This window comes from Psychrobacter sp. T6-5 (assembly GCF_052258485.2).
Lineage (GTDB): Bacteria > Pseudomonadota > Gammaproteobacteria > Pseudomonadales > Moraxellaceae > Psychrobacter.
The window spans coordinates 1-115,343 of sequence record NZ_JBQQEY020000001.1 but is presented as its reverse complement, the minus strand read 5'-3'; the positions used below and the strand labels follow the sequence as shown (position 1 = coordinate 115,343).

Genomic DNA, 115,343 nt, shown 5'->3' with positions numbered 1-115,343 from the left:
CAACTGGTTTACTGCCGATTTGCCTAGGTGAAGCGACCAAGTTTAGTCATTATCAACTGGATGCTGACAAGTCTTATCAAGCAACGATTTTACTTGGTAGTCAAACAGATACGGGTGATGCAGACGGTCAAGTGGTGGCACAATCCGCTATTCCAGCATTTTATGATGCTTCATTGGCTACTATTGCACGTCAGTTTCTGGGCGCTCAGCAGCAGATACCACCAATGTATTCAGCATTAAAAAAAGATGGCAAAAAACTGTATGAGTATGCCCGTGCTGGTATTGAAATCGATAGGCCACCGAGAGATATCACTATTAAGGCTATCGAGCTGCATGCGATTGATGATATACAGATTCGTTTGACAGTCACTTGTACCAAAGGGACTTACGTACGTGTGTTAGCAGAGGATATCGCGAAAACATTGGGTACGCTTGGACATTTAACGGCATTGCGTCGCACGCAAGTCGGTAATTTTAGTATTGATGAGTCTATTGCCCTATCGACTTTAGAAGAGAAAGACTTAGATAGCCGACACTCTCAGTTATTGCCTGTCGATGCGTGCATTGATATCGACGCTGAATTGATATTGACTGAAGAACAATGCTCGCGCGTACATATGGGACAGCGCTTAAACGTATCCGATAGCTTGACAGGTAAGCTTAGAGATTATGTTGCAAGCAATGCTGCTTATCAAATATCCAATGGTAGTGAAGCAGAAACTAATACTGTTGGTTCTGATATTGGTATTGAAGACAGCATTGACATCTCGCAGCCTTTAGAGCACGAGCTACCCGTTGATATACGCTTGCTAAATGAGCAAGGAGTATTTCTTGGATTAGGGGCCGTTAGCCTTAATGGTCGATTACAGCCTAAAAAATTGATTCAGCGCTGATAATAGAGTGATTGCTATAGCTAATCTGTTAACTGAAGCCTATTCAATTTACTAATAGTTTACACTAATCACATACCGTCACATTTTATTGCAGGTTTCACCTATGGTGAAACCTGTTTTTTTTGTACAGTAGATACACCAGCTAGGGAAGGCTGGATCAAAAACAAAATGGAAGAATGACATAACAATAGAAAATAAGAACAAGAAAACATGCAGAAAGGATATTCTTTAATAAGAAAAAATACGTCAGAGGATGACTATTATCAACGCAACAATCATTTATCAAATAATAATAAACAACAAAAATTATAGAATAATAATAAATTCGATTATAAAAGCCCAAATATAAATAAACAGAAACAAGTATAAATAGAAAAGGAATATCATGAAAACGATCGCTTTTTTACTACATAATAACTTCGAGCAAGCAGAATACGAAGACGTTAATAATCAGTTAAAGGACAGAGGTTATAAGACCCTTCTGATCACTACTAATGAAGGCAAAGAAGTGCAGGCTATGCAGCAGGATGTAGATAAAGGTGATACCTTTACTGCTGATATTTTCGTAAAAGATGCAAATGTTTCTGATTATGATGCACTAGTATTACCAGGTGGCACGGTTAATGCGGATACGATTCGTGGTAACAAAGAAGCTCACAAGATCATCAATGCCATCAATGATGCAGGTAAACCATTAGCTGTCATATGCCATGCCTCTTGGGCACTTATCAACACAGGTATTGCTCAAGGCAAAACACTGACTGCCTATCACACGCTGCAAACCGATCTAGAAAATGCTGGTGCAACGTACGTCGACAAGACTGTACAAGTCGATGGCAATTTAATTACTTCGCGTAATCCAGATGACATCAGTAACTTCGTTGATGCCATTGATAAAGCATTATCTTAAATTTTTCTTCATCTATCTAAAGATGGAAAATTAAAAATTCTCAACTATTTATAACTACAATTAAGGAAAATATTATGTCTAACTCTAACCCAAACGATACCAAACTTGAGCAACAACGTGCTGAATCGGCAACCGCCGCTCTTAAGAGTCAAACTGAAGATAACCATACTGAAAACAGCGAAGCAGCAGCAGACCGCATTGCTAGCAATGTAGAAAATGCTAAAGAAGAAAAATAGTATTTCTGTGTGTCATTTACTTTAGAATGGCACAGTTGCATTTGGTTTTAGCTTAGTAGCAATAATTATCTTAGTATCAGTAACTGTAAAGTAGATATTTCGAAAAATAATAATGTAGGAGCTAACATGAGTAATTCGAAAGATAATATGGACGCGCAAGAAAAAGAAATTCAGCAATTATCAGAAGACATTAATCCTAGTGAGGATGCTACTCCTGATAGTTTGGCAGAAGTCACTACAGCGTCGCCACTTGACGATGACGAGCTAGGTGGTAACGCGACACAAGACGATGTCAACAAATAAGCAAATCTAGTGATCTGTTGATGAATTGCCTTCCTATTAAGGCCAAAGCCAAATTTACAAGTTTTATGAAAAACTGCTGATAGTTCAGCAGTTTTTTGTTATAATTGCCCTCACATTTAAATCAGGTTTTGAATAATGTATGTTGGTTAGATCGACACCTTAATTAGGTATTGGCTTTGACTAATATAACGCATACGTTCAAACGTGTTAAATGGTCGTTATCTTTAACTGAACTTGTCGTACACTAGGTCAACTCTAGTAATGCAGGGTTGTCCTGAATGGCGCGCAAGTTATTTTATTTATTATTCTATTGCTTTTAATCTGACTCAAATTGTAGTCTGTTTTTAAAGTTTTTAGCATTGCCGGAGATATTTATGCTAACTAATACCGATCGTGAACAAATCATCGCTCAATACCAACGTGGCGAAAATGACACGGGCTCCCCAGAAGTTCAAGTAGCTTTGTTGAGCGCTCGTATCAACGATTTGCAAAACCATTTCAAAGCACATAAAGCTGACCATCATAGCCGTCGTGGTCTTATCCGTATGGTTAACACGCGTCGCAAATTGCTTGATTACCTAAAAGGTAAAGATCTTGGTCGCTATACCACTCTTATCAGCCAGTTAGGTCTACGTCGCTAATCTAACGACAATAGTACGAGTGGGTGATAAAATAAAAGACGCCATTATATGGCAGAATTTTAAAATTTTTGCTAACCGCTTGGAACTTGTTTGTTGTTATCGATAAAATAGATTTTTCTAAAAACGGTGTGGAATAGTTTCACGCCGTTTTTTTATGCTTATTCATTTTGAAAGCTATATTTAGATAGCACCATTTGTCTAAAACACATCAAGGTCGACAAACATAAGCGACCAAAAATAGTGATAATGATGCTGATTGGGCGTTAAAATTAGTATTTCCTATCGATAACGGCCCTGTTCTGCAATTAATTGGTCAATGGCTATAAATCACTGTAAAATAATGCCTTGTGAGTTCGATAGTATATCTACTGAATATATAGCGACTACTGATAAAGTACTTGTCTCTTGGCTTACTGCGTAAATCTCTGATTCTTAAAAGCGTAGAAATAGCCTAGACGGTTTTTAGCGCCGAAGTCTTTTGACTTAATGTCTGTTTGATAGTATTTATAGTAAAGCCAAAATTGAACGACCAAATATATATAATAGTACGATGTCTAGCACGAAAAGATATATGAAATAATTAGGTAAAGTTATTGGCATTGATTGAGATGATTTCTAATAGAGAGATTGTCAGTTAATGACCATATACACAGAATTTTAATGACAGATATCAAGTTTTTTGAAGCTGATATCACTTTTGTCAGTCAACATTAGGAAGATTATATGACAATGTTTAATACCATTAAGCGTGAATTTCAGTACGGCGACCAGCAAGTCGTTATCGAGACAGGACGTATTGCTCGTCAAGCAAACTCTATTTTAGTACACATGGGCGGCGTGACCGTACTTGTCGCAGCAGTCGTAAAATCAGAGGCCAAAGAAGGTCAAAACTTCTTTCCATTAACCGTAAACTATCAAGAAAAAATGTATGCAGCGGGTAAAATCCCAGGTGCTTACGGCAAACGTGAAGGCCGGGCGAGCGAGTTTGAAACGCTAACCTCTCGCTTGATCGACCGTCCGATTCGTCCGCTCTTCCCTGAAGGTTATGTAAACGAGATTCAAATTACTGCCACCGTTGTATCATCAGATAAAACGCAGTCTGCAGACATCGCTGCATTAATCGGTGCTTCAGCCGCATTGGCTATCTCTGATGCGCCATTCAATGGCCCTGTCGCTGCCGCTCGTGTTGGTTTTATTAACGGCGAATACGTACTAAACCCAACGACTGAGCAGCTTGAAACCAGTGATCTAGATTTGGTCGTGGCTGGTACTAAGTCTGCGGTATTGATGGTTGAGTCTGAAGCAGCTGAGCTGTCAGAAGATCAGATGCTAGGTGCGGTATTATATGGTCATCAGCAGCAGCAAATCGTTATCGATAATATTGCATCAATGGCAGAAGAAATTGGTACTGCTAAGCAGCAGTATTCTGCTCCTGAGCGTGATCAAGCACTTACCAGCAGCATGAAAGAGCAGTTCGGTGAGCAAGTTGCGGATGCATACACCATCACTGATAAGCAAGAGCGCTACACGAAGCTTGATGAGATCAAACAATCAATCATTGATACACTTGCTGGCGATGCTGAGTCAGAAGCTTATGCCGATACTGTGTCTGAGCTAAAAGAAATCTACAACGACCTTAAATATCGTACCGTTCGTGACAATATCTTGTCAGGTAAGCCACGTATCGATGGTCGTGATCTTGAGACGGTTCGTGCACTTGACGTACAAGTGGGTGTTCTACCATATACACATGGTTCAGCGCTGTTTACCCGCGGTGAGACGCAAGCATTGGTTACAACCACGCTTGGTAACAGCCGTGACGTCAACATGATTGACTCATTAGGTGGCACGATTCGTGACCATTTCATGTTGCATTATAACTTCCCGCATTTCTCAGTGGGCGAGACAGGCCGCGAAGGTATTCCAAAGCGTCGTGAAATCGGCCATGGTCGCCTTGCACGCCGCGGTGTCCAAGCGATGCTGCCAGATAGCGAACGCTTCCCATATGTGATCCGTGTGGTATCAGAAATCACTGAATCAAACGGTTCATCTTCTATGGCGTCTGTTTGCGGTGCAAGCTTGGCGTTGATGGATGCAGGCGTACCATTAAAAGCACCCGTTGCTGGTATCGCGATGGGTCTGGTTAAAGAAGGTGAGCGCTTTGCTGTCTTGTCAGATATCTTGGGTGATGAAGATCATCTAGGTGACATGGACTTTAAAGTAGCTGGTTCTAAAAACGGTATCACTGCACTACAGATGGATATCAAAATCGAAGGTATTACCCCTGACATCATGGAGCAAGCGCTTAAGCAAGCCCACGCTGGTCGTATCCATATCTTGGACGCAATGAACCAAGTATTGCCTGAGAGCCGTACTGAAATCAACGCTCATGCACCGAACTATGCTGTTATCGAAATCAACCCAGACAAGATTCGTGACGTTATCGGTAAAGGCGGCGCAACCATCCGTCAGCTAACCGAAGAGACTGGTGCGGTTATCGATATCGATGACGCTGGTACTATCCGTATCTTTGGTGAAAACAAAGCAGCGACCAAAGCCGCTATCGGTAAAATCGAAGCAATAACTGCTGAAGTTGAAGTTGGCAAAACTTATGAAGGTACGGTTGCTCGTATCGTCGACTTTGGTGCATTTGTGAATGTTTTACCAAACACTGATGGCTTAGTACATATTTCACAAATCGCAGAAGAGCGCGTAGAAAATGTATCTGATTACCTAAAAGAAGGTCAAGTCGTTAAAGTGCTTGTGCAAGACGTTGATAACCGTGGTCGTATCAAGCTAACTATGAAAGGTATTGAGCAGAACTAAGGCTCAGTATTTGATATAGTTTAAGTAATAAAAAGCCGCCTTGGATGCTCTTATGAGTGCCCAAGGCGGTTTTTTTATGGGCGCAAAAAAATGATGATGATCTAGTTAAAAGTCACTTATAAATCGATATTTTTGGGCATATGGATATCGATACGAAGTTTTGGTAGGTCTTGTAAGTGCTCGGTCAATAATGGCAACGTATCAGTCTGCCAATCTAGAGGTAGCGAATTTATACTTTCATTTTCATTAGATATAGCATCGCGTGGATTATCGGAGATAAGCGGACGAGCGAGTAGCGCAACTCTGCGTATGCCTTGGTAGCGTATGAGCGGAATTAATTGCTGCTGCAGGTCGATTAAAGCTGCGATGAGCCAACGCGACCGCGCAGGATGGTATGGGTGGTTTGATACAACAAGGTTGGCTATATAACTTGGTTGATTGCCGTTACTACTGATGCCAAGACCAGCTTGCTCACGTGTGCGCTTGTGCAGTAAGCAGCTGCCAACACTCAGACTGCCATCACGGCACGCGCTATGATAACGATGATAGTTATCAGGAAATAATGTTTTAGCTCGCGCGAGCACAGGGTCTAGAATGACACCAGCGTTATTGACAGGTAAAACAAGCAGCTGTGCATTGCTATTCAAAATAGAGGCATGTGTGAGTTGCAGAATTGCCATTATAGACCTCTTTGTGAAAATCCTGCGTTTATTGTGTCTCTGTATTAGCAGGGCTATCCGCTTCTAATTGTGCTATCTGCTGTTCAAGTAGAGCGATTTGTTCGGCTTTCATATCGGTTAGCTGTTTATTCATTGCTAATTGCTCCGCAGCCAACTTTTCTTGTTCAGCTAAGCGTTTACGTTCGTCCTCTAAACGATCAATTTCTTCTTTGGCTAAGCTGTCTGTCTTTGGCAACGGCGCATTTAAAATAGCTTTAGGATTTGGCGTTTCAACACGCTTATCGTCGCTTGCACTGGCGCTTTCATCAGTGGTAATGCTGTCAGTGAGTACAGTATCAGGCTCATCAGTTATGACGTCTAGAGTTGAAGCCGCTTGAGCCGCCTCGGTTTGCTCATTCATCGTAGGTGGTTCACTGACAGGTAAAACCACTTCTGGCTCGGGTTTTACCCAAAGTAAGTAACCAATAGCAATGAGTATCACCGCAAAAATAAGGATAATCCAAACGCGTCGGCCTGCTTGCGCAGTTTTTGCTTTAGAAGGCTTGGTCGATACAGGGCGCGTTTTTTTACGGTTCATATTATGATCAATTGATGGCAAGAATATAAGTAGACCTACTATAACAAACTCAAAATAAAAAGCCTATCTATTGATAGATAGGCTTAAGTCAGTATTAAATAGTGAGTTGCTTAGGTGGTAGTCTAGAAACAACACTGGATAACTAGGGTTTGAACTTGACTGTACCACTGGTGCCTGTTGTCATGGCATCGCGAGCAAGCTGATCCTCAAGATGGTTTTTGGCGCTGATGGCATCAGGGTCAGGGCGATGTTCCGAATGTCCACACTTTGTGCATTCGATGTATTCATCTGGTGCTGGCGTGACGATATTTACCTGCACCACAGCGTCCATCTCTTGGCATTTTGGACAGCGCACCCCTGCTAAAAATCGACGCTTAGGGCTTGATGACTGATAGCGCATTTAGATAGCCTCGCGTGTCGTTTGAGCATTGGCAGCATCAGTATTTTTTGCATCAGTGAAACCGTTATGGCGTAGCAATGCATCTATGCTCGCACTACGGCCACGGAAGTTTTCGAAATTGATTTTGGCTGGAAAACTGCCACCAACAGACAAGATCGACTCGCGAAAAGCTTTACCCGTTGCTGGGTTAAAAATACCATCTTCTTCAAACTTACTAAAGGCGTCAGCTGATAGCAGCTCAGCCCATTTATACGAGTAATAACCTGCAGCATAGCCACCTGCGAATATATGACTGAAGCCATTAGCAAAGCGGTTATAATCAGGTATTTGCATGATAGCGATATCGCTACGCACGGCATTTAGTGTCGTCAAGATACCCTCATAATCAAGTGCTGGTGTATGAGCGTGAATCAGCAAATCAAACAATGCAAACTCGATCTGGCGCAGCGTTTGTAGGCCGCTTTGGAAGTTTTTGACAGCCAATAGCGCATCAAGTTTGTCTTTAGGCAATGGCTCACCAGTGTCGACATGACTGCTAAGAAGGGCAATGCCTTCAGCATCCCAAGCCCAGTTTTCCATAAACTGACTAGGAAGCTCGACGGCATCCCATTCGACGCCATTGACCCCTGCGACATCACCGACCGTCACTTGGGTTAACAAATGATGTAAGCCGTGACCGAACTCGTGGAACAAGGTCAACACTTCGTCATGAGTCAATAAGCTCGGCTTGCCATCAAGTGCAGGCGTAAAATTGCCAACCATGAAGCAAACAGGTAGCTGCTGATGGTTTTGTTCCTCATAGCTATAACGAGACTGAAAACCACTCATCCATGCACCGCCGCGCTTACCACTGCGCGCAAATAAGTCAAAGTAAAACCCGCCAATCAAGCGATCATCAGCGTCAAACAGCTGATAAAAGCGCACATCATCGTGCCAGCGTGATACGGAATGGCCATCTGCACCCTCATGACTTTGCTCTTGTACTGTAATACCGTATAGACGTTCGACGATGGCAAACAAACCGCTAGTCACTTTTGGCAGTGGGAAGTAAGGACGAATCTCTTCTTGCGACAAGCTAAATTCACTTTGCTTTACTTTTTCAGCGATATAGGCGCTATCCCAAGGTTGTAATTCATCAATACCATAATCCTGCGCACATCTCTGTAACTGTGCTAAATCTTTCTGCGCGGCTGGGGTCGCTTTGGCCGCCAAGTCACGTAAGAATGTTTCTACTTCTAAGACACTGTCTGCCATCTTAGTCGATAGGGATACTTCAGCGTAATTATCAAAGCCTAGTAAATTGGCCTTTTGCTCACGTAAGGTGAGAATTTGGCTCATGATGTCGGCATTGTTTAGTGACTCACCTTTAGCATTAGTATGCGTATCAAATTCAGAGGCGCGCGTGACATAAGCGTGATACAGCGTTTCCCGTAAGCTGCGGTCATCAGCGTGGGTCATCACCGCTAGATATACAGGAATGTTCAAGCTTGCCACATAATAAGGCGTCGGGAGCGCATCTATATCGGTTTGACTCAGGGTGCCATTAGCAAGCTCACGAGTCTTGTACTGTTCACCTGCATCTGCCAACAATGCCAAACCGCTCTCCGTTAAGCCTTTTAGCTGACTTTCTTCTAAAGGCAATGCAAAGGCTTGGGTTGCATCCAAGATATGATCTGAGAATGTCGCAGATAAGGTAGATAGCTCACTTTGAATAGCAGCAAATTTGTTTTGCTCAGCCTTAGGTAATGCCACCCCTGATAACTCAAAGCTACGTAGTGCCAGCTCAATCGCCCGCGCACGTGCAGGCTCAAGTGCCGCAAAAAACTCGGTATCATCAACGATCGTTTGATAGCGGGTAAAAAGTGGCTGATGTTGACCAACCCGCGTTCCATAAGCTGATAATTTGGGCAGCAACTCGTGGTGGACATGACGAATCTCATCGTTACTCATCACGCCATTGAGATGCGATAAGATTCCCCAGCTACGATCTAGCGCTAGATTGATATGATCAAACTGCATCACATCTGCCAGTGCTTGCTCAGCGCTTAATTTTGCAATGTTAGTACTATTATCAGTCACCGCCGTCAAGTTATCTAAGAAGCTATTGGCATCGTCGATAGCATTGATGACTTGGGTTTGTAATGTACTTGGCGCAGCATTGGTAAAATCAACAAGGCGCAAATCTGAAGAAGGAAGAGTCATAAAGGTATCCGATATTAATGATTATTATGAAAGAAACATTGGACAAACGTAGCTTTTAAATCGCGCTTGATACGAGCTAACTTTGCGACGTACTACGATTCGCGCCATTTAAAATTTATATTTAGTTATATAAAAGATGGGTTCATTTAGTCAAAATGCAACCTGAGTACTTATAAACTGAGAGTGAATGCTTAAACTAAAAGTGAATGCTCAAAGGAAACGACAAATAATATAGTAAGCTGAGATATTAGAGATCTTTAACAATACAGATTGCTCTACTTACAAAGTGCTATCATTTGCTTGCAAATTAACCCTATAGCGAATGAGGGGTAGCTGTTAGCATCAATATAAAGGAATTCAAAAATTGTACGCCGATCAGGTGTACGGATAAAGCATGGACAAAAACTATTGATGAATTGATAGCATGATTTGTTGTTTACCGACAATGATCAGAGCTGCTATTAGTAAGAGATAAGGCAAGATGCCCTAACATTGTACTCATAAAAGAATGTATAAAATCGAAAGTAAATGATAATAAAACAAGGAGCAATATATGAAAGCGACTCTTAAAAGCTTACGTGAAACCAAAGCCAATCCAGCGGTAAGTATCTTTGTTAAGACTCACCGAGCACATCCAGCCAACGAGCAAGATCCTATCGCTCTAAAAAATCAGTTGAAAGTTGTCGAAGATCGCTTAAACAAAGAATATGATAAGAGCACAGCGACGACCATCTTAGATAATATCCATGCAAAGACTAAAGAATTAAATCATAACTATAATCTCGATACTTTAGCGATATTTGCTAGTACAGATGATGTGCAAATCGTCCGTATGCCAATCGATACGACGGAGCGCGTTGTGATATCAGACAGCTTTGCTACCCGTGATTTAGTGCGTGATATGGCCAGTGCGGTACATTACTACACGGTTGTCCTAACCCGCGATAATTCTCGTCTGATTGAAGCATCGAATGATCGCGTCATTAGAGAGTTTGATAAAGATGATGACATACAAAACAACATGGAAAACATCCAGTTCCCTGTTGAGAACAACGGGCTATATACCACAGGTGACGGCGGATCAGATCGCTCATCAAATAATGAAAGTAGCCACTTAAAAGAATACTTTAATCAAGTCGATAAAAGCGTACAAGAACTATGGGGTGAGCATAAGATGCCACTCGTGATCGTTGGTGACGCCAAAAACATTGGTTACTATAAAGAAGTCTGTGATCGTCCAGACAACATCATTGCTACCGTGTCAAATGCCACTAATTTAGAAGACGGCAGCGCTCAACATATCATCGATAGTGTACAAGAAGCGGTAGAAGAATATCGTACATCATTACATCATGCTGCTCTAGGCGAAATCGATAAAGCCCGCGGTGCAAATATGCTGCAGACTGATTTACAAGAAGTATATCGTAGTGCATTCCAAGGCGCTGGCGAGACCCTCTATGTACGTCGTGGCTATATCCAATCTGCCAAAATTGATGAAAAAGCGCAAACTCTAAGCCTTGCAAGCGATGCTAGCGCAGAAGGCGTGACTGATGATGCAATCGGTGAAATCATCGAGCATGTTATCCATAATGGTGGTGAGGCTGTATTTATGCCACAAGATATCATGGGCGAAGATCAACCAATTGCGTTGGTCACTCGTTATTAATTTAACGATGATCTAACAATGACATCTAAGCGCGATATTCATTTATGAATTAGCCATTAATAATGCATAGGTGTAATATGAGAGCATTGGTTCAATATGAGCCAGTGCTCTTTTTATTTCTGTCATTACTATCACTATGGGTGTTATCGTAGCTGAGCTATTGATTTTTACTCCATAAATATTGAGCGTACAATTAATCAAATTATGACTACCACCACCTCTTTTGTTTTAACCAGCTATAACATCCATAAAGGCATGTCACCCCTAAACCGTCAGGTGAAAATGCAAGGCATTGCTCAAGCGCTAGAAGCTGTGGGTGCAGATATATTGTGTTTGCAAGAAGTGCAGGGGCAAAACCTCAAACGTAACATGCAATATAATGAGTACCCCAATCAATCACAGCATGAGTGGTTTGGTGAGTTTTTAGATCTAGAAAATAGCTATGGCAAAAATTCAGAATACGAGAATGGTCATCACGGCAATGCCGTATTAAGCCGATTCCCATTAGACCCAAAACACAACGTCAATATTACTGTTAATAGGCTGGAGCAGCGCGGTGTCCTGCATTGTGAAGTGCAGCCTATCGGTTGGGAGCGGCCAGTCGTGGTGCTATGTGCGCATCTAAATTTATTTGAGCGCGATCGTATCAAGCAATATCAGGCCATCAGCGATTATGTGAAAAATGAGATTGCACCCGATCAACCGCTCATCTTGGCAGGCGATTTTAACGATTGGAAAAAAATGTCTTGCGACAAACTGGCTACTGAGCTTGGCATGATAGAAGCATTTAAATATTGTCATGGCAAATTGCTACCGACGTTTCCAGCAAGACTGCCAGTGCTCAGTTTAGATCGTATCTATCTGCGTAATTTGGTCGTCAAAGACGCATGGGTACATAGTGGAAAGCCGTGGTCATCACTCTCGGATCATTTGCCGATTAGTGCAGAACTGATGCTGCCTTAATACTTTGTAGTGATTTGCTCGGATGCACTGCCTTGATAATCTATCGAGACTAAAACATTTTTTTAGCAAAAATACTATCGACTACAATTGCCCCTTATGAAATAGTCACCTAACGTAAGATAAATAGTAACCATGCCCTAATAAACAAAATATAAGGATATTCTGCAATGGCAACGTCAGCTACTAATGACAATAATCAGCAACCTCAACGCCCCAATACCCAGCACGCTGCACTAATACGTGAATTTGGTGAACCAGAAGTAATGATATATCAGGATGGTGTCGATATTCCTGAATTACAGGACGATCAAGTATTGGTCAAAGTCGCCTACGCCGGTATCAATCCTGTCGATTATAAAACCCGCCAAGGTAAAGGCTGGGGCGCAGAAAATATCCAAAAACAAAAATTTGACAACGACCAGCCAGCTATTTTAGGGTTTGATGTATCAGGTACAGTGGTTAGTAGTAATAGCGATGCGTTCGCTGTTGGGGATCGCGTTGCCGCCTTGACCTTCACTGGTGGTTGCTATGCGCAATATTTGGCGGTAGACACCAAAATGCTCGCGAAAGTGCCAGAGAATGTCACGTTAAAGCAAGCAGGGGCATTGCCGTGTATCGGACAAACGGCGATACAGTTTGTAGATTTTGCTGACATTCAAGCAGGTGAGCATGTCGTAATCAATGCACCAGCAGGCGGTGTCGGTCATTTATTAATACAGCTATTAATGGACAAAGTGAGCCGTGATGATATCAAGGTCACCGTTATTTGCTCACCAGAAAAATATGCCAAGCTCGGTGAGCTTATCGATACCGACAAGCTGGCAGGCTGGATTGATTATACCAAAGACGAAGCGTTCCCTGACTTGCAAGCCGACGTGCTGCTTGACTTAGTTGGCGATGAAGCCGGTGTTCGCGCGCTCGGTGTGCTCAAATCGGGCGCGCGTGTGAATGTGTTGCCAACCATTTGGGTCGATAAGCTCAAAGAAGCTGGCAAGGAGAAAAACCTAGAAGTATCCGGGTATAAAGCGCAGCGTAGTGGTGATGATATGGCGCGTGTTTTACAGCAAGTTGCTGATGGCAAGCTGATCTTAAAAATCCAAAAAATATATCCACTCTCTGAGGTTGTGGCCGCTCATCATGAATTACAAAAGGGCGATGCATTCGGCAAAATCGTCCTTGCTGCTTCTGAATAAGGGGCGTTAACCGGTTTTTTAAAAATCATAGGATTCTTTACGTACTTCATAAAACTCTACAAGAACGGTGTCTCTGACAACACAACAGGCCTACTCTCTAATGTTGTCTGCTGTAGGATAGTGAGAGACACACTGATAAATGAAGTAATAACAAAGGATGTTATATGACTATGAATAAAGACATTGAGAATAAAGATACAGAAAATAAAAAAACAGACGAAAAAGTAACGGATCATGTCGCCTATGAAGCGCAGGTACGTGAAGAGATAGAAGCATGGAAAAATCCTGATAAAGGCGTTTTGGATAAAGCTTTTGCGGTCCTTAATACGCCTCTTGTCGCGGCAGGTGATGCATTAATGGACATGCCGCAATTTGGCGATGCCTTGAAAAAAGCAACTGAGCAAACCATCAGTACTTTGAGTAATGCTGCCAATTGGACATTGAACACTCAAGACATTATTGATAGCTATCAAGAAGATCCTGATATTGAAGGCTCGTCAATCAAGACGCTTTCTGATATCAAACATCTACCAATTGCGGTTGTCGATAAACAAGTCAAACTTCTCAAAAGTAAATATGTCGCGCTCACCAGTGCGCAAGGCGTAACCACAGGAGTGGTTGGCTGGGTAGGTATTCCTGCTGATGTCGTTGGTCTTATCACTGCCAATCTACGCGCTATCGGAGAGTATGCGACTTACTATGGCTTTGACATGAATGATAAAGGCGAGCAGTTGTTTGCCATGTCTTTGTTGGCGGTGGCTACTTCTGCCTCTGCTGAAGCGCGCAAAGCAGCACTGGATGATACCCGTGCGATGATTAAAGATCCAAAAACGCAGGCATTTAATCAGATTAATGAAGAGGTCATGTCGCGGGTACTGCGCCAAACAGCAACCAAAGTGGCGACCAATATGGTCAAAACGAAAGCAGCGCAAATCATTCCTGCGGTGGGTGCAGTAGTGGCAGGTGGTGTTAATGCCAGCTATACGGCCAATGTCTGCGAAGCGGCGCATCAATGCTACCGTGAACGTTTTTTAGATCGCATTGCATAGGTAACCGTTTACTCAACATGACCATGGTAGTTTTAGCGTGCAAGCATTCGGCGAAAGGTTAGGCTAATTCGTCCAGCATCGACAGTTTTTGTTTTAGTGATAGTATGTTTCCAAAGGGTTTGTGTATCACCGTGCATGACAATTAATTGACCAGACTCAAGATAAAGCGCGACTTTATCTTGGGTTTTTTTGTGCTTAAAGACAAACTTTCGGGTGGCACCAAGGGATAAAGAGGCAATGATTGGTTGATGACCGAGCTCTTTTTCATCATCGGCATGATAGCCCATACCATCAGTGCCAGTTGGATAGTAGTTGAGCAAGCAGGTGTTAAAATGCGCCTCAATACCCATTTTTGCCAAAGATTTTTCTACATGTTGTTTCACGTGGAACACTATATCTGACCATGGAACTGTTTGTCGCGTGTGCCCTGAATACTGGTAATCTGCCTCCGTGTCTCCCATCCAGACAATTTGGCGAGTCGTCACATGAGTTTTACCAAATAACGTCACCATATCTGATTGCCAAGGCAACTCATTTAGCAACGTATCGTATAGGGCATTGGCATCGTCTATGACTATGCCTAAATCATTTACATCACCATCATAGGGCAATATATTATCTGTGGGTGCAGGCGCAAAAAGGTCAGTCATAGATCAATAGTTATCTCTCATTATCTGCTGCGTTGATAATGCTCGTGAATGATCTGAGCACAAAGTTTGGGCGCTTCCATGGGCAGCAGGTGACCATAGTCTAGCAAGGAGATGATGCTGTTATCAGGCACAAATTTTTGCCATTGCTGTCTTACCTTATCATTAATGAATAAAGTAGGCTTACCGGTAATCAGCGTGTAAGGACAGCGCAGTTTTTTGAGTGCGGCATCGATATGAGGCGCACCAAAATAGTTGGCCAGCTCTTGCTCTGGAGCAAACATCAAGCTGTAGCTTCCATTTGGATTTTTGCTTAAGCTCTGTTCGGCAAAGACCTGCAAATGCTCGTCACTGATACGTCTATAAGCACGCTGCGCACGCAAGTTTTCATAATAAGCATCGACACTCGGCCACGTAGATTGCCGATTTACTGTGCTTTTGAAAGGCTCACGGCTCAGTAGGATAGAACGCGGTAACAGATTATATAAGGTGGCTTGGTTTTTAGTGAATGTGACAGGCTCTATCAGGTAAAGCTGTGAAAACAGCTCTGGACGTTTGGCTGCTGCCATGGCTGTGGCGGTTGCGCCTTGTGAATGTCCGATACCGACGACAGGGTTATCTTGTGTTTTTTCTAAAAACTCAATAAGCAGGTCAGCATCTTGCTCACGCGTCAGACGACGGCTTTGCGGTTTGTCATACCAATAGCCACGCAGGGCAAGTGAGCTGATATCAAACTCAGTTGCCAGCTCATTTAGCAATGGCGTATAGGTGCCAACAGTGAAACTATTACCACCATAAAAATGCGCGGGTGTGCGGCGATGGTTATCTGATTGAACTGACTGATTGAGCTGGCCAAGATGATAGTAACGTGCTTTTTTACCATCAAGATCGATGCTGTTTGTAAATGCTTCCATAAAATAAACACTTCCTTGTGATTTATTTTGACGGGTCTTAGTTGTCTTCACCTAAGAAACCACCGCTTTGACGTTGCCATAATTTAGCATAGACGCCATCGCGTGCGAGTAGCGCCTCGTGACTGCCTTGTTCAATGATGCGCCCTTTGTCCATCACTACGAGTCGATCTAGTGCCGCAATGGTCGATAAACGGTGGGCAATGGCAATCACGGTTTTGCCAGTCATCATGTCGTTTAAGCTTTCAGTAATAGCAAATTCGATTTCAGAGTCAAGGGCACTTGTGGCTTCATCAAGTAGCAAAATTGGTGCATTTTTGAGCATCACACGAGAGATGGCGATACGCTGGCGTTGACCGCCTGAGAGTTTGACGCCGCGCTCACCGACCTGAGTATCAAGGTCAGTATTGCCTTTGTCATCGCTTAAGTCTTTAATAAAGTCCCAAGCTTGCGCTTGCTTAGCGGCTTTGATGATGTCTTCGTCAGTAGCATCGGGGCGACCATAAGCGATGTTTTCACGAATGGTGCGGTGCAACAGCGAGGTGTCTTGGGTTACCATACCAATTTGCTGACGCAGAGATTCTTGGGTGACCTCATCAATCGCCTGTCCGTCAATACAAATTTTGCCACTATCGACATCAAAGAAGCGTAGTAGTAAATTCACCAAGGTTGATTTACCAGCGCCTGAGCGTCCGACCAGACCAATTTTTTCACCTGGTTTGATGTCCAAATGAAAGTCGTCCAACAGTTTGACGCGATTGGTTGCCAATGCAGTAGCTGCGGTTTTTGCCTCATCGACACGCGCCCCTTCATCATCGGCAACGCCAGCATCATCTTCATAGCCAAAATCAACATGATCAAAGATAATGTGACCGTCGGTGACCGTTAGTGTTTGCGCATTAGGCTTATCGACGATTTTTTGCGGTGCTGATAGAGTACGCATGCCGTCTTGTACCGTACCGATACTCTCAAACAAGCTGGTAGTCTGCCACATGATCCAGTGTGTCAAACCATTTAAACGCAGTGCCATAGCAGTCGCTGCGGCAATCGCACCGACACCAACATCGCCTTGTTGCCACAAATACACACCGATAGCTGCAGTCGAGCCAATCAGAGTCACACTGATGGCATGGTTGACGACCTCAAGATAGCTGACCCAGCGCATCTGTGCATGTACGGTGCCCAAAAACTGATTCATCGCGTATTTGGCATAACTCAGTTCGCGCTGCGAGTGGCTAAATAGCTTGACCGTCATGATATTGGCATATGCATCGGTGATGCGCCCTGTCATCAAGGCACGGGCATCCGCTTGCACAATGGCCGTACGTTTGAGCTTTGGAATAAAGTACCACATGGCAAGCCCAAACAGCACAAACCAAACCGCAAACGGAATGAGCAGCAAGCTGTCCAGATTAAATAAAATCACCCCAGTAGTGACAAAATATACCACCACATACATCATCATATCCGTGATGGTCATCACCGTATCACGCACCGCAAGTGCAGTCTGCATCACCTTTGCTGAGACACGTCCTGAAAACTCGTCTTGATAAAACTGCATGGATTGTCCGAGCATGCGGCGGTGAAAACGCCAGCGCATTTGCATCGGAAACACGCCCTGAATGACCTGAAAATGTATCAAGGAGGACATGGCAATCCAAAAAGGACTGAGGATCAAGACGGCAAACATCAGCAGCAGCATATCGCTTTTTTCTGCCCATAACGTCTGCGGGGTATAAGCACCCAGCCAATCCACCAAGTTACCAATCCATGCAAACAGCATGGCTTCATAGACCCCGACGCCAGCGGAGAGGATCATGAATAAGAACAGCCAGCCGCGCAGACCATGCGTACAGGCCCACAAAAATCTCAATAACCCCTTACGAGGTAATGGCATAGGCGTTTCAGGAAAGGCGGGGAGACGGGATTCGAAAAAGCGAAATAGAGCGTTCATAGGCGGCAATAATACGTCAAACCAGAGCGGTTTTGAGTCGTTACTTATGTTAATAAAATAGCAGGGTATTTTAGCAAAACTTGGCAATCAGGCATGCAGTAAATTGTAATTTGCCAAATATGAAGCTCGTTAATGCAGCATTGATAGGCATGATAACTGTAGAGATAATGACAAATAGATTGCTGTAAAAAATATATTTTGTTACCTTCTAAACCTCAACTTCCTCAGACATTCAAATATTATTTTTACAATAATATTTCTCCAAAAATCAGCTGGATAGAAAGCGACTTGCTTAGCACTATATTGCCAATATATGAGCCATAAACACCCAATATCGAAATCCAAAAGGTAGAAGTTCATGATGTATTTAACCATTGCGGTGTTATGTAGCGTCGCTGTCTCAGTACTTTTAAAGATATTGCGCCAAAAGAAAATGGATATTCGTCAGACTATCGTCGCGGGTTATCCGGTCGCTTTTTTATTGACTTGGTTTTTATTAAAGCCTGATGTTGGCGCCATACATGCGCTTGATAATGCTTGGGGTATTATCATTGCACTTGGCATTTTACTGCCATCAGTATTTATCATTCTTGGACGTGCTATTGAGGCGGTGGGAATGGTAGCAACGGATGCCTCCCAGCGCTTATCATTGATTATTCCGATCATTGCCGCGTTTTTGCTATTTGGTGAGGTGCTGACAGGTACGCGTGTGCTGGGATTGGTGCTTGGATTTTTGGCACTAGGAGCACTGGTTTATCGACCACAGCAAAAAGATACTCCTAAGCAAACAAAATACACACCGCTCTGGTTGTTCGGTGTGTGGGCGGGTTACGGCATCATCGATATTTTGTTTAAGCAAGTGGCCAAGCAGGGCACTGCTTTTCCGTTGACGCTTTTTGTGAGCTTTGGTGTCGCAGGTCTATTGTTGTTCATCTATCTACTTGTCACTCGGGTGCGCTGGCAAAGAGATGCCCTTGTCGCTGGGTTGCTACTTGGCGCGCTAAACATGGGTAATATTTATGCTTATGTCAGGGCTCATCAAATGCTGCACGATTCACCCAGTATTGTGTTTACAGGCATGAACGTGGGTGTCATTGCCGTGGCGACATTGATCGGTGTGGGTGTGTTTAAAGAGCGACTCAATCGCATCAATATATTGGGGCTATTACTCGCAGTATGTTGTGTGGGCGTCTTATTTTTAGCGTGAGATAATTTGTCCAAAAAAGGGTACAGTAGAATTTTTAGCGATGTTGTCACGTTTTCTATATAGGCATAGTTATCATCCTATGATAAGGTCATCTACAAATAGCAGACCTTATATAGGTTATAAAAAGCTTGGTTTATGATGTTTGAATTCACTCAATAAAAATAGGATGTACTTTCAATGGAATACGACAATCAGTTACAGCGCATAAAAGACGGTTCAGGTTTTATCGCTGCCCTCGATCAAAGTGGCGGCAGCACACCAAAGGCTTTAGAGAATTACGGCATCAGCGGCGATGAGTATGAGAATGATGAGGCCATGTTTGATTTGGTGCATGAGATGCGTGCCCGTATCATGACGTGCGACTGTTTTGACAATGAGCGTGTGCTTGGTGCGATCTTATTTGAAGACACTATGGAGCGCGACGTCAATGGTAAGTCGACCGCCAACTATCTGTGGGAGGACAAGCAAATCGTCCCATTTTTGAAGGTAGATAAAGGTTTGGCGGAGCAGATGAGCGGCGTCCAAGTCATGAAGCCGATGCCCAACCTAGACCTGTTGCTAGATAAAGCCAAAAACTATCCAGTATTTGGTACCAAGATGCGCTCAGTCATTTATGAGCCAAATGTCGATGGTATTGAGCTCGTTGTACAGCAGCAATTTGATGTGGCCAAGCAAATTATCTCAAAAGGCTTGATGCCTATCGTCGAGCCAGAAGTTAACATCGATAGCGCCCAAAAGCATGATTGCGAAGTGCTGCTAAAGGCCGATATTCTGCGTAATCTGGAACGCTTAAATGACGAACATCAAGTGATGCTCAAGCTGACATTGCCCGAAGAAGCAGGATTTTATCAGGAGCTGGTTGACCATCCAAAAGTGCTCAAAGTAGTGGCGCTATCAGGCGGTTATAGCCGCACTGATGCGTGCGCTAAGCTCAAACAAAACCCAGGTATGATTGCCAGCTTCTCGCGCGCCTTTACCGAAGGGCTGAGTAAGCAGCAAAGCGATGAAGAGTTTGCTGATACTATCAATACCTCGATTGAGGAGATTTATCAGGCGTCGAAGGTTTAATAGCACTAGATAAACCAAAAATAAAAAGCCCAAACCTGACTATGAGGTTCGGGCTTTGTTTAGACTATCTGAAAGGTACTGGTTATCTACACCTCTTTATACAACTGACGTCCTTCCTTATTATATTTTTCCATCATCTCAGCCATGCCTTGACGGACTTCCTCAGCACTGGCCTCGCCCACTTGTCCCACCAGTTCTGTATCGACTTTTTTGATCAAATGATCCGCATCGCTTAGGTCGCCTGTTTGTGGCGTTACTTTTTTATTAGCGGCATCTTTGTCCAGTCCTGCTGCATACTCACGCACGTTTTGAGTGATTTTCATTGAACAAAACTTAGGGCCACACATGGAGCAAAAGTGTGCCGATTTGTGTGCGTCTTTTGGCAAGGTCTCATCGTGATATTCGCGTGCGGTATCAGGGTCGAGCGCCAGATTAAACTGATCGTCCCAGCGGAATTCAAAGCGCGCTTTGGATAACGCATTGTCCCGCGCCTGTGCACCGGGATGACCTTTAGCAAGATCAGCGGCGTGCGCGGCAATTTTGTAAGTGATAATACCGTCTTTCACATCTTTTTTGTTTGGTAGGCCTAAGTGCTCTTTTGGCGTAACATAGCACAGCATCGCGGTACCAAACCAGCCAATCATCGCTGCCCCAATCGCACTGGTGATATGGTCATAACCCGGTGCGATGTCAGTCGTTAATGGCCCTAAAGTATAAAACGGCGCGTCAGCACACAGCTCAAGCTGCAAGTCCATATTTTCTTTGATACGGTTCATCGCCACGTGTCCAGGGCCTTCAATCATCACCTGTACGTCATGCTCCCATGCCACTTTGGTCAATTCCCCAAGCGTACGTAGCTCACCGAACTGCGCTTCATCATTAGCATCTTGCAAGCAGCCGGGACGTAGGCCATCACCCAAGCTGAACGCCACATCGTACTGCTTCATAATCTCGCAGATATCTTCGAAATGGGTGTATAAAAAGCTCTCTTTGTGGTGTGCCAGACACCACTGCGCCATGATAGAGCCGCCGCGTGAAACGATACCCGTTAGGCGTTTTGCGGTCAGCGGTACATAGCGTAGTAGGACGCCTGCGTGAATGGTGAAGTAATCTACGCCTTGCTCTGCTTGCTCAATCAACGTATCACGGAATATCTCCCACGTCAGATCTTCAGCGACGCCATCGACTTTTTCTAGCGCTTGATAAATCGGTACGGTACCAATCGGCACAGGCGAGTTGCGAATTAGCCATTCACGAGTTTCATGAATATGATTACCTGTCGATAAATCCATGATGGTATCCGCGCCCCAACGTGTTGCCCACGTCATTTTGGACACTTCTTCATCAATCGATGAGCCTAGCGCTGAGTTACCGATATTGGCATTGATTTTCACCAAAAAATTGCGCCCGATAATCATCGGCTCAGACTCAGGGTGGTTGATGTTGTTGGGGATAATGGCGCGTCCAGCCGCCACTTCATCACGGACAAACTCAGGGGTGATAATTTTGGGCGTATTGGCACCGAAGCTCTCACCCTCATGTTGACGCATATCGGTCAGTTCATGCTGCTTTTGCGTCTCACGTATCGCGATATATTCCATCTCAGGGGTGATGATGCCTCGGCGCGCGTAGTACATCTGCGTGGCGTTCTGTCCTGCTTTGGCACGGCGTGGTTTGTCAATATGGGCAAATCTTAAGTTGGCAGTACTGATGTCGCGAGCACGTGCTTGCCCGTATGAGCTAGATAGACCGCTTAGTTGCTCGGTATCACCACGCTCAGTGATCCAGTTTTCACGCAGTTTTGGCAGTCCACGAGTGAGGTCGATCTCGACATTGGGATCGGTATAGACGCCTGAGGTATCGTAGACATAAAAAGGCGGATTGTGCTCGCCATCTTTGTCGCCCGTACCGCCAACAGGCGTGTCAGCCAAGCTGATTTCACGCATCGGTACTTGGATATCAGGTCGTGAGCCTTCGATATAGACTTTGCGAGAGGCGGGTAGGATGCGATGCAAATCGCGCGCATCTTCTTCGAAGCGCGCATCGCTTGCGGCGCGGTGGGCAGGCGTCTTTAGCGCGTCGGCTTTTTTATCGGCTTTGACGTTGTCAGTAGAGTCTGAGGTAAGAGGTATGTTGTTGGCTGGGTTATGCGTTTGTGCAGCTGAGGCACTGTCTAAAGAGGTGTTGTCTAAAGTAGTCATATGCTGTCCTAGCGTGTTGGTTTTTGAATAAAAGCAACACCGCCAGTAGCTGCGGGGGCAAGCAGTCGTCATTCAGACAAATTTATATTATCGACACCTAACAGCGACTAAAAAGTATCGTCGCGGCTAATGGTCGTCAAATAGTGGACGCAGCTTTCTATCTTCTCTCGTTATCCATTTATGCGACATGCATCGTTAGACAATAGCGATGATAAAAAGGTATTTCTACGCGTCCTTTGTCATCAATAACAAAGTGCTTAAGACTTCCCTGCGTCGGTACTAACCGCATCAGGTTCGGCGGGTGATCTCTCAGCGAATGTAGATAGGCGGCTACTTTTATCAATGTTTAACTATAAACGTTTAATAAAGTAGGCCAATGCTACACCGCACCCCGAGTCTGTCAGTGTTGTAAATCCCTTTCATACTAACAAAATTCTGTGTTAACGGCTAATGATATTTAAATGAAAACATCAGACTTTGAGTTTGCTACTTGGTATGGTTATGAGCATGGATTCTTAGTAATGGTTATCAAAATTACCTGATATTACTGAGACTTAGAGTGCTTATCTGAATATTATGTAAAGCGGATGAAAGATTGTAGAGGTTGTCATTAAACTGTCATAAAGATTTGGCAAGATAGCACGCATATCACAAACAATGCTTTTTTATATCGTTGTTAAACTTCAGGAGTCCTACATGCGTTATTCGTTATTAGCAGTGGCCGTCAGTTGTACATTAATGCTTACGGCGTGCAACAAGTCAACAGAGACGACAGAACCAGCTGCTGATACTAGCAGTAGTGCCGCTACCACGGCTGAAACAACCACTCAGACTCAGGCAACGCCTTCTGCTGACACCGGTTTTAAATCTGCTGAAAATATCGCAATGAATATCACGGGTGCAGGTGCGTCATTCCCGCAGCCTATCTATGCCAAATGGTCTTATGACTATAACGCTGCTACTGGCGGCCAAGTCAACTATCAGTCGATTGGCTCATCTGGCGGTATCAAGCAAATCCAATCAAAAACCGTCGATTTCGGTGCTTCTGATGCGCCATTGACGCCAGAAGAGCTTGAAGAGTCTGGTCTTATTCAGTTCCCAACCGTTATAGGCGGCGTTGTGCCAATCGTTAATATTGATGGCGTTGAGCCAGGTCAGTTGAAATTAGATGGCGAAACCTTAGCAAATATCTATTTGGGTAAAATCAATAACTGGAATGATCCTGCGATCAAAGCCATGAACCCAGATTTGACCTTGCCAGATGCGGCCATCACCACGGTATTCCGCTCAGACGGTTCAGGTACGACGTTTAACTTCACAGATTATCTAGCCAAAGTATCACCAGATTGGAAAGATACCGTTGGTGTTGATAAAACCGTTAAGTGGCCAACCTCTGCGACTGGTGCAGGTGGTAAAGGTAACGAAGGCGTTTCAAGCTACGTCAACCGTATGAAAAACTCTATCGGCTATGTTGAGTATGCGTACGCCAAGCAAAACAATATGTCACATACGGCATTGAAAAACGCAGCGGGTAACGTTGTCCAGCCATCTGCTGAAACCTTTGCAGCCGCTGGTGACATCGATTGGTCACAACAAGAAGGCTTTTATAAAGTCATCACCAACTCTGAGACGGATCAAGCATGGCCGATCGCTGCTGCTACTTTCATCTTAGTACACAAGCAACCAGAGAATCCTCAGCAAGTGGCTGGTGTGTTGAACTTCTTTGACTGGGCTTATACCCAAGGTGATGATGATGCCATGGCATTAGATTATGTCCCGTTCTCTGATACAGCAGTGGCCTTATTCAAAGAGAAATGGAACGAAGTAAAAGGTAGTGATGGACAGCCGGTTTATAAGGCTGCTCAGTAATCTCCTGATGCTAGCCATTGTTTACTAATCTCTTTAATTCCCTCTTAAGCCACTATTCTCCGGTAGTGGTTTGAGAGGTTTTATCACAGCAAATTTGACCAAAAGACTAATCGCGATATTTCACGATAACCATTAGTAATGATACAAGTTGCGTTTGCTGTCATAAAACGAAATAAACATTCTGGTTTTTTGAATTCACCCATTCAATGCTGAGACACTTATGACAGACTTAAGGTCCCAACTGGCTAAACAAAAACGTTACGACGCTTTATTTGTCAACTCTACCAAAGCGTTTGCCATACTCGTCCTCCTATCTTTAGGGGGCATTTTGGTGTCTCTTATTGTTGGGGCATGGCCGAGCATTCAAGAGTTTGGTCTGGGGTTTTATACCAGTAATAATTGGGATACGGTCGCCAATGAGTATGGTGCACTAGCGCCTATTTACGGCACCTTAGTGACGTCATTTATCGCCATCGCTATCGCTGTACCAGTCAGTTTTGGTATCGCGATATTTTTGACCGAAATGTGCCCTAAGTTCCTCAAAAAACCGCTTGGTATTGCCATTGAGCTATTGGCGGGTATTCCTTCTATCATTTATGGTATGTGGGGTCTGTTCGTATTTGCGCCTTTCTTTGGTGAGCACATTCAGCCATGGTTTATTGAGCATGTTGGCCCGCTACCTATCATCGGTAAGCTGTTTACAGGCGCGCCCATGGGGCTAGGGATGTTTACCGCGTCTTTGGTACTTGCCATTATGATTATTCCTTTTATCGCGGCCACCATGCGTGATGTTTTCTCTGTCGTGCCAGATCTACTCAAAGAATCCGCCTACGGTATGGGTGCGACGACGTGGGAAGTCATGTTCAAGATTATCCTGCCTTATACCAAAGCTGGTGTCGTTGGTGGCGTAATCTTGGGTCTTGGTCGTGCATTGGGTGAGACCATGGCAGTGACCTTCTTAATCGGTAATGCGTTCAATATCAGCCCAAGCCTATTTACCTCTGGTGTGACCATCACTTCGGCATTGGCCAACGAGTTTGCCGAAGCGTCGAGCGAGCTGCATTTGGCATCTTTACTACATCTAGGCTTAATCTTGTTTGTCATCACCTTCATTGTGCTGTCTTTGGCCAAATTAATGCTCATGCGCATGGATCACAAAGCAGGTAATCGATAAGTCCGAAAAGGACTTATGAGACCTTGATAGATATTGATAAAAGATATGGGAAATAAATAGTATGCCTGCAAACAATGTGATGAATGCGCCAATGTCTACGAAGCCAAGCAGTGCTGGGCGTTATAACAAGAGCTTGTACAACAAGCGCCGCTGGACCAACAAGCTGGGTTTGGGCTTTGCCATGTCAGCGATGGTGTTTGGTCTATTCTGGTTGTCATGGATTTTGGTGACACTGTTTGTTGAAGGCTTTCAAGGCATGGTGGAGCTGCCAATCTTTACCGCTGATACCCCGCCGCCGATGAGCCCAGGTGGTTTACGCAACGCGATCGTCGGTTCGGTGATGCTGGCGTTTTCAGGATTGTTTATTGGTGCGCCTATTGGCCTGATGACCGGTATTTATTTATCTGAGTTTTCTAAAGGCAGCATGCTTGGCAAAGTGACCCGTTTCTTGAACGATATCTTGTTATCAGCACCATCAATTGTCATTGGTCTGTTTATATATGCTTTAATGGTAAAAGGCGAAAGTTTCTCTGGTTGGGCAGGTGCATTGGCATTGGCATTGATTGTCATCCCAGTTGTCGTACGTACCACTGAAAACATGCTGAATCTGGTGCCTAATAGCTTGCGTGAAGCGGCTTATGCACTTGGTACACCTAAGTGGAAAATGGTCACGCAAGTGACGGTCAAAGCTGCCAAAGCGGGACTGACGACAGGGGTGTTATTGGCATTTGCTCGAATCACTGGTGAGACAGCACCGTTGCTATTTACGGCGCTCAACAACCAGTACTTCAGTACCGATATGGATCAGCCGATTGCTAACTTACCCAATACCATTTATCAGTTTGCGATGAGTCCTTATGATAACTGGCATACATTGGCATGGGCGGCGGCGCTGCTGATTACAGCATCTGTCTTGGTGTTGAATATTCTGGCAAGATTTATTGGCAATCGAGGTCAGGTCAAATAAAGACCGATATCGCTGCACAGATACCAAGCATTTACTTATACTTATATGAAATACACTAAGCTAGGTTGGATAATATTATGAATGATGTCGCAAGCAAGGTCCGCAAAGAAACGACTGCTGATCGCTTTAATAATGCAACAGACAGCCTGTTAAATAGAACCATGTCCAAAAGCTCGCAATCACAGCAACCAAATACTGCTGAGTTCAATAAGCAAAGCATTCATGATATTCCCAAAAATATGCCTAAAGCAAAAATGGAAGTTCGCGATCTCAACTTTTATTATGATGATTTTCAGGCGTTAAAAAACATCAATATTGATATCGCAGAAAAGAAAGTGACCGCCTTTATCGGTCCGTCAGGTTGCGGTAAGTCAACGCTACTACGTACTTTTAACCGTATGTATGATCTCTATCCAGGGATGCGTGCAGAGGGTGCTATCAATCTTGATGGTAAAAACATCTTGGGTAAAGACGTCGATGTCAACTTGCTACGCGCGCAAGTCGGTATGGTGTTTCAAAAGCCAACGCCGTTCCCGATGTCTATCTATGACAATGTTGCCTTTGGCGTCAAACTCTATGAAAAGCTCAGCAAAAGCGAAGTGGATGAGCGCGTGGAGTGGGCACTAAAAAAATCAGCATTGTGGCCAGAAGTGAAAGACAAACTAAAAGCATCCGGTCTGTCATTATCAGGTGGTCAGCAGCAGCGTCTGTGTATCGCCCGTAGTGTCGCGACCAAACCTGAAGTATTGTTGCTCGATGAGCCAACGTCTGCGCTTGATCCGATCTCGACAGGTGCTATCGAAGATCTGATAGAAGATCTCAAAAATGACTATACCATCGCCATCGTTACTCACAACATGCAGCAAGCGGCGCGGGTATCAGACTATACCGTCTATATGTATCTAGGCGATATGATCGAGATGGGCGAGACTGATCAAATATTCACCAAACCTACCCAAACTGCGACAGAAGATTATATTACTGGTCGCTATGGCTAAGGCCGAGAAGCTAATACTGAGTTTGGGTCAGACATAGTGTTTTTGATAGGGTACTGTCAGCCGAGTCGTTTCACTCAACCAGCATATCGCGCTACTAAAATATAGATTTCAGGGAATACCTCTTATGCAAAGTGATAAGCATATCTCCAAAAGTTTTGACCAAGATCTTGATGAAGCCATCCGTTTGTTCTTATACATGGGTGATAGTGCTGCCAACCAAGTTGCCAAAGCGATTCATGCACTTATTGATAGAGATGAAACACTGGCGCAAGAGGTCATCGAGATGGACTTTGATATCAACCGAATGGAGGTTGAGCTCGATGAACATATCTTATTGTTGGTTGCTAAGCGTCAACCTGCTGCAGGAGATTTGCGTTTAGTCATGTCGATCAGCAAAGGCGTGGTAGATTTGGAGCGTATTGGTGATGAAGCCGTAAAGATCGCGAAAATGGCAAACAGAATCGCGGCACAAGGCAAATCGTCTTACGGCTATGCTGAGGTACAGCACTTGAGTAATCAGGTAAGACTGATGCTCAACAACGCGCTAGAAGCCTTTAGTCAATCGAATGCTGAGCAAGCGTTTGAAGTCATGCGCAATGACAGTGTGGTTAATAACGAATATCAGTCCGCTATTCGCGCGCTGATGACCTATATCATGGAAGACTCAAGACAAGTCTCAAAGGTCATCAATATCATGTGGATTTTGCGCTCGCTTGAACGCATCGGTGATCATGCACAAAACGTAGCAGAGCTGGTCATCAACTATATCAGTGGTCAAGATGTACGCCATTCAGACTACGCCATGGTTGAAAAAGCAGTGCAAGAAGCCAATGATCGTCTGGCTGCTCGCCAAGTGAGCACGATGTCAGTTGCTGACTTTGAATCACTAGAGAGTAATGACGACTGATAGCGCACCAATAATACCGTCTTATCATCAAAAAACGCGCTATATTGAGCGCGTTTTTTATGGGCGTAAGACTGTATGTAGATTGAGCCTAGCTTTCTGGTGTCCAGCCTTGGGCGCGCTCATAGTCTTCATTATCCAAGAACTTATCACGCTGCTCGGTCAAGAATTTTTTGGCTTCAGGGTCCATCATGCTCAAATGATTCTCATTGATGAGCATGGTTTGATGTTCTAGCCACTCTTTCCAAGCCTTTTCAGATACGGTTTCTTGTAACTCTTGGCCTTTTTTGTTAGGGAAGGGCGGATGCGGCATTTTTGGCAGTTCTTGCTTGTATTTGCGGCAAAACACGGTATTGGCTTGTGGGTTAAAAGTCTCAGTCATCAGGTGTTCCTTATTTATTCTATTAAGTGGTGAATTTGAGTAATGATATGAGCCTATGATAACGGTCTTGGTCAATTTAGCAAAGGGTATCTCGTGTCTCTTATTAAACAGACACAAATCTGCATAGTGTTATCAGTAGGTCTTTCCTTTATTCTGATTTATCGTTTCATATCATGCAGACAGAGCAAACGCGAAAAAGGGCGGGTAGCTGATAGTAAGTTATAGTTAATTCAGTTTAAAAGAGATACAAGGCAACCGAGCGCAGATGTAACTGTGATACTTCAAGCGAGGTTAACGCTGTAGCTCTTTTATAGGGGATTGACTATAAATAAAAAACACCCGCATCAATAGCGGGTGTCAGATATATAGCGATAAGTTAGCTTTGGCTTAAAATGGTTTGATTATGCAAAGGCTTTTAAGCGAGCACGGCCGTTGACTACTGCTTGCTTGACTTGGTTTGGTGCAGTACCGCCCAGATGGTCACGAGCTGCTAGTGAGCCTTCTAGCGTGAGATAGTCAAAGACATCATCACCGATGGCATCACTGAATTGCTGCAATTGTGCCAATGACAAGTCACTGAGGTCAACGCCTTCTTTGATGCCGAGTGCAACCGCATTACCCACGACTTCATGCGCATCACGGAACGCCACGCCTTGACGCACCAGATAATCTGCTAAGTCGGTAGCAGTAGCATAGCCTTTCATTGTCGCAGCACGCATACTTTCTTTGTTTGGGACAATATTAGGTAGCATATCAGCAAAGGCAAGTAGTGAGCCTGTCAGTGTATCGACACAGTCAAACAAAGGCTCTTTATCTTCTTGGTTGTCTTTGTTGTAGGCGAGTGGCTGGCTTTTCATCAGGCTGAGTAATGTCATCAGCTGACCAAAGACACGTGCCGCTTTACCGCGTACTAACTCAGGCACGTCAGGGTTTTTCTTTTGAGGCATGATTGATGAACCAGTACAGAAGCGATCTGGTATCTGCACAAAGTTGAACTGCGCTGACATCCACAGAATAATCTCTTCGCTCATACGTGACATGTGCATCATCAGAATAGAAGCGGCTGAGGTAAACTCAATTGCAAAGTCACGATCTGAAACCGCATCTAGCGAGTTTTGACAGATACCTTCAAAACCCAATAGCTCAGCGGTGATGGTACGATCAATCGGGAACGTCGTGCCAGCGAGTGCGGCACTACCAAGTGGCATCTGGTTGATACGGCGACGGGCGTCAACCAAGCGCTCGGTATCGCGATACAACATCTCAAACCATGCCATTACATGATGCCCAAAGCTGACAGGCTGGGCGGTTTGTAAATGCGTAAAACCAGGCATAATAGTATCGGTATGTTGATCAGCCAGATCAAGCAAGCCGCTTTGTAAGCGTACGAGTAGTTCGATAATGTTATCGGTTTCTTCACGCAACCACAAACGAATGTCGGTCGCGACCTGATCGTTACGACTACGACCCGTGTGTAGTTTTTTGCCAACAGCGCCTATAATATCAGTGAGGCGTGATTCGACATTCATGTGTACGTCTTCGAGGGCGATTGACCAGTTAAACTCACCTGCTTCGATCTCGCGTAATACTTGATGAAGACCGTCGATAATGGTGGCTACTTCATCAGCAGTCAAGATATCGCATTCTTTGAGCATCGTTGCATGGGCAATCGACCCTTGAATATCGTGACGAGCAAAGCGTTGGTCGAAGCCAACAGATGCGGTAAAGGCAGCCACGAAGCTGTCTGTCGCTTCACTGAAGCGTCCGCCCCACATCTGCTGGCCCTGAGTGCTGGCAGGGCTATTTTGTGCATCTTTGTTTGTTACTGAGACATTCGTGCTAGAATCAGCAACAGATGAACTTTTACTTGATTCGGGATTACTAAGGTTTGAAGAATTGGCGTTCATATCGGTACAAGACAAGTCAAGAGAATAAGAACTCGAGTATAGCAAATGATGAGGTTGCCTTACTAGCTAAGCGCTTAGAGTTTTTTATTCCAAAACTCATGGAGATCATGAGGCCTTGGCAGTGGCTGACATATATTGCTTTTTGGTCACTGTTTCTTACGGTGATTGAGCGTCATGGTCTGTCAAGTTGGTCTGATTTTATTATCAAGTTTTTTTCTCGAGTGCTACAGAATGCACTGACTGTTATTCCAGCATTGTATCTGGTCGACTATCTGCGTCCTGTGTTTAAAAACGCTAGTATACCTAGTGTAAGTGTGCGTATCGTCATGCTAATGATGTTTGCCGCTACGGTTTCTATGACTTTAGTTGTTTTAATTTTAATCAATATGGGTTTGTTGGAATATGATCGTCAAGCTTTTATGACCAATCTGTTTTTCAATACCGTACTGACGGGCGGTTTTACCATCGTGTTTTTATTGTACTTTTTGCGTAGCCACCGTGAGCTTAATGCGCTCAAGCTGTCGTTTGAATACAAGTTGACCGCACAAAATGACTTAATCAAAGCTCGCACTGCCCCTCATTTTTTCTTTAATACTATCAACACACTGGTCTCACTCATTGAGTCTGATCCACCAAAAGCCTCTGCTTTATTACAAAACGTTTCGATCTTATATCGTGCGAGTTTTAGCGGTGAACGTGAGATTAGTTTTGAAGAAGAAGTGGCGCTATGTGAGCATTATTTAGCGATTGAGTCTAGTCGTTTGGCAGACAAACTCGAGGTCCATTGGGATTTGCCTGATGAAGATATCATGTATGACATGGTGATTACGGCGTTAACCTTACAAAGCGTGTTGGAGAAAATGCTACTCAATGTGGTTGAGATGACCACTGAAACCATCCATTTTAATATTAAAGTCACTTGGCAGCAGCACAGAGTAACTATTCAGATCGACGTGGAACTTCCCAAAAAGACTTTAATCATTAACCATGATTTGCGTCAGCATATGAATTTTTATATTCAAGCGGATCGATTACGCGCGTACTTTGGTCAAAGTGCTGATATTCAAAGCACGGTTACTGGTAACCACATCACTACCATTATTGACTATCCCTTACAAGATGTCAGTTTATAATCTTTCCTCTTTTGCCATTTTTTATGATGTTCTCAGACACTATGTTCTCATTATAAGATGTTGTGGCATATTTATTGCATTATCTTTTATATCTACATGGTTATTGCAATTTTTATCTGGCAATTATTGACAGTGAGTGGTTACTATAAAAATATGATGCAGAAAATTTCACCATATTGAACTGGCCAGTACATTCGTCATACCATCGAAACATATTCAGTAGAATTTGAGGTGGGAGTTTACATGCGTATCGTAGTTTGTGATGATGAGCCTTTAGCGCGTGAGCGTTTGGTCAGAATCGTACAGGAGTCAGGTCATGAGGTGGTTGCTCAAGCGACCACAGGGGCAGAAGCGATTGTCGCCGTAAAAACTCAGCAGCCTGACATTATATTATTAGACATTCGTATGCCTGAGATGGATGGGGTGCGCTGTGCCCAAGAGCTGGACAAACTTGAGCATCCACCAGCCATTATATTTGTCACCGCTTATGATCATTATGCGATAGCGGCACTAAAAGCCAATGCAATCGGCTATTTGTTGAAACCGGCAAACAAAGACGAGCTATTAGAAGCACTGAACAAAGCAAAAAACCTAAACGCGGCGCAATTGAATGAAATTCGCAAGCTTGCAAATCCAACGGCGCGTCCGATACGCGAGCATATTGCTGCTCGTACTCACCGCGGTGTAGAGCTGATTAAACTTAAAGATATCTATTATTTTGCGGCAGATCAAAAATACGTCAAAGTACGTCACAAAGATGGCATTGTATTGATTGATGAGACCCTAAAAGAGCTAGAGCGAGAGTTTGACGATCGTTTGTTCCGTGTGCATCGCAACGCCATTATCAATCTGAACTTTTTAGATTTTTTAGAAACCCTAGACGCTGGACAATATCAGATACGTTTTAAAGAAATCGATGAGACGTTAGCCGTGAGTCGTCGTCATCTGCCAGCCTTACGTGACAAAATTCAAAGCATGTAATAGGATGTTTTCAGAGCGACATAATCATCCCATATCATCAAACCCTTATTTATGCTTAAATAGGGGTATTTTTTTGCGCCAGCATTTACTATCTCTGATGTGAGTCGACCGTTTTTTGTGGCAAGTTTTCCCAATCGCTTAGCACCAACTTGGCACTGACATTGTAGCATTGAGATTATAGTATCGAATTTATTGAGGCCCTTTATGAGCAATCCGCAGCAACCTGCTTTGACTACCTTAACCATCGCCACGCGTCAGAGTCCTTTGGCTCTATGGCAAGCGGAGCATATTCGTGATCGCTTATTAGCGCTCTATCCTGAGCTAACCATTGAGTTACTAAAAATTGTCACTAAGGGTGACAAGATTTTGGACACACCTTTGGCCAAAATTGGCGGTAAGGGTTTATTTGTCAAAGAGCTTGAGCAAGCATTGTATGACAAGCAAGCAGATATTGCGGTACATTCGCTAAAAGACGTACCGATGCAGCTGCCTGATGGCTTGACGCTAGGTGTCTACTGTAAGCGTGCTTCACCAACTGATGCTTTTGTCTCAAATACTTATAATAGTATTGATGAGTTGCCGCAAGGTGCAGTCGTTGGGACCTCAAGTTTGCGTCGTCAATGTCAGATCAAAGCCTACCGCCCAGATCTACAGATCAAAACCTTGCGCGGTAATGTTGGGACGCGTTTGGGCAAATTAGATGCTGGTGAGTATGATGCCATTATCTTGGCAACCAGTGGCTTGCAGCGTATCGAATTAGATGAGCGGATACGTGGGCAGCTAGATATTGATGCCTGTTTGCCTGCCGTTGGTCAAGGTGCGTTAGCCATTGAATGCCGTGAAGGTGATGACGAGGTGTTAAAACTATTAGCACCACTAAACGATGATAAAGCACGCATTCGCCTTATCGCTGAGCGTGCGCTTAACCGTCACTTAGAGGGCGGCTGCCAAGTACCGATTGCAGCCTACGCAGTGTTGCAAATGGCTGATGAGACCAGTGCTAATAACGATGACAATGGTGAAAACGGCAATAACGATAACGGCAATGTATTGTGGTTACGTGGTCGAGTGGGTCAAGCGGATGGTAGTAAGCTGTTAAAAGCAGAAAAGCGCGTGACATTGGTTGGTACACAAGACGAGCAAGAGTCGCAGGCAAATCAGCTCGGTATTGATGTTGCCAATATACTACTTGCTGATGGTGCAGGGGCTATCTTGTCAGCGATTTATCACGCTGAGTAGCGTATTCGCTTTGTCATACTGAGTCATTGATTGACATATCCACTGTTTGGTCGATGATTCAGTCAATTTTACAAGCCTTTTGTCGTGGTACATCTATGTCATCAACGTCAACTAAAGCTAGGTCTACTCATACAAATCAATCCACTGATGGGTCAGTGCCAAAAATTGTCATCAATACACGACCGATAGCACGCGCTGCGCCATTAACGAGTCATTTGCAAACAGCAGGGTTCACGGTGGTTGAGATACCGATGTTGATGTTGCAACCGCGCCCAACGACTGACGATGATCTAGCACTGATGCGTGCGTGGCTAGCAGGTGAATATAAGGCTCTGGTCATCATAAGCCCAACGGCGGCCACTTCGGGATTGAATGTTTGGCAGGCGCTTATGCACAGTGAGCATGACGATGGTGGTGATGCGCAACTGGACAATAAAGCAGCCAATATAGCTTCTGCAGCTTTGGTAGCACCAAGTCAAATCATTGCAGTGGGTCAAGCAACCGCTGCAGCATTGACTCAAGCCAATATAGACGCGGCAAACTATCAAGTGCGACAGCCTAAAGTTGCCAATAATGAAGGTATGCTAGCAATGCCTGAGATAGAGCGTTTGCAAGCGGGTGATAAGCTGCTGATATGGCGCGGACTGGGCGGACGACGCTTATTGGTCGATACCTTACAAGCACGCGGTGTACATATCGATAGTATTGCGTGGTACGAGCGCTCGATGCCTACCGAGGCAATGACTCAGTATCAGCAGTGGCAACAAGATTTTTTTGCATGTAATCAAGCGACAAATACAACACCAAAGCAAGCAAAACCTATCGTTGTCGTGAGTAGTGGCGCTACTTTTGAGCATTGGACGAGCATCGTCCAAGGTGCAAGAGAAAAAATGTCAGAACCAAAACGTAGTAATGACATAATGACTGATGCAAGAGATAATTTGCCACTCACGCTAGCGGACTTTTCTTATGTCGTATTGGGTGAGCGCTTAGCAAATATGGTTGCAGCGCAGCGCCTGAGCTATTGGCGCGTAGAAGATTTGGCGCCAGATACCATTCTTTCAGCCATCACTACTAACCCCTAGTTTCATAATTTCTATTTGATTTAAATATGTTTATACCTACCCATCACGGTACTGTCTTATGCCAATGAATTCTGAGTCTTTATCTAAGGACCCTTCTGCGATACAGCAGCGCCGGCAAGCAAATATCTTGCTGCTGCGGATGCAGTGGTTGGTCATTTTGCTGCTTATCGCGGCATTACTCTGGCTCTATATTAGTCAGCAGCGTTTTCAGCACAGTGTCAATGAGCGGTTGCAGAGTAACGAGCAGGTTGTCAGTCGCCTAAACGAGATGGACGATCGTTTATTTGCCATGAGCCAGCAGACATTGCCAGAGCCCAGAGTCAAAGCCAGTAGCCAAGCGCAAAACCAGCTGGATTTACTACGCATTCAAATAAAAGCCGCTGACAGATTGCTAGCAGACAACAATGATAGTGCCGCGATCGAGTTGTTGCGAGGTTTGCATTGGCAATTGGCGCAAAGCAGCAACGAGATTGCACCTGCATTGACCGTCGTGATCAAGCAAAGTTTGCTCAAAGACATCGAACGACTACAAGCGCAAAGCTCACAACCTAGCCCATGGCAAATACAAAATCTCGCGATTCAAAACATCCAAGAGTTTTTGCATAGTCATGAGCGCCTCGGCAGCTACGAGGGTGCTGATATTCAGCGTCGAGAGCTAGTGGATGCAGCAACTGAGGGTGACCAAAAGCGTGCAGTAGCGAACCCGCCTGCTCAAACGTCAGCGCGTAACGACATGACATTGACGCGTAGACAACTGACGATTCATGAAGTCATCATGACATTGAATCTCGCAAGTCAAGCGAGCAATATGCGCGAGCAGGATCAACTCATCAATTATTTGACCCAAGCACGCAAACAGCTAAAAACCTTACTACCTAAATCATCGGTTAGCAATGGCAAAAAACCCGCGCAAGTTGGCGCCATTGGAATAGCACCAGTAGACAAAAAATCAATTGGCACAGAAAATAACTTAGAAACCATGAATTCGCCTAGTGACATACCAGAAGTCATTGCTTGGCTTGACCAACTGATTGCCAACGCTCCTAAGCCAACACCATTGTTAACCACACAGATTTTGGATAAACCACAACCTTAATTGATACGGTTCGAAACAGCTATATATAGACAACATGAGACACAAGGTAAGTTATGACCAATATGAGTGAAAAATCAGATTTTATGTCTGAGGTAGCAATTGATCGACCTGAAATACTGGCGCATTACCCAGTGATTCATTATCAGCCGATTCATTGGGGTGAGATGGATGCCTTTAATCATTTAAATAACGTGGTGTATTATCGTTATTCTGAGTCAGCGCGCATTGGTTATTTGCATGCGTTAGATATGTTCGATGGCAGCATGGTCACCGTCTTAGCACAGTCGAGCTGCCAGTATTTACACCCAGTGACCTATCCTGATACCTTGTTATTGGGCGTTCGCTGTCAGCGTCTAGGTAATACCAGTATCGCAATGGAATATAGCTACTATAGTACAGCACAAAACAAAATCGTTGCGACCGCTGATGCCGTCGTAGTACGCCTCGATAGCGATGGGAAAGGTAAGTTACCGTGGACGACAGAAGAACGCGCGCGCTTACTAGCATTAGAGGAAAAATTTGGTCATACCCCTGAATTTTAGATAAAGCTTTACCTAATCTAATCAATTGTTAAAAACAAAAAGGCACGCTAATGTCATATTAGCATGCCTTTTTTTATGACTGTTGATTAGTCAATCTTTTAAATAGGTTTAGTTGTCTTGCGGTGCGTGCACAAAATCTACGACATTTAGATCGAAACCTGATAACGCATAAAACTTCATGGGTGATGACAATAGACGCATATCGCGAACGCCTAAATGGCGCAATATCTGTGCGCCGACACCGATACTGCGATAAGGCTGCTGGGTGATGGTCGATTGCGATTCATTATTCGCGGCTTGCTCTAATGCATCCCCTAAATCGACTGGTTGATGATTACCAACCCAGACCAAGACACCGCGCTCTGAGGCACTGATCTCTTCTAGTGCTGACTGCACGCTCCAGCCACTACGACCCGTCATGTCATTTTTGGCAGCAAATAAGTCACGCAGTGGATGGAAGCCATGCACACGTACGGTACTGACGCCTTCGCTCACATCACCTTTGACCAATGCTAAATGAGTTTCTTCAGCACCAAACTCGCGGAAGCGATGCAACGTAAACGTACCGTGCTCAGTTTCAAAAGGACGGGTTTCAACTTCTTCTACGGTTTGCTCATTGGCAATACGGTAGTTGATGAGGTCAGCAATCGTACCCATTTTGATATTATGTTCTTTGGCAAATATCTCAAGGTCATCGCGGCGTGCCATCGTGCCATCAGCGTTGATAATCTCGACAATCACTGCGGCAGGCTCTAAACCCGCTAATCTTGATAAATCGCAACCCGCTTCTGTATGGCCTGCACGGTGCAGAACGCCGCCGTTTTGTGCCATGATTGGGAAAATATGACCAGGCTGCACGATGTCTTCTGGCTTCGCTGCCGATGAGACAGCTGCTTGAATGGTACGAGCGCGATCAGCAGCAGAGATACCCGTGGTGACGCCTTCAGCGGCCTCAATCGATACCGTAAAGTTGGTGCTAAATTTCGCTTCATTGCGATCCGACATCAGCGGTAGTGCCAATTGCTGGCAACGCGCTTGTGATAGCGTTAAGCATACCAAACCGCGTGCGTGGGTAATCATAAAGTTAATGTCTTCAGGGCGAACATGCGTCGCTGCCATGATGATATCGCCTTCGTTTTCGCGGTCTTCATCATCCATCAAGATGACCATCTTTCCAGCACGAATGTCTTCGATAATCTCAGGAATCGTATTTAAACTCATAGTAAGTCTCAATATTTTATTATTAATAAATATGTGTGATTTGGAATATAAAGTGTTGTCTGCCTATTGTAGCAGTAGTTGGTATCACGCGCTGTTGCTGTTGAGCAAATCACATGACCATCACAGTAATCAAATATAGAAGTAGTTCATGACTTTTATATATCATTCTAAATACATTTTAACGGTTTTTATCCTAGCGTGCTGACACAAAGCTGAACTATCACGCTTAGTCTTTTAAAAACAGGGTTAAATATTATTAATGGCTCATACGTGTCACTTCTCAATCTTTTTTGCAAAGTTAGGCGTTGCTTTTGGTCATTACTGGTTTTGGTCATTACTGGCGGCTTGGCTTTTTAACCATTCCATAAACTGTTTGCTATGCTGCTCGCGCTGATTATCTGCAAACTCATAAAAACTCGTGCCTGCTAAGTTTTCTGGCAAATAGCTCTGGGGATAGTAATGGTTAGGATAATCGTGCGGGTAAGCATACCCTTGACCGTAGCCTTGATTGCGCATCAGTTTGGTCACGCCATTACGTAGATGTAGTGGTACAGGGGAGGCGTCTTTTTCTGCCAACGCCATCGCTGCATTGATCGCTTTATACGTGCTATTACTTTTGGCACTGGTTGCTAAGTAGACCACCACTTGCCCTAGGATAATACGCGCTTCTGGCATACCGATGGATTGCACACTGCGCAGGGCTGCATCAGCAAGAAGTAGGGCATTTGGATTGGCATTGCCAATATCTTCACTGGCCAAAATTACCAATCTGCGCGCAATAAAATCGGCAGGCTCGCCGCCAACGAGCATCCGCGCCATCCAATAAAGCGCTGCGTCAGGATCTGAGCCACGTACTGATTTGATCATGGCTGAGATAATATCGTAATGTTGCTCGCCATCTTTGTCATAACGTACCAACGCGGTCTGTGCCACTCGGCTGACCAATTCGTCATCGATGATAATCGGTGATTGTTTGGCATCCGCTGTTTGAATCCCCAGCTCTAGTAAGTTTAGCGCTTTTCTTGCATCACCGTGGGCCAGTTGACTGATGGTATCTTGTGCCTGCAAGTCGATGGTGAGTTTTTTGAGTACATGGTCTTCCGAGAGCGCCCGCCGTAATACTGCACTGATTTGCTCAGGCGTTAATGGCTCTAAACGATATACTTGGCAACGTGACAAGAGCGCGTTATTGACACTAAACGACGGGTTTTCTGTGGTGGCGCCAATCAGCGTAATATCACCAGATTCTACCGCGCCCAATAATGCATCTTGCTGCGCCTTATTAAAACGATGAATCTCATCGATAAACACTACAGGTGATTCAAATGCCAGTGAATCTTTACTATCCAATACTTCGCGCAACTGCTTGACCCCAGTATTCAATGCTGAGAGTGCGTGAAAAGGTCTATGAACCGCATCCGCCAATAACATCGCAATGGTTGTCTTACCGATACCTGCTTCGCCGTGCAAAATGATAGAGGGCAGATGCCCTTGTTCGACCAAACGCCGTAAAGGTGCGCCAGCGGCCAAAAGATGCTCTTGACCAATAATAGCAGCGAGAGAAGCAGGGCGCATACGCTGAGCAAGAGGGGTGTCGGCATGAAAGTTGGGCGGCATAAGTTTCTCTATTGAAAAATTAAAAAACGGTCCATTGGCTACAATGGCGGCCATTGAGAGATTTTATAGTCAAATCTAAATTACGACATACTCGTCTATAGTTATCACTTTTATTGAAGTTAAATGCGATTGTCCGCTTGGCATGATTCTCGCAGCAACTTCGCCATGACAATGAGTATTAGACATCAGCAGTCAAAGTAGGCTAATTTATAAATAGGGTACTTGCTATAAACAATACACGCTAGGCTAACGCAAAAATATGTTAATGAAAGCTAACGAAGCGTATAGCTTATGTCCCCAGCACTTTAGTTTTAATGATTCATCCATATCAACGGTGCAATGGTAACGATCAGAATGGTTGATCAAATATCATTTATTATCACCAGCCTAGCAAATATAAGGTATTACATTGACGATGTCTGGACAATCTCTCAAGCGTTTGCTTAATCAATATTCACGCAGTAGCGCAAAAAAGCAGCAGTCGCGTTGTCTGACAGTTGGTGAGATTGCGTTGGCGCGCTCGGTGTTTGGTGACAGTATCAGATTAGATGAAGTGCGACTAAAAACCACCTGGTGGGTTCTCAAAAACTATGCGGTAAGTCCGAATGGTCATATTTACTTTAATCCAGCCGATTGGATCGATGATTTCAGTGCGACTTCGCTAGGCAAGCAGAGCTGGCTCATCCACGAGCTCACTCACGTGTGGCAGCTACAGCAAGGATTGAAAGTCGTACGCGGTGCCCTTATCGATCGGCGATATGACTATGTACTAGAGACAGGCAAGTCGTTTTTTAAATATGGTATCGAGCAGCAGGCGCGCATGGTTCAAGATTATTTTGTTCGTCGTCAACGCGGACAAGATTGCCAAGATTTAGAGGCCTGTATACCATTTTTGACTGTAAATCCTCTTACTGACATAAAAAGTACTAATCACGCTTCTAGCGCTTAATTTTTCTCTGATATGAGGTGAGCTACCAATCGATATTATGCTTCTATCATGACTGATAGGTCAGTAAGGTCTCTAACGGTAATCAAATAGCGCCAGCCCGACACCATTTTAGCTTTTTATATTTTTGCTTTATTAAAGGATACGTACTCTCATGCTTCGACTTTTGCCAGTAAAGCCTCATATTGATACTTCTGCTAGCTCAGCTCTGGCTGCAGTAGCGCTAACGGGCGTACTATTTCTGACCGGCTGTCAGCAGCAAGCTGACGCACCGCCTGTACCAGATGAGACTCAAACAACTGAAAAAACAAGCGCAGAGGACAGTCAACCTATGCAGCGAAGTGATTCTGCTGCGGCACGTATAGAGCAGTTTCAACCTATATACGTTGCGCAAGCGCAAGGGCTACAGCGTCGACTACAAGCAGAGTATGAATCACTGCAAGCGGCAGATGCTTCAGATAGTGAAGAGTCGCTATTACTCAATGAGGCGACTAACGATTCTGCCACTCTTACAGAAAATGCGAATGGCGCCAATCCCGAACCATTACCAGCTGATAGTCCAGTAGAAGCTAACGCTACCAGTGAGGAAGGTTTGGATGCAGAGATAAATACAAGTACCGAAGTGGGTGAGCGTGATTTGACTGTGCTAAAGCGTATCAGTCTTGAGCCACGTAAGCCTGTCATACTGACCGAAGAGCAGATTATAGAGCGCTATCAGCAAACGATGGCAGCGTTATATCAGCCTGTGACTACGCCACTCAGTGCAGAGGATTCTGATACGCTGATCAATATAGCGACCTTAGTACCTCAGCTGTTTGAACATGCAGAGATTGCAGGAAGGGTCAGTGCAAAAAGCCCCGCGCTGGCTCGGTTGATTATTCAGCACCAAGTATGGGAGCAAATAGAAGCGCAGCAAGTGGTTGATATGCAGCAAATGAAGCAACAACAGCAGCAAGAATTTGAAACGCTCATGACCAAATTCAACGATACGATTAAAGGGTATGACGAGCAGATTGCTAAATATGAGCAGACTTTGAAAGAGTTTCAATAATGGTTTGAATGATACTCATAGCAACGAGTTTGCCAATAATTGGATGAAATGTATTCAAGAGCATCTATCCCAGAGCAATAAAAAATCCCGCACGATGGCGGGATTTTTTATTATAAAGATACTATCTTTGCTTACTTACGGTCTTCAACTTTCACAAAGTCACGGCGCGTTTCACCAGTATATAACTGGCGTGGACGACCGATCTTGTATGGGGCGCTGTGCATCTCTAACAAATGGCTGATCCAACCTGAAGTACGAGCCAATGCAAAGATTACCGTAAACATTGATGTTGGGATACCAATGGCTTTTAAGATAATACCAGAGTAAAAATCAACGTTTGGATATAGGTTACGCTCGATGAAGAACGGGTCTTCTAGTGCAATTTTTTCGAGTGCCATTGCCAATTCAAGCTTAGGATCGTTGACACCAAGTGCTTCTAATACCTCATCACAAGTCTCTTTCATGACTTTCGCACGTGGATCGAAGTTTTTGTAGACACGGTGACCAAAGCCCATTAACTTCACTTCACGGCTTTTCACTTTTTCCATGAATTCAGGTACATTTTCAACCGTGCCGATTTCATCAAGCATCTCTAGTACAGCTTCGTTTGCACCGCCATGTGATGGACCCCAAAGGGCTGCGATACCAGCAGCGATACAGGCATAAGGGTTTGCACCAGTAGAACCTGCTAAACGTACTGTTGATGTAGAGGCGTTTTGCTCATGATCAGCATGCAAAGTAAAGATTTTGTCCATTGCACGAGTGATGACATCATTAGTCTTATAGTCTACATCAGCAGGGGTTGCAAACATCATGTACAAGAAGTTTTCAGCGTAGTTAAAGTCATTACGCGGATACATGAACGGTTCGCCTTGCGAGTATTTATAACTCATTGCCGCAAGTGTTGGCATTTTGGCGATTAGACGAATCGCTGTGATTTCACGATGCTCTTCGTTACTGACATCTAGGTTGTCATGATAGAACGCTGATAGCGCACCAACGACACCAACCATAATAGCCATTGGATGCGCGTCACGGCGGAAACCTTCAAAGAATTTACGCAATTGATCATGAACAGCCGTATGTTCGCGGATTTTTTCAAAGAAATCTGCTTTTTGCTCAGCGTTAGGTAGGTCGCCATTTAGCAACGCATACGCCACTTCTAGGTATTCAGCATGGTTTGCTAACTCGTCGATAGGATAGCCACGGTGTAATAATTCGCCTTTGCCACCATCGATATAAGTAATTTTTGATTCAACAGGAGCAGTTACTTTGAAACCAGGGTCATAAGACCAAAATCCTGATTCTTGCAAAGCAGCAACATCGATAACTGGGCGCCCTAAAGTACCTTCAATAATAGGAAGTTCGTATTCTTCACCATTCACGGTTAGTTTGGCATTAGTGTCAGCCATAAATTGCTCTCCATTGTTTTTGATTTGTTAGAATAAAATTACTGCAGACGTACACCTCACGTCATCATTGGTCAAACGGTAGAATGTGTTTAACTCGTTTAATACGCAAGGTATATTAGCAGCAATTACTTGTGATTTGAAAAAACTTTTATTGACCATGGGTCCAATTGGCACGGCCTAGCGGTGGTTGTTCGCTGTAATTTTTGTATCAAAATATGTCTGATTGGTTATTTTGCGCCAAACTTTCTGCTTATCAAAAATATTTACAACGTCAATATTGACGTTATATTTTTGGGTTTGTCGCAAAAACGCAGCAGAATTTTCGTAAAAAACGAGGCTAAAAACAGACAGGGCATGAGTAGCAGACAAGTTGAGTGTCGATCATAATTGTCAGAGGTAAGCGTTTTCCACATTCAGTATTGCATATATCTATTCGTTTGTTAATTAAGTGTGTGCCTTTATTACTTCAGGGATAAATTTGTAATTATCGCCCAGTCATTTTATAATTGTAGGAATTAACTGGCACTAGCTTTGTGCGAATTGATAAGTGGTCATGATATAGTGTTGTTTAGAGCTTACTTTATACATGCTTATTTACGATTGTCTGGTGTTGCGATAAACCAAACCGAATTCTGTGGTTTAAATGTTCTTGTTAACCGCTCTATTTTTAGATGCTCAGCACCAGTATTTGGTGTTTAGCACAAGGTTTATTTTGATAGAGAAGACATATTAACGTTGTCTGGCTATTCATACGACCAATAAAAATAGACTGGTTAGTCGATCTTACTCATGTTTATTTTCTTTGTTGTATAATAGATAGGTTGTTTTGTAGGCCTGTCAGCTCGACAAGCGACACTAAACAGCTTATCAATACCTTATATACATGATTCTTTCTTCATATTTAGCACAAACTAAAAGAAGTCAGCTAGCTCTTCCTTACTTTATTCGTCTCGTGTGTTGCTCGATGCTCAACTGATACCATTCTTGTCAAGCGTTGATAGCAGATACAGGAGTATAACCGCAAAAAGGATGCCCGCTGTGAAAAGCAACCGACCTATTGATCTGCCTCTAAGCCAAGTGATTAGCGTTAATCGCTCACCGATCGCAATCGCCTCTATTTTGCATCGTATCTCTGGCATTATTTTATTCTTATTAATTCCTGTAATGCTGTGGCTATTACAGAACTCATTGGCATCGCCTGAGAGTTTTGAGACCGTATTTGACAACGTGCTTGTGCGCTTTTTAGCATGGATATTTGTTGCCGCCATCGCATATCACTTCGTGATGGGTATCAAACATCTATTTGCTGATATGGGCATGAACGAAGAGCTAAAATCTGGCCGCACCGCCTCTATGGTCAGTTTTGTCATTGCAGCGATTTTAGTTGTCGCGTCATTTATATGGGTGATGTTCTAATGATTAAAAATGATTCAGGAATCAAAAGTGCTACTGGTCTGACAGGTTCAGGCTCACGCGATTGGATTATTCAGCGTATTAGTGCTGTTGTTTTAGCCGTTTATAGTGTGGTGTTGCTGGGCTTCTTTTTGACCCACGGCGATGTCACGTACCTTGAGTGGTCATCATTCATGACTAGCCTGCCAATGCGTTTATTCAGCTTAGTTGCTGTACTTGCACTAGCTGGCCATGCTTGGGTGGGAATGTGGACAGTATTTACTGACTATATTACGACAGGCAAGCTGGGCTCAAGCGCAGCAGGTTTACGTTTAGTGCTACAGTCATTGATGATTATCGCTATTTTAGTATTTCTATTTTGGGGCATTATGATTTTTTGGGGCAACGGCTTTAGTGTTGTTGCTGTTTAATCATTGAGTGACCAGCTTTAATATTGATATAAGTATCTATATATAAAACGGATGCGCGCAGCTGGTATATCAGCTGATAGAGTGGTTTAAAAGTATCTGTTGATAGCCAAAAATAGCCATAGCATTGGACCAACAGCGCCCACTATTTAGATTGTCGCTGAATGAGCAACAAGGTTGAGCAAGTTTGGTTCAGTATAACGATAGATATGCAAATTAAGTGGTCAAAGACTGTTATATCCTCTTCTTTAATAAGTGCATGTGATGGCCGGATAAAAGCCCTTAAACCTGCAGTAAGAAGATTTTAAAACACGCTTTTCATTTACTTATAAGCATTAACAGGCATTAGGAAAACCGTAATGGCAACTAGACAAGACAATACCATTAGTAATATTAAAACCCTAAACTACGATGCAGTTATCGTTGGTGGCGGTGGTTCAGGTATGCGCGCTTCATTGCACTTAGCGGAAGCGGGTATGAAGGTTGCAGTCCTGACCAAAGTATTCCCAACACGTTCGCACACGGTTGCCGCTCAGGGTGGTATCGGTGCAAGTTTGGGCAACATGAGCAATGACAACTGGCACTTCCACTTTTATGACACCGTAAAAGGGTCAGATTGGTTAGGTGACCAAGACGCTATCGAGTATATGTGCCGTGAAGCGCCAAAGGTAGTCTATGAGCTTGAGCACATGGGCATGCCGTTTGACCGTAACGAAGATGGTACGATTTATCAGCGTCCATTCGGCGGTCACACGTCAAACTATGGCGAAAAAGCGGTACAACGTGCATGCGCTGCTGCTGACCGTACAGGCCACGCATTGCTACATACGCTTTATCAGAAAAACTTACAGCAAGGTACTGAGTTCTTCATCGAGTGGATTGCACTTGACTTGATCAAAGATGAAGCTGGTAACATCAATGGTGTTATCGCCCTTGAGCAAGAGACAGGTACGGTTGCGGTATTCCAAGCACCAGTGACTGTCTTAGCAACAGGTGGTGCAGGTCGTATCTTTGCCGCTTCTACCAACGCTTATATCAACACTGGTGACGGTATTGGTATGGCAGTTCGCGCTGGTATCCCACTGCAAGATATGGAGTTCTGGCAATTCCATCCAACGGGCGTTCATGGTGCAGGTGTACTATTGACTGAAGGTTGCCGCGGTGAAGGTGCTATCTTACGTAACAAAGATGGCGAAGCTTTCATGGAGCGTTATGCGCCAACCGTGAAAGACTTGGCACCACGTGATCTAGTATCGCGTTCTATGGACCAAGAAATCAAAGAAGGTCGCGGTTGTGGCCCGAACGCTGACCATATCGTCATGGATATGACCCATTTGGGTGTCGACACTATCATGAAGCGTCTACCGTCAGTATTTGAGATCGGTAAAAACTTCGCCAACGTTGACATTACTAAAGAACCTATTCCAGTTATCCCAACCATTCACTACATGATGGGCGGTATTCCAACCACTATCCATGGTCAGGTAATCGTGCCGGATCTAGAAGCGGGTACTGATGAAGACGGTTTATATGCCAATGGTAACGTTGTTAAAGGCCTATATGCTATTGGTGAGTGCGCTTGTGTGAGTGTACACGGTGCTAACCGTTTAGGTACTAACTCACTACTTGATTTGGTCGTGTTTGGCCGTGCTGCTGGTAAGCACATCGTTGATGAGTTTCATCAAAACGATCATAACTACAAACCACTTGATCCGCATGTACTTGACATCACGGTTGGTCGTTTAGACAAATTGCAGCAATCAACATCAGGCTACAATGCGCAAGACGTGGCTGATGAGATTCGTGCCACCATGCAGACACATGCCAGTGTATTCCGTACGCAGGCCATGATGGATGAAGGCGTTGAGAAAATTTTAGCGCTGGGTGAGAAAGTCGAACAAATCCATTTGGGTGATAAGTCACAAGTCTTCAACACTGCTCGTATCGAAGCGTTTGAAGTGGCAAACCTATACGAAGTAGCAAAAGCGACGATGGTATCAGCCGCTAGTCGCCACGAAAGTCGCGGCGCGCATAGTGTCTCTGATTATGATCGTCCAGAAGATGATGACTATGCACCAAACGGCCGTAATGACCACGATTGGATGAAGCATACTTTATGGTATTCTGAAGGCAACCGTATCATTTACAAACCAGTTCGCAAAGTGCCACTGACTGTTGACTATATCGAACCAAAAGTTCGCGTCTATTAATTTTAGACTATGTGCTCGATATAAACAGAAAGCTTAAACGTTTTATCCCTTATTAATTTATTAAAAAGGTGACCGCCAGCTACATGCTCATAGGAGTGCTACTAGGCTATTAATTGATATTCGATATTTGATTATCAGTAGTGATTAATAGCCAGCACTCACATGTTGCAATCTTTGTATGCCCGCCATCACCTACGTGTGGAGTTTAGCATTATGAGCCGAGGTACTCGCACCATCGAAATCTATCGCTACGATCCTGATGTGGACGCAGCCCCACGCATGCAAACTTATACGATTGAATTACTTGATTCAGATCGTATGTTGCTTGACGTGCTATTACGCCTAAAGAAAGAAGATGAAACAATTACCTTCCGCCGCTCTTGCCGCGAAGGCATTTGTGGTTCTGACGGCATGAACATCAACGGCAAAAATGGTCTAGCATGTCTAATCAACATGAACACGCTACCAGAAAAAGTAACCGTTCGTCCGTTACCTGGTTTGCCAGTGGTTCGTGACTTGGTTGTTGATATGAACCAATTCTACGAGCAATACGAAAAAGTACATCCGTACTTAATCAACGATCAGCCAGCACCGCCAACTGAGCGATTACAGTCTCCTGCTGAGCGTGAAAAGTTAAATGGTCTGTATGAGTGTATTCTGTGTGCATGCTGCTCAACGAGCTGCCCATCTTTTTGGTGGAACCCTGATAAATTCTTAGGTCCATCAGCATTACTGCATGCATATCGCTTTGTTGCTGATAGCCGTGATGGTGATACGCAAGCACGTTTGGCGCGTTTAGACGATCCGTTTAGTCTATTCCGTTGCCGCGGTATCATGAACTGTGTGTCAGTTTGTCCAAAAGGCTTGAACCCAACTAAGGCGATTGGTCATTTACGTAATATGTTGATTGATCAAGCTGGTTAATGGTTTGTAATTGTCTTGATTATTATTGATCGCACAAAAAAACACCACCTATTCGTTAGGTGGTGTTTTTGTTAGTCAAAATCACTGATTATAGTAGTGTTAATTTTCTGATTACTATTGTTTGAAGTGGGCTTCTGTTGGTAGCGATGAACAATCCTGCCGGATAGGTAGAACAAGAAGCCTGATACACTGGTGAATAATAGAACGTTAGTCTATCCGTAAATCTGTATGGGCGATACGTTGGTCATATGTAAGAAGACATATTATATAAACGGCCAATCTATACAATCAGATACACGTAAAGTTTGGTATAATTGCATCTTGAACTTGATCAAACACTGCGAAATTTGTTTCCGATGCATTAGAAGTAGCGTCTATACGGGCTATTGCATTAATACAATAAAACGTTATGTATACAATAACGATGCTTCTATAATTGATAATAGATATTCATTACGTAAATACTTAGTATTGAACAAACAAACTATATCGCAAAAAACGGTCATGATATTCTATACAGCAATGTATGTTTATCTGAAACGATAAGATTTGTTAGCAAATAGCGGACATTTCAGCGATAATAGCCAGTTTATAGGCTAGCTGGAAGATTGACCATTTATTAATAATTTATCATTGATGAATTGGTTATGGCTAAAAGAAGTATATATAAATTAATGTTGTGAAACGAGCCAGATCAGAAAACTGAGTATTCACAAATAAATTTATTTTTAACATAGGTGTTGCAATAAGACTTGTTATCACTATTTAGCATTACTTGCTCTTTTAGACAATGACAGCAATATTCTATAGTGACGGCAATACTTAGGGATAAAAGTGTTTTATCGAACCGTATTCAATGGGGTATGACGAATTGTCTGAACGCCTAGCATACAACGACTGACACCATAATAAGCACGATTCCATTCATTTATCTATCAAATAGACGATTATTATGAATAGTATAACCAAAGAAAAAGCGGACCAAGGACATACTGAACTGGCCGCCGATAATGCCAGCTATATAGAAGCTCTTTATGAGCAATACCTAACGGACCCTGATAGTGTTGACACAGATTGGCAAACGTACTTCGAACAGTACAAATCGTCAAACGATGCTCAGCATAATGCTATCAAAGACCAATTTTTGTTACTTGCTCGCAATCAAACGGCGAACAAATCTAGTAACGAGAGTATTGGTACAAGTAGTAGCAATTCAGATAACTGTACTGACCCAAAGCAAATGGGCGTACAGCAACTCATCTCAGCATACCGCCGCCGTGGTCACCGCCGCGCCAAGCTAGACCCATTAGATTTACATCCACGTGCAGAAGTGGAAGATCTAACCCTAGCTTATCACAACCTATCAGAAGCCGATCTCGATACTGTATTCCCAACCAATGATTTAGTGATCGGTAAAGATGAAGCGCCATTGCGTGAAATTATCGAGATCATGGAGCGTGTTTACTGCCGCCATATTGGTATTGAGTATATGCATGTGACCACCAGCACTGAAAAACGCTGGATGGAAGAGTATGTAGAAAGCAATCTAGGCTATATCACGTTTGACAAAGAAAAGCGTTTGTCTATTCTTGAGCGTCTAACAGCTGCCGAAGGTCTAGAAAAATATTTAGCGCGTAAATATACAGGCGTTAAGCGTTTTGGTCTAGAAGGTGGTGAGAGTTTCATACCTGCAGTCAATGAAATCATCCAACGTGCTGGTGGCTATGGCACAAAAGAGATGGTCATTGGTATGGCTCACCGTGGACGTCTAAACTTGTTAGTCAATATTTTGGGTAAAAACCCTGCAGACTTATTTGATGAGTTTGATGGAAAAGTGCAGCCGGAAAAAGGCTCAGGCGACGTTAAGTATCACAATGGTTTTTCATCTAACGTGATGACACCAGGTGGTGAAGCGCATTTGGCTTTAGCATTTAACCCGTCGCATCTTGAAATTGTTGCACCAGTATTACAAGGCTCAGTACGTGCACGCCAAGTGCGCCGTAATGATCAGCCGTCATTGGACAACACTAGTGGCAACTCAGTATTACCGATCGTTATCCATGGTGATGCGGCTTTTGCTGGACAGGGTGTGGTTCAAGAAACCTTCCAAATGTCACAGACCCGTGCTTATACCACTGGTGGTACTGTACATATCGTTATCAATAACCAAGTTGGTTTTACTACTAGCCGTCAAGAAGATGTGCGTTCAACTGAATATTGTACTGATGTGGCAAAAATGGTACATGCACCAATTCTACACGTGAATGGTGATGACCCTGAGTCAGTCGTTTTCGCGGCTCAATTAGCCTTAGACTATCGTCATCAGTTTGACAAAGACATCATTATTGATTTGTTCTGCTATCGCCGCAATGGTCACAACGAGGCAGATGAGCCTTCAGCCACTCAGCCGTTGATGTATGCAGTTATCAAGAAACTGCCAACGACACGTACCCTTTATGCACAAAAGCTCATTGCTGAAGGTATCTTAAATGCTGAAGAAGAAAAGCAGTACGAAGATAATTATCGTGAATCTTTAGACCGTGGCGATTACGTTGTCAGCTCACTGGTTCAAGAACCTAACGAGCAGCTATTTGTAGATTGGAAGCCTTATCTAGGCCACGACTTGGTTGACGATTGGGATACCAGTGTTGATATCGAAAAGCTCAAAGGTTATGGACGCCGTATGGCTGAAATGCCAGAAGGCTATAAGCTACAGCGTCAGGTTCAAAAGGTTGTTGAGCAGCGTCTGGCTATGCAGACTGGTGAAGAGCCTCTCAACTGGGGTGCTGCTGAGACATTAGCCTATGCATCATTAGTTGATAACGATGATGTCTTAGTACGTATTACTGGCGAAGATGTCGGCCGTGGTACATTCTCACATCGTCATACTGAAATCTACAATGTTAATGATGGCAGCATGTATGTGCCCCTTGCTCATTTGAGCGAGAAACAAGCACGCTTTGCTACTTACAACTCGTTGTTGTCAGAAGAAGCGGTATTGGCCTTTGAATATGGCTATGCGACGACAGTACCGAACGCCTTGATCGTTTGGGAAGCTCAGTTTGGTGACTTTGTGAACGGCGCACAGGTTGTTATTGATCAGTTCATCTCAAGTGGTGAGACCAAGTGGCAGCGTGTTTGTGGTTTGACGATGTTGTTACCGCATGGTTTTGAAGGTCAAGGCCCTGAGCATTCATCTGCCCGTCTTGAGCGCTTCTTACAGCTATGTGCTGAAGACAATATGCAAGTCATCACGCCAACGACTCCTGCACAGATCTATCATGCCTTGCGTCGTCAGGCGGTACGTCCGATCCGTAAGCCTTTAATCGTCATGTCACCAAAGAGCTTATTACGTCATAAGCTAGCGACTTCTAATCTAGAAGAGCTTGCTAACGGTAAGTTTGAAACGGTATTGCCAGAGATGGATGATCACAACGCAGATAAAGTGACTCGTATGGTGCTATGTGGTGGTAAGGTTTATTACGATTTACTAGAACAGCGTCGTGCATTAGGTCTCGATCATGTTGCTATCGTTCGTATCGAGCAGCTATATCCGCTACCAGAGCAACGTTTGGTCGCTGAGATTGAAAAATACAGCAACCTAGCTGAGATTGTATGGACGCAAGAAGAGCCATTGAATCAAGGCGCTTGGTACTACTTAGCACCGCATATGTTCCGTATTGTTGTACCACATCCAACTAAAGCAAAAGTTATGGAGCCCGTGGCACGTCCTGCTAGTGCAGCACCTGCAACAGGATCTCCAAAACTGCATGCACAGCAACAACAAGCATTAATTGCTGGTGGTCTTGGTATCAGTATTGATGAGTTATCTCAGTAACAGATTATCTAATCGAAAGACTATAGAAGATAAATGAATCAGGCGATGACAGTCAGTATCTTTTAGTACAATCTAAGTAGCATCACTAGAATGCTACTGACTGCCTATCACGACTTAATAATAAGTATGAATATCCAAATCTAAGGAGTATATCGATGGCTGACATCAAAGCCCCCGTTTTTCCAGAATCGGTTGCCGATGGCACAATCGTTGAATGGCATGTCACTGAAGGTCAACAAGTTAGCCGTGACGACCTATTAGCTGAAATCGAAACTGATAAAGTGGTACTAGAAGTTGTTGCACCTGATGATGGTGTATTGACTAAAATCGTTAAGCAAGTTGACGATACCGTATTGTCTGACGAATTGATCGCACAGTTCGAAGCCGGTGCAAGTGCAGGCGATGCAGCACCAGCTGCAGAACAGTCAGCTGCTCCAGCACAAGAAGAGCAAGCGGCTGATGGTGGCGAGCCAGTACAAGTAACTGACAAAAAAGATGAAGCAGAGCACAAAGATCAAAGCCCAGCAGTCCGTAAAGCGGCAAAAGAGTCAGGCGTAGATCCTAAAGAAGTTGAAGGTAGCGGCCGCGGTGGTCGTGTCACCAAAACTGATATGGCTAATCCAACACTGAAATCAGACAGCAGCATCAAGTCTGACAACGGTCGTCCAGTTGCTGAATCGATGGGTGAGCGTACTGAAAAACGCGTACCAATGACTCGTCTTCGTAAGCGTGTTGCTGAGCGTCTATTATCAGCATCACAAGATACAGCGATGTTGACGACGTTTAACGAAGTGAACATGAAGCCATTGATGGACATGCGCGCTAAGTATAAAGAGAAATTCGAAAAGCGTCATGGTGTACGTTTAGGCTTTATGTCATTGTTCGTGAAAGCAGCGACAGAAGCACTCAAGCGCTTCCCAGCAGTAAACGCTTCACTAGATGGTGATGACATTGTTTATCATGGTTTTTATGATATCGGTGTAGCAGTATCTTCAGATCGCGGTCTGGTTGTTCCAGTACTACGTGATACTGATCGCATGAGCATGGCTGACGTTGAAAGCACTATCCGTGAGTTTGGCGGTAAAGCACAGCAAGGTAAGCTTGGTTTAGAAGACATGACTGGCGGTACTTTCACTATCTCTAACGGTGGTGTATTTGGTTCATTGATGTCGACACCTATCTTGAACCCACCACAAACTGCTATCCTAGGTATGCATGCGATCAATGATCGTCCAATGGCAGTTGATGGTAAAGTTGAAATCTTGCCAATGATGTACCTAGCGCTATCTTATGACCATCGCATGATCGATGGTAAAGAAGCGGTACAGTTCCTAGTAACTATCAAAGAGTTGGTCGAAGACCCAGCTATGTTGCTACTAGACTTGTAAGCTTCTAAGCTTGTATTGGCAACCGCTAATACAAGCTTTTTAGCTTTGGTACAGACAATAGCTCTACCTGATTAGCAGCAATTGATTTGCTGCTAATTATATTAAAAAAGAATTTAATAATGGTGACTTGCTATTGACAAGTGAGTCTATCTCATTGACATAGTGTATTAACTATTCAGTGTAGATAATGCTGATCTATCAGCGAGACAAAAACCAGTTTAAATGACACATACAATTAAAAATAGGAACGTACTATGAAAGACAATTATGATTTAGTCGTCATCGGCGGCGGTCCTGGTGGTTACGAAGCAGCGATTCGTGCAGGCCAGCTCGGTATGAGTGTTGCTTGTATCGAAAAGCGCGTTTATAAAGGCGAGCCAGCACTTGGCGGTACTTGCTTAAACGTTGGTTGTATCCCATCAAAAGCCCTGCTTGACAGCTCACATCGTTATGAAGCTACTAAGCATGACCTTGACGAGCACGGTATCAGTACTGGTGACGTTGCTATCAACATCGAAAAAATGATAGAGCGTAAAGAAGGTATTGTTAAGCAGTTGACTGGTGGTGTTGCCGCGTTGTTGAAAGGCAACGGTGTTGACTGGCTACAAGGTTGGGGTACTTTAGTTGACGGCAAAGGCGCTGACAAAAAAGTCAAATTTACCGCTTTAGAAGACGAAAGCGAAACCACGATCACTGCTAAGAATGTTATTCTTGCGGCAGGTTCTGTGCCTATCGAAATCCCTGTTGCCAAAACTGACGGTGACCGTATTGTTGATTCAACTGGCGCGCTTGATTTCACTGAAGTACCGAAGCGTCTAGGCGTTATTGGCGCTGGTGTTATCGGTCTTGAGCTTGGCTCAGTATGGCGTCGTCTAGGTGCAGAAGTAGTCGTATATGAGGCACTTCCTAGCTTCTTAGCTGCTGCTGATAAAGACATCTCAAAAGAAGCTGGCAAAATGCTCAAAAAGCAAGGTCTTGATATCCGCGTTGATACCAAAGTCACCAATGCTGAAGTACAAGGTGACCAAGTTGTCGTCACTAGCGAAAGTAATGGCGAATCGAGTGAGGAGAGCTTTGACAAGCTAATCGTTTGTGTTGGTCGTCGCGCTTACTCTGAAAAGCTACTTGGTGAAGACAGCGGTATCACGTTGACTGAACGTGGCCTTATCGATGTCAATGACCAGTGCAAAACCAACCTTGATGGTGTGTATGCTATCGGTGATTTGGTCCGTGGTCCGATGCTTGCGCATAAAGCGATGGAAGAGGGCATGATGGCTGTTGAGCGTATTCATGGCGAAAAACCTCAAGTTAACTATGACACCATCATCAATGTCATTTATACTCACCCAGAAATCGCATGGGTAGGTTTGACTGAGCAAGAAGCTGAAGAAGCTGGCTATGAAGTTAAAACAGGTTCTTTCAACTTGGCTGCTAACGGTCGTGCATTAGCGCAAAGTGAAGCGCAAGGCTCTATCAAAGTCGTTGCCGATGCTAAGACAGATCGTCTGTTAGGTATGCATGCTATCTCTGCTGGTGCTGGTGATATCGTCCATCAAGGTATGATCGCGATGGAATTTGTTTCTAGTATCGAAGACTTGCAGTTGATGACATTTGCTCATCCAACTATTTCAGAAGCAGTGCATGAAGCTGCGCTATCTGCAGATGGCCGCGCTATTCACGCTATCCAGCGCAAAAAGCGTAAGAAATAAGTAGTTGCTCGTTTAATTATTATCGATTTACAACCTGATTGGGGTATCGCTATTTTGGTGATGCCACAATCATGAGTGCGTCAGACGTATGATTCATATGTATATGTGCGCACTTGATTTCACTTTTTATTAATTGTAAAAAATAAAGGATACAATCAATGAATTTACATGAGTATCAAGCAAAAGAGCTATTGAAAAGCTACGGTTTGCCAATTCAAGAAGGCATCATCGCTCATAACGGCGACGAAGCTGCTGCCGCTTTTGATAAAACCCCAACTGACATTGCGGTAATCAAAGCGCAAGTACATGCTGGTGGCCGTGGTAAAGCTGGTGGCGTAAAGCTGGTTAAAACTCGTGAAGAAGCCAAGCAAGTTGCTGAAGAGCTGATCGGTACTAACCTAGTAACGTTCCAAACTGATGCTGATGGTCAGCCAGTCAACTTTGTATTGGTTGCAGAAGATATGTATCCAGTACAAACTGAGCTATATCTTGGCGCTGTTGTTGACCGTGCAACTCGTCGTGTGACGTTTATGGCATCTACCGAAGGCGGCGTAGATATCGAAGAAGTAGCACACAGCACACCAGAAAAAATCTTTAAAGTACACGTTGATCCTTTAGTTGGTTTAATGCCTTTTCAAGCGCGTGACGTTGCGTTCAAACTTGGTCTAGAAGGCAAGCAAATCAACCAGTTTGTCAAATTGATGACTGGCGCTTATAAAGCGTTTGTTGAAAATGACTTTGCATTGATGGAAATCAACCCATTAGCTGTCCGTGAAAATGGCGAAATCGTTTGTGTTGATGGCAAAATTGGTATCGACTCAAACGCCCTATATCGTCTGCCAAAAATTGCAGCGCTACAAGACAAGACACAAGAAAATGAGCGTGAGCTTAAAGCGGCTGAGTTTGACCTAAACTATGTTGCCCTAGAAGGTAACATCGGTTGTATGGTTAACGGCGCTGGTCTTGCCATGGCGACCATGGACATCATCAAATTGTATGGCGGCAAGCCTGCTAACTTCTTGGACGTTGGCGGCGGCGCAACCAAAGATCGCGTTGTTGAAGCGTTCAAAATTATCCTTGAAGACAGCAGTGTTGAAGGCGTATTAATCAACATCTTCGGCGGCATCGTACGCTGTGACATGATTGCAGAAGCGATTATTGCTGCAGTAAAAGAAGTTGATGTGCAAGTTCCTGTGGTCGTGCGTTTAGAAGGTAACAACGCTGAGAAAGGCGCGCAGATCCTAGAAGAGTCAGGTCTAAAACTGATTTCAGCTCAAGGTCTTTCTGACGCCGCGCAAAAAATTGTCGACGCTGTTAAAGCGTAATAGCCAAAGCGTAATGACGGCAGTGGCATACTGAAAGGCTAATGACAGCCGATGCATGCTGCCATCATTACAAGACAACCGAATACAAGGAAAATATAATGAGTGTATTAATCGATAAAGATACCAAAGTATTGGTACAAGGTTTCACTGGTAAAAACGGTACGTTCCATTCAGAACAAGCCATCGAATACGGCACCAAAGTAGTTGGCGGCGTAACCCCAGGTAAAGGCGGTCAAACGCATTTGGGTCTACCAGTATTTAACACTATGGCGGAAGCTATGGAAGCGACTCAAGCAGACGCTTCTGTTATCTACGTACCAGCACCATTTGTACTAGATTCTATCGTTGAAGCCATCGATGCTGGCGTTAAGTTGATCGTTGTGATCACTGAAGGCGTACCCACTATCGATATGCTAAAAGCAAAACGCTATCTTGAAGAAGCGGGCGACGTACGTTTGGTTGGTCCTAACTGCCCAGGCGTTATCACGCCAGGCGAATGCAAAATCGGCATCATGCCAGGTCATATCCATCAGCCAGGTAAAGTCGGCATCATCTCACGTTCTGGTACTTTGACTTATGAAGCCGTCGCTCAAACGACTAAGCTTGGTTTTGGTCAGTCAACGTGTATCGGTATTGGTGGTGATCCTATTCCTGGTATGAACCAGATTGATGCATTGAAATTGTTCGAAGCTGATCCACAAACTGAAGCGATCATCCTAATCGGTGAGATCGGTGGTACTGCTGAAGAAGAAGCTGCTGCTTACATCAAGGATCATGTAACTAAGCCAGTTGTTGGCTATATCGCTGGTGTTACTGCTCCAGAAGGCAAGCGTATGGGTCATGCTGGCGCTATTATCTCTGGTGGTCAAGGTACTGCTGAAGAGAAGTTTAAGGCGTTTGAAGATGCTGGTATCGCGTATACGCGCGATCCATCTAAACTTGGTGAGAAGTTAAAAGAAGTTACTGGTTGGTAATACAGACATATGTCTGTTATATAGCTACCAAAACTATCTTGAAATATTGAGAAGGCACCCCTACAATGGGGTGTCTTTTTTATGTCTGCAAATTCTATGAAAAACAAAATATTAGTCATCAGTTATAGTGAATATATCAGTTTTCATAAAAATATTATTTTGAATGATATGCGTCATAATTTTTGATTCAGAGTTATTAGACTGATAAGTTTTGTATATCTGCTGAGACGTGTCATATTAGTAAGGTACAAATCTAAACCACTATAATATCTATTAAGTATTTGCTAAGTTAGCATTGTTTTACCTAACCTACTTTCTTAAAACAGTCCTCTTATTATGAAAAAAATCACTCACGCCGTTATACCAGTTGCAGGCTTTGGTACACGTATGCTACCGCTGTCTAAATCTGTACCAAAAGAGCTATTGCCTTTAGGCAATCGTCCTGCTATCCATTATGTGGTCGAAGAGGCCATCGCTGCTGGTATCAAGCATATCGTTTTGGTTGGTCATGCGCAAAAAAGCGCGATTGAAAACTACTTCGATATCAATGCTGAGCTAGATAGTCAATTGCGTCATAAAGGCAAAGATGAGTTGGCTGATAGCTTAAATTGGTTGCCAGAAGATGTGACTGTGTCGATGATACGTCAAGGTAAGGCGTTAGGTTTGGGACATGCAGTACTGGCTGCGCGACCAATCATTGGTGAGAATGACTTTGCCGTATTGTTACCTGATGTCGTGCTTGATCCATTTACCACTAACATGTCTGCTGATAATTTGGCCTTTATGTTAGATGCCTTTGCTACAGATGGTCACTCACAGATATTGGTTGATAAAGTAGCAGATGATGATGTACATAAATACGGTATTGCTAAACTCAGTGACAATAGTGATATGAATGACCAAGCAGATGTAAATGCTAGCTTTAGTGTTGCAGGTTTTGTGGAAAAACCCAGTCTAGCAGAAGCTCCTTCAAACCTAGCTGTGGTTGGTCGCTATGTATTTAGCAATCAAATTTTTGACTACTTAGCCAATACGCAAGCCTCAGTCGGTGGTGAGATTCAACTGACTGATGCTATTGATGCACTTATTAACGAATATGGTGTAAATGTCACAACGATGCGCGGTGCTAGCTATGATGCAGGTGACATGCGTTCGTATATGCAAGCGTTTATCTATTTTGCCGAGCAGCAATTAGCAGATGATAAGTAGCGATGGATAAGATAAAGGACGATAAGAAGTATCATAGCGCTCGCCGTTCCAAATATTGGGAGCAGTTGCAAACGCTTGCGGCGCAGCCATGGTCGTTGGCAAGTTTATTCGCGCAAGATGATAGGCGTGCTACACGCTTTAGTACGCAAGCTGGTGCGCTGTACATGGACTATAGCAAGCAGTGCGTAGATTCTCAGGTATTGGACGCTTTATTTCAGCTAGCAGATAGCTGTGAGTTGTCCGCTCGAATTGATGCGTTGATGCAAGGGGCGATGGTCAATAATAGTGAAGAGCGAGCGGCCTTACACACAGCACTGCGCCTACCCGAAACGGCAGAGCTAAAAGTTGGTGAGCAAGATGTGGTTGCCAACGTACATCATAGTTTGGCACGGGTAGCGAGACTATCCGAACGTGTCCGTAGTGGCACATGGCGAGGGTTCTCAGGTAAGGCTATTACCGATGTAGTCAATATTGGCGTTGGCGGTTCCGATCTTGGGCCGCTCATGGCAACTGCTGCGCTTGATGAATGGGCAGACACGGACATCGATGTGCACTTCGTCTCTAACATGGACGGCACTCAGCTTGATAATCTACTAAAGCATCTAAATCCTGAAACCACTTTATTTATTATCTCTTCTAAATCCTTCGGCACGGTTGATACCTTATCTAATGCCAAAACCGCACTATCATGGTTGCTTGCGACGGCGACGCTGCGCGCGGGTACAGAGAACAGTGTGTTGCGTCGGCATTTTATTGGAATATCAGCCAATAGTGAAAAGATGAGCGCTTGGGGGATACATCCTGAGCATCAATTAGAGCTTTGGGAGTGGGTTGGAGGCCGGTTTTCTTTGTGGTCAGCGATTGGGCTAGCCATTGCTATTCGTGTTGGTATGAATGGGTTTAGGGAGCTACTAAGTGGTGCTCACAGTATGGATGAGCATTTTGCACAGGCGCATTTTACAGATAACTTACCAGTATTGCTAGGGCTGCTAGCTGTATGGAACAGTACGTTTTTGAAGGTGAATGCCCATACCGTACTACCTTATGATGGACGGTTGGGCTATCTGCCTAGTTACTTGACCCAGCTTGAAATGGAAAGTAATGGCAAGTCGGTCACTCAGCATGGTGACCAGATTGATTATGATACTTGCCCAATTCTGTGGGGCGAAATTGGTTCAAACGCTCAGCATGCCTTCTATCAGCTACTGCATCAAGGCACGCAGCAAGTTTCCTGTGATTTTATTGCTTGTGTACGCCGTTATAGTGGCGAGGTACAAAACGCCTCGTTACAACAACAACATGAGCTATCTTTAGCAAACTGCCTAGCGCAAAGTCGAGTCTTGGCATTTGGCAATGCCGCTGTCACAGCTGCCTCAAATAGTGATGAAAAAACGGCATCTAGTGCAGATAAATATAAATATTACCGTGGTAATCAACCATCAACTACCTTACTTATTGATGAGCTTACGCCTCATAATCTGGGTGCGCTGGTTGCACTCTACGAGCACAAGGTCTACGTGATGGCCAGTATTTGGGATATTAACCCGTTTGATCAATGGGGGGTTGAGATGGGCAAGCAAATGGCAGAGTCTGTGCATGACGCTATGCAGCAAGAGACTCACTGCCAATTTGACACCTCTACCGACCACTTGCTACAGCATATCAAAAAACTATCTCAGTAATATTGATCAATCAATAACGTAAAAAGGTACACTCATGGGGACTGCTACAAACGATAAATGTACGCCTTATAATGAATTTGCATCAAGCCCATTGACCAGTTCCAATGTGTGTGTGCTGGTTGGCCATAGTATTGAAGCGATTACCAGTGCAGTGGTGCTGGCAAGTTTAGGTCAACGCGTTCATCTTTATGCAGATATGGATCTATTGGTTCGGCAAATACAGCAATACAGCTTTGAGCATCATCTGCAAGCGCTATGGCAAATGTATATACAGCAGCAAGTTATTACGAGCCAAGCATTACCAGATCGTGCAGAGACGTTAATACATTATTATGAGACGGCAAATCATGATGATACTCAAATTGTCAGTCAGAGCATTCATAGTGATGATCAAAATAAAGTGGCGCTTTACTGGTTGTTTTTAGACAGTATTAAGTCAACATGGAGCGACGATAGCTGGATTACGGCGTTTAACCATAGTCACCAACAGGCATTACCTGTGATTATGAGTGGTATTGAGCAATTAGGGACTATCTCAGCGCTATCTGAGCGTTTACAGCGCGCTTGGGTTTATTATGTCCCGTTCGTATTTTTACAAGATGGTGATGCTTATAACTCCATGTTGAACCCTGCATTATGGTTGCTGGGTGAAAAAACAGCAGACAGCAACCAACATTTAGAGATGTTACAGCCGTTAATGCAGCATGCTCGCGCCGCTCATCATGCCGATATCGCAACGATAGAGTTTGCGCGTAGTAGCATTATGGCGATGCTCGCGACCCGAGTAAGCTTTATGAATGAGATGTCACGCTTGGCGGATAGCCAGCAGGTGGATATCAGTCAGGTGAGTCGTATCATGGGGTTGGATGAGCGCGTAGGCAGTAGCTATCTACAGGCAGGCTGGGGGTTTGGCGGTAATACATTACCTACCGAGCTTGCTAAGTTACAGCAGTCGAGCAAAATACACAGTTTAAACATGCCTCTTTTACAGTCTGTCATGCATATTAACGAAGACCAAAAAGAGCTGATATTTCGTAAGTTTTGGCAGTATTTTGATGGTTTCATTGATAATAAAACCGTCATGATCTGGGGCGGCAGCTATAAAGCAGGCTCAGGCCGTACCGCAGGCTCAGCCATCCATCCGTTGTTAGCATTACTCTGGTCTTATAATATCCGTACATTAGTCTATAGCGATAAGGCACAGGGTGAGCTTGCTGCACTGTATAAACAACAACCTTTACTTGAATTGATTAGCAGTCCTTATCAGAGAATCAATGATGCTCAGGCCATTTTTTTGATCAGTTGGTCGCCACGAGATCGACTAGATATTGATAAAATCAATCAGCAAGCCATGCCATTATTTGATGCGCAAAATATATTTACTCGGTCGCAAATTGATCGCTTAGTAGGCGACTATGTGGGCATTGGTCGATCTAAATAGTTTTATTTAACATTATTCATTATTAAAAAAGCTCGCTAATCATGATTAGCGAGCTTTTTTGTGATTTTATGCTGGAACCGCACCTTGTGCTGCTAGCCATTGCTGAATTTCTTGAGTTTTATCAGACAATAACGTTTGATCGCCGCGACTTTCGATATTCAATCTGATAAGTGGTTCAGTATTTGAAGCACGCAAATTGAAGCGCCATTCGCCAAAATTCAGGCTTAAGCCATCAAGCAGAGATTTAGTTGGATTGTCGATACTAAATTTTTCTTCGATTGCGCTGATGATCGTTGGCGCGTCATGAGTCGTGAGGCGAAAGTTTAGTTCGCCTGAGCTGGGATAAGACTGAATATAGCCTGTGACCAATTCTGATAAGGTTTTACCCGTGATAGACAGCAGCTCTATGGTGAGTAACCAAGGAATCATACCGCTGTCGCAATAGAAAAAATCACGGAAGTAATGATGGGCGGACATCTCACCACCATAAACCGCACCTGAATGACGCATGACTTGTTTGATAAATGAGTGGCCAGACTTGCTGATAACGGCATTACCATTATGCGCTTCAATAACCGCCTCAGTGTTGTATACGACTCGTGGATCATAGACGATTGATTCACTCGGGTATTTGTTCAAAAATGCTTGAGCGAGCATACCGACGATATAGCTACCATCAATGAACACGCCATTTTCATCAAACAAAAAGCAGCGATCAAAATCACCATCAAAAGCAATACCAAGATCCGCTTTGTTTTCTAGCACGGCTTGCTGAGTCGCCAGTCTATTGGCTTCAATCATTGGATTGGGGATGCCATTTGGGAAGCTACCATCAGGCGTATGATGCAATTTGATAATTTCAATGGGTGCACCAGCTTGCGTCAGTTTATCGATTAACAAGTCAACGACTGGACCTGCGCTGCCGTTACCTGAGTTGATGACCAGTTTAAGCGGCTTTAATTTATCAACATCAACAAAAGTCATGACATGATCGATATAAGCACTTTTATCAGTTAATAATTGCAACTGTCCTGATTGATTATTAGCGGTAAATTGTCCTGATTCTGCTAATGCCTGAATCTCCGCCAAACCGTCATCCGCACTGATAGGTTTTGAGTGCTCTTTGACCAGTTTTAAACCATTGTAGTTGATAGGGTTGTGGCTCGCCGTGACCTCTATACCGCCCAGCGCCTGATAATAACTGGTAGCAAAGTACACCTCTTCCGTACCACTCATGCCCAAATCGATTACATCAACGCCTGCATCAACGATGCCTTTGGTAGCGGCTTGTTTTAATTGCTCACTAGAGTGGCGAATATCGCTACCAATGACGATAGCTGGTTTTAGATCTGCCATATCATTGGTTTGATTTTCAATGGCTGCGTGATAGCGCTGATATAAAATCTGAGCAAAAGCCCGACCAATACGGTAAGCGATATCTTCATCGAGATTGACGCCAAGCTCACCGCGTATATCATAAGCTTTAAACGAGTTGATGGTGATAGCATTAAATTCCGTGGCGGGCTGATAGCTGGTGGTCGCAGAAGTCGACATAATGATAAAATTCCTTGCGCGTGAGCAATGATAAAATAAGAAAGTAGATAGCATAATTATAAGCTAATCAGGGCTCAATGATACATTAACTACTCAATGAGTTAGATACATGTCGATATGTATGACGCAGATTTATGCTGATCGATCACTAAGCCTCGTACTACACTGACGTACGAGAATGATAAACTATACGCTATACCAAGCCAAAAAATGGCATGATAAATAAAATATAAGAGTATTTCCTATGAGTATTTTAGATAACAAAGTAACAGTACCTGAACCTGTGCAGGGTACACCAGAGGCTAGCGGTGAGTTTGATGATTTATTAGCGTTGATGGCTCGTCTACGAGCAGATTGTCCGTGGGATAGGAAACAGACTAATCATAGCCTTATTCCTTATGCTATCGAGGAGGCCTATGAGCTGGGCGAAGCGGTGCAAAGCGATGATGATGAAGATATCAAAGGCGAGTTGGGTGATGTCCTGTTACAAGTCATCTTTCACTGCCAAATGTACGCTGAACAAGGGCGTTTTGATATGAGTGATGTGATTAGCACTTTGCAAGAGAAGTTGGTTCGCCGTCACCCGCATGTATTTGAAGCCGAAACGCTCAAAGATGATGCCGCGGTAAAAGTACGCTGGGATGAGATTAAATTAGAAGAGCAGCAGGCACGCGAGGCACGTGGTAAGTCAAAACGTCGCTTAGATCAAGTGAAAGCGGGTAGTGCCTTAATGCAGGCACAAGATGTGCAAAAACAAGCGTCAAAGCTGGGTTTTGATTGGGAAGGCATTGCAGGTGCCGTAGATAAGCTAGACGAAGAGATTGCTGAGCTAAAGCATGAGCTAACAGATAAATCTACAGTTGAGATCAAAGCAAATATCAGAGAGGTCGAAAAGGAATTAGGCGATTGTATGTTTGCGCTCGTCAATGTCGCACGCAAACTAAACCTTGATGCAGAAGCCGCTACCTTAACCTGCGTACATAAATTTAAATCACGTTTTGGTTATATCGAGGAGCAATTAGCATTAAGTGGTAAGCGTTTGGAGGACAGCGATATAACTGAAATGGATGCATTGTGGGAAGCGGCGAAACAACATGAACGCTTATCATAAAATTCTACCTAGTAGCTATATTTCGCCTAGCAGCTACATAGTAATGTCTATTGTTAGTCTTTCATGCGCTCTGCTGATGCTTAATAATGCCCACGCTGCTCCCTGTTTTGACAATCCTCAGCGTGCTTACAATTATCTGTTGGCACAAGAAAATGCCAAAATACAGGCACGAGATGAAGCCACCGTAAATATCAATCGTGCCAGTGAAGGTGAGCTGGTATCGCTAAATGGTATTGGCAGCAGTAAAGCACAGGCGATTATTTTATATCGTGAAATGTTCGGTGAGTTTAAAACAGTAGATGAATTAGCAAAGGTGAAAGGTATTGGTGCAAAAACGCTTGAGAAAAATCGAAGACGCTTAAGTGTGCAAGATTAATAGCGGTATTTTGCATTAATCAATCCCAATATTGACAAAATAGCATGTAAGTAAATGTCATAACACACCCAGCACGTGCAAAATTTGTTAAACTAGCGGGTACATCCGCCTGATAAACGCTGTGTTATTCAGGGGTGGTTAAAGAATACCGGCGAGGAGTAGATGCATGGCCGAGCGTGCCGCCAAGCAGTTAGAACTGAACAAATCTGAATTACCCAATTCCATTACTGAAGTGATTGCCACATTGACCCGAGCTGGGTTTGATGCGTATATCGTTGGTGGTGGTGTGCGCGATACCTTATTGGGTCTGCGCCCAAAAGACTTTGACGCCGTGACTGATGCCAAGCCGCACGAGATTAAAGACGTCTTTGGCAAGCGTTGCCGTATCATCGGTCGACGTTTTCAGTTAGCACATGTGTATTCAGGTCGCGAGTTAATCGAAGTGGCTACTTTCCGTGGTCCACCAACGAGCAATGCCAATACCAATCAGGACGGTATGATCCTGCGCGACAATGTGTGGGGCGATATCAAGCAAGACTTTGCCCGTCGTGACTTTTCTATCAATGCGCTTTATTATCAGCCGCTCAAAGGCGTGGTTCATGATTTTTGTGGTGCGCTTGAAGACATCGATAATAGAATTATTCGTCTACTGGGTCATGCGCCAGTGCGTATTGAAGAAGATCCAGTAAGACTATTACGTGCGCTGCGATTTAAAGCCAAATTAGGCTTTGAGTTTGATGATGCGTTGTCCGATCAGTTCCATGATGGTAATTGGGCCCTGCTTGAGCAGATATCGCCACATCGTCTCTATGATGAAACACAGAAGATGTTTACCGGTGGCTATCTAGTGCCACTGTTGCCATTATTGTTTGAGTCTGGCGCGATCGATAGCCTCATCATTTACCCACCAGCCGAGCCAAGCGCCTTAGTCAATCAAGTGGCAATCAATACCGACAAGCGTATTGCGGCAGGCAAAAGCATCAATCCAGCGTTCTTTTATGCGGCGCTATTGTGGGAAAACTATCTGCATCAATTGGCAAAAGCTAAAAAGCGCAATATGCCGTTTGCTGAAGCACAAATGCATGCCGCTGGTAAAGTCATTGACCGTCAACGTATCAAAACCGCTATTCCAAAATTTGCTGAGCAATTTATCCGTGATATCTGGATATTGCAGCCAAAACTTGCCGCTCCGCGTAGCAAGCAAATCGTTCAGCTCTCTGAGCATCCGCGCTTTCGTGCGGGTTTTGACTTTTTATTATTGCGTGAGCAATGCGGTGATGCTGAGCATCCATTGTCAGAGTCGACGAATGACATGGGTGAGTGGTGGCAGACGTATCAGACATTGTCTGAGCGAGAGCAGCAGCAAGCGATTGAAGCGTTCGACGAAAATATTCGCCGCGGTGCCTACAAAAAAGGGCAACGTAGCCGCGGACGCAATCGTCAAAAACCAGAAGCAAATATCACTGATCACTCACCATCTAATCAGAGCAGTGCGAAACAAAGCAATGCTAATGATAGTACTGAGAAAGGTAGAAAGGATCAGACAATGGTAAACGATTCATCGAACATCCCAGCACGTCGTCGTCGCGCTGTCAGCCAGTCTAAAAATGACAACAGTAATAACAAAGAGTACAACACGCAGCAGGTGAAACAAGATAGCAATGAGCTTGCGCAGCTACAGCAGCTATCGCTTGCTAGTAATAACCAGGTGACAAACAAACGCCATCATTCTAAACCTGCGCCACTGTTCGTTATAGAGCACGAAAAGGTTGTGCCGCCGCTACAAAAGCAGCTGCCAGCTGAGAGTGCATCGCAGCCGAAGCGCAAGAGCGCGCCTGTGCAAAAGCAAGAGTCGACTAATAACGACACCCAAAAGCAAACGGATAAAGCTGATCGTTTAGATAACACTCAGTTGTCTCAAGCTAGTTCGTCAGAGGTTAAGGCATCAGCTGATCAGGCAAGACCAACTCGCTCAATCGCAAGATCGCCTGCGCTAGTCAGTATGAATAACGAGCCGATTCCGCACAAGCGTCGCCGTCGTCAGCCCACTGTTGATAGTGCAAATAGTGTCGAGTTGCAAAGCAAGGCTGATAAAGAGCAGTCAACAGCGAAGTATGCGAGAAAAGCACCTAAGTCAGCAGCGACATCAGCTAGTTCAACTGATACTACAGAAGTTGTAGAGCGTGAAGTGACAAAGAAAGTGGCTACACCAGCAAAGGCTAGAAAACCAGTCAAAGCAAAGACTGAGCAAGTTGCTAGTAATCAAGAACCTGCTGTTAAAGTGACTGATGATAAAGGCCCTGTGCCATCAAAACGCCGCCGCCGTCAGCCTAGTACTGAAAGTGCCTGATATGAATAACAGTACGAATGATAGTCACTGGGTTACCTGTTATGTGGGCCTAGGTAGCAATCTATCTAATGAGTTGGGCTCGCCTACAGACCACTTGCAGCAAGCGCTTGAAAGCATGAAAAATAGTGAGAAAATACGTGACATTAGCGTGTCTTCTTTTTATGCGTCAGCGCCGATGGGTCCACAAGACCAGCCAGACTTTATCAATGCGGTTGCTGGGTTTAAAACGGTAATGACGCCTTTTGAGCTGCTTAGTTTTTGTCAGCAGTTAGAAAAAATGGCCAAACGGGCACGTTTGCGCCGCTGGGGTGAGCGTAGTCTAGATGTCGATATTTTACTATACGGTGATATGCAGATTGCCGAACCACAGCTAACGGTTCCGCACGCTGGACTATGCGAGCGTAATTTTGTATTGATACCACTGCGAGAGTTAGCGCCACATTTGACTATCGTAGAAACACCAATAGCTGACTACCCACCAAGTCATGATTGGACAGGCTTAAAATTATTATCAAATGACTGATCTGCAGTGGCTTATCATAAAAAGTATCAGATACTTTTTATGATAGCTCATTAACGCTAGCTAAGGTGATAGACATTGATAATTAAAGGCATTGCAAGTTAATTGAGGGTCATATGACAACATTATCTACGTTAAATAAATTTAAAAAAGATGGTACTAAGTTTACTTGCTTGACGTGCTATGACTCAATGTTTGCACGGATGATGGATAAAGCTGAGATCGATACGATTTTGATTGGTGATAGTCTAGGTATGGTCGTGCAAGGCCACGACTCAACGCTACCTGTGACCGTCAATGATATGGCATATCACACAGCCAGTATCGCTCGTAGTAATAAACACGCCTTGATATTAGCTGATCTGCCGTTCATGAGTTATGTGACGTTGCCAGAAGCGATTGCTAATAGCCGCCAATTGATGCAGGCAGGCGCGCATGTGATTAAGGTCGAAGGCGGTAGTGAGCTCTGTGAATTGGTGACGACTTTAGCGCAAGCAGGAACGCCCACTTGTGTACATCTTGGTTTGACCCCGCAATCGGTCAATGTGTTTGGCGGCTATAAGATTCAAGGCCGCGGTGACGAGGCGGCTGACAAATTGCTCGCTGATGCTAAGGCAGTGGTTGATGCTGGTGCAGCGCTGTTGGTGCTAGAGTGTGTGCCGGCAGCACTTGCCAAAGTAGTGACAGACGCTGTCGCTGTGCCAGTCATTGGCATCGGTGCAGGCGCAGATACTGATGGTCAGGTACTGGTGATGCATGACATGCTAGGCATGGTACATGGTCGTGTGCCACGTTTTGTTCATGACTTTTTGACTGATGAGCGTAACAGTGCACGCAGTATTGAAGGGGCTTTTGAGTTATATCAGCAATCGGTACGTGACCGCAGTTTCCCAACTGAACAGCACCAATTTAGCTAATCTATTTGAGCTTTCAAATATCAGAATATTGAAATATAAGAAAAACTACCATGTCTCCTATCATTCATCATCATATCTCGTTACTACGTACCGCTTTGCAGCCGTATCGTGGTCAGCAAAGTGACAAACAAGACCGTCAGCAGCGTATTGCATTAGTACCAACAATGGGTAATCTGCATGAGGGTCATCTAGAGCTGGTAAAAATTGCTAAACAGCATGCGAATATCGTCGTCGTTAGTATTTTTGTCAATCCTACTCAGTTCGGTGTGGGTGAGGATTTTGATAGTTATCCACGTACACTAGACGAAGATGTGGCTAAGCTTGCCTCTGTTGGTGCAGATTATGTCTTTGCGCCAAGCGTTGATGCGATGTATCCAGTACTACCACCACCGACTACCGTATTAGCTGGCGCTATTAGTAACCAATTATGTGGTCAATCACGCCCTGGTCATTTTGATGGCGTTGGTATCGTTGTTTCTAAGCTTTTCAATATTGTGCAACCAGATGTGGCGATATTTGGACAAAAAGACTATCAGCAGCTGGCTATTATTAAGCAGTTGGTGCGTGATTTGAGCTACCCAATTGAGATTGTTGGCGCCCCTATTGTTCGTGCTGATGATGGACTAGCGCTCTCCTCGCGTAATCAATACTTAACCGAATCTGAGCGACAAGTTGCGCCTATACTGCATCGAGAGCTGCAAGATTTGGCAGCGCAGTTGAAAGGCAATGGCATCAGCCAGCAAGTGTTTGAATCATTACTAAAAGACAAGCGTACACGCATTAGTAACGCAGGTTTCACGATCGATTATCTAGAAGTAAAAACTGAAGCGCTGGGTTCTGTCGTAAGTGACTCTACAACCTTCAATATAGAAAATAAAAACATTGTTATTTTGGTTGCAGCATGGCTCGGACGCGCACGTTTATTGGATAATCAATTAGTAGTGGTGGAGTAAACCCTTCGGTATATAATGTATCGGATGCAATGAACTAGAATGGGTAGATCATGGATATAAGTCAGGATCAAAGCGAGAATCAAGCCGCATCGACAACGCCAAAAATATCAACGGACAAGCTCAGTATTCTAGTGGTATCAGGCCGTTCAGGATCAGGCAAAACATCAGTGTTAAATATCCTAGAAGATTTAGGATATTACTCTATTGATAACCTACCGTTGTCTCTATTGCCGAGTGCCGCCCACAAGCTGGTAAAAGAAAGCGGTATCCATCGTATCGCACTTGGTGTTGATATACGGACGCCACGAGCTGATCTATCTAACTTTGCCGCCACCTATGCTTCTTTGAAAGAAACCTATGGGGCACAAGCGGTACAAGTCCTATATGTGACGGCGCAAGAGAATACCCTAATAGCACGTTTCAATGCGACGCGCCGCGTCCACCCTCTGATGTCTCAAGATGTTGATAGTGACAATGCAAAGCATATCGCATTTAACCTGCCTGCTGCGATCAAGAAAGAAATTGAATTATTAGAGCCGATTTCTGGTCATGCCGATATCAAGATTGATACTACCAGTCTAAATATCCATCAGTTAAAAGACAGGTTACGCGAACACATTGGAATGGACAATCAGATTGTCATTAACCTACTGTCATTTGGTTTTAAGCACGGTAGTCCCATTGATGCTGACTTTGTATTTGATGTCAGGATTTTGCCCAATCCACATTGGAATCCTGAGCTGCGTGCCTCAACAGGGCTCGATGCTGAAGTCAGCGCATTTTTCGCTGATTACCCTGAAGTGTCTGAAATGCTCAATGACATTGATAAGTTTTTGACACGTTGGCTACCAGAGTTTTTGCACAATAATCGTCATACAGTGACGGTTGCGATCGGTTGTACCGGCGGTAAGCATCGTTCAGTATTTATCACCGATCATTTGCAGCGTCGCCTCGCTGATACGATGCCAGAAGGTGTAAAGGTACTGGCAAAACATCGCGAAAAAAGTCGTTGGTAGTTATATTCAGCACTATTAATTTTATTACTTATCATTTTGGAAAGTTTTTATGATTGACTGGTCAGAACAAGATATGCGCGTTTCGCGCACAGAACTCAAAAAATCTCATGAGCGCTTGCAGCAACTGTCTATACCGCTCGCTGGCCTATCAAAAAAACAGCTAAAAACATTGCCAGCCAGTGATTATTTTATGGCTGAACTCATGGCATTGGCTGATATTACCAGTGCCAATGCTCGTAACCGTCAAACCAAACGCGTTGGTAAGCTCATCAGCGAAGAAAATCGCCACGAGTTGGTCAAGGCATTGTTTGATGCATTTTTTCCTAAAGAGCAAGTGTCTAAAATTGAAAGTTGGTATGATCGCCTAAATATCAATGATGAGGGCACGCTCAAGCAGTTTGTAAAACAATACAAAGCTTCTGAGCACAACAGTATGTATCAATTACTACTATGGATTGAGTACGCCAAACATATGCAAGACGATGAGCTAATGGCAGAATCCAAAGCAGACTTGGCAAGCTATATTCGTGAAGTGGCGATCTTGTCGCAATTGAAAAAATAGATATACGATAGTAATATTGATTAAATTTTAGAACGCAAAAAAGCCAATCAATGAATGATTGGCTTTTTAGTGTGTCATATAGATATTATCGTACTTAAATGATGCTATTTAAGCTGACGTGATATAGGTTATTTCTTTTCAGCGCGGGCTTTATCGACTAGATATTCAACAACTTTAGGCACTTTTGCATCTTCACCAGTTACCACGTATTTGCCTTGTACGACCACAGCCGGTACGCCAGAAAGCTGATAACGCTTAGCGCCTTCTTGTGAGCGACCAATTTTTGTACCAACAGCAAATGAGTTATAAAGACTGTTGAATTTCTTTTCATTTACGCCTTTTGATGCGTACCATTTACTCAATGATGATTGATCAAACAGCTTTTTGCCATCTTTGTGGATCGCGTCAAATAGTGCAGAATGGGTTTTGTCTTCGAACCCTAAAAGCTGAGCCGCATAGAAACCACGAGCGTTGGCTTCCCAAACAGGGTTAAGTGCCGCTGGTGTTTTGAAGAATACGACATCTTTGTCTTTAGTCTTTGCCCATTTTTCCATATGCGGATCAAGTACATTACAATGTGGGCAGCCATACCAGAAAAACTCACGAACAATGATAGCATCACCGCTGATGGTCTCTGGGTTGTCTATTACGCGATAATCTTTTCCAGCGACATAGTCCGCAGCTTGTGCGCCCATTGAGGCAAGTCCAATGGCCATCGCCAGACCAGTCAGTGTAATGACACGTTTCATACTTTATCCTTGAGGTGTGGGGATTTAGAGTTTGTTAAAAGGTTAGGGTATTTATGACATTTACAACATCGATATGTGAGATATACGATTTTCAGAGTGTCTGAACGATACAGCGTCAAGTATAATCGAACAATATTGAAGTATCGACTATGATAGCGTAAAACGTGCACGCTTGTGAATCGGATTCTTAACCGACAGTTATAAAGTTGTTAGCTATTATTTAAGGCGTATTGCTTGTCATTTCTGATAGTTAGCTCTTTTAAGCTTACGGCTCATCGCTATGCTCATTATAAAGCACGCGAATAAGTATGTCTAAAGCAGCCATTCTCTATTATTTGCCATAAAATAGCAGGTAAAAAGCAAGTAAGAAATAGACGTTTGCTAGGCCCATTCACAATCAGTGACGATGTACCTACGACAAATATACGGCGCTCATGCTAATATTGAGCACATAACCGTGCACTGTATACGATAACAACTATAATGACAATCAAGGAAAATGCTATGAGCTCAGCTTTATCTTCTTCGCCATCTTCGAGCAATAAGATCAACGAAAATCTTGATAACACGGCGGCTGGCACTATAAACGTGGACCCCAACGAAGTTGAAAAATTTAACAATCTGGCGAGCGAGTGGTGGAGCAACACAGGTGCATTTGCAACGTTACATGAGATCAATCCGCTGCGTTTAAATTGGATAGAAGAGAACATCAAGCGTGGCTATCAAAACGATACTCGCAGTAATGACGTGACTCATAAGACCGCTGAACAAGGGCTCGCTGACAAAAAAGTGCTCGATGTAGGATGCGGTGGCGGAATATTGTCAGAGTCTATGGCACGTCGCGGTGCAGATGTGACAGGTATTGATTTGGGTACTGAAAACCTCAAGGCTGCTACAGTGCACGCTGAGCAAAGTGGATTAGAGAGCACTTTACGCTATCAGCATATTCCAGTTGAAGAGCTAGCAAAAACGCATACAGGTCAGTTCGATGTGGTGACCTGTATGGAAATGCTTGAGCACGTGCCTGATCCTAGCTCGATTGTACAGGCTTGTTATGAGCTCTTAGCGCCTGGCGGCGTTTGTGTACTATCGACAATCAACCGAAATCCTAAGTCGTACTTGTTTGCTATTGTTGGGGCAGAGTACGTGCTGCGATTGCTCGACCGCGGCACTCATGATTATGCCAAGTTTATTACCCCAGCTGAGCTAGACAAAATGGCCATCAATACAGGCTTTGTACGCCAAGATATCATCGGCCTGCATTATAATCCGCTGACTAAGCGCTATTGGCTCGCCCAAAACGTTGATGTGAACTATATGATAGCTGTCCAAAAGCCATTGGTTTAACGCGGTAGAATGAGCACTGTAGACGGCTTTCTTTATCCATTGTAATTTTACTAAACACGTTATCAATTTCAAGAGCATTCACTATGACCCAATTTGTAAAAGCTGTTTTATTTGACCTTGATGGGACGTTAATCGATACTGCTGCAGATTTTGTGCGTATCATTGGTAAAATGAGTCTAGAAAACGATTGGCAAGCGCCGCCTGAGGCAGAAATCCGCGAGCAAGTCTCTGCCGGCGCCTCAGCCATGGTGCAGTTAATGCTCAGGCATAACGACCAACTAGAAGTCAGTGAAGAGGCGTTGCTTGAGTTCCGCCAGCAGTTCTTAGATGACTATGAGGCAGATATCTGTGTCGACAGCTGCTTGTTTGAGGGGCTTGAAGCTGTGTTAGTTGATTTAGAGAGCAAAGGCGTACCTTGGGGTATCGTGACCAACAAGCCTCGCTATCTGGCAGAAAAACTATTGAATAAGATACAGTTAGATGAGCGCTGTGCCGTCTTGGTATGCCCTGATGATGTGTCGCGTTCAAAACCAGATCCAGAGCCAATGTATATGGCACTAGAGAAACTGGGTATCCCTCGCGGTGCTGCTGGCTGTGTGCTCTATGTAGGCGATCATATACGCGATATCGAAGCGGGCAATGCAGCTGGCATGTCTACGATTTTGGCGGCTTATGGTTATATTCCACCTGAAGATCAAAAAACGCTGAAGAAATGGGGCGCAGATCATATTACTGACACCCCTGAGCAGTTGAGTAAACTGCTACTTTCTTCTGGCAAATTTGAGTATTTGTAGACTGGTTTTTAGGTAGTAAATCATCAGTATGAGTCATCTTAAGTTCATACTGATGAGCATATATTTTCAATGATTCAACGATAAGTAGTGAGCAATAGCATGAGTGACAACATCAATCAGCCAGCTAATCAGACAAACAACCAAAAAAACGTTCAAAGTCTTACTCAACCTTTGACTCATGACGATATTCGCAACTTTGAGCCACCTACTCATTGTCTAGATGGAAAAACTATCTTGGTGACAGGTGCAGGGGATGGTATTGGCCGTGTTGCAGCATTAACCTATGCTCGTTATGGCGCTACCGTTTTGCTACTAGGCCGTACCAGCAGCAAGCTCGAGTACGTCTATGATGAGATCGAGAGCCTTGGTGGTAAACAACCTGCTATGTTGCCGATGAATCTAGAAGGGGCGACCTACGCTGAAATGCAGCAGCTAGAAAGACTCATTGATAAAGAAGTTGGTCAGTTGGATGGTATCTTGCATAACGCTGGTGTGCTTGGGCAGTTGACGCCACTTGAGATGTATGACGTTGATACATTCGCTCAAGTTATGAAGGTCAACTTTACAGCGACCTTTATGCTCACTCAAGCATTGCTCCCACTGCTAAAAGATGCCGATCATGGCTCTATCGTCTTTACTTCTAGTACAGTTGGCACGCATCCTCGCGCATTTTGGGGTGCTTATGCGCTATCAAAACAAGCAGTAGAAGGTATGAGTGATATCTTTACTCAAGAAACCCAAAATACCACGAATCTGCGTTTTAACTGTGTTAATCCAGGTGGTACTCGTACTAATATGCGCGCCCATGCTTATCCAGGTGAAAACCCGATGAGTTTAAAAACACCTGAAGATATTATGGCAGGTTATGTCTGTCTGATGAGTGATGCAAGTGTTGGCGTGCGTGGGCAGGTTGTCGAGTTGCAGCCAAAAGATTAGCAGTGATGTTTTTGCTTTAGGTTGCCGTGTTTTATTTATGATATTGCGACGATTGTTAGGTTGCAATCAGTTGTATCTAGCCCCATCTATTTGTTATTAAAGAAATTATATACAGAATAATGACTAATAAAAAACAAATAGGATAAAATTATGGCAGGTGGCTGGTCAAGAGATGGTGCTGAGCACGAACAAATGGATGCAACGGTCAATGATGCCTTGGAGCGCGCGCGGCGTTCGCTACCGACAGGTATCAGTGCTGAGCTATGTGATGAATGTGGTAACCCTATTCCAGAGGCAAGGCGACTAGCGGTACCTGGTATTCAGCATTGTGTCAGTTGTCAGACGGAGCTTGAGCAAGAGGCAAAAGCGGCTGAGCTATTCAACCGTCGCGGCAGTAAAGACAGTCAATTGCGCTAAAAGGAAGAAGAAAGAAAAAGGGCGGGCGTTGCTAGATAACATAGCAATGCCCGCCCTTTTTTTGTCTATGACTATATAACCAGTGCCATCAGTTCGCGATCGCAATCCTCCCAATTTATAGAAGCTGCTGACGCTTTGGCATCATTCTCAGTTTCTGTTTTTTCTGTAGCTGTATCGACAGCATTTGTATCTACAGCATTGCTTAATTGCAAAATAATTTCCAATCGACTATCAGTCTGTGGATCGATTGTTCTGGTGGTTAGACTACCAGGGTTAAAATTGATCTGCATCCAGCCATCAGAAGTATGAACCACGCCTTTGATGCGTTGCCAGTTTGGCAATGCTAACAACCAATTCTGTAAATCGTCAGCATTTAGCATGTAATGTGCAGGTAGTCGCCATCCAGCCAACTGAAAATCCTTTTGATCTTCATGGTAGCGATAGGGCAGATCGTTATCAGCACTGGTCTGAGTATTGGTCTGAGCCTCGCTCTTATCTGTAGATATACTCGATAATGGCACAGCTGCTAAAGAGTTGGCTTGAGACTGTAAACCAATCAGCGATTTTTGAGGGTGCGCGATATTGACTTTTCGTTGATTGGAAATGATAGAGCTGGGCTTATTCAATTGGTCGTTCAACGTTGTCGAATATGCATCTGCTACAAGATTATTTGTTAAATGGACGTCTGATGAGTCTATTGTCTCAGATGCTGTTAGTCCTGATACTGCCCAAATGATTTTTACGTGTGAATTTAGTTTGGCTATCCACTCCACCATCGATTGTTTTTCGTTAGTGTTTAGTTGGTCATAGCGATTAATGATCAGCACATCGGCATCACGGACATGCGCTTGAAAACCATCATGGTCACGATACTTAATCTGTTGCCACTGCTCGCCATTCAGTACTGTTATCACCGCATTCATCTTTAGGGCAGTTTGCCAATGCGGTGCACTGAGCTGTAATATCAGCTCGCGTGGATGTGCCAAGCCTGTGGGCTCAATCAATAGTCGCTGCGGGTGATGGTCGCTAAGCAGACGACTGATCGCAATTTGTAGGGGCAGCTGACTGGTACAGCAAATACAGCCACCACTAACTTCTCGAATGGCGATATTCTGTTGCTCAAAATCGTTATCTTGAGAGCTTGCCAAGAGTGCACCATCAATACCAATACGGCCAAACTCATTGATTAAGAGAGCCCAGCGCTCGTCGTTAGGTTTTGTGGCAAGCAGCTGATTAATGACGGTGGTTTTGCCAGCACCTAAAAACCCTGTCACTAACGTGCAGGGTATGTTTTGGAAGATAATAGGGTTTTTCACAGATATGCTCATCATATCGGCACGTGTTTGTGAATAACCAAACACGGCCTATATTAAAAGAAATGTCATCAGCCAAAGGTTATTCACTTTTGACGGTTTCTACCTCAGCTTCATCAGGAACGAACACATAGCCCACCCCCCAAACCGTTTGAATATAGCGGGCTTGTGAAGGGTTGTCTTCAATCAAGCGACGTAGGCGTGATACCTGTACATCGATAGAGCGCTCCATCGCACCCCACTCACGACCACGGGCAAGGTTCATCAACTTGTCACGGGTCAACGGCTCACGTGGATGCTGAACTAGAGCCTTTAACACCGAAAACTCACCTGTCGTCAAAGTGACGACGTTACCATCACGTTTGAGCGTACGAGTAGATAGATCTAGTGTCCATGGACCAAATTCAACCACCTCTAGTTGGTGACTTGGCGCCCCTGGAAGCTCACGGTTCTGACGACGCAAGACGGCTTTGATACGCGCCAATAGCTCTTTTGGGTTAAATGGCTTAGGCAGGTAATCATCTGCACCCGCCTCCAAACCTGCGATACGGTCAGCATCGCCACCTTTAGCGGTCAGCATAATGATTGGAATATCCGCATTGTCTTCACGTAGGCGCTTACAGATGCTAATACCGTCTTCGCCCGGCAGCATCAAATCTAGTACGACTAGAGAGAAGAGCTCACGTTGCATGAGTTTGTCCATCTGACTACCATCATGGGCAGTACGAACGACGAAACCATCGTCTTCTAGGAAGCGCTGTAGCAAAGAGCGCAGGCGAGCGTCATCATCGACAACTAAAATACGCTGAGTCAAAGTATCGGGGCTGTTGTTATCAGTCATACAGGCATCCTCTTATAAAAATTATTGTTAGCAGAAATGACGAGTAAAAAGCGATGAGTAAAACACTGCCATTAATTATCGTTATTTAATGATGGGTCAAAACAAGCACGTCATAAAATCAAAAACTATTGTTCAATATATCAGCACATCTCAATATTTGTGCTATTGATACTTTAGTGTATAAGATTGCACCGCGAATTGCATCACCCATAAGAATAAATGCTGTATGCGTTTGTTTAACAAGGCTACAGAACGTTTGATATAAAACGTTTTATGCCGCAAAACAGGCGATAATTAACGAAAAGATAAAAAGGATTTTTATTCATGCAGCTTTTGCTATAATGCAAAACTACATTTCTCAACGATTGATACGTATATGAGTAGCACTGATACCTTAACGTCATCTCAAACCTCGACAAATGCACAGGTTTTGGATGCAACCACACACGCGAATATTCACGACAAGCTTGCTCGCGCGCTTGGCATTAAGACTGCTCAAGTCAATGCGTTTGTGAAGCTTTATGATGAAGGCGCAACGGTTCCGTTCATTGCGCGTTACCGCAAAGAAAAGACGCAGAACCTTGACGACGCGCAGCTGCGTGCTTTAGAAAAATCTCTCAATTATGAGCGTGACATGGCCACACGTCGCCTCAAAATTACTGAGTTACTGAGCACACAGGGCAATCTGACCGATGAGCTACAGATGCGTATTGATAACGCGACGTCTAAGCTTGAGCTTGAAGACATCTATCTGCCATATCGTCCGCGTCGTCGTTCACCGGCTGCCAAAGCACGTGCTGCTGGTCTTGACGCTGCCGCGCAAGCGGTCTTGACGCAAGAAATCACCCCGACAGAGGCGCTGGCTGATTATCAAGTTCAATCAAGCATTACTGATGATAGTGGTAATGAGATCGACGTTGATTTTAGCGATATCGAAAAACAGCTCGCTGGTGTACAAGCCATTATCGTTGATGAGTGGACACAAGCATTGGATTTGTTGGACAACTTGCGCAGCGGGTTTGCCAAAACTGCCAGTATCGTATCGAGCGTTGCGAGCGAAGAAAAGCGTGAAGTCGGCGAAAAGTTCAAAGACTATTTCGAGCATAGCGAAAGCCTTGCCCGTCTGCCTAACCATCGCCTATTAGCGATGTTACGTGGTCGTCAAGAAAATGTCTTGGGTCTAAAAATTGAAGGCGAAGACGCTCCATTTATCGAAAAAATTATTAATCATTTCGATGTCGATGCCAAAGCGCCAGCAGAACGCCGTGAGTTTTTGGTAGAAGCAGCCAGTAGCTTATGGAAAGACAAATGGCGTCCGCATATCGAGCATCGTTTATTAACTGAAAAGCGTTTGGCCGCAGAAGCAGATGCGATCGATGTGTTTGCTAGCAATCTACAGCATTTGCTAATGTCTGCGCCAGCAGGTCCTAAAGTGATCTTGGGTGTTGATCCTGGTATCCGTCATGGTGTAAAAATGGCCATCGTCGATGCGCAAGGTCATGTGATGTCAGATAGTGAAGAGAAGCCTGTCATCGCGACGGTTTATCCATTTGCACCTGACAACAAAATGACTGAAGCCAAAAAAGTCATCGATGAGCTATTAAGCACTTATAATGTTGATTTAGTAGCCATCGGCAACGGTACGGCAAGTCGCGAAACCGATGCAATGATCAAAGAGATTCTAGCCGCAAACGATGCACTCAAAGCCAAAGCCGTCATTGTGAATGAGTCAGGCGCGTCGGTCTATTCTGCCAGTGAGCTTGCTAGTGATGAGCTTGCTAATCTAGATGTTTCTGTGCGTGGCGCCGTTTCTATCGCGCGTCGCTTGCAAGATCCATTGTCAGAGCTCGTTAAAGTGGATCCAAAAGCCATCGGTGTTGGTCAATATCAGCATGATGTCAACCAAAACCAGCTCGCAGATAGCCTTGATAAAGTCACTCAAGACAGCGTGAACGCGGTTGGTGTTGATGTAAATACGGCGAGCCCTGCTATCTTGGCTCATATCGCTGGTCTTAATCGCAACGTAGCGCAGCAAATTGTCACTTATCGCCGCGAGCACGGGGCATTTGATAGCCGTGAAGCGCTCAAGAATGTCCCACGCCTAGGCGCTAAAACCTTTGAGCAAGCAGCAGGTTTCTTGCGTATTCATAATGGTAGCAATCCATTAGATGCAACGGGCGTGCATCCAGAGAGCTATGCCTTGGTTAATAGCTTACTTGCACAAGCGGGTAAACCTTTATCAGAAGTCATCGGTAATGATAGCGTGTTAAATGCTATCGATACGACTGCGCTGGCTGCTAACGATGATAATGTCAGTGTAAAAGCGATTATCGAAGAGCTTGCTAAACCTGCACGCGATCCACGTCCTGAGTTTAAAACGGCCAATTTCCGTGATGATGTCAACAGCATCAAAGACCTTAGCGAAGGTATGCAGCTTGAAGGTGTAGTCACTAACGTAACGGCCTTTGGCTGTTTCGTTGATGTCGGTGTCCATCAGGATGGTTTGGTCCATATCTCTCAGATGGCCAATGACTTTGTCGCAGACCCCATGAACCGTGTCAAACCTGGCGATATCGTATCAGTTCGTGTTATTTCCATCGATGAAAAACGTGGTCGTATCGGATTTAGTATGAAGCCTGAGTCTGAAAAACCTGTCCGTACGGCTGCAAAGTCTACTGCAAACAGTACAGATGGTGAAAAAGCCAGTCGTCCACGCAGTAATCAGGCGAATAGTGATCGTCCAAATAATAGCCGTACCGCTGCTGATAAGCGTTCGTCTAAGCCACGTGGTAAACGTCAGGACAATACGAATAGTAACCGTAACAAACCGATCAAAAACGATAAGGCGGAAGCTCCTAGCAAAATGGGTACACTTGGCGCCTTGTTACAAGAAGCTGGCGTGACTAAAACTAAGAAATAGCCAAAATTTATAGCCGTGTTCAACAAAAAAGGCAGCCAATTGGCTGCCTTTTTATATTATATGTCACTTATTGATAGTAGTAAACTATTAATCATACTACTAAATCAAGCACTGTCATTATTAACGAATTGTGAAACGACGGTTTTCGTTAAATTCAACTTGACCAGGCTGAGTGGCTAAAAGCTCACCACGACGATCTTTTTTCTTTTCTTGTAAGGTAATCTCGACTGGCTTTTCGCGCATGTCAGCAGGTGTTACTTGACTGCTTTGAACATCATTTGTCATCTGTGCGCGGCGCATCATAGCAGCACGTGCTTGAGCGTCAGCATCAGACATTTCATCCTCTGCTGTAACGGTCATGTCTTCGTCCATGTCACCTTCTTCAGACTCCATATCGTCATTCATCGTGTCCATGTTGTTATCATCAACAGCGCCCGGTTGAGTAGCGAGAAGCTCACCATCAGGGCCTTCTATTTCGGCTTGCAAGGTATTATCGACAGGAGTGGTACGCATATCTGCTGGCATAATGTCACTGGTATTGACAGGTGCAGCTATTGCTGCCGCTGGCAAAACAAGTGTCGCGCCTAATACTAACGGTAAAATATTCTTTTTCATTATAAAACTCCAAATTTGATAAATTAACAATGATTAAAAACGCCTGCCTCTGTTTTGATATGGCTAATTTTAAATATCATTGGTTTAAAATATAGACAATTAAAAACAGCCAGACTTTGGTTCGACCTTACTATAATTTGTAAAAACAAAGTACCAGTTATATAGCTGATATTTCAGTAGTAAACTCATTAAGGTTCTAACAGCTTGGTATATTCTTGTGACGTTGTGAAACTACTAAGCCCACATCTTATTTAAGAAATGAAGTAAACATTTGGATCTATTTTATCCAACAATGATATATTTACCAGTACCTGTATCAATAGTAGGCTGCTGAGAATCTTTATCTGGCACACGAACTACTGGAAGATTTTGACTAATATCAATTCGATCAATAACATTGTTTTAGAGAAATATTTTTATTTGATCATGCTTGTCGAAGTGGATTTTGATTAAAAATTTTAAATGAATATTCTCTATAACAACCAAACCATAATGTATTTTATCCTAGCGTATTGATGAGAATATGGCTGTGACATTAGACTAGGAATGTGTAGCATAATGTATTGAAAAATCGAAAAGCTGCAATATTGCTTACCAAAAAAGTACGCTATTAGTATTCGCTAACATGACAGATGAGCACTATAAAATTTGCGTACTAAAAAACCGCACCTTGTTATCAAGATACGGTCACAAAAATCATCAGCGTTAATAAATCATTATTTAAATGTTTTACACTCGATTAACCATCGATAACCTCGAAGCTTAAGCCTGAATGTTCTTCTAAACGGACTATGAGCTTATCACCCATCGCAGAGGCAGGCGTCCAGAATCCGCCGCCAACGTCTTCTTTACTGATATCTTGTGCCAGACATAATGCTGCCTGCGCGAGCATACGAGAAGTGCTGCCGTAACCAGGATCTTTATCGCCTGTAACTTTGACCGTGATGGTGTCGTTTTTAGCTGTTTGACCGAAATGGCGAATATCAAAGTAGCCATTTTCCTGCTCATCCTTAGAAGGGCCTGTGCCTGCTTTGGGCAGAACATGCTTGGACAATAACTCACGGCTTGGTTTAATCATCATGGCAGTGGCAAATCCTAGTAGACCCGCGCTCATCGCGTAGCTTGATAACTTACCTTTGACACCATCTTTCATCCACATGGCTTCGTCATATTTAAAATCGCGACCGTATTCATAACTGAGTAGCTGGTTACTGCGATGGACAATACGTGTGTTGATACTCGCCATCACAAAGGGTGCCAACCAACGTTTATGGGTGCTGTCGTATTCTGGTTTGCTGACATTGTCTTGACGTACATTGGGCACATCTGTGTCATCGTTTAGTAGATAAGGGTTGGCTACTTGCTTACGGCGCGATTTATCTTCACCAACTTCTTCGAATATCGTAGCCATCGAGGCAATCGTACCACCAGAGATGCCACCTTTTGCCGCTTTTACGCGCATGTGAATCACATTACAAGCTTCTCCGAACCTCTCTTCTGCTTTGGTTTGCGTAAAGTAAACGCCTAAATCTGATGGGATAGAATCAAAGCCACAAGAGTTTACGATACGTGCGCCGCTTTGCTTGGCAGTATCTTGATATTTGTCCATCATATCTTTGATAAAGATCGCTTCACCAGTAAGATCGACGTAATCGGTACCATTTTCGGCACAAGATTTGATAAGAGGCTCGCCATATTTGAGGTAAGGGCCGACGGTTGAGATGATGACTTGTGTCTGTTTGGTCATCTCATCAAGGCTGGCAGAGTCTTTACTATTGGCAATGATAATATCTACTTTGCTCTCAAGTTTCGACTGTAGCTCATTGAGTTTTTCTTCATCACGTCCTGCAATTGCCCAAGTGACGTGAGAGCCATCTTTATTTTTAGCATTGGATAAAAAATTGGTCAAATAGTGAGCGGTGATTTGTCCGACAAAGCTTGTTGCGCCATATAAGATGACGGCATAAGGGCGGTTGACGCTACTATCTTGTTGCGTGGGTTTTGCGGTATCCGTCTCGGTACTCATAAGTATTGTCCTTAATAGATTGGATGATAATGTGACTTTAAACTATAAACCAAGTGGAAACTATAAACCAAGTGGTCTAAATAAGTTAGAAATTTATGGGGTCGCTATAGTTTTCATTGCCAAATCTCTTTTTCAAAAATTTTTGATGTTATTTATATACAACTATAAGACAATCAATAATTTAGCAAATAAGGTGCTCATCATCCTAAATAATATGTTTATAGAGACAAGAAAAAATAAAAGGTATTAACACTTGCTACAAACTTTACATAATCTACTGACATCATTACTAAAATGCACGTTCTTTAAAGAGAAATATTGCTAATCTATGTTTGTAAGCAGATATGACTGGTATTAGAAAAACAAAAAGTTAAATCAATACTATATAAAGTTTACTATCTGATTTTTAACAATTATTTGAGGAGAATATTATGTTTCGTTGGGCTATTATTTTTGCAGTAATCGCACTGTTAGCAAGTTTATTAGGGTTTGGTGGCGTCGCAGGACTGTCTGCTAATCTGGCATACATTTTCTTAGCAGTTGCTGTGATTTTATTTATTGTGGCATTTGTCAGTCGCAAAATGTAAACACAGCTTATTACTATAAAAAAAGACCCTCAATTGAGGGTCTTTTTTATGTTCAACTAAAGCACTTCAGTTACTCGTTTAACATAAGCATAAGGCTATAGACGTTTGGGCTGAACGATATGCTCCATGCGTTTTGCAAGGCGAATGTCCAAACTAGAGATACCACCGGTATCCTGATTGGTTAGGCGTACCTCGACTATATTGTATATATTACGCCATTCGGGGTGATGTTCGAGTGCTTCAGCATGAAATGCCGCTTGATTCATAAAACTCATGGCTTCGATAAAGTCACTGAAGTGATAGGTCTTGACGATACTATTACCATCGCGCTGCCAACCAGCAAGCTCTTCTAACTGTAGATTGATTTGTTTGTCAGATAAACTACTCATATTAATAACCTTTATTGTTATATGGATTGGTTTATTAAAAGTTATATTGGGATCGGTCTCCTAATCTAAAATAGGTTGCTAAAATTATTATTACACACAGTCTTTTATCGTTAAGGAGTAGCATTAAACTAGATAAGGTCTTGGTACTCAGGATGTTTGCTGATATATGAGGCGACAAACGAGCATTGCGGCACGACTTTTTTGTCATGCTCACGGGCGTAATCTAGCGCATGCTTGACTAGGGCAGACCCGACACCTTGACCGCCTAACTGTTGCGGAACGATCGTGTGGTCATAGACGAGCTTGTCATTACGGTCTTGATAGCTAATGTAGCCAGTTTGACCATCAATAGTCGTCTCAAAACGATTTGCTGCTTGGTTATGAGTAATATCTAAGTTTGGTTTGGTCGTTTGGTTGCTCATTGATTAACTCCATTTATTATTATCGAATTTTTATGATGAATTAAGGTTATTTAACAGACGCTAAAATCATTATGCGTGCTAATAATTCTAGCCATATATTTATTAAACACTTGTTGTTATTTTAGTATGACGCATTACCGCTGAACAATCTAGATGCTTACCGCAATAGTAGACATGACAGCGGCTGTGTACATAGTTTTAGCGTTAACCAGTCTGCGTAAGAATGAAATATTTCTAAAATACTATTTTGGCACACTACCATGCATAGGATAAGGCTTGGCGGACAACTGGTGGTAAAAACCGACCAAGGCCACCTTTGACCGCTGGTTTAGTCTCACGATCGATACGATTATCGGTATCTGACATTGACGCCTTATACGCGTGCCATTCTTGTTCGCTAGGTTTGCTAAAGTGGTGGATACGTCCTACTACCTGTCGCAGCTGTGTGCTAAAACGTCCAGTGTTATAGGCCAGATTGTATTTGTGGCAGATGGCTTTTACCTGCGGGGCGATACTGGCATAGTGGCTGGCTGGCATATCAGGAAAGATATGGTGCTCAATCTGATGGGATAAATTGCCAGTCAAAATGTGAAACCATTTATTCCCTTTGATATTGCTAGAACCCAAAATCTGACGCACGTACCAGTCGCCTTTGCTCTCATCAGCATCGAGATGGGTATAGATATGTGCTTGCTCAGTGAAATGACCACAGAAAATCACCGCCCATGTCCATAGATTACGGATCGTATTGGCCGTCATGTTGCCACTCAGTGTGCTTAGGGCACTACGACGGCCTAGTGTCATTGCTGCTATGGCGGGCAGGGCAATATAGTCTTTGCCCACTTGTCGGCCGATTTTGGCAAATAGTGCGCGAGATTTTTGCTGCATGATTTTATGCAAGTCAGGGGAGTCGGCGTATTCATCGACACTGATCTGAATATCATGAAAGGCAACTGCCCATTCAAAGCCAAATGCCAGCACCGCTGTACTAAACATATTGTAGCGATCTTCTGGCGTCCAAGGCTGCTCATCGGTCACCCGAATCAAGTGATAGCCGACATCATGGTCACGCCCAACAATATTGGTAAACGTATGATGTAAGTAGTTATGCGAGTGTTGCCACAATGGCGCAGGGCAAACAATATCCCAATCAAACTTTTGACTGTTCAGATGCGGGTGCTGCATCCAATCGTATTGACCATGCATGACATTATGCCCAAGCTCCATGTTGTTGAGTATTTTGCTAAAGCTAAGCATTGACGTACCCAGTAGCCAAGTCCCTATCTGCGCGCGGCGTGATGACATGCGTCCTGCGGCGGCCAGTAAACCACGGGCGACAAGCTCACTATAAACCACAGTCGCATAAATCCGCTGAATGTATTTGGCGTCATCGCTACCTAATGAGTCCATTACACCTTTATATAGCGCATTTAATTCTACTGCCAAGGCATCACTTTGTGCTTTTGTTAAGGGTGCCTGGGTCACTGTTGGATAGCGAGTTTGCTGTGATGATAGGGTTGGCTGCTCGCTATCATTTTTTGCCAACGGTGCATCGGACACTGGCATCAAGATAGGTACGGCAGAATGTGCTGTATCAATAGGTGGTAATAAGCGCATATATAAATCCTTAACCGAAACGGCACGAATAAACAGTACTGGATTCGGTTTTATGAGTCATCTGAGTTTTAGCATACAATATGAGTTAACATCAGTCTATTTTTTAGTTTTAAGAGGTCGATAGTCAGGGGCTAGTGGTCGTGTTTTTTATTTCAGCAGTATTAAACATCTAATATCACATCGGTCATCGCGACACTGATGCACGTTTGGATAGACTCGTAGCCATCACTACTTATCTTACCAGTTTGGATGTTTTTGACCACGCCGCTCACTTTATTACAGCGGCATAGTTGGCAAATACCTTGCCGACAACCATAGGCTAGACGTACATCTGCATTTTCGGCAGCGACCAATAATGTAGTGTCGCTATCGAACTGCCGTTGCCGTGACCGCAAATACACCGTATGCGACTCTGTCTGTAATGCTTTATCTAGTAACTGATTGCCGTCGCCATCAAAATCAGGCAATGCATTACCGAAATTTTCTACGATAATGTTGTCACGTAGCGGGATGTTTTGTGGCACGCTAATCTCGTTTACTGCTTTATATAAGCCGGCTAATAAAGCCTGTGAACCGCACGCAAATATTTTGGTATCTACCAATGGTAAATTAAGTGATAACAAACCCTCTGCGCTCAAGTATCGTTCGCCAGCCAAATAAGTCGCAGGGTTATCAGTATGGATAAAATGATAGCTGAAGGCGGGATAGATATCGCTCAGCTGTTGCCACTGATGCTGAAACTGGGCAAGTTCCGTTCGATTATAATGTAGCAACGCCACCTGATGTCCGTTTGCAAGTGCTTGCGTAATAAGTCCTAACATAGGCGTGATACCGCTACCGCCAGCGACAAATAACAAAGGGTTTAATCTTTTATTATCTAAGTTCGTCTTCGCTAAAGTGAAGCTACCCAGTGGCATACTGGTATCAACGATGCTAAATAGTGGCAGTTGCTTGGTGAGGTAATGAGACACCAATCCTTGCGGCTTGATCGCGATAGTAACCGTGTGACGTTTACTTTTTGCTGACTTAGTAGCGACGGCATCATCTTGCCACCACAATGGTTGATTCGCCAATCCTACGATTGAATAGCTGCGCTGATGATAAACCCCATCGATAAAAACACGTAAATCAAGATACTGACCGCCTTGCCAATCATCTGTTCCTTTAGATATCTGCTGCCTAAACGCTTGATTGGTCTCAAATTGCAGGGCGATCAAATCATCACTCATCTCGTATCGAGCAATAAGGCGTAGCTTGGGCGTCGTCAATGACCAAAACGGATGTAAGCACGATCCGATAAAATCGACAAACGCACGTTGAACTATTTCAGGGCGATAGCCGTTGGCCATATAATCAGTACCTGTATAAATATTATTAAAAATATATGAAAAATAATGACTCAGCTTATAGCCAGTTTCGTTGATGACATGCTAAACCATTCTTTTTTGCGCTGTTAAGCCACTCTAACATGCTAACGGCTATTGATTAAATTTGCGAAAGTTTTGATGCTGTTTTTTGTGGTTTTTATAAAACAGCAATGAATCAGAATGTTAAGCTTGTTATTTCAACAAAATATTTATGGCCGCTTTTATCCAGAAACAGCGATACTCTATGACAAAAGCTGCAAAACAAGGGGTAAAACAACCTGTTAGCTTGCAGGGTATGCGCCACAATGCGATAATGAACGATAATTTGTAACCCTGATTTTGAGGTACGGCACGCTTGGCATCATCGCTGAGTGGCATTTGCTGTTCTCTTCTATGCAGTCTATCGGAGTGTTAATGGCTCAATATATTTACACGATGAACAACGTGTCAAAACTTGTTCCCCCTAAGCGTGAAATCCTAAAAAATATCAACCTATCGTTTTTCCCTGGTGCCAAAATTGGTGTCTTGGGTATCAATGGTTCGGGTAAATCAACCTTGCTACGTATCATGGCTGGCGTCGACACTGAGTTCAGTGGTGAAGCACGCGCGCAAGCTGGTACCAAAGTTGGCTATCTGCCACAGGAACCACAACTTGATGACAGTAAAGACGTGCGTGGTAATGTCGAAGACGGTATGCGCGAAGCATTAGATGCGCTCGCTCGCCTAGATGCTATCTATGCTGAATACGCAGAGCCGGATGCTGATTTTGACAAACTTGCTGAAGAGCAGGGCAAAATGGAAGACATCATCCAGTCATGGGATGCGCATAACCTAAACAACCAGTTAGAAAAAGCGGCCGATGCGCTACGTCTGCCACCATGGGATGCGGACGTTAGCAAATTGTCAGGTGGTGAAAAACGCCGTGTGGCACTATGCCGTCTACTATTGTCGCGCCCTGATATGCTATTACTTGACGAACCGACCAACCATTTGGACGCCGAGTCTGTTGCATGGCTAGAGCAGTTCTTGCAGAACTACAGCGGTACTATCGTTGCCATTACCCATGATCGCTATTTCTTGGATAATGTTGCTCAGTGGATTTTGGAGCTTGACCGTGGCCATGGCTATCCGTATGAAGGCAACTATACTGAATGGCTAGAGCAGAAAAACAATCGTCTAGAGCAACAGAACAAGCAAGAAGAATCATTTGCCAAAGCGTTGAAAAAAGAGCTTGAGTGGATTCGTAAAAATCAGAAAGGCCAACAAGCCAAATCTAAATCTCGTGTACAGCGTTTTGAAGAGTTGAACTCAACAGAATTCCAAAAACGTAACGAGACCTCTGAGATTTATATTCCACCTGGTCCACGTTTGGGTAATAAGGTGATCGAAGTCAATGATATCTCCAAATCATTTGGCGATCGTTTATTGTATGAAAACCTAAGCTTCAACGTCCCAGCTGGTGCTATCGTTGGTATCATTGGTCCAAATGGTGCGGGTAAAACCACGCTATTTAACATGATTACTGAGCGTGATACCCCAGATACTGGTTCGGTTGATTTGGGTGAAAGTGTCAAGGTTGCCTATGTCGGTCAGGTGCGTGATCACTTAGATGATAATAAAACCGTATGGGAAGAAGTCTCTGACGGCCTTGATATCATTACCGTTGGTGATTACACCACACCAAGCCGTGCCTATATCGGTCGCTTTAACTTCAAAGGCTCAGACCAGCAGAAGCACGTCGGTCAACTATCAGGTGGTGAGCGTAACCGTTTGCAATTGGCGAAAACGCTAAAGCAAGGCGCAAACGTATTGCTTCTTGATGAACCATCAAACGATTTGGATATCGAAACTTTACGTGCGCTAGAGGATGCGATTCAAGTATTCCCAGGCACGGTCATGGTCGTCTCGCATGATCGCTGGTTCCTTGACCGTATCGCTACTCACATCTTGGCATTCGAAGAAGAAGGCCCAGTGTGGTTCGACGGTAACTACACTGAGTTTGAAGCGTATCGCAAGAAAACCATGGGTGATGACGCCAGTCCTAAGCGTGCCAAGTATAAGAAAATTACCAACTAATACTGCTGTTTAGTATATTGAAAGTTCATAAAAAAGACCGCTAATCATTAGCGGTCTTTTTTTAGGTAAGCATTTTTTAATTGTACCGGTGATGGTATTTATTCATCAATAATTGGAGATTTCGATTAAATTGCCATCAGGGTCACGAAAGTAAAATGACATAATCGCCCCTTGCGCACCTGTTCGCGGTACGGGACCTTCGAGCACGTCAACACCTTGCCCACGCACATGGGTCATGGCATCGGCTAAGGGCGTGGTGGTGATAAAGCACAAATCGGCGCTACCTGCTTTGACATTTTGTGCTTTAGGCTCAAACTCATTGCCCAGCTCATGCAGGTTGATTTTTTGTTGACCATACATCAAGGCGACACGTCCTGCACCAAAACGCACTTCGGTCATGCCCAGCACTTTGGTATAAAAATCAATGGTATGCTGTAGATTTTTCACGGTTAAAACAAAATGGTCAAGCCTTAGTATGTCCATGGCATCTTCCTTAGGTATTATTGATAGTAAAACATTTCATACGAGCGTGATTTATGACGATTAAAGCATCCCAGCAAGAAACCATAGAGCAGTTATATCACACCCACCCGCTACTAAATACTATCACAAGGACCAAACCGCTATGCTGGTTTAACCCCAAGTGGCAGTCCTTTGCAGAAGTGGCCCACACTTTACCGCTTGGCCCAAAGGAGATCGCGGACGCCGCTAATCGTTTGCAGCGGTTTGCTCCCTATATTGCCACCGTATTTCCTGAGACGGCGGCAAGCGATGGCGTCATCGAATCGCCATTGATCGATATCCCAAACATGCAGCAAGCGCTACAAACCTTTTATGGTCATCCGATGTTTGGGCGCTTACTGCTAAAATGCGACAGCCACCTGCCTATTTCAGGCTCGATTAAGGCGCGCGGCGGTGTCTATGAAGTACTGAAATATGCAGAATCAGTCGCGATGGACTCGGGTCTATTAACCCTAGAAGACAACTACCAAACACTCGATAGCGCTGCCTGCAAGGCGGTCTTTGCCACGCACAGTATCGTGGTCGGCTCAACGGGCAATCTTGGTTTGAGTATCGGCATCATGGGCGCGCAGCTTGGTTTTCAAGTGACCGTGCACATGTCTGCGGATGCCCGTCAATGGAAAAAAGACTTGCTGCGCGATAAGGGCGTCCGCGTTGTCGAGCATCAAGATGACTATAGCAAAGCGGTTGAGCAAGGGCGAGCAGAGGCTGAGCAAAAACTGCGCTGTCACTTTATCGATGATGAAAACTCCCAAGACCTATTCCTTGGTTATAGTGTCGCCGCTGAACGACTAAAACAACAACTGGACGATCAAGGTATTCAGGTCAATGATGAGCAGCCGCTGTTCGTTTACCTGCCGTGCGGCGTTGGTGGTGGCCCGGGCGGCGTGGCCTTTGGTTTAAAGCAAATTTTTGGGGACAATGTGCATTGCTTTTTTGCCGAGCCGACGCATTCTCCCGCCATGTTGGTAGGCATGTATACGGGCTTGCATGATGGCATAAGCGTGCAGGACTTTGGCATCGATAACAAAACCTGTGCCGATGGTCTTGCAGTTGGTCGCCCATCCGCCTTTGTCGGTCAGGTGATGGAACCACTACTCAGCGGTATCTACACGATGGCGGATGACGATTTATACCGTTTGCTGGCCTTGATGCATGACAGTGAGGGGATCGATCTTGAGCCTTCCGCATTGGCAGGTGTGCCTGGTATTTCCAAAGTCCTCACCGAAGGCAAAGCATACCTAGGGCGCCACGGATTAACTGACAAACTAGATCAAGCGACGCATATCGTTTGGGCAACGGGCGGTAATATGGTGCCCGGTGAAGAGCACCTTAATTACTATCAAAAGGGGAAAAACCTGCTATAAGATCTTTTAAATAAGCACAAAAGCTGAGACGCAATGCATTTATTCTTTAAAAAAATAGCAGACTTTCTTTGCAAATCATTGAATAGTAGCCGCCTAAAAGCTGGTCACTACCGTCACCCCAGGTACAGTATTGTGCTCCATCGACATCAGCGCCTCGATGGACTCTGCTAAGCTGATTTCGCGGCCCAATAGCTTTTCGGGTGCAAGCTTGCCTGTGGCAATCATCGGTAGCATGGCATCATAACGAAACGCCTGCATACCGTGGCTGCCAATGATTTCTAATTCATTGGCAATGACTCGGTCCATTGGGATGGGCGGTGTCGCTTGCTCAGCTAATAGTAGGCCAACTTGGACATGCTTACCCCGTTTTTTTAGACTTTTAATCGAGTTGATACAAGTAGTCGGATGACCCAGCGCGTCTAAAGATACGTGCGCCCCGCCTTTGGTCAGCTCCAAAATTGCTTCGGGTACACTCGCCACGGTATTGGCATTGATGGTGGCATAAGCGCCTAACGCTTTGGCCAGTGCTAGTTTGTCATCGGCGATATCTACCGCAATTACATTGGCACCCAGACTATTGGCAATCATAATGGCAGACAGGCCAACGCCGCCACAGCCGTGTACCGCGACCCATTGACCCGCGCCGACTTTCCCTTGATCTACCACCGCTCGAAATGAGGTGACAAAACGGCAACCAAGGCTAGCGGCGGTGGTAAAGTCGATGGTTTCAGGCAGATGGACTAGGTTGACATCGGCATGATGGATCACCACGTACTCTGCGAATGAGCCCCAATCGGTGAAGCCCGGTTGGGTTTGGTTACCGCACACTTGATGATTACCAGAATGGCACTCATGACAGCTACCGCAGCCACTCACAAACGGCACTGTGACGCGATCCCCTACCTTAAATCGCGTGACATTACGGCCAACTTCGGCAATGACACCAGCAAACTCGTGACCGGGTACATGTGGCAGCTCGATATCAGGGTCATGTCCCATCCAGCTATGCCAGTCACTACGGCACACGCCAGTCGCTTCCACCTTGATTACCACATCATCGACTTGTGGCGTGGGATCTGCCACCTGCATCAGTTTGGGTGTGGCACTAAAATTTTCATAAACAACCGCTTTCATAAACCCTCTCTTTTCTATAACAAGGCATGGCATTTATTCTACTTAGATAAGCCAAACAGTATCAGCAACTACACGATTTTTCTGCCTGTCCATTATCAATATACGGTAGTCAATATCATGATTTTCGAATGACGCACTGCTTCATAAAAGTAGTTGATCAAAGATACTTGGCTAATAATTGTAACTACTTTTGTTGAGACTGACTACAATTGTATGTAATTTTGCTCGTTAGTACATTGCATTTTGTATGCTGACGTTATCGATGGAAGAAACCAACGAAAAAAAGACCGCTAATCATTAGCGGTCTTTTTTATGGCTTAGTTGTTTAAAATTCATGAGAAACAACTAATAATTAACGCTTACGCCCAAATTTACGCTGTTTTTTATTACTAATCTCAGTAATCGCATGAGTGATTTCTTCTTCGTTTAAACTGGCGACTTGCTGCAAGATTTGCATCATATCAGGCGTCAGCACATATTTGGCATGACTGGCGATGTCATTGATACGGTGGTCAAAGGTCAATATACTCGTTTCATCATCTTTTTGTAGATAGTCGAGACGAGTCAAAGCGCTGATAAAGCTAGTAAACAATGCGCGATCAAAGAAGTCAGGAATATCATCCGCATACAGTACAGACAAGCGCTGGCCAAGCAGATGGCACAGGTCAACGACCTCGCTTTCGGTCAAATTACCAGAACCCTGCTGAGCGAGTAGGGCAAGCGTCATAAAATAACGCTCAAGGCTTTGTCCAACGGGTGTCGCCAGCACTTGTAGCTGTTGATAGCACTTGCTATTAGATTCAGGAACACTAAGCGTGTCATCACCCAACTCAACGATCAACCCATGAGACAGTAAGCTATCGACTTTTTTATTGAGCGTCTCAGCCAAACCATGCGCTGGGTAGTATAAGAACAGCTCACCCTGCAAGAACGGGTATAACTGCTCAGCGATACTATCTAGGCGACTGCGTTTGATACGTCCGTTACGTGCCACTAGTGCTGATAAAAAAGACAGCAAGATAAAGACGTGTAGAATATTATTGCGGAAGTAGCTGAGCAATGCCGCTTGCTTACCAGCGACCTGAATGATATCGCCCAAGATGTGCGGCGTACGCTCTATCAGTTTTAGCTTGATACCATAATCAATGATTTCTTGCGGCGTCATATCCGTGATGACAGTGTCATCTGCATAAGGAAGCTGCTGCGCAAGGCCTTGGTATAAAGCGATTTGCTCACGGCAACTGTTTTCATCCAGTGCCGCTTTTGGTGCGGATAGTAGGACTAATGATAGCAGCGACACAGGCGTTATCACGGCAGCTTTGTTGATGTGCTGCATGACTTTTACACCGATGTTATCGACCATGGCACTGGCTTTTTCATCGAGTGGGGAGTCGGTGCGATCAGAGGGCAAGCTGTTGGCTGGAACATCGAACTTTGTCATAAAATCGCTAAGATGCAGCGGTGTACCAAAACTCAGATGTACATTACCAAAAATACGCTCAATTTTACGACCAACCTTGAGTAGCCCAATCAAAGATTCTGACTCTTTTGGTTTGCCTTTCAACTCACCGATATAAGTGCCGCCTTCCATAATACGCTCATAACCAATATAGGTTGGAATGAACACCACCGGCTTATTGGTTTGGCGCAATTGGCTATGTACAGTCATCGCCAGCATACCCATCTTAGGCGGTAGCAGGCGACCTGAGCGTGAGCGACCACCTTCAATGAAGTACTCAATCGGCGTGTTGCGCGTGATAAGGGTGTGCATATATTCACGCAGTACAGCAGTATAAAGGGCATTGCCGCGGAAGCTACGACGAATATAAAAAGCGACAGCGCCGCGCAATAGCGGCCCCAATACAGGCACATCTAAATTATCGCCTGCCGCAATGTAAGGAATGCTCAAGCCGCGCTTGTAGATGACATAAGACAGCAATAGATAATCGACATGACTGCGATGGCACGGCACATAAATCAGTTCGTAATCGGTTGCCAGATCGCGCACACGCTCAAAATGATGGACTTCGACACCATCATATAATTGCGTCCATAACCACGTTAGAAACTTATAAAACCCACGAATAATGGAATGAGAATAGTCATTGACCATCTCGTTGGCATAGCCTCGTGCCTGACTACGAGCGTCGCGTACGCTGGTGCCTTTTTCGGCAGCTTCCAGCTCTATTGCGTGCTTAATCGCTGGCGAGTAGACCAGTTTGTCAACCAGATTGCGTCTATCTGACAAATCAGGGCCCAGCATACTGGCGCGCTGTTTGTCTAAATAAATCGTCAGTTGCTGCTGTAGCATCCGCACGAGTTCACGATTACCATCAGCGGCCGCCACTAATGTATAGCTGGGTGATTTTTCAGCATCAGTTTTGACATCATTATCCGTCGTTGCTGATTCAGTATCTTGTGAGTCTAAAGCAGTTGAGTTTTTAGCACCTGAATTCTCAGAAACCGAATCAAAAACGCTAGGACCCGCAACCGAATCAAAAACGTTAGGACCCGCGCTTTCACCTTTGAGACTGTCGTTTATGATGGTACGCAAATCTTGGGGTGGGTGGAATTGTACAAAGGTATCACGGCCCATCACGCCGATATTAAATAACTGCTTGCTGATACTCGGGTCTTGCCAATTGTCAGCAGTTAACAGTTTAAATAAAGAGTCTTCTTTTTCCGGGGCGCGTCCCCACAGGATAGATACGGGTACTAGGCGCACCTTTAGCTCTGGATATTGCAATACCGCAGACACTAGACGAGAAAGGCGTGGAGACAACTGATTATCTTTGGCACTTGGGTGATTCAAAAATATGATGGCTGCGTTTTCTTTGATATTGTGAGCCGCGTCATTGACCCCAACCAATGCAGGCGGCAAGTTATGCTCTTGCGTCTGCAAATCGATCAAAATACTGTTGGAGCGAGAATAATCCTGTAGCACATAAAACCTGAGTACTTGATCGTCGCTATCAAAATCAGGCAATTCACCCAGTAGTTTCGGTTTGACAGCAACGTCGAGTAGCTGCCCCGATAGCTTACGATATAGCTGATTGATCGGAGCATTGGAATATGGCTTGGTGACGATTGGACCCGCGTCAGTTTCAGAAGTGCGGTCAGTGCTGACTGGCGCTTTAAAAATCCGTTTTTTTAGGAACTTCGGTATCATAATCAGTATCAAAAATAGTCAAATATGTTGCGCTTATGATGCCATAAAAGCCACCAAAGCGATATATAGTGTCTGTATATACTGCTAATATTAATACTATTGGGTTACTCACTAGTAAGCGAGCAATGATATAAAACGGTCAAGTATTTGAAAGTTACGATATTTGGCGTAATAATATATTGATGCCATGTCTATCTAATCCGTATGACCCTCATTCTTTAGTTCTATTTTATTAAGCCGAAATATTATGACACCAGCTATCGATCTTGCCAAAAAACGCGGTCTTGATTACCGCATACACGAATACACTCATGACAGTCATGCGGCCTCTTTTGGTTTAGAAGCCGCAGAAAAGCTTGGCGTAGCAGTAACGCAAGTTTTCAAAACTTTGGTGGTGTCGACCGATACTGGCGACCTTGCGGTTGCGATATTGCCAGTAGATAAAACCCTCAATTTTAAAAAAATGGCCAAAGCATTATCCGCGAATAAATTGCTGTCTTGCAAAAAAGTACAAATGGCGGATCCCAAGCAAGTAGAGCGTAGTACCGGCTATGTGTTGGGCGGCGTCAGTCCATTGGGTCAAAAAAAGCGCTTAAAAACAGTCATAGATAGCAGTGCGAAAGATCAGACAACGGTCTATGTCAGTGGCGGTCGTCGCGGCTTAGAGATTGAGTTGCCAGCAGCGCAATTAGCCAACACACTTGATGCACATTTTAGTGCGATTACTGATGAATAATAGGCATAAAGGTTTTACGGTGGCGAGAGATACCGCGTAAACTTACCAGCCAGATCATCTATTACTTTTTATATTTAAGGACATACTCATGCCGCATTTAACCATTCAAGCCACGCCTAACGTCAGTATCCCTCACGAAGAATCATTGCTAAAGTCGCTAAACAAAGCACTATGGGACAGTGGGCTGTTTAAACAGCCTGCTGAAATCAAAACACGTATCTTACCTATTGAGACGTTTTTGGTGGGTGTGGAAGATGATGAGCAAGCGAACGGCTTTATCTATGCCAATCTAAAACTGATGAGCGGCCGCGATATAGAGACTCGTAATCAGCTGGCTGAGCTACTGATCGCTACAATCGAAGAAACGATCGGAGACGAGCAGTCAGGTCGCGCGGCACTGCAAATATGCGTAGAAGTCGAAGAGATTAGTGCGGTCTATCATAAGAAGATGCTGGGTAGTTAATGTTAAACGCTTTAACCTCTTCCAAAGCGACTTATTCTAGTTTGAAGGCTTTCGTTTGAAGGCGTTAGAGATCGATGGTTAAGCGGGCTTGCATAAGGATTCACTGGCATACTTCGGTAGTATCATGACCTCAACTTTATAGCCAGCCGTTTTGCCTTGCGTTGCCATCAGGTTACGTGCGATACGCAAACGGTATTTTCCCGTTGTAGGCAAGCAGCCTTGATAAATGATACCGCCTTTGGTGCCATCTTGGGTACCATTCGGCATGTGCAACACACCGACATTAGCAGTCTCGGGCGTGCCTGCAAGTGGCGAAATATTGATCACGGCATATTGCTGACTTGCAGCATCGAAACGATACCAATGCTCATTTTCATGGGTGTTTAACTTGCCAGTGACGACGCTAGTGATGGCGCCCTTTGCAAAATGCAGAGTACTATCGCTACTTTTGGCAACTGCACTGCTGATGCCAATACTGACGAGCGTGGCACTAATGACCAAGGCTCGCATATATCGAGCAGCTAAAGACGCGTTTTTATCATTAGGTAGAATCATCACGTGCTCCTAAATTACAGGTTGTTTTTGATAGTCTTTAATCATAATACGGTCAGTTAAACACAAAAAAGCGCCTAAATGTTAGGCGCTTTTTTGTGGATTATGAATACAGTGTTAGTCTAGAAAAGCAAAGTTTTCGATGTCCATCTCTGTCATGCTATTGCTTGGTGCGACCATGGCTTCAGCATGTCCCGAGGTACGTGGTAGCAGCTTGTCAAAGTAGAATTCAGCTGTTTGAATTTTCGCTTTGTAGAACTCTGGTGCTTCTGTGCCGCCATTTTCAAGCTTGTCATAAGCGACTGCTGCCATACGTGCCCAGTGGTAGCCCATCATGACGTAACCTGAGTACATCAAGAAGTCATCTGATGCTGCTGAGATGATTTCACGGTCTTTACGAGCCATTAGCATCAAGCGTACTGTCAAGGTGTTCCATTCAGCGCACAGCTTGGTGAGTGCCCAAACGAATTTACGCATATCTTTATCAAGGGCATACTCGCCGCACCATTTCATGATGCTTGAGGTATAGTCACGGATGATTTTACCTTTAGATTGCAAGATAACCTTACGGCCTAATAGATCCAATGCCTGTACGCCAGTCGTACCTTCGTACATGGTTGCGATACGTGCATCACGAGCGATCAGCTCCATGCCCCATTCTTTGATATAGCCGTGACCACCATAGATTTGCTGACCGTGTTTGGCCGCTTCAATACCTAGCTCAGTCAAGAAACCTTTTAGGATTGGCGTGTAGAAACCTAGCTTGTCATCCCATTTTTCGAACTCTTCATCATCACCATTGACGATACCCTGTGCCATTTTGTCGGCATAGCGCGCTGAGTGATAAATCATTGAGCGGCCGCCTTCAGCAAAGGCTTTTTGCGTCAATAGCATACGGCGTACGTCAGCATGGTGAATGATGGCATCAGCTACTTTTTCAGGATCTTTAGTGCCAGATAGCGTACGCATAGAACGACGTTCTTTGGCATACGGTAGCGCGTTTTGGAAAGACAGCTCAGTGTGCGCCAGACCTTGGATACCAGTGCCGATACGAGCAGTGTTCATAAAGGTGAACATCGCTTTTAGGCCTTTGTGCGGTTCGCCAATTAAGTAGCCAGTAGCACCATCAAAGTTCAACACACAGGTAGAAGAGGCACTGATACCCATTTTGTGCTCGATTGAACCGCAAACAACAGCATTGCGCTCGCCAGATTCGCCTTCAGCATTCGGCGTGAACTTTGGTACGATGAATAGCGAGATACCGCGTGTCCCTTCTGGGGCATTGGGTAGACGTGCCAAGACAATATGAATAATATTGTCTGTTAAATCATGCTCACCGCTTGAGATAAAGATTTTGGTACCACTGATTTTATAGGTACCGTCATCCTGCGGGATGGCTTTTGATTTTACTTGGCCCAAATCCGTACCACACTGTGGCTCGGTCAAACACATCGTACCTGCCCACGAGCCTTCGACCAACTTCGGTAGATAAAGGGCTTTTTGCTCATCCGTACCGTATTGGAGTAGCGTGTTGATACAACCGGTTGATAGGCCAGAGTACATCGCCCATGGCCAGTTAGCAGTACCGATCATTTCAGCTTTGATTAGGTTGATTGACGTCGGTAAGTTCATCCCGCCGTATTCTTCAGGATATGAGATACCTTGCCAGCCGCCTTCTACAAATTGGTTGTAAGCTTCTTTAAAGCCTTTTGGCGTGGTGACTTCGCCATTTTCAAAATGACAGCCTTCTTCATCGCCTGATTGATAGATAGGAGCCAGGACGTTTTCAGAAAAGTCAGCCATGCCTTGTAGGATCATGTCAATCGTTTCAGGATCCGCATTTTCGCCATTGTCTAGGCTCTTATAATGCGTTTGGTAATCAAATACATCATTAATCAAAAATTTGATGTCACGTAAAGGTGCTTTGTAAGTTAACATAATCGCTCTCTTTGGTTGGTTCACTATCATGGACTTGCGACGCAGTATTTGAGTCAAAAGTCATGTCAGCGATGTGTCATTATTTTAATCGAGATAGATACTATATCTGTTGTTATGAGTGCTAGTAATAAGCAGCGAGTCCATTGTGAAGGGCTTTATAACGTCCTTGTTGAGCGTCAGCTATTATTGCGTTGATATGATTATAAATCTTATAGGCCAATAAATATACAATTCATAACTATTATTCATGACTTTTATTTTAATTAATCAATTTTAGTTTTATGAAGTGGCTGGTATATGTGCTGGATGTGCTCAAAAATCATCTGCTATAAATGATTGATGATAAGTAGAAGACCGAAGAGTAATAGAGATAATAAATAAGGAAGGCCATCTATGAGCGACTCAAAATCTCACAAACAATCCTCTTGGTTGACCACATTCTTGATGCGCATTAAGTTGCTCATTGACGGTGAGCTTGGGCATTTACTGACAGTCAATCGTAGTCGAAGGCCATGGCATATGCCTATTGTTGCTGCGATTGCGATCAGTTTTCCAGTATTTGTGGGCGCTTACTTTGGAGACTTATCTGCTGGGATCAAAGCGTCGCTGGGGTCAATGATTATTTTAAACCTGCCATTGGTGGGCGGATTACCTTATCGATTGGTGACAGTGATGGCTTGGGGGTTTGCCATGATACTCAGCTTTGCGCTGGGTTTGATGGCGCAGCAATTGCCTATACTCAGGCTGCCTGTCTTTATGCTTGTTGCGCTTAGCGTGGTGATGTTGGGTCGTTATTATAAGCAACCACCACCAGCAGGGTTGTTTGTGTTAATGGCTGGGGCAATCGCGCTGTTTATTCCTGTCCCGTTAGATCGAGTGCTCTCAGCGATAGGGCTTGTGTTATTAGGCAGCGGGTCTTCGATGTTGCTGGCGCTACTGTATACACTGTTTTTGCTCGCCACACGTCCTATTGCCCCTGCGCCTAGTTATCATTATGAGCCAGATATGATCAGTGATAGCCTCATTGTCGTAAGTTTCATTAGTCTGGCGTTGGTAATAGCAGTTTTGTTAGACATGCCTTATCCATATTGGGTCGCCATGAGCTGCTTTATCATTATTCAAGGCATACAGCTACGAACCATGTGGATCAAGCAATTGCATCGCATATTGGGTACGTTGGTTGGTATGGTGGTTGCAAGTTGGATGCTGTCTTGGGGACTATCGATGTGGGGTGTCGCCGTGGCTATATTATCAATGATGTTATTGATAGAGTCGTTTGTCGACCGGCATTATGGGCTGGCGGTGATTTTTATTACGCCGTTGACGATATTTATCGCGGAGTATGGCAGCACGATGCCGGTGCCGCCAGTGGCAGGAGATGTTATCCATACGCGCATGATTGATACGGCACTCGGTTGTGTGATTGGTCTGAGCGGTGGTTTGGCCATCCATTCTACACGATTGCGTGTACCACTGCGGCGTTTGGAGAACTGGCTGCTGCTGCGCTTTAGTGAATAAAAAGCAGCAGTTTAATGCTGCTTATTAAGAGTTCCATTAAGCATTTTGACTCAAGGCGGCTGTCGCTTTTGCGACATCGATCGTATGATCAGTCCAGCGCTCAAAACTTAATGCTGCTTGTCCGATGAGCATGCCGTAACCTTCAGACGTTTTGGCATCACGCGCTGCGAAATGCTGCAAAAAGGGTAGGTCGCGCCCATACATCATGTCATAAGCGTATTGGCAATGTAGATTATCATCCAGCGGCAGTGTATCGCCTGATAAGCCGATGGAGGTGGCATTTATAATAATATCAAAGTCGCCGCTCAAGTCACCAGTGACACAGGTCTGAATATGCTGCTCTGCAATGACTGAGCTTGCTGCACTCAGCTCGTCCACCAAATCTGCTGCTTTACTCACTGTGCGATTGGCGATAGTCAGTGAGCCAATACCTGCTTGAATCAGCGGTAGTATGACACCGCGTGCCGCGCCGCCTGCGCCAATAAGGGCAACGCGAGCACCGTCCAGTGGCCAACCTAAGCTCGTTATGTGATTGACGAGCCCTTGTCCATCCGTATTATCGCCGTATATGGCCTCTTTTATCGACGCGCCTTGTTGTAGTAGCGCCTTATTTATCATAAGGGTATTGACCGCGCCTGCTGTTTTGGCATGTTCTGATAAGCCGCCGCGCGCCGCACAGCAGTCATAAGCGACTTGCTTAAAAGGTACGGTCACGTTAGCACCCACACCACCACCATGAAAAAACGCCTCAATGACCGCCGTAAAACTGGCAGCATCGTCAGGACAGTACTGGCGCTGGTAGCGAATATCAGTATCCGCTTGTAATGCAAATTGCTCATGAATTTCAGGGGATTTGCTGTGGGCAATCGGGTTGCCAATAACGATGAAGTGTTGGGTCATAAAGGGTCCATTGGCTAAAAGAGGCAAGACATCATCAAAAATGCATCGCTTATGGCCATTTATCATAAGCGATAAAATGAGGATTGACAAACCAATGGCTCACTTCATAAGCCTTGTATAGGGTAGGGTTTGATGAGTGATATCTTTAACAAATATGTATCCTCTGGGAGCGTTATGCGTAACCTAAAAGGTAGTCAAGCGCCGAGCAGTTGGGTAAACTATCGATTATATGTTAATTAGTATAATATGCTCTAATGGCTGTTAGGTTATAACTTTTATTAAATACATTTTTTATTAAAAAACCCTTTGTTATCGGTGGCTTCTGGGCCAGCTCGTTAATATTCTTTTAAGATCAATCTAAAAGTGTGAGTAAATTATCCATGTGGAATCATAACCTTCAGACTCTTCTAGTCGGTACGATAATGGCAGTTAGTGTGACGCTTGGCGGCTGTGATAGCACCAAAGAGGATGCTCAAAATCCAGAGACAAACGCTGAGAGTAGCGAGCAGACTGTGACGGATACCCCTGTACAGGATAGCGCTGTAGATAATCCTGATCTAGATGGCGCGACCGCCCAACAAGGTACACCAGTAAAATACGATGTCTCGGCATGGGGCGCTGACAAGGTAGAGCCGCTTAGCACCGATGAGTTAGATGATATCAAGTCAGCATTTGGTAAAGTAGTAAGTACGGATGAAAATAGCCTAGACTATGCCAGTAATCCTGCCACCAAATATCGCTTTATGAAGACGGACGCGCCTTATCTAGATATTATCGACTCCGAAAAATACCTTGAGCTTGGCTGGTATTATGCCAATCCGACCGATTCTGATAAAGAAAAAGAGTTGAGCCAAGACCATGCCAAAAAAGCCTACCAACTATCGCGCCGACTGATGGGTGATGAAGGCGGCAAAATGGTCGCTGATATGCTCAGTAACCAAATCATCAAAAACAGAGTCATTGGCGGACAAAAAGTAGAACTGGCAAAATGTGAGTTTTATAGCTGCATGCTAGTCATCAATAAATCCGCTGCCCAAACAGACAATAGCTAAGTGATGCTAGATATGAAGTCACTGCCTAACCGGTGGGTCTGCCTATATCCACAAGACGATACGGCAACCAGCGAAGCGGTGACACTGTCGCCAGACAACCGCGGATTGGCCTATGCGGATGGGTTTTTTACGACCATGGGTGTGCTGGACGGGCTCATACTATGGGTAGATTATCATCATCAGCGGCTCATCTCCCACGCTGACGCCTTGCAGTTAGATATAGACTGCGAGGAACTACTGGCAGTATTAAAAATGTATGCCCAGCAGCTAGAGCAGGGCATGCTCAAGCTCGTGTTGACTCGCGCCGCACAAGACTTTCGCGGTTATGGCTATGTACCAAGTGAATCAGGAAGCGCTTGTGAGGTCTGGCTAAAACCGACTGTTATGAGAATCTCCACGGCTGTGCAACTGTCATTACCTGATGGTAATCTAGTACCGATGCAGCCGAATGCCTCAGCGATATGCTTATCTTCACAGATTGCCTGTCTGCCGCCGCCGCTGGCAGGACTCAAAAGCTTGAGCCGCCTAGATAATGTCCTTGCCAGTGGCGAGCTACAGCGCATAAAAGCTGAACCATTGGCCTCTAAATTTGCAAAGAGCTTTAGTGAGGGGCTGCTACGTGATATGAGTGGTCACTGGGTTGAAGGTACGATGAGCAATGTGTTCTATCAGTTAGCAGATGAGCCTTTATCCGAATCTGAACCGCGCTCTAGTGTATACGAAGATGTTGATAACAATCCTGAGAATTATCTAACAACAGGTCAATGGTACACCCCTTCTATGGATCAATCGGGCGTTGCTGGTGTGATGCGGCAGGTGATTATTGATGCTTTGTCCACGACAGAGTACCCAGTGGTGATACGGTCGTTATCAGATGAGGACTTGCCTAGGTTGACGCGGTTATTCTTTTGTAATGCGCTGCGCGGCATCATGCCCATGAGTAGTTTGACGCTATTGTTAGGTGATATTGTAGATTTTGAATTCGTTTAGTTGTTATTGAAAAACGACAAATTTGGTATCAATAAAATCATCTGGATATAACACCACTTGCTCATTTCTATACATCTCTTGCGCTTTCAAAAGCGCACTTTGCTTATCTTCTGCGATGACCTCCACGATATTGCTTAGTGTTTCGACAATTTCAATTTGAAAGGTCTGTGACACTTTTTCATTTGTTCTTATCATAGTGAATCTCAATATTGAAAACTACTTTCGTTATCTATGCTGGCTAGATTAGCAAAAGGACTCAAAAGAAGTGATCGTCTTTTGTTACGCAGACTTGTGTCATAACGCAAATCGATCAAGAATTTTTATATCGTGCAGGTTAAAAAGAGAAGCGACTAGTATAACTTTCGATAATGACTACGGCTTATAAATTCAATCATGCCTTTATCTCGTAATACTTGTAATTGTTGGCGAATTTTATCTTTTACATGGTTGTTTTCAGGATGTTTGAGCTGCAACTCACTAGTAAAAGCATAAACTTGATTGAGAGAAAAACTGACATCGAGACGGTCAATACACTGCCAGACATCGAGTGTCCAACCGCGTGAAGCCATAGATTGCTTGCGTAAAAACAAAGTCTTTTGGAACTGTTGGGTGACATTTTCACGCGGTATAACTTGTTGGTTTTTGACCAAAAATACTTTGCCTGATTCGGGTACTTGGCGTAAGTCAATATTACAACCAACCCAACCTGCTCGTTTTGCCGTCACTGATAAGGGTTTACGCTTAACAATAATATCGGGCGTAAAAAACTGCTTGGGAATAATCAGAAAATTATTAACGGTGTATTCTTTTGAGTAGGTCAAAAAGAAAAAACTGGGATTATTCTTACTATTGATACGCTCAATCATCGTCTTATAAGTGCCATCATTAACGATGTTGCTGAGTTTGGCTTTTTTACTTTTTAGCTCATATTGCTCATGACAATGCGCGCAATAAAAATCAGCAACCGGCTGGCCATTAGCAAATTCAGTCAAAGGCTGCTCGCTACAATTAGGGCAGTAACTATTTTTCGTCACCCATGCTTCACTGAGAACACGAATAATCTGTGATTTAGAGCGATAGTTTTTGGCAAGTCTTTGATCAAAATGTAGATTCATAATAGAGTGTCAGCATCGATGGACAGTGATAAAAATACCAGTAAAAGGTGGGAATATTGAGCCATATAAATCAGTGTATAGACCAAGTTAATGCATAAGCTAAGCAAATACCATTGAAAATCGTACGGTTCAGTGCTAAATTCTAGCAAACATCTGCCTCGCGAGTTGCCATGAGCAAGCCCACACCCAATACACCACCTGAACGTCCCAATGAGTCGCCATCGAATAAGCAAGATGGCACAGTCGAGGAGCGTGTAGACACCACGCTACCGGACGCGCAACCAGTGGTAGATAGGGTGGAAGACACGCCAGAAACCAATGTCTCGCTGATCAGTGGCAACAGCAAACCGCGTCAATATAAAGTCAACAATCCCTCGTTTTTTATGCAGCGCGGTTATCAGGTATTGCTGGTACTAGGGCTCATTGCTGCGTTTTTCTTAGTTATGGTATATCAGACCTTATTTGGTCGTATCGAGCAGCCGCAGCAAATGGTCACGATTGAGCAAGGTCAGACGTATTATGGCCTATTGCCACAGTGGCAAAATCAGATTCCGCTGTTCTCGGCCAGCGTAGCCAAGCTATATATCAAGTCGCAAGTCGATGCACCTTTGCATGCAGGTATCTATCAATTACCTGAGAACCCAACCATTGCTGAGGCACTGCAAATATTAGAGCAGGGCGCAAAAGCGGCCATGGTAAAGGTGCAGATCATCGAAGGCAAAACCTCAAAAGATTTGTATCAAGTGCTGCGTGATAATGACAATATCGAAAAAGAAGTGCTGACTGCAGATAGTGATAATGCCAGCATCGCACAAGCGTTAGATTTGGCTGGTATATTGCCAGACAGCGTGACCAACAGCAGTGATCCTATCGTCAATCATAATCTTGAAGGGTGGTTTGCGCCCGATACCTATTATTATGGTGAAGGGACGAGCGATAAAAAAGTGCTCACGGATCTATATAAACGCCAGCAAAAAGCGCTGACTGATGCGTGGGAAAATCGTGCGCCTGACCTACCTTATAATAGCCCTTACGAAGCACTAGTAATGGCATCTATCATCGAAAAAGAAACCAGCGTACCAGAAGAGCGTCCGCTAGTCTCTGCCGTGTTTAGAAATCGCCTGGTTAAAAACATGCGTATGCAGACCGATCCGACCATCATTTATGGTATGGGTAGCCGTTATGATGGCAATATCCGCCGCAAAGACATCGATGAAAAAACGTCTTATAATACCTATCAGATTGATGGCTTACCGCCAACGCCAATCGCGCTGCCATCTGCTGCTTCTATCGAAGCAACCTTGCATCCTGCCGATAGCGACGCCCTTTACTTTGTGGCAACCGGTAACGGCGGACACAAATTTACCAATAGCTTGGCTGAGCACAATCAAGCGGTAAAAGACTATCTGAGTGTCATGCGTGAGAAAAAATCTCAAACACCGCCGCAATAAATAACCTTCTTATCTCTTATAAAACTTATCGTTTATTGAGCGCTATAGTTTAACGATAGCGCTCATCAATGACATAAGGTCATATCATGTCAGTACCTATACAGACCAACGCGCCATCCGCGCAGACGAGTACAGCGTCGTCCACTCTACCGGAATCAAATGCTTCACAAACGACAAACGCACCTATTGTAGGACGGTTTATTAGTTTTGAAGGAACGGAAGGCGTCGGGAAAACCACGGCGATTGAGCAGCTCTGCTTGCAACTAGAGAAAAATGGTATTCAATACCTTCGTACTCGCGAGCCGGGTGGTAGTCCGTTTGCTGAGCGACTGCGCGATATATTGCTAGACCCTGCAACTGAAATTGAGGATGACACAGAGCTTTTATTATTGTTTGCGGCGCGCTGTGATCATATGCAGCAAGTCATCCTGCCTGCGCTACAACGCGGCACATGGGTCGTTTGTGATAGGTTTACGGACTCTACTATTGCGTATCAGGGTTTTGGACGCGGACATGGTGATAAAGCGATGCTGACCAAAATTGAGACTCTGATCGAGCAGTTTGTGACGCAGTTACCTGAGCTAACTTTATGGCTTGATTTGCCAGTAGCAGAAGGCATGGCTCGCGCCAATAAGCGCAGCGCAGCAGATCGCTTTGAGCAGCAAGCGATGGATTTCTTCACTTGGGTACATACTGGTTTTAGTACACTTGCAAGCTCGCATCCTGAGCGCATACAGCGTATCGATGCGTCAGGCAGTACTGATGAAGTGAGCGCGCGAATATTGCAGGCAGTCGTAGACAGATTTGATGTTAAATAATCATATTTGATCGAGTATTTTTATCTTGTAAGTAGATTTAATAATCAAGCGGATGTAATAAAAATAAAAAGCCCCAGCATGTCGCTGGGGCTTTTTATTGATGACAGTTTGTTATTTAACCGATTATGACGTTAGCGAGTAAATAACGACAGAGTTTATTTATCACTATTTTTGTCATTCAGCTCACTCTGCTCGGCTTCTTTCTCAACCGCGCTAGAAGCGTCAGTGTCAGTGTTGGCAGTCGAATGAGTAGCATTGTCTTGACCAGAGTCAGGGAGGCGATTGGGATCAAGCGCTCCCTTTTTGTTTTTAGGCGCGTTGCCATTACCATTACTATTACTAGACGTTTTGGTTTTCGAGGTCGCTGTCGAGTTTGCTGACATCACACCTTTATTCGCCGTATCAGTTGAGACGGCTTTTGGCGCTACAGCTTTATCACCCGTCGCTACTGGCGCAATATTAGGCGACTTATCTACGCCACTATTCACACTCGCGGTACTTTTCTCAGCGTTTTTAGCAATGTCAGTGGTTGTCTCTGGTTCTACTTTTTGAGTGCTGTCACTGCTCAGCTCTTTTTCTTTACGCTTTTCAGGTGCTTTTGAGCTAGATTCAAAATTAGCATCGGCGACCATTCGAGCTTGCTCTTGCTTTGGTGTTACGTCTACTGGTTTTGGCTGTACTTCATCATCCACGACCAGTGAGATAAGCTTGCGATCACGCGGCACTGTACCGTCGAACTTATCAGTAATGACGTGCAGCTTACCTTCTTTGTCTATGGTATAGAGCGGCACAAACTGCTTGTTATCCGCTTTATATTGCTCAAAGCTATAGCTGTCAGTGATGTTGGTGATTTTGATGCGGGCTTTTTTGGACAGCATACTAGCAAGCTTGGTGTACGTCACATCTTTGCCAAATAGCCACTGTGAGTGGAAATTGGACTGCTTGTCGTCGCGCTCACTTCTGACTTTTTCATCACTGAATTTGAGACGGTATAGCTTACGCTCGCCAAATTCATGACGATAATGAATCTCAGACAAGGTATTCATCTCTTTGTCCATACTCATGGCAAACAAACGCCCAATACCGATCAGATCGAGATGGTGATCAGCGTGATCAGAGATTGGGTTGCCAAAGTAAGTACGCAGTCCGCTCATGCGTGCGCGCGCGATATTGGTATAGTTATTATGGGCGACGATGACGTCGAAGCCTTGCTCTTTCAGAGAGGTAGCGATGAGTAGCGCAATCGGGTTTGAGCCGACGATAAGAATACCGTTGGTCTCAGGCTCACGTACGCCCAGCAAGTTGCCGACCACCTTTGCACCCAGACCTTGAATCATCACCGTGCCAATGATGACCATAAATACCAGTGGTACAAGCAGCTCAACACCCTGAATATCATACTCTTGCAAACGAATCGCAAACAGGGATGAGATAGCAGCAGCGACGATACCGCGAGGGCCAATCCAGCTGATCATCAGCTTTTCATTGGTTTTTAGGTTGGAGCCGATAGAGGACGCCCATACCGACAGTGGGCGCGCCACAAACATGACAATAGCAAGGAGCACCAGACCTGCAAAACCTACGCTCAATAAACTTGCCAGCTCCACACGAGCCGCCAAAATAATAAAGAGGACAGAGATCAGCAGGACGGTTAAAGACTCATTGAACTCCAAAATCGTCTCGCGTGGGAATTTTGGCCAGTTTGCCAAAGCTACACCCAGTACGGTCACGGTCAATAATCCTGATTCATGCTCCAAGTGATTTGATACCGAAAACAAGACCAAGACGAATGCAAGGGTAAAAACATTGCGCAAAAACTCAGGAACCATATGACGACGCATGAGGAAGGCAAGCAACCAAGCGCCTGCCATACCAAGTGCGGTTGCCAATACGACAATCTTGGCAAATAGTAAGATACTACTGGCTTCACCGCCTGAGATGATATATTCATAGACCAATACCACGGCGATTGCGCCGATTGGATCAATGATAATACCTTCCCATTTTAGGATGTTGGATATCGTTTTATTGGGGCGCACGCTACGCAACAGCGGCATAATGACCGTCGGACCGGTCACGCAGACCAGCGCACCGAACAGGAGTGCAATCAAAGGATCGACATCAAATAATAGATAAGTCGATAGTGCTACGATAGCGATAGTGATAAGCACACCAACCGATACCAGCATTTGAACCACGGTACCGTGTTGTTTGATCTCATCGAATTCTAGGGTTAGCGAGCCCTCAAATAGAATAATCGCGACCCCCAATGAGATGAAGGGAAACATTAACTCGCCCAATACCAAATCAGGGTCAAATACGCCCAGTACTGGTCCGACGATAATACCAATCAATAATAAAAATAAAATGGACGGTTGCTTCAAATACCAAGCCAGCCATTGGGCGGCAATGCCAATCCCAACCACGCCGGATAGCAATAGGGCGGTATCCATAAATTAATCCTTTTGTAATCTTGTCATATTTTATATCTATCAAATAGCTGCCATAAGATAGTCGCTACCGTTCACTTCATAATAAGTTGCTATCATTACTTATCTTATCTGGGTCATAGCACTGATAGCCATCATGAATCACAACATGAGCTAGATATGATATATATACTATAAAGTAGCAAAGACAAAAGCAGTCCTAGACGAATAATGTGGGTCTAGAAATGCAAAAGATGGAAAACAAGGGTGATGATAGACAGCTTGATAAACGAATAGTCGATAGTATTTTTACTAATTGACTTTTGTTTGTTTTATGATTTGTTTTGCTTGCTATCATAACATGGTTTGATTCATATACATGTATATAGCGCCTGCCACGATATCAGTGCGCAGCCACAAAATTGTACAAAGTCAGTATGAAATAACCATGCCTTGGGTTATCCTGCATTATGGAAATAATGACAAGATAACGTTTTATTCATCATACAGTAGCTACGTTGGTCATGCACGCCGCCAAAACGACAATAATATGACGTCAGTCAGAGACGATGCATTAGCGCTAAGGGTTTATATTTACCAAAGCTAACAACCCTGATTTTGATTAAATAAGTATAAAAACGGGGCTGATATGATCGTTACTATATCAGCCTAGCGATAAAACATATATGAAATCGATGCATAGTACGAATACCATCGTGTAATATGAGTATAACGATATAAGCAAATATAAGAACGCTGACCAATAACGATTGGGGTTATGTGCGTCAGGTAAGACGTTATCGAGTATCACCATCAGCTAATTACCAACAATAATAATGACCATCTATATGGGGGACAATATGCCTATCAATATGTTTAAAGCACAAACCACTGTCGATATGCGACTTTGGTTACAGCGCAGTGCGTTGGCACTCGCTGTGAGTACGGCGATGGTGGCGAGTATTAATGTCACCACAATGAACAATGCACATGCGGCTGTAACCACTGCTGATTTTTCTGGCCTAGTTCAACAAGTGACACCAGCAGTGGCACGCGTCAACGTCACCAAGACAGTCAGTGAGGCTGAGCTTGCTAAGGCGCAAACGGCCGAAGTGTTGCGGCAGTTTTTTGGCGATCGGGTGCGCATTCCTGATCGAGCAGTCACGCCAGCGATAGAGCATGCTTATGGTACTGGCTTTTTTGTCACATCTGACGGCTACATGCTGACCAATCATCACGTCATTGAGGGCGCTGACAAAATCACCGTCACACTTAATGATAGAACCGAGCTTGATGCAACCTTGATTGGTAGTGACGAGCGCTCAGATGTGGCTGTACTAAAAGTTGAAGGCACTCAGTTTCCCGCGCTACCGATTGGTGACTCAAACAGCTTAAAAGTAGGGGAGCCTGTACTAGCCATTGGTTCACCATTTGGTTTTGACTATTCAGCCTCCGCTGGCATCGTCAGTGCCAAATCACGCAGCTTCTCACGCGAAACCAGTGTGCCGTTTATTCAAACCGACGTGGCGCTGAACCCTGGTAACTCAGGTGGTCCTCTATTTAATCAGCGCGGCGAAGTGATTGGTATCAACTCGCGTATCTTTAGCGGGACGGGCGGCTACATGGGACTATCGTTCTCTATCCCGATTGACGCTGCTATGGATATCTATGAGCAACTAAAGACCAGTGGTGAAGTCGCTCGTGCGTACTTGGGTATCTATCCCCAAGATATCGACCGTAATCTAGCAGAAGCTTATAAATTGGATAAACCCCAAGGCGCTTTGCTGACCCGCGTTTCTCCAGACTCGCCAGCACAAAAAGCAGGTCTAAAACCTGGTGACATTATCTTGCAGTACAATAATGTACAAATCATGCGAGCATCCGACTTATTGAATCTGCTTAATCGAGCAAAGCCAAGCGATCCATTCCGCGCACAGATTCAGCGTAATGGTAAGCAGATGATCATTAGCGGTAAGCTCGCTTATGCACCTAATGATGTCAGAGCCCAAAGTGGGGATCAGCAGAGCAATGATGTACAACTGGGCTTACGCTTGCGTGATTTAACCGAGGATGAACAAGCAGAAATCGCTGCAGATAATAAAACCGGTATTTTGGTTACCACTGTTGATCCGACAGGACTTGCTGCCCGCTCAGGAATTTTGGCAGGTGATGTCATCACTAACTTTCACCAAAAGCCTATTAAAAAGGTAACAGACTTCTCTGGTGCGATCTCTTCTTTACCAAAGAAAGGCGTTGTGACCATAGAGGTCATCCGCCAAGGTATCCCCGCTATTATTGGTCTGCGTATTGAGTAGATAAAACCATAAGAAAGTGATTTGGAGAGCAGCATACCGAAGAACATCGAAAAGTATAATTGCCCATTACAAATACCGCTCGCTATAAGAGATACGCAAACAGATATTGCATCAGCCTGGAAATAATGTATTTAAATATTCGTCAGCAGCGGTATTGGCACGCGAGGCCTGCCTTTTCGATTATATTGTCCCACCATCGATGTGTTGACGATTCGTTAACATTAATCAAAAGACTTATCAGTGCTGATTCATTACGTTAAACTAGCTATTAAGTTTAGCGTTTGTTTATTGATAGAGTTCTGAGCTTATATCTATGGTTTTTGGTAATACAAAAGTCTCTTTTTGGCCTTTGATTTATGATTACAGCATCAATTGATTGATAGCGGTCAAATCAAAATATGCTACACTAGCAGGCGTTTTTATTATTATATTTTATGGCGCAACAGGTATTCGCAGTCACTGGCATAGATAATGTCAATACTCACTTGAATACGCAGTAATTTATAATGTAAACGTTATGATAATAAATAAAATTTCAGCATTAACATCAAGCAAGGATTGGCCATTAGCGTTTATCGACGCATATAAATTTTTGGCACTTGCAAACGACCTATCATGTGACAGCTTTGATAAAAGCTAGGATAATACAGTAAGGCACGGTTATGAGCACAGCATACGACGAGATCAAAACCCGATTACAAGGCTCAATGGTAGCCTTGGTAACGCCCATGCACCCTGACGGTACAGTTGATTATAAACGTCTGGCTGACCTCATAGACTGGCAGATAGAGCAGGGCACGCATTGCCTCGTTGCTGTTGGTACCACTGGTGAGTCGGCAACCCTATCAATGCAAGAGCATAGCGATGTCATTCGCTATTTTATCCAGCATGTCAAAGGTCGCGTGCCAGTTATTGCGGGTACTGGCGCTAATAACACCATGGAAGCGATTAAACTGACTCAAGATGCAGCAGATGCTGGTGCAGATTGTGCGTTGTTGGTTGCTCCTTATTACAATAAGCCGCCACAAGAAGGTTTATTTCAGCATTATCAAGCCATTGCTAAAGCCGTCAATATTCCCCAGATGCTCTATAATGTACCGGGTCGCACGGTCGTTGATATTGCACAAGACACGGTTGAGCGTTTGTGCGATATCGATAATATCGTTGCTATCAAAGATGCGACAGGCTCTGTTGGTCGCGGTGAGCAATTGATTAAAGCCGTTGGTGACAGAATGGTCGTATTGTCTGGTGATGATGGCACAGCGCTTGATCTACTAAAAGTAGGCGGTAAAGGCAATATTTCAGTGACTGCCAACGTAGCGCCAAAAGCCATGAGCGAGACTTTCGCTGCTGGTTTGCGTGGTGATTTCGAAGCCGCTGACAAAATCCACGATGTGGTCAAGCATTTACATCGTGATTTATTTATCGAATCAAGCCCTATCCCAGCGAAATACGCCCTACATAAAATGGGTATTATCGATAAAGGTATTCGCTTACCACTCGTTTGGTTGGCAGAGCAGCATCATGCGACTATTGATGAAGCGTTGGTTCGAGCAAACATACTATAACTTGATTTTCAGCGATTTAAGACTTGTTACTCGACAATCAATATTCAAGCGAGTAACAAGTCAACTTATCATGATGAGTCAATCGCCTAAATGAGCAATAACTGCTAACTCAGAGAGACAACATGATGACAGTATCATCAAAAACGACAAAACTACTTCCTGCAATGCTGACCTTAGTTTTGGGTAGTACGTTGGTATTGAGCGGCTGCCAAGCGACCAAGAGCTTGCTTGGAAAGCGCGACAATGGCAGCTTAGACTATCAACAAAGCAAAAAGCTTGCACCGATAGAACTACCAGCTGCTCAAGAAACAGCGCCTTTCGTGCCTTTGTACCCAACACCGAATGTGGGCGCGAACACGCTTAAACTACAGAATGAGTCAGGTAATCAGTATCAGCTGCCAAAGCCTCAGCGTGCTGTTAGTAGCCCTTCAAACTAATTTATTTCTTCACTTGTACCGCCGATTTTTATGATTATTGATTAAAATAATATCGATATTGTAATAAGAGTCAGCGGTCGCTGCGCGTTTTTACCACATAAGCTTGAACGAACAGGAACCCCTATAATGCAAAAGCAACAACTGCTGTATAAAGGCAAGGCCAAATCTGTCTATGAAACAGAAGACAATGATCTTCTGATTTTACACTTCCGTGATGATACCTCAGCGCTTGATGGTAAGCGTATCGAACAATTGGCACGTAAAGGCGTGGTGAATAACCGCTTTAATGCTTTTATCATGCAAAAATTGTCTGATGCTGGCATCGAGACGCATTTTGAAAAGCAATTGTCTGACGACGAAGTATTGGTCAAGCGCTTGGATATGATTCCTGTAGAGTGCGTGGTGCGTAACTTTGCCGCTGGTAGTTTGGTACGTCGTTTGGGCTTAGAAGAAGGGCAGGCATTGACGCCGCCAACGTATGAGCTGTTTTATAAAGATGATGCGCTAGGTGATCCGATGGTGAACGAATCACTTTCTGTGTCTCTTGGCTGGGCGACCAAAGAGCAATTGGCTAAGATGGAAGAGCTAACCTATCAAGTCAACGATGTATTAAAAGCATTGTTTGATGCGGGTGATTTAATCCTAGTGGATTTTAAATTAGAATTTGGCGTATTCCATGACCGTATCGTATTAGGTGATGAGTTCTCACCAGATGGTTGCCGTATCTGGGATAAGAATACTAAGAAGAAACTTGATAAAGACCGTTTCCGTCAGTCATTGGGTGATGTGATCGAAGCTTATGAGGAAGTGGCTGACCGTATCGGTGTGCCATTAAAATAAGTATCTGATACTTAGTATGCAATAAAAAACTGAGCCTTGTGCTCAGTTTTTTATTGCATTATATTAATGTTGGTACCCTAGTGAGGACTTTAACCTTTAGCTGTGGGCTAATGATAGTAATGATTCGAGTTACCGAAATAATTGCAGTGTACTTCATAGTGTACTGTTTTAGCAGCTCAAGATTTTTGAGTAAGATGGTATCTAGGCCAAAATAGTTATTATATTAAGTTGTAATTATAAACTCTCACCTCTTCTATGATGGCGTCAGGATTCTCTTCAAGCTCTAAGCCACCAGCTACGAAGTATATTCCTTCAATGAACCGTTCTCTATCATCCGCTAGATAATGCACATCTTCCGTATCATCCAAAACTAACGCATGATCTATATCTCCGATACGGCTGCCAATTTTAATACCACCTTCAAAGATTTCGCCTTGATAACCAGCACCAGCAATAATAATGCATAAAGTTCCTTGCTTATTAAATACAAATTCCAGCTTAGGATCCGAAAAATATATTCTATATCCGTTTTTATTCTGTATCTCGTACAGTAATACACCTGTATTTTCTAAAGCTAAATAAACAGTCCATGGAACCTTATTTCCATCTACACTCTGATCGACATAAGGCAAAAAGCTTTCCAATTTTTCACCTAGTGTGAACCCTGCTAAGGATTTACCAAT

General features: G+C 44.1%; 97 protein-coding genes and 1 riboswitch (1 of these 98 running past the window's edge). Of the genes, 64 read left to right on the top strand and 33 right to left on the bottom strand.

The features are described from left to right. From truB to pnp, 6 genes are all read left to right on the top strand, one after another. Positions 1 to 893, top strand: the 3' portion of a protein-coding gene (gene truB / locus ACTXGK_RS15095; RefSeq protein ID WP_443514745.1) for a tRNA pseudouridine(55) synthase TruB. The gene continues 196 nt to the left of window position 1, outside the view; only the last 893 of its 1,089 coding nucleotides appear in the window; its start codon lies off the left edge, out of view; the stop codon is at positions 891 to 893. A gap of 385 nt (positions 894 to 1,278) precedes the next feature. Further along, complete coding sequence (locus ACTXGK_RS15090) at positions 1,279 to 1,803, top strand: type 1 glutamine amidotransferase domain-containing protein (RefSeq protein WP_443514744.1); 525 nt, start codon at positions 1,279 to 1,281, stop codon at positions 1,801 to 1,803. Between the two features lie 74 nt (positions 1,804 to 1,877). Further along, on the top strand, positions 1,878 to 2,039 hold the full coding sequence (locus tag ACTXGK_RS15085; RefSeq protein ID WP_371531728.1) for a hypothetical protein: 162 nt from the start codon (positions 1,878 to 1,880) through the stop codon (positions 2,037 to 2,039). A gap of 126 nt (positions 2,040 to 2,165) precedes the next feature. Beyond that, positions 2,166 to 2,342, top strand: a complete 177-nt coding sequence (locus ACTXGK_RS15080) for a hypothetical protein (protein ID WP_443514743.1) — start codon at positions 2,166 to 2,168, stop codon at positions 2,340 to 2,342. A 374-nt stretch (positions 2,343 to 2,716) separates the two neighbouring features. After that, positions 2,717 to 2,983, top strand: a complete 267-nt coding sequence (rpsO, locus tag ACTXGK_RS15075) for a 30S ribosomal protein S15 (RefSeq protein WP_045443035.1) — start codon at positions 2,717 to 2,719, stop codon at positions 2,981 to 2,983. A gap of 723 nt (positions 2,984 to 3,706) precedes the next feature. Then, complete coding sequence (gene pnp / locus ACTXGK_RS15070; RefSeq protein ID WP_443514742.1) at positions 3,707 to 5,809, top strand: polyribonucleotide nucleotidyltransferase; 2,103 nt, start codon at positions 3,707 to 3,709, stop codon at positions 5,807 to 5,809. Between the two features lie 116 nt (positions 5,810 to 5,925). Here pnp and ACTXGK_RS15065 read toward each other — a convergent pair whose 3' ends face one another. The 4 genes from ACTXGK_RS15065 to ACTXGK_RS15050 form a co-directional block, all read right to left on the bottom strand. Further along, positions 5,926 to 6,489 carry a hypothetical protein gene (locus tag ACTXGK_RS15065; RefSeq protein WP_443514741.1) on the bottom strand — a complete coding sequence of 188 codons (564 nt, stop codon included), beginning with the start codon at positions 6,487 to 6,489 and terminating at the stop codon, positions 5,926 to 5,928. Between the two features lie 28 nt (positions 6,490 to 6,517). Then, the gene (locus ACTXGK_RS15060; protein WP_443514740.1) at positions 6,518 to 7,066 is read right to left on the bottom strand and encodes a hypothetical protein; all 549 of its coding nucleotides are present in this window, start codon (positions 7,064 to 7,066) and stop codon (positions 6,518 to 6,520) included. Between the two features lie 142 nt (positions 7,067 to 7,208). Next, positions 7,209 to 7,466, bottom strand: a complete 258-nt coding sequence (locus tag ACTXGK_RS15055; RefSeq protein WP_201602607.1) for a YheV family putative zinc ribbon protein — start codon at positions 7,464 to 7,466, stop codon at positions 7,209 to 7,211. After that, positions 7,467 to 9,668 (bottom strand): M3 family metallopeptidase, encoded by a 2,202-nt coding sequence (locus ACTXGK_RS15050; protein WP_443514739.1) that lies wholly within the window; start codon positions 9,666 to 9,668, stop codon positions 7,467 to 7,469. A 553-nt stretch (positions 9,669 to 10,221) separates the two neighbouring features. Between ACTXGK_RS15050 and ACTXGK_RS15045 the strand changes: the two genes are divergently transcribed. From ACTXGK_RS15045 to ACTXGK_RS15030, 4 genes are all read left to right on the top strand, one after another. Beyond that, on the top strand, positions 10,222 to 11,334 hold the full coding sequence (locus ACTXGK_RS15045; RefSeq protein WP_443514738.1) for an AOC03_06830 family ribosome hibernation factor: 1,113 nt from the start codon (positions 10,222 to 10,224) through the stop codon (positions 11,332 to 11,334). A gap of 204 nt (positions 11,335 to 11,538) precedes the next feature. Further along, a complete protein-coding gene (locus ACTXGK_RS15040) occupies positions 11,539 to 12,297 on the top strand; it encodes an endonuclease/exonuclease/phosphatase family protein (protein ID WP_443514737.1) in 759 nt (252 codons plus the stop codon). A gap of 167 nt (positions 12,298 to 12,464) precedes the next feature. Further along, positions 12,465 to 13,490: an NADP-dependent oxidoreductase gene (locus ACTXGK_RS15035; protein WP_443514736.1), complete on the top strand. Its 1,026-nt coding sequence runs from the start codon at positions 12,465 to 12,467 to the stop codon at positions 13,488 to 13,490. A 164-nt stretch (positions 13,491 to 13,654) separates the two neighbouring features. Next, positions 13,655 to 14,539, top strand: a complete 885-nt coding sequence (locus tag ACTXGK_RS15030; protein ID WP_443514735.1) for an EcsC family protein — start codon at positions 13,655 to 13,657, stop codon at positions 14,537 to 14,539. 32 nt (positions 14,540 to 14,571) lie between these two features. Here the strand turns inward: ACTXGK_RS15030 and ACTXGK_RS15025 are convergent, their stop codons facing one another. From ACTXGK_RS15025 to ACTXGK_RS15015, 3 genes are read right to left on the bottom strand one after another with little or no spacing between them, the layout of a single operon-like run. Further along, entirely contained in the window at positions 14,572 to 15,189 is a 618-nt protein-coding gene (locus ACTXGK_RS15025) for an alpha-ketoglutarate-dependent dioxygenase AlkB family protein (protein WP_443514734.1), read from the bottom strand. 20 nt (positions 15,190 to 15,209) lie between these two features. Continuing rightward, positions 15,210 to 16,100, bottom strand: coding sequence for an alpha/beta fold hydrolase (locus ACTXGK_RS15020; protein WP_443514733.1), 891 nt, complete (start codon positions 16,098 to 16,100; stop codon positions 15,210 to 15,212). Between the two features lie 37 nt (positions 16,101 to 16,137). Beyond that, positions 16,138 to 18,051, bottom strand: coding sequence for an ABC transporter ATP-binding protein (locus tag ACTXGK_RS15015; protein ID WP_443514732.1), 1,914 nt, complete (start codon positions 18,049 to 18,051; stop codon positions 16,138 to 16,140). Between the two features lie 358 nt (positions 18,052 to 18,409). On the opposite strand from ACTXGK_RS15015, the gene ACTXGK_RS15010 reads away from it, so the two are divergent. Both ACTXGK_RS15010 and ACTXGK_RS15005 read left to right on the top strand, forming a co-directional pair. Further along, complete coding sequence (locus tag ACTXGK_RS15010) at positions 18,410 to 19,258, top strand: EamA/RhaT family transporter (RefSeq protein WP_443514731.1); 849 nt, start codon at positions 18,410 to 18,412, stop codon at positions 19,256 to 19,258. Positions 19,259 to 19,435: 177 nt separating this feature from the next. Continuing rightward, positions 19,436 to 20,326 (top strand): fructose bisphosphate aldolase, encoded by an 891-nt coding sequence (locus tag ACTXGK_RS15005; RefSeq protein ID WP_443514730.1) that lies wholly within the window; start codon positions 19,436 to 19,438, stop codon positions 20,324 to 20,326. Positions 20,327 to 20,412: 86 nt separating this feature from the next. On the opposite strand, the gene thiC is transcribed toward ACTXGK_RS15005, so the two are convergent. Further along, on the bottom strand, positions 20,413 to 22,527 hold the full coding sequence (gene thiC, locus ACTXGK_RS15000) for a phosphomethylpyrimidine synthase ThiC (protein ID WP_443514729.1): 2,115 nt from the start codon (positions 22,525 to 22,527) through the stop codon (positions 20,413 to 20,415). A gap of 248 nt (positions 22,528 to 22,775) precedes the next feature. Next, a riboswitch (TPP riboswitch) is annotated at positions 22,776 to 22,931 on the bottom strand. 292 nt (positions 22,932 to 23,223) lie between these two features. On the opposite strand from thiC, the gene pstS reads away from it, so the two are divergent. The 5 genes from pstS (at position 23,224) to phoU (ending at position 28,442) form a co-directional block, all read left to right on the top strand. Beyond that, positions 23,224 to 24,396, top strand: a complete 1,173-nt coding sequence (gene pstS, locus ACTXGK_RS14995; protein ID WP_201601696.1) for a phosphate ABC transporter substrate-binding protein PstS — start codon at positions 23,224 to 23,226, stop codon at positions 24,394 to 24,396. A gap of 220 nt (positions 24,397 to 24,616) precedes the next feature. After that, positions 24,617 to 25,570, top strand: coding sequence for a phosphate ABC transporter permease subunit PstC (gene pstC, locus ACTXGK_RS14990; RefSeq protein WP_201601698.1), 954 nt, complete (start codon positions 24,617 to 24,619; stop codon positions 25,568 to 25,570). A 61-nt stretch (positions 25,571 to 25,631) separates the two neighbouring features. After that, positions 25,632 to 26,537, top strand: a complete 906-nt coding sequence (gene pstA / locus ACTXGK_RS14985; RefSeq protein ID WP_443514728.1) for a phosphate ABC transporter permease PstA — start codon at positions 25,632 to 25,634, stop codon at positions 26,535 to 26,537. 161 nt (positions 26,538 to 26,698) lie between these two features. Continuing rightward, positions 26,699 to 27,535, top strand: a complete 837-nt coding sequence (pstB, locus tag ACTXGK_RS14980; RefSeq protein WP_265089540.1) for a phosphate ABC transporter ATP-binding protein PstB — start codon at positions 26,699 to 26,701, stop codon at positions 27,533 to 27,535. Positions 27,536 to 27,659: 124 nt separating this feature from the next. Further along, a complete protein-coding gene (gene phoU, locus ACTXGK_RS14975; RefSeq protein ID WP_201601702.1) occupies positions 27,660 to 28,442 on the top strand; it encodes a phosphate signaling complex protein PhoU in 783 nt (260 codons plus the stop codon). 88 nt (positions 28,443 to 28,530) lie between these two features. On the opposite strand, the gene ACTXGK_RS14970 is transcribed toward phoU, so the two are convergent. Then, positions 28,531 to 28,821, bottom strand: a complete 291-nt coding sequence (locus ACTXGK_RS14970) for an oxidative damage protection protein (RefSeq protein ID WP_238036003.1) — start codon at positions 28,819 to 28,821, stop codon at positions 28,531 to 28,533. A 401-nt stretch (positions 28,822 to 29,222) separates the two neighbouring features. Then, positions 29,223 to 30,596, bottom strand: coding sequence for an argininosuccinate lyase (gene argH, locus ACTXGK_RS14965; protein WP_443514872.1), 1,374 nt, complete (start codon positions 30,594 to 30,596; stop codon positions 29,223 to 29,225). 239 nt (positions 30,597 to 30,835) lie between these two features. Between argH and ACTXGK_RS14960 the strand changes: the two genes are divergently transcribed. From ACTXGK_RS14960 to ACTXGK_RS14935, 6 genes are all read left to right on the top strand, one after another. After that, positions 30,836 to 31,861, top strand: coding sequence for a histidine kinase (locus ACTXGK_RS14960; protein ID WP_443514727.1), 1,026 nt, complete (start codon positions 30,836 to 30,838; stop codon positions 31,859 to 31,861). Between the two features lie 243 nt (positions 31,862 to 32,104). Continuing rightward, positions 32,105 to 32,842, top strand: coding sequence for a LytR/AlgR family response regulator transcription factor (locus ACTXGK_RS14955; protein ID WP_443514726.1), 738 nt, complete (start codon positions 32,105 to 32,107; stop codon positions 32,840 to 32,842). 228 nt (positions 32,843 to 33,070) lie between these two features. Then, positions 33,071 to 34,081: a hydroxymethylbilane synthase gene (hemC, locus tag ACTXGK_RS14950; RefSeq protein ID WP_443514871.1), complete on the top strand. Its 1,011-nt coding sequence runs from the start codon at positions 33,071 to 33,073 to the stop codon at positions 34,079 to 34,081. Positions 34,082 to 34,236: 155 nt separating this feature from the next. After that, positions 34,237 to 35,166, top strand: a complete 930-nt coding sequence (locus tag ACTXGK_RS14945) for a uroporphyrinogen-III synthase (protein WP_443514725.1) — start codon at positions 34,237 to 34,239, stop codon at positions 35,164 to 35,166. 58 nt (positions 35,167 to 35,224) lie between these two features. Next, complete coding sequence (locus ACTXGK_RS14940; protein WP_443514724.1) at positions 35,225 to 36,262, top strand: hypothetical protein; 1,038 nt, start codon at positions 35,225 to 35,227, stop codon at positions 36,260 to 36,262. Between the two features lie 53 nt (positions 36,263 to 36,315). Then, on the top strand, positions 36,316 to 36,804 hold the full coding sequence (locus tag ACTXGK_RS14935; protein ID WP_443514723.1) for an acyl-CoA thioesterase: 489 nt from the start codon (positions 36,316 to 36,318) through the stop codon (positions 36,802 to 36,804). Positions 36,805 to 36,912: 108 nt separating this feature from the next. On the opposite strand, the gene ribBA is transcribed toward ACTXGK_RS14935, so the two are convergent. Continuing rightward, positions 36,913 to 38,025 (bottom strand): bifunctional 3,4-dihydroxy-2-butanone-4-phosphate synthase/GTP cyclohydrolase II, encoded by a 1,113-nt coding sequence (ribBA, locus tag ACTXGK_RS14930; RefSeq protein ID WP_201601721.1) that lies wholly within the window; start codon positions 38,023 to 38,025, stop codon positions 36,913 to 36,915. Between the two features lie 318 nt (positions 38,026 to 38,343). Beyond that, positions 38,344 to 39,642 (bottom strand): replication-associated recombination protein A, encoded by a 1,299-nt coding sequence (locus tag ACTXGK_RS14925; RefSeq protein ID WP_443514722.1) that lies wholly within the window; start codon positions 39,640 to 39,642, stop codon positions 38,344 to 38,346. A 415-nt stretch (positions 39,643 to 40,057) separates the two neighbouring features. On the opposite strand from ACTXGK_RS14925, the gene ACTXGK_RS14920 reads away from it, so the two are divergent. Then, complete coding sequence (locus ACTXGK_RS14920; RefSeq protein WP_443514721.1) at positions 40,058 to 40,591, top strand: type IV secretion protein Rhs; 534 nt, start codon at positions 40,058 to 40,060, stop codon at positions 40,589 to 40,591. Between the two features lie 151 nt (positions 40,592 to 40,742). Beyond that, positions 40,743 to 41,639, top strand: a complete 897-nt coding sequence (locus ACTXGK_RS14915) for a hypothetical protein (protein ID WP_443514720.1) — start codon at positions 40,743 to 40,745, stop codon at positions 41,637 to 41,639. Between the two features lie 131 nt (positions 41,640 to 41,770). Here ACTXGK_RS14915 and gltA read toward each other — a convergent pair whose 3' ends face one another. Continuing rightward, on the bottom strand, positions 41,771 to 43,051 hold the full coding sequence (gene gltA, locus ACTXGK_RS14910) for a citrate synthase (protein WP_201601727.1): 1,281 nt from the start codon (positions 43,049 to 43,051) through the stop codon (positions 41,771 to 41,773). 1,029 nt (positions 43,052 to 44,080) lie between these two features. Between gltA and sdhC the strand changes: the two genes are divergently transcribed. The 12 genes from sdhC to ACTXGK_RS14850 all read left to right on the top strand — a co-directional run bounded on the left by sdhC (position 44,081) and on the right by ACTXGK_RS14850 (position 61,571). Then, complete coding sequence (gene sdhC / locus ACTXGK_RS14905; RefSeq protein WP_075105828.1) at positions 44,081 to 44,467, top strand: succinate dehydrogenase, cytochrome b556 subunit; 387 nt, start codon at positions 44,081 to 44,083, stop codon at positions 44,465 to 44,467. Between the two features lie 20 nt (positions 44,468 to 44,487). Then, positions 44,488 to 44,874, top strand: coding sequence for a succinate dehydrogenase, hydrophobic membrane anchor protein (gene sdhD, locus ACTXGK_RS14900; RefSeq protein ID WP_227511562.1), 387 nt, complete (start codon positions 44,488 to 44,490; stop codon positions 44,872 to 44,874). 356 nt (positions 44,875 to 45,230) lie between these two features. Then, a complete protein-coding gene (gene sdhA / locus ACTXGK_RS14895) occupies positions 45,231 to 47,081 on the top strand; it encodes a succinate dehydrogenase flavoprotein subunit (protein WP_201601729.1) in 1,851 nt (616 codons plus the stop codon). A 213-nt stretch (positions 47,082 to 47,294) separates the two neighbouring features. Continuing rightward, entirely contained in the window at positions 47,295 to 48,005 is a 711-nt protein-coding gene (locus ACTXGK_RS14890; RefSeq protein ID WP_058023969.1) for a succinate dehydrogenase iron-sulfur subunit, read from the top strand. A 952-nt stretch (positions 48,006 to 48,957) separates the two neighbouring features. Beyond that, positions 48,958 to 51,843 carry a 2-oxoglutarate dehydrogenase E1 component gene (locus ACTXGK_RS14885; protein WP_443514719.1) on the top strand — a complete coding sequence of 962 codons (2,886 nt, stop codon included), beginning with the start codon at positions 48,958 to 48,960 and terminating at the stop codon, positions 51,841 to 51,843. 155 nt (positions 51,844 to 51,998) lie between these two features. Continuing rightward, the gene (gene odhB / locus ACTXGK_RS14880; RefSeq protein WP_201601734.1) at positions 51,999 to 53,231 is read left to right on the top strand and encodes a 2-oxoglutarate dehydrogenase complex dihydrolipoyllysine-residue succinyltransferase; all 1,233 of its coding nucleotides are present in this window, start codon (positions 51,999 to 52,001) and stop codon (positions 53,229 to 53,231) included. 254 nt (positions 53,232 to 53,485) lie between these two features. Continuing rightward, positions 53,486 to 54,940: a dihydrolipoyl dehydrogenase gene (lpdA, locus tag ACTXGK_RS14875; protein WP_443514718.1), complete on the top strand. Its 1,455-nt coding sequence runs from the start codon at positions 53,486 to 53,488 to the stop codon at positions 54,938 to 54,940. Between the two features lie 158 nt (positions 54,941 to 55,098). Then, positions 55,099 to 56,265, top strand: a complete 1,167-nt coding sequence (gene sucC, locus ACTXGK_RS14870; RefSeq protein WP_443514717.1) for an ADP-forming succinate--CoA ligase subunit beta — start codon at positions 55,099 to 55,101, stop codon at positions 56,263 to 56,265. Between the two features lie 98 nt (positions 56,266 to 56,363). Beyond that, positions 56,364 to 57,239, top strand: coding sequence for a succinate--CoA ligase subunit alpha (sucD, locus tag ACTXGK_RS14865; RefSeq protein WP_201601740.1), 876 nt, complete (start codon positions 56,364 to 56,366; stop codon positions 57,237 to 57,239). Between the two features lie 336 nt (positions 57,240 to 57,575). Next, positions 57,576 to 58,448: a UTP--glucose-1-phosphate uridylyltransferase gene (locus ACTXGK_RS14860; RefSeq protein WP_443514716.1), complete on the top strand. Its 873-nt coding sequence runs from the start codon at positions 57,576 to 57,578 to the stop codon at positions 58,446 to 58,448. Between the two features lie 2 nt (positions 58,449 to 58,450). Beyond that, entirely contained in the window at positions 58,451 to 60,130 is a 1,680-nt protein-coding gene (gene pgi / locus ACTXGK_RS14855) for a glucose-6-phosphate isomerase (RefSeq protein ID WP_443514715.1), read from the top strand. Positions 60,131 to 60,164: 34 nt separating this feature from the next. Next, on the top strand, positions 60,165 to 61,571 hold the full coding sequence (locus tag ACTXGK_RS14850) for a UDP-glucose/GDP-mannose dehydrogenase family protein (RefSeq protein WP_443514714.1): 1,407 nt from the start codon (positions 60,165 to 60,167) through the stop codon (positions 61,569 to 61,571). A 66-nt stretch (positions 61,572 to 61,637) separates the two neighbouring features. Here the strand turns inward: ACTXGK_RS14850 and ACTXGK_RS14845 are convergent, their stop codons facing one another. Beyond that, positions 61,638 to 63,125, bottom strand: a complete 1,488-nt coding sequence (locus ACTXGK_RS14845; protein WP_443514713.1) for a phosphohexomutase domain-containing protein — start codon at positions 63,123 to 63,125, stop codon at positions 61,638 to 61,640. A 244-nt stretch (positions 63,126 to 63,369) separates the two neighbouring features. Here ACTXGK_RS14845 and mazG point away from each other — a divergent pair, with 244 nt between their 5' ends. The 8 genes from mazG (at position 63,370) to yjgA (ending at position 70,930) form a co-directional block, all read left to right on the top strand. Further along, positions 63,370 to 64,236, top strand: coding sequence for a nucleoside triphosphate pyrophosphohydrolase (mazG, locus tag ACTXGK_RS14840; RefSeq protein ID WP_443514712.1), 867 nt, complete (start codon positions 63,370 to 63,372; stop codon positions 64,234 to 64,236). Between the two features lie 76 nt (positions 64,237 to 64,312). Continuing rightward, a complete protein-coding gene (locus ACTXGK_RS14835; RefSeq protein ID WP_427618003.1) occupies positions 64,313 to 64,612 on the top strand; it encodes a ComEA family DNA-binding protein in 300 nt (99 codons plus the stop codon). Between the two features lie 166 nt (positions 64,613 to 64,778). Then, complete coding sequence (pcnB, locus tag ACTXGK_RS14830) at positions 64,779 to 66,962, top strand: polynucleotide adenylyltransferase PcnB (RefSeq protein ID WP_443514711.1); 2,184 nt, start codon at positions 64,779 to 64,781, stop codon at positions 66,960 to 66,962. A 1-nt stretch (position 66,963) separates the two neighbouring features. Next, entirely contained in the window at positions 66,964 to 67,485 is a 522-nt protein-coding gene (gene folK / locus ACTXGK_RS14825) for a 2-amino-4-hydroxy-6-hydroxymethyldihydropteridine diphosphokinase (RefSeq protein ID WP_443514710.1), read from the top strand. 113 nt (positions 67,486 to 67,598) lie between these two features. Continuing rightward, positions 67,599 to 68,399, top strand: a complete 801-nt coding sequence (gene panB, locus ACTXGK_RS14820) for a 3-methyl-2-oxobutanoate hydroxymethyltransferase (protein WP_443514709.1) — start codon at positions 67,599 to 67,601, stop codon at positions 68,397 to 68,399. Positions 68,400 to 68,449: 50 nt separating this feature from the next. Then, positions 68,450 to 69,352, top strand: coding sequence for a pantoate--beta-alanine ligase (gene panC / locus ACTXGK_RS14815; protein WP_443514708.1), 903 nt, complete (start codon positions 68,450 to 68,452; stop codon positions 69,350 to 69,352). Positions 69,353 to 69,402: 50 nt separating this feature from the next. Beyond that, positions 69,403 to 70,368 (top strand): RNase adapter RapZ, encoded by a 966-nt coding sequence (gene rapZ, locus ACTXGK_RS14810; RefSeq protein WP_443514707.1) that lies wholly within the window; start codon positions 69,403 to 69,405, stop codon positions 70,366 to 70,368. 49 nt (positions 70,369 to 70,417) lie between these two features. Beyond that, positions 70,418 to 70,930, top strand: coding sequence for a ribosome biogenesis factor YjgA (yjgA, locus tag ACTXGK_RS14805; RefSeq protein WP_201600874.1), 513 nt, complete (start codon positions 70,418 to 70,420; stop codon positions 70,928 to 70,930). A gap of 128 nt (positions 70,931 to 71,058) precedes the next feature. Here the strand turns inward: yjgA and ACTXGK_RS14800 are convergent, their stop codons facing one another. After that, positions 71,059 to 71,679, bottom strand: coding sequence for a thiol:disulfide interchange protein DsbA/DsbL (locus ACTXGK_RS14800; protein ID WP_201600872.1), 621 nt, complete (start codon positions 71,677 to 71,679; stop codon positions 71,059 to 71,061). 504 nt (positions 71,680 to 72,183) lie between these two features. Between ACTXGK_RS14800 and ubiG the strand changes: the two genes are divergently transcribed. From ubiG to ACTXGK_RS14780, 4 genes are all read left to right on the top strand, one after another. Beyond that, positions 72,184 to 73,026 carry a bifunctional 2-polyprenyl-6-hydroxyphenol methylase/3-demethylubiquinol 3-O-methyltransferase UbiG gene (gene ubiG / locus ACTXGK_RS14795; protein ID WP_443514706.1) on the top strand — a complete coding sequence of 281 codons (843 nt, stop codon included), beginning with the start codon at positions 72,184 to 72,186 and terminating at the stop codon, positions 73,024 to 73,026. A gap of 83 nt (positions 73,027 to 73,109) precedes the next feature. Further along, positions 73,110 to 73,820 (top strand): HAD family hydrolase, encoded by a 711-nt coding sequence (locus ACTXGK_RS14790; RefSeq protein ID WP_443514705.1) that lies wholly within the window; start codon positions 73,110 to 73,112, stop codon positions 73,818 to 73,820. A 99-nt stretch (positions 73,821 to 73,919) separates the two neighbouring features. After that, positions 73,920 to 74,756 (top strand): YciK family oxidoreductase, encoded by an 837-nt coding sequence (locus ACTXGK_RS14785; protein ID WP_443514704.1) that lies wholly within the window; start codon positions 73,920 to 73,922, stop codon positions 74,754 to 74,756. A gap of 150 nt (positions 74,757 to 74,906) precedes the next feature. Further along, complete coding sequence (locus ACTXGK_RS14780; RefSeq protein ID WP_201600864.1) at positions 74,907 to 75,173, top strand: DksA/TraR family C4-type zinc finger protein; 267 nt, start codon at positions 74,907 to 74,909, stop codon at positions 75,171 to 75,173. Between the two features lie 71 nt (positions 75,174 to 75,244). Here ACTXGK_RS14780 and ACTXGK_RS14775 read toward each other — a convergent pair whose 3' ends face one another. Further along, positions 75,245 to 76,504, bottom strand: a complete 1,260-nt coding sequence (locus ACTXGK_RS14775; protein WP_522909753.1) for a GTP-binding protein — start codon at positions 76,502 to 76,504, stop codon at positions 75,245 to 75,247. Positions 76,505 to 76,568: 64 nt separating this feature from the next. Next, the gene (gene ompR, locus ACTXGK_RS14770) at positions 76,569 to 77,327 is read right to left on the bottom strand and encodes an osmolarity response regulator transcription factor OmpR (protein WP_058023990.1); all 759 of its coding nucleotides are present in this window, start codon (positions 77,325 to 77,327) and stop codon (positions 76,569 to 76,571) included. A gap of 376 nt (positions 77,328 to 77,703) precedes the next feature. On the opposite strand from ompR, the gene ACTXGK_RS14765 reads away from it, so the two are divergent. Then, complete coding sequence (locus tag ACTXGK_RS14765; RefSeq protein ID WP_443514703.1) at positions 77,704 to 80,247, top strand: Tex family protein; 2,544 nt, start codon at positions 77,704 to 77,706, stop codon at positions 80,245 to 80,247. A 120-nt stretch (positions 80,248 to 80,367) separates the two neighbouring features. Here ACTXGK_RS14765 and ACTXGK_RS14760 read toward each other — a convergent pair whose 3' ends face one another. Together ACTXGK_RS14760 and ACTXGK_RS14755 are read right to left on the bottom strand one after the other, a co-directional pair. Continuing rightward, positions 80,368 to 80,862: a hypothetical protein gene (locus ACTXGK_RS14760; RefSeq protein WP_443514702.1), complete on the bottom strand. Its 495-nt coding sequence runs from the start codon at positions 80,860 to 80,862 to the stop codon at positions 80,368 to 80,370. A 739-nt stretch (positions 80,863 to 81,601) separates the two neighbouring features. Next, positions 81,602 to 82,888, bottom strand: a complete 1,287-nt coding sequence (locus ACTXGK_RS14755) for a saccharopine dehydrogenase family protein (RefSeq protein ID WP_443514701.1) — start codon at positions 82,886 to 82,888, stop codon at positions 81,602 to 81,604. A 431-nt stretch (positions 82,889 to 83,319) separates the two neighbouring features. Here ACTXGK_RS14755 and ACTXGK_RS14750 point away from each other — a divergent pair, with 431 nt between their 5' ends. Continuing rightward, entirely contained in the window at positions 83,320 to 83,475 is a 156-nt protein-coding gene (locus tag ACTXGK_RS14750) for a DUF1328 domain-containing protein (protein ID WP_021814049.1), read from the top strand. Between the two features lie 95 nt (positions 83,476 to 83,570). On the opposite strand, the gene ACTXGK_RS14745 is transcribed toward ACTXGK_RS14750, so the two are convergent. The 4 genes from ACTXGK_RS14745 to ACTXGK_RS14730 form a co-directional block, all read right to left on the bottom strand. Then, on the bottom strand, positions 83,571 to 83,864 hold the full coding sequence (locus ACTXGK_RS14745; RefSeq protein WP_102078853.1) for a 4a-hydroxytetrahydrobiopterin dehydratase: 294 nt from the start codon (positions 83,862 to 83,864) through the stop codon (positions 83,571 to 83,573). Positions 83,865 to 83,992: 128 nt separating this feature from the next. Next, positions 83,993 to 84,286 (bottom strand): GNAT family N-acetyltransferase, encoded by a 294-nt coding sequence (locus ACTXGK_RS14740; protein WP_443514700.1) that lies wholly within the window; start codon positions 84,284 to 84,286, stop codon positions 83,993 to 83,995. A gap of 255 nt (positions 84,287 to 84,541) precedes the next feature. Further along, complete coding sequence (locus ACTXGK_RS14735) at positions 84,542 to 85,903, bottom strand: fatty acid desaturase family protein (protein WP_443514699.1); 1,362 nt, start codon at positions 85,901 to 85,903, stop codon at positions 84,542 to 84,544. 161 nt (positions 85,904 to 86,064) lie between these two features. Continuing rightward, positions 86,065 to 87,252: a flavin reductase family protein gene (locus ACTXGK_RS14730; RefSeq protein WP_443514698.1), complete on the bottom strand. Its 1,188-nt coding sequence runs from the start codon at positions 87,250 to 87,252 to the stop codon at positions 86,065 to 86,067. A gap of 432 nt (positions 87,253 to 87,684) precedes the next feature. Here ACTXGK_RS14730 and ettA point away from each other — a divergent pair, with 432 nt between their 5' ends. Then, a complete protein-coding gene (ettA, locus tag ACTXGK_RS14725; protein ID WP_201600844.1) occupies positions 87,685 to 89,346 on the top strand; it encodes an energy-dependent translational throttle protein EttA in 1,662 nt (553 codons plus the stop codon). Positions 89,347 to 89,451: 105 nt separating this feature from the next. On the opposite strand, the gene ACTXGK_RS14720 is transcribed toward ettA, so the two are convergent. Continuing rightward, positions 89,452 to 89,829 (bottom strand): VOC family protein, encoded by a 378-nt coding sequence (locus ACTXGK_RS14720; RefSeq protein ID WP_443514697.1) that lies wholly within the window; start codon positions 89,827 to 89,829, stop codon positions 89,452 to 89,454. 53 nt (positions 89,830 to 89,882) lie between these two features. Between ACTXGK_RS14720 and dsdA the strand changes: the two genes are divergently transcribed. After that, on the top strand, positions 89,883 to 91,235 hold the full coding sequence (gene dsdA / locus ACTXGK_RS14715; protein ID WP_443514696.1) for a D-serine ammonia-lyase: 1,353 nt from the start codon (positions 89,883 to 89,885) through the stop codon (positions 91,233 to 91,235). Between the two features lie 93 nt (positions 91,236 to 91,328). Here dsdA and ACTXGK_RS14710 read toward each other — a convergent pair whose 3' ends face one another. Both ACTXGK_RS14710 and plsB read right to left on the bottom strand, forming a co-directional pair. Continuing rightward, the gene (locus ACTXGK_RS14710; protein WP_443514695.1) at positions 91,329 to 92,369 is read right to left on the bottom strand and encodes a zinc-dependent alcohol dehydrogenase family protein; all 1,041 of its coding nucleotides are present in this window, start codon (positions 92,367 to 92,369) and stop codon (positions 91,329 to 91,331) included. A gap of 352 nt (positions 92,370 to 92,721) precedes the next feature. Then, positions 92,722 to 95,538: a glycerol-3-phosphate 1-O-acyltransferase PlsB gene (gene plsB / locus ACTXGK_RS14705; protein WP_443514694.1), complete on the bottom strand. Its 2,817-nt coding sequence runs from the start codon at positions 95,536 to 95,538 to the stop codon at positions 92,722 to 92,724. Positions 95,539 to 95,785: 247 nt separating this feature from the next. On the opposite strand from plsB, the gene ybaK reads away from it, so the two are divergent. Beyond that, positions 95,786 to 96,274 carry a Cys-tRNA(Pro) deacylase gene (gene ybaK, locus ACTXGK_RS14700; protein WP_443514693.1) on the top strand — a complete coding sequence of 163 codons (489 nt, stop codon included), beginning with the start codon at positions 95,786 to 95,788 and terminating at the stop codon, positions 96,272 to 96,274. Positions 96,275 to 96,362: 88 nt separating this feature from the next. Further along, positions 96,363 to 96,737, top strand: coding sequence for a 5-carboxymethyl-2-hydroxymuconate Delta-isomerase (locus tag ACTXGK_RS14695; RefSeq protein WP_443514692.1), 375 nt, complete (start codon positions 96,363 to 96,365; stop codon positions 96,735 to 96,737). Positions 96,738 to 96,815: 78 nt separating this feature from the next. Here ACTXGK_RS14695 and ACTXGK_RS14690 read toward each other — a convergent pair whose 3' ends face one another. Then, positions 96,816 to 97,292 carry a hypothetical protein gene (locus tag ACTXGK_RS14690; protein ID WP_443514691.1) on the bottom strand — a complete coding sequence of 159 codons (477 nt, stop codon included), beginning with the start codon at positions 97,290 to 97,292 and terminating at the stop codon, positions 96,816 to 96,818. A gap of 114 nt (positions 97,293 to 97,406) precedes the next feature. Further along, on the bottom strand, positions 97,407 to 99,227 hold the full coding sequence (locus ACTXGK_RS14685) for an acyl-CoA dehydrogenase C-terminal domain-containing protein (protein ID WP_371531658.1): 1,821 nt from the start codon (positions 99,225 to 99,227) through the stop codon (positions 97,407 to 97,409). A gap of 393 nt (positions 99,228 to 99,620) precedes the next feature. Here ACTXGK_RS14685 and ACTXGK_RS14680 point away from each other — a divergent pair, with 393 nt between their 5' ends. Next, positions 99,621 to 100,745, top strand: a complete 1,125-nt coding sequence (locus ACTXGK_RS14680) for an FUSC family protein (RefSeq protein WP_443514690.1) — start codon at positions 99,621 to 99,623, stop codon at positions 100,743 to 100,745. A gap of 36 nt (positions 100,746 to 100,781) precedes the next feature. Here the strand turns inward: ACTXGK_RS14680 and aroE are convergent, their stop codons facing one another. Beyond that, a complete protein-coding gene (gene aroE, locus ACTXGK_RS14675; RefSeq protein WP_443514689.1) occupies positions 100,782 to 101,645 on the bottom strand; it encodes a shikimate dehydrogenase in 864 nt (287 codons plus the stop codon). A 422-nt stretch (positions 101,646 to 102,067) separates the two neighbouring features. Between aroE and ACTXGK_RS14670 the strand changes: the two genes are divergently transcribed. Together ACTXGK_RS14670 and ACTXGK_RS14665 are read left to right on the top strand one after the other, a co-directional pair. Next, a complete protein-coding gene (locus ACTXGK_RS14670; protein ID WP_443514688.1) occupies positions 102,068 to 102,697 on the top strand; it encodes a hypothetical protein in 630 nt (209 codons plus the stop codon). 12 nt (positions 102,698 to 102,709) lie between these two features. Then, the gene (locus ACTXGK_RS14665; RefSeq protein ID WP_443514687.1) at positions 102,710 to 103,687 is read left to right on the top strand and encodes an aminotransferase class IV; all 978 of its coding nucleotides are present in this window, start codon (positions 102,710 to 102,712) and stop codon (positions 103,685 to 103,687) included. Positions 103,688 to 103,690: 3 nt separating this feature from the next. On the opposite strand, the gene ACTXGK_RS14660 is transcribed toward ACTXGK_RS14665, so the two are convergent. After that, positions 103,691 to 103,882 (bottom strand): DpnD/PcfM family protein, encoded by a 192-nt coding sequence (locus ACTXGK_RS14660; protein WP_443514686.1) that lies wholly within the window; start codon positions 103,880 to 103,882, stop codon positions 103,691 to 103,693. Positions 103,883 to 104,037: 155 nt separating this feature from the next. Next, positions 104,038 to 104,802: a DpnI domain-containing protein gene (locus tag ACTXGK_RS14655; RefSeq protein WP_443514685.1), complete on the bottom strand. Its 765-nt coding sequence runs from the start codon at positions 104,800 to 104,802 to the stop codon at positions 104,038 to 104,040. A 170-nt stretch (positions 104,803 to 104,972) separates the two neighbouring features. On the opposite strand from ACTXGK_RS14655, the gene mltG reads away from it, so the two are divergent. Beyond that, complete coding sequence (gene mltG, locus ACTXGK_RS14650) at positions 104,973 to 106,253, top strand: endolytic transglycosylase MltG (protein ID WP_443514684.1); 1,281 nt, start codon at positions 104,973 to 104,975, stop codon at positions 106,251 to 106,253. A 185-nt stretch (positions 106,254 to 106,438) separates the two neighbouring features. Next, complete coding sequence (gene tmk, locus ACTXGK_RS14645) at positions 106,439 to 107,071, top strand: dTMP kinase (protein ID WP_443514869.1); 633 nt, start codon at positions 106,439 to 106,441, stop codon at positions 107,069 to 107,071. A gap of 155 nt (positions 107,072 to 107,226) precedes the next feature. Here the strand turns inward: tmk and ACTXGK_RS14640 are convergent, their stop codons facing one another. After that, positions 107,227 to 109,524, bottom strand: a complete 2,298-nt coding sequence (locus ACTXGK_RS14640) for a cation:proton antiporter (RefSeq protein WP_443514683.1) — start codon at positions 109,522 to 109,524, stop codon at positions 107,227 to 107,229. 875 nt (positions 109,525 to 110,399) lie between these two features. Between ACTXGK_RS14640 and ACTXGK_RS14635 the strand changes: the two genes are divergently transcribed. The 4 genes from ACTXGK_RS14635 to purC all read left to right on the top strand — a co-directional run bounded on the left by ACTXGK_RS14635 (position 110,400) and on the right by purC (position 114,660). Continuing rightward, on the top strand, positions 110,400 to 111,815 hold the full coding sequence (locus tag ACTXGK_RS14635) for a Do family serine endopeptidase (protein ID WP_443514868.1): 1,416 nt from the start codon (positions 110,400 to 110,402) through the stop codon (positions 111,813 to 111,815). 662 nt (positions 111,816 to 112,477) lie between these two features. Further along, positions 112,478 to 113,383, top strand: coding sequence for a 4-hydroxy-tetrahydrodipicolinate synthase (gene dapA, locus ACTXGK_RS14630; protein WP_201600809.1), 906 nt, complete (start codon positions 112,478 to 112,480; stop codon positions 113,381 to 113,383). Positions 113,384 to 113,505: 122 nt separating this feature from the next. Then, entirely contained in the window at positions 113,506 to 113,820 is a 315-nt protein-coding gene (locus ACTXGK_RS14625) for a hypothetical protein (protein WP_227674193.1), read from the top strand. 126 nt (positions 113,821 to 113,946) lie between these two features. Continuing rightward, positions 113,947 to 114,660 (top strand): phosphoribosylaminoimidazolesuccinocarboxamide synthase, encoded by a 714-nt coding sequence (purC, locus tag ACTXGK_RS14620; RefSeq protein WP_057757995.1) that lies wholly within the window; start codon positions 113,947 to 113,949, stop codon positions 114,658 to 114,660. 218 nt (positions 114,661 to 114,878) lie between these two features. Here purC and ACTXGK_RS14615 read toward each other — a convergent pair. Next, a partial coding sequence (locus ACTXGK_RS14615) for a hypothetical protein (protein WP_522909752.1) occupies positions 114,879 to 115,343 on the bottom strand: 465 nt, incomplete at its 5' end.

Coding starts and splice junctions, on each gene's coding strand:
- lpdA (WP_443514718.1), top strand. CDS start 53,486: ATGAAAGACAATTATGATTTAGTCGTCATCGGCGGCGGTCCTGGTGGT.
- ACTXGK_RS14765 (WP_443514703.1), top strand. CDS start 77,704: ATGAGTAGCACTGATACCTTAACGTCATCTCAAACCTCGACAAATGCA.
- pstB (WP_265089540.1), top strand. CDS start 26,699: ATGTCCAAAAGCTCGCAATCACAGCAACCAAATACTGCTGAGTTCAAT.
- ubiG (WP_443514706.1), top strand. CDS start 72,184: ATGAGCTCAGCTTTATCTTCTTCGCCATCTTCGAGCAATAAGATCAAC.
- ACTXGK_RS15090 (WP_443514744.1), top strand. CDS start 1,279: ATGAAAACGATCGCTTTTTTACTACATAATAACTTCGAGCAAGCAGAA.
- sdhA (WP_201601729.1), top strand. CDS start 45,231: ATGGCAACTAGACAAGACAATACCATTAGTAATATTAAAACCCTAAAC.
- sucC (WP_443514717.1), top strand. CDS start 55,099: ATGAATTTACATGAGTATCAAGCAAAAGAGCTATTGAAAAGCTACGGT.
- ACTXGK_RS14970 (WP_238036003.1), bottom strand. CDS start 28,821: ATGACTGAGACTTTTAACCCACAAGCCAATACCGTGTTTTGCCGCAAA.
- ACTXGK_RS14745 (WP_102078853.1), bottom strand. CDS start 83,864: ATGAGTAGTTTATCTGACAAACAAATCAATCTACAGTTAGAAGAGCTT.
- ACTXGK_RS15055 (WP_201602607.1), bottom strand. CDS start 7,466: ATGCGCTATCAGTCATCAAGCCCTAAGCGTCGATTTTTAGCAGGGGTG.
- pnp (WP_443514742.1), top strand. CDS start 3,707: ATGACAATGTTTAATACCATTAAGCGTGAATTTCAGTACGGCGACCAG.
- mltG (WP_443514684.1), top strand. CDS start 104,973: ATGAGCAAGCCCACACCCAATACACCACCTGAACGTCCCAATGAGTCG.
- ACTXGK_RS14760 (WP_443514702.1), bottom strand. CDS start 80,862: ATGAAAAAGAATATTTTACCGTTAGTATTAGGCGCGACACTTGTTTTG.
- pstC (WP_201601698.1), top strand. CDS start 24,617: ATGACAGACTTAAGGTCCCAACTGGCTAAACAAAAACGTTACGACGCT.
- ACTXGK_RS14660 (WP_443514686.1), bottom strand. CDS start 103,882: ATGATAAGAACAAATGAAAAAGTGTCACAGACCTTTCAAATTGAAATT.
- ribBA (WP_201601721.1), bottom strand. CDS start 38,025: ATGAGTTTAAATACGATTCCTGAGATTATCGAAGACATTCGTGCTGGA.
- pstA (WP_443514728.1), top strand. CDS start 25,632: ATGCCTGCAAACAATGTGATGAATGCGCCAATGTCTACGAAGCCAAGC.
- ACTXGK_RS14835 (WP_427618003.1), top strand. CDS start 64,313: ATGCTTAATAATGCCCACGCTGCTCCCTGTTTTGACAATCCTCAGCGT.
- aroE (WP_443514689.1), bottom strand. CDS start 101,645: ATGACCCAACACTTCATCGTTATTGGCAACCCGATTGCCCACAGCAAA.
- ACTXGK_RS14740 (WP_443514700.1), bottom strand. CDS start 84,286: ATGAGCAACCAAACGACCAAACCAAACTTAGATATTACTCATAACCAA.
- rpsO (WP_045443035.1), top strand. CDS start 2,717: ATGCTAACTAATACCGATCGTGAACAAATCATCGCTCAATACCAACGT.
- ACTXGK_RS15020 (WP_443514733.1), bottom strand. CDS start 16,100: ATGGAAGCATTTACAAACAGCATCGATCTTGATGGTAAAAAAGCACGT.
- ACTXGK_RS14750 (WP_021814049.1), top strand. CDS start 83,320: ATGTTTCGTTGGGCTATTATTTTTGCAGTAATCGCACTGTTAGCAAGT.
- ACTXGK_RS15005 (WP_443514730.1), top strand. CDS start 19,436: ATGGAATACGACAATCAGTTACAGCGCATAAAAGACGGTTCAGGTTTT.
- ACTXGK_RS15015 (WP_443514732.1), bottom strand. CDS start 18,051: ATGAACGCTCTATTTCGCTTTTTCGAATCCCGTCTCCCCGCCTTTCCT.
- gltA (WP_201601727.1), bottom strand. CDS start 43,051: ATGGCTGACACTAATGCCAAACTAACCGTGAATGGTGAAGAATACGAA.
- sucD (WP_201601740.1), top strand. CDS start 56,364: ATGAGTGTATTAATCGATAAAGATACCAAAGTATTGGTACAAGGTTTC.
- ACTXGK_RS14780 (WP_201600864.1), top strand. CDS start 74,907: ATGGCAGGTGGCTGGTCAAGAGATGGTGCTGAGCACGAACAAATGGAT.
- ACTXGK_RS15010 (WP_443514731.1), top strand. CDS start 18,410: ATGATGTATTTAACCATTGCGGTGTTATGTAGCGTCGCTGTCTCAGTA.
- ACTXGK_RS14775 (WP_522909753.1), bottom strand. CDS start 76,504: ATGATGAGCATATCTGTGAAAAACCCTATTATCTTCCAAAACATACCC.
- ACTXGK_RS14800 (WP_201600872.1), bottom strand. CDS start 71,679: ATGAAACGTGTCATTACACTGACTGGTCTGGCGATGGCCATTGGACTT.
- ACTXGK_RS14860 (WP_443514716.1), top strand. CDS start 57,576: ATGAAAAAAATCACTCACGCCGTTATACCAGTTGCAGGCTTTGGTACA.
- ACTXGK_RS14885 (WP_443514719.1), top strand. CDS start 48,958: ATGAATAGTATAACCAAAGAAAAAGCGGACCAAGGACATACTGAACTG.
- panC (WP_443514708.1), top strand. CDS start 68,450: ATGTCTCCTATCATTCATCATCATATCTCGTTACTACGTACCGCTTTG.
- ACTXGK_RS15065 (WP_443514741.1), bottom strand. CDS start 6,489: ATGGCAATTCTGCAACTCACACATGCCTCTATTTTGAATAGCAATGCA.
- ACTXGK_RS14655 (WP_443514685.1), bottom strand. CDS start 104,802: ATGAATCTACATTTTGATCAAAGACTTGCCAAAAACTATCGCTCTAAA.
- ACTXGK_RS15080 (WP_443514743.1), top strand. CDS start 2,166: ATGAGTAATTCGAAAGATAATATGGACGCGCAAGAAAAAGAAATTCAG.
- ACTXGK_RS14940 (WP_443514724.1), top strand. CDS start 35,225: ATGCCAATGAATTCTGAGTCTTTATCTAAGGACCCTTCTGCGATACAG.
- plsB (WP_443514694.1), bottom strand. CDS start 95,538: ATGATACCGAAGTTCCTAAAAAAACGGATTTTTAAAGCGCCAGTCAGC.
- ACTXGK_RS15030 (WP_443514735.1), top strand. CDS start 13,655: ATGACTATGAATAAAGACATTGAGAATAAAGATACAGAAAATAAAAAA.
- phoU (WP_201601702.1), top strand. CDS start 27,660: ATGCAAAGTGATAAGCATATCTCCAAAAGTTTTGACCAAGATCTTGAT.
- odhB (WP_201601734.1), top strand. CDS start 51,999: ATGGCTGACATCAAAGCCCCCGTTTTTCCAGAATCGGTTGCCGATGGC.
- pstS (WP_201601696.1), top strand. CDS start 23,224: ATGCGTTATTCGTTATTAGCAGTGGCCGTCAGTTGTACATTAATGCTT.
- argH (WP_443514872.1), bottom strand. CDS start 30,596: ATGTGGGGCGGACGCTTCAGTGAAGCGACAGACAGCTTCGTGGCTGCC.
- purC (WP_057757995.1), top strand. CDS start 113,947: ATGCAAAAGCAACAACTGCTGTATAAAGGCAAGGCCAAATCTGTCTAT.
- ACTXGK_RS14685 (WP_371531658.1), bottom strand. CDS start 99,227: ATGTTAACTTACAAAGCACCTTTACGTGACATCAAATTTTTGATTAAT.
- mazG (WP_443514712.1), top strand. CDS start 63,370: ATGAGTATTTTAGATAACAAAGTAACAGTACCTGAACCTGTGCAGGGT.
- ACTXGK_RS14635 (WP_443514868.1), top strand. CDS start 110,400: ATGCGACTTTGGTTACAGCGCAGTGCGTTGGCACTCGCTGTGAGTACG.
- ACTXGK_RS14695 (WP_443514692.1), top strand. CDS start 96,363: ATGCCGCATTTAACCATTCAAGCCACGCCTAACGTCAGTATCCCTCAC.
- ettA (WP_201600844.1), top strand. CDS start 87,685: ATGGCTCAATATATTTACACGATGAACAACGTGTCAAAACTTGTTCCC.
- ACTXGK_RS14665 (WP_443514687.1), top strand. CDS start 102,710: ATGAAGTCACTGCCTAACCGGTGGGTCTGCCTATATCCACAAGACGAT.
- dsdA (WP_443514696.1), top strand. CDS start 89,883: ATGACGATTAAAGCATCCCAGCAAGAAACCATAGAGCAGTTATATCAC.
- ACTXGK_RS14755 (WP_443514701.1), bottom strand. CDS start 82,888: ATGAGTACCGAGACGGATACCGCAAAACCCACGCAACAAGATAGTAGC.
- sdhC (WP_075105828.1), top strand. CDS start 44,081: ATGCCCGCTGTGAAAAGCAACCGACCTATTGATCTGCCTCTAAGCCAA.
- ACTXGK_RS14710 (WP_443514695.1), bottom strand. CDS start 92,369: ATGAAAGCGGTTGTTTATGAAAATTTTAGTGCCACACCCAAACTGATG.
- ACTXGK_RS15050 (WP_443514739.1), bottom strand. CDS start 9,668: ATGACTCTTCCTTCTTCAGATTTGCGCCTTGTTGATTTTACCAATGCT.
- folK (WP_443514710.1), top strand. CDS start 66,964: ATGAATAACAGTACGAATGATAGTCACTGGGTTACCTGTTATGTGGGC.
- pgi (WP_443514715.1), top strand. CDS start 58,451: ATGGATAAGATAAAGGACGATAAGAAGTATCATAGCGCTCGCCGTTCC.
- rapZ (WP_443514707.1), top strand. CDS start 69,403: ATGGATATAAGTCAGGATCAAAGCGAGAATCAAGCCGCATCGACAACG.
- ACTXGK_RS14925 (WP_443514722.1), bottom strand. CDS start 39,642: ATGCCGCCCAACTTTCATGCCGACACCCCTCTTGCTCAGCGTATGCGC.
- pcnB (WP_443514711.1), top strand. CDS start 64,779: ATGGCCGAGCGTGCCGCCAAGCAGTTAGAACTGAACAAATCTGAATTA.
- ACTXGK_RS14920 (WP_443514721.1), top strand. CDS start 40,058: ATGTCTGGACAATCTCTCAAGCGTTTGCTTAATCAATATTCACGCAGT.
- ACTXGK_RS14790 (WP_443514705.1), top strand. CDS start 73,110: ATGACCCAATTTGTAAAAGCTGTTTTATTTGACCTTGATGGGACGTTA.
- ACTXGK_RS14935 (WP_443514723.1), top strand. CDS start 36,316: ATGACCAATATGAGTGAAAAATCAGATTTTATGTCTGAGGTAGCAATT.
- ompR (WP_058023990.1), bottom strand. CDS start 77,327: ATGACTGATAACAACAGCCCCGATACTTTGACTCAGCGTATTTTAGTT.
- ACTXGK_RS15060 (WP_443514740.1), bottom strand. CDS start 7,066: ATGAACCGTAAAAAAACGCGCCCTGTATCGACCAAGCCTTCTAAAGCA.
- dapA (WP_201600809.1), top strand. CDS start 112,478: ATGAGCACAGCATACGACGAGATCAAAACCCGATTACAAGGCTCAATG.
- ACTXGK_RS15035 (WP_443514736.1), top strand. CDS start 12,465: ATGGCAACGTCAGCTACTAATGACAATAATCAGCAACCTCAACGCCCC.
- ACTXGK_RS14690 (WP_443514691.1), bottom strand. CDS start 97,292: ATGATTCTACCTAATGATAAAAACGCGTCTTTAGCTGCTCGATATATG.
- ybaK (WP_443514693.1), top strand. CDS start 95,786: ATGACACCAGCTATCGATCTTGCCAAAAAACGCGGTCTTGATTACCGC.
- ACTXGK_RS15040 (WP_443514737.1), top strand. CDS start 11,539: ATGACTACCACCACCTCTTTTGTTTTAACCAGCTATAACATCCATAAA.
- yjgA (WP_201600874.1), top strand. CDS start 70,418: ATGATTGACTGGTCAGAACAAGATATGCGCGTTTCGCGCACAGAACTC.
- thiC (WP_443514729.1), bottom strand. CDS start 22,527: ATGACTACTTTAGACAACACCTCTTTAGACAGTGCCTCAGCTGCACAA.
- ACTXGK_RS15085 (WP_371531728.1), top strand. CDS start 1,878: ATGTCTAACTCTAACCCAAACGATACCAAACTTGAGCAACAACGTGCT.
- ACTXGK_RS14625 (WP_227674193.1), top strand. CDS start 113,506: ATGATGACAGTATCATCAAAAACGACAAAACTACTTCCTGCAATGCTG.
- ACTXGK_RS14955 (WP_443514726.1), top strand. CDS start 32,105: ATGCGTATCGTAGTTTGTGATGATGAGCCTTTAGCGCGTGAGCGTTTG.
- ACTXGK_RS14720 (WP_443514697.1), bottom strand. CDS start 89,829: ATGGACATACTAAGGCTTGACCATTTTGTTTTAACCGTGAAAAATCTA.
- ACTXGK_RS15045 (WP_443514738.1), top strand. CDS start 10,222: ATGAAAGCGACTCTTAAAAGCTTACGTGAAACCAAAGCCAATCCAGCG.
- ACTXGK_RS14670 (WP_443514688.1), top strand. CDS start 102,068: ATGGCAGTTAGTGTGACGCTTGGCGGCTGTGATAGCACCAAAGAGGAT.
- panB (WP_443514709.1), top strand. CDS start 67,599: ATGACAACATTATCTACGTTAAATAAATTTAAAAAAGATGGTACTAAG.
- ACTXGK_RS14680 (WP_443514690.1), top strand. CDS start 99,621: ATGAGCGACTCAAAATCTCACAAACAATCCTCTTGGTTGACCACATTC.
- ACTXGK_RS14640 (WP_443514683.1), bottom strand. CDS start 109,524: ATGGATACCGCCCTATTGCTATCCGGCGTGGTTGGGATTGGCATTGCC.
- ACTXGK_RS14730 (WP_443514698.1), bottom strand. CDS start 87,252: ATGGCCAACGGCTATCGCCCTGAAATAGTTCAACGTGCGTTTGTCGAT.
- ACTXGK_RS14960 (WP_443514727.1), top strand. CDS start 30,836: ATGAGGCCTTGGCAGTGGCTGACATATATTGCTTTTTGGTCACTGTTT.
- ACTXGK_RS14915 (WP_443514720.1), top strand. CDS start 40,743: ATGCTTCGACTTTTGCCAGTAAAGCCTCATATTGATACTTCTGCTAGC.
- ACTXGK_RS14785 (WP_443514704.1), top strand. CDS start 73,920: ATGAGTGACAACATCAATCAGCCAGCTAATCAGACAAACAACCAAAAA.
- ACTXGK_RS15025 (WP_443514734.1), bottom strand. CDS start 15,189: ATGACTGACCTTTTTGCGCCTGCACCCACAGATAATATATTGCCCTAT.
- ACTXGK_RS14845 (WP_443514713.1), bottom strand. CDS start 63,125: ATGTCGACTTCTGCGACCACCAGCTATCAGCCCGCCACGGAATTTAAT.
- ACTXGK_RS14735 (WP_443514699.1), bottom strand. CDS start 85,903: ATGCGCTTATTACCACCTATTGATACAGCACATTCTGCCGTACCTATC.
- ACTXGK_RS14850 (WP_443514714.1), top strand. CDS start 60,165: ATGGGGACTGCTACAAACGATAAATGTACGCCTTATAATGAATTTGCA.
- ACTXGK_RS14890 (WP_058023969.1), top strand. CDS start 47,295: ATGAGCCGAGGTACTCGCACCATCGAAATCTATCGCTACGATCCTGAT.